This is a genomic window from Collimonas sp. NPDC087041 (genome assembly GCF_044745265.1).
Taxonomy (GTDB): Bacteria; Pseudomonadota; Gammaproteobacteria; order Burkholderiales; family Burkholderiaceae_D; genus Collimonas.
On record NZ_JBIUZX010000006.1, the window covers coordinates 114,905 to 230,247 of the forward strand.

General features: G+C 57.4%; 97 protein-coding genes and 5 tRNA genes (2 of these 102 running past the window's edge). 38 read left to right on the forward strand and 64 right to left on the reverse strand.

The window, feature by feature from the left end; all coding sequences use genetic code 11:
* Window positions 1–834 carry the 3' portion of an NAD(P)H-hydrate dehydratase gene (locus tag ACIPF8_RS12915; RefSeq protein WP_400421502.1) on the forward strand. It extends 675 nt beyond the left edge of the window, so 834 of the gene's 1,509 nt are visible here — the last part of the coding sequence; the start codon falls outside the window, past its left edge; it ends in the stop codon at window positions 832–834.
* Window positions 835–858: 24 nt separating this feature from the next.
* On the opposite strand, the gene ACIPF8_RS12920 is transcribed toward ACIPF8_RS12915, so the two are convergent.
* The 4 genes from ACIPF8_RS12920 to ACIPF8_RS12935 all read right to left on the reverse strand — a co-directional run bounded on the left by ACIPF8_RS12920 (window position 859) and on the right by ACIPF8_RS12935 (window position 12,296).
* Window positions 859–1,425 (reverse strand): NnrU family protein, encoded by a 567-nt coding sequence (locus ACIPF8_RS12920; RefSeq protein WP_400421503.1) that lies wholly within the window; start codon window positions 1,423–1,425, stop codon window positions 859–861.
* Window positions 1,426–1,611: 186 nt separating this feature from the next.
* Window positions 1,612–3,669, reverse strand: coding sequence for a S46 family peptidase (locus ACIPF8_RS12925; protein WP_400421504.1), 2,058 nt, complete (start codon window positions 3,667–3,669; stop codon window positions 1,612–1,614).
* A 136-nt stretch (window positions 3,670–3,805) separates the two neighbouring features.
* Entirely contained in the window at window positions 3,806–6,148 is a 2,343-nt protein-coding gene (gene pbpC, locus ACIPF8_RS12930) for a penicillin-binding protein 1C (protein WP_400421506.1), read from the reverse strand.
* A gap of 58 nt (window positions 6,149–6,206) precedes the next feature.
* Entirely contained in the window at window positions 6,207–12,296 is a 6,090-nt protein-coding gene (locus ACIPF8_RS12935) for an alpha-2-macroglobulin (RefSeq protein WP_400421508.1), read from the reverse strand.
* Between the two features lie 420 nt (window positions 12,297–12,716).
* On the opposite strand from ACIPF8_RS12935, the gene ACIPF8_RS12940 reads away from it, so the two are divergent.
* The 4 genes from ACIPF8_RS12940 to ACIPF8_RS12955 all read left to right on the forward strand — a co-directional run bounded on the left by ACIPF8_RS12940 (window position 12,717) and on the right by ACIPF8_RS12955 (window position 16,754).
* Window positions 12,717–13,238, forward strand: coding sequence for a spore coat protein U domain-containing protein (locus tag ACIPF8_RS12940; protein ID WP_400421510.1), 522 nt, complete (start codon window positions 12,717–12,719; stop codon window positions 13,236–13,238).
* Window positions 13,239–13,250: 12 nt separating this feature from the next.
* The gene (locus ACIPF8_RS12945; protein WP_400421511.1) at window positions 13,251–13,985 is read left to right on the forward strand and encodes a molecular chaperone; all 735 of its coding nucleotides are present in this window, start codon (window positions 13,251–13,253) and stop codon (window positions 13,983–13,985) included.
* 67 nt (window positions 13,986–14,052) lie between these two features.
* Window positions 14,053–16,287: a fimbria/pilus outer membrane usher protein gene (locus ACIPF8_RS12950; RefSeq protein WP_400421513.1), complete on the forward strand. Its 2,235-nt coding sequence runs from the start codon at window positions 14,053–14,055 to the stop codon at window positions 16,285–16,287.
* Entirely contained in the window at window positions 16,284–16,754 is a 471-nt protein-coding gene (locus tag ACIPF8_RS12955; protein WP_400421515.1) for a spore coat U domain-containing protein, read from the forward strand. The genes ACIPF8_RS12950 and ACIPF8_RS12955 overlap by 4 nt, the downstream gene beginning before the upstream one ends.
* A gap of 101 nt (window positions 16,755–16,855) precedes the next feature.
* Here the strand turns inward: ACIPF8_RS12955 and aceB are convergent, their stop codons facing one another.
* Window positions 16,856–18,442: a malate synthase A gene (gene aceB / locus ACIPF8_RS12960; RefSeq protein WP_400421517.1), complete on the reverse strand. Its 1,587-nt coding sequence runs from the start codon at window positions 18,440–18,442 to the stop codon at window positions 16,856–16,858.
* 262 nt (window positions 18,443–18,704) lie between these two features.
* On the opposite strand from aceB, the gene ACIPF8_RS12965 reads away from it, so the two are divergent.
* Entirely contained in the window at window positions 18,705–19,610 is a 906-nt protein-coding gene (locus tag ACIPF8_RS12965; protein WP_400421519.1) for a LysR family transcriptional regulator, read from the forward strand.
* A gap of 316 nt (window positions 19,611–19,926) precedes the next feature.
* Window positions 19,927–20,649, forward strand: coding sequence for a TerC family protein (locus tag ACIPF8_RS12970; protein WP_400421521.1), 723 nt, complete (start codon window positions 19,927–19,929; stop codon window positions 20,647–20,649).
* 149 nt (window positions 20,650–20,798) lie between these two features.
* Here ACIPF8_RS12970 and fghA read toward each other — a convergent pair whose 3' ends face one another.
* The 4 genes from fghA to alr all read right to left on the reverse strand — a co-directional run bounded on the left by fghA (window position 20,799) and on the right by alr (window position 25,461).
* On the reverse strand, window positions 20,799–21,644 hold the full coding sequence (gene fghA, locus ACIPF8_RS12975) for an S-formylglutathione hydrolase (protein ID WP_400421883.1): 846 nt from the start codon (window positions 21,642–21,644) through the stop codon (window positions 20,799–20,801).
* Window positions 21,641–22,747 (reverse strand): S-(hydroxymethyl)glutathione dehydrogenase/class III alcohol dehydrogenase, encoded by a 1,107-nt coding sequence (locus ACIPF8_RS12980; protein ID WP_400421523.1) that lies wholly within the window; start codon window positions 22,745–22,747, stop codon window positions 21,641–21,643. Before ACIPF8_RS12980 ends, fghA begins: the two co-directional genes overlap by 4 nt.
* A gap of 58 nt (window positions 22,748–22,805) precedes the next feature.
* A complete protein-coding gene (gene radA, locus ACIPF8_RS12985; RefSeq protein WP_400421524.1) occupies window positions 22,806–24,176 on the reverse strand; it encodes a DNA repair protein RadA in 1,371 nt (456 codons plus the stop codon).
* A gap of 208 nt (window positions 24,177–24,384) precedes the next feature.
* Entirely contained in the window at window positions 24,385–25,461 is a 1,077-nt protein-coding gene (gene alr / locus ACIPF8_RS12990; RefSeq protein ID WP_400421526.1) for an alanine racemase, read from the reverse strand.
* A gap of 205 nt (window positions 25,462–25,666) precedes the next feature.
* Between alr and lplT the strand changes: the two genes are divergently transcribed.
* On the forward strand, window positions 25,667–26,929 hold the full coding sequence (gene lplT, locus ACIPF8_RS12995) for a lysophospholipid transporter LplT (protein WP_400421528.1): 1,263 nt from the start codon (window positions 25,667–25,669) through the stop codon (window positions 26,927–26,929).
* Between the two features lie 60 nt (window positions 26,930–26,989).
* Here lplT and ACIPF8_RS13000 read toward each other — a convergent pair whose 3' ends face one another.
* Genes ACIPF8_RS13000 through tsaB form a run of 4 tightly spaced genes read right to left on the reverse strand, consistent with a single transcriptional unit; the run spans window position 26,990 to window position 30,012 of the window.
* The gene (locus ACIPF8_RS13000) at window positions 26,990–27,976 is read right to left on the reverse strand and encodes a DUF1853 family protein (protein WP_400421530.1); all 987 of its coding nucleotides are present in this window, start codon (window positions 27,974–27,976) and stop codon (window positions 26,990–26,992) included.
* Complete coding sequence (locus ACIPF8_RS13005; protein WP_400421531.1) at window positions 27,957–28,829, reverse strand: uracil-DNA glycosylase family protein; 873 nt, start codon at window positions 28,827–28,829, stop codon at window positions 27,957–27,959. Before ACIPF8_RS13005 ends, ACIPF8_RS13000 begins: the two co-directional genes overlap by 20 nt.
* Window positions 28,826–29,311, reverse strand: a complete 486-nt coding sequence (gene rimI / locus ACIPF8_RS13010; RefSeq protein ID WP_400421533.1) for a ribosomal protein S18-alanine N-acetyltransferase — start codon at window positions 29,309–29,311, stop codon at window positions 28,826–28,828. The genes ACIPF8_RS13005 and rimI overlap by 4 nt, the downstream gene beginning before the upstream one ends.
* Entirely contained in the window at window positions 29,308–30,012 is a 705-nt protein-coding gene (gene tsaB, locus ACIPF8_RS13015; protein ID WP_400421535.1) for a tRNA (adenosine(37)-N6)-threonylcarbamoyltransferase complex dimerization subunit type 1 TsaB, read from the reverse strand. The genes rimI and tsaB overlap by 4 nt, the downstream gene beginning before the upstream one ends.
* Before the next feature lie 142 nt (window positions 30,013–30,154).
* Between tsaB and ACIPF8_RS13020 the strand changes: the two genes are divergently transcribed.
* Window positions 30,155–30,583 (forward strand): thioredoxin family protein, encoded by a 429-nt coding sequence (locus ACIPF8_RS13020; protein ID WP_400421536.1) that lies wholly within the window; start codon window positions 30,155–30,157, stop codon window positions 30,581–30,583.
* Window positions 30,584–30,633: 50 nt separating this feature from the next.
* Here ACIPF8_RS13020 and ACIPF8_RS13025 read toward each other — a convergent pair whose 3' ends face one another.
* The 3 genes from ACIPF8_RS13025 to ACIPF8_RS13035 form a co-directional block, all read right to left on the reverse strand.
* On the reverse strand, window positions 30,634–31,548 hold the full coding sequence (locus tag ACIPF8_RS13025) for a LysR family transcriptional regulator (RefSeq protein ID WP_400421538.1): 915 nt from the start codon (window positions 31,546–31,548) through the stop codon (window positions 30,634–30,636).
* 86 nt (window positions 31,549–31,634) lie between these two features.
* Complete coding sequence (locus ACIPF8_RS13030) at window positions 31,635–31,973, reverse strand: hypothetical protein (protein ID WP_400421540.1); 339 nt, start codon at window positions 31,971–31,973, stop codon at window positions 31,635–31,637.
* Between the two features lie 72 nt (window positions 31,974–32,045).
* Window positions 32,046–32,804 (reverse strand): ABC transporter ATP-binding protein, encoded by a 759-nt coding sequence (locus ACIPF8_RS13035; protein WP_400421542.1) that lies wholly within the window; start codon window positions 32,802–32,804, stop codon window positions 32,046–32,048.
* Between ACIPF8_RS13035 and ACIPF8_RS13040 the strand changes: the two genes are divergently transcribed.
* Window positions 32,803–33,495, forward strand: a complete 693-nt coding sequence (locus ACIPF8_RS13040; RefSeq protein WP_400421544.1) for an arylesterase — start codon at window positions 32,803–32,805, stop codon at window positions 33,493–33,495. The genes ACIPF8_RS13035 and ACIPF8_RS13040 overlap by 2 nt on opposite strands.
* Before the next feature lie 80 nt (window positions 33,496–33,575).
* Here the strand turns inward: ACIPF8_RS13040 and ACIPF8_RS13045 are convergent, their stop codons facing one another.
* The 12 genes from ACIPF8_RS13045 to ACIPF8_RS13100 form a co-directional block, all read right to left on the reverse strand.
* Window positions 33,576–35,504 (reverse strand): SurA N-terminal domain-containing protein, encoded by a 1,929-nt coding sequence (locus ACIPF8_RS13045; protein ID WP_400421546.1) that lies wholly within the window; start codon window positions 35,502–35,504, stop codon window positions 33,576–33,578.
* Between the two features lie 99 nt (window positions 35,505–35,603).
* Window positions 35,604–35,680, reverse strand: a tRNA-Asp gene (locus ACIPF8_RS13050).
* A gap of 52 nt (window positions 35,681–35,732) precedes the next feature.
* Window positions 35,733–35,808, reverse strand: a tRNA-Val gene (locus ACIPF8_RS13055).
* A gap of 103 nt (window positions 35,809–35,911) precedes the next feature.
* A complete protein-coding gene (locus ACIPF8_RS13060; protein ID WP_014006418.1) occupies window positions 35,912–36,184 on the reverse strand; it encodes an HU family DNA-binding protein in 273 nt (90 codons plus the stop codon).
* A gap of 283 nt (window positions 36,185–36,467) precedes the next feature.
* Window positions 36,468–38,879, reverse strand: coding sequence for an endopeptidase La (gene lon / locus ACIPF8_RS13065; protein ID WP_400421548.1), 2,412 nt, complete (start codon window positions 38,877–38,879; stop codon window positions 36,468–36,470).
* A 342-nt stretch (window positions 38,880–39,221) separates the two neighbouring features.
* Window positions 39,222–40,490 (reverse strand): ATP-dependent Clp protease ATP-binding subunit ClpX, encoded by a 1,269-nt coding sequence (gene clpX, locus ACIPF8_RS13070; protein ID WP_061533173.1) that lies wholly within the window; start codon window positions 40,488–40,490, stop codon window positions 39,222–39,224.
* Window positions 40,491–40,718: 228 nt separating this feature from the next.
* Window positions 40,719–41,345 carry an ATP-dependent Clp endopeptidase proteolytic subunit ClpP gene (gene clpP / locus ACIPF8_RS13075; RefSeq protein ID WP_400421550.1) on the reverse strand — a complete coding sequence of 209 codons (627 nt, stop codon included), beginning with the start codon at window positions 41,343–41,345 and terminating at the stop codon, window positions 40,719–40,721.
* Window positions 41,346–41,425: 80 nt separating this feature from the next.
* Window positions 41,426–42,778 carry a trigger factor gene (gene tig / locus ACIPF8_RS13080; RefSeq protein ID WP_400421552.1) on the reverse strand — a complete coding sequence of 451 codons (1,353 nt, stop codon included), beginning with the start codon at window positions 42,776–42,778 and terminating at the stop codon, window positions 41,426–41,428.
* Between the two features lie 207 nt (window positions 42,779–42,985).
* Window positions 42,986–43,477: a CreA family protein gene (locus ACIPF8_RS13085; protein WP_400421554.1), complete on the reverse strand. Its 492-nt coding sequence runs from the start codon at window positions 43,475–43,477 to the stop codon at window positions 42,986–42,988.
* Window positions 43,478–43,642: 165 nt separating this feature from the next.
* Window positions 43,643–43,729 (reverse strand) — tRNA-Leu (locus tag ACIPF8_RS13090).
* A gap of 143 nt (window positions 43,730–43,872) precedes the next feature.
* The gene (locus ACIPF8_RS13095) at window positions 43,873–46,968 is read right to left on the reverse strand and encodes an efflux RND transporter permease subunit (protein ID WP_400421556.1); all 3,096 of its coding nucleotides are present in this window, start codon (window positions 46,966–46,968) and stop codon (window positions 43,873–43,875) included.
* Window positions 46,965–48,098 carry an efflux RND transporter periplasmic adaptor subunit gene (locus tag ACIPF8_RS13100; RefSeq protein ID WP_400421558.1) on the reverse strand — a complete coding sequence of 378 codons (1,134 nt, stop codon included), beginning with the start codon at window positions 48,096–48,098 and terminating at the stop codon, window positions 46,965–46,967. The genes ACIPF8_RS13095 and ACIPF8_RS13100 overlap by 4 nt, the downstream gene beginning before the upstream one ends.
* Window positions 48,099–48,452: 354 nt before the next feature.
* On the opposite strand from ACIPF8_RS13100, the gene hpnC reads away from it, so the two are divergent.
* The 4 genes from hpnC (at window position 48,453) to ACIPF8_RS13120 (ending at window position 52,925) form a co-directional block, all read left to right on the forward strand.
* The gene (gene hpnC / locus ACIPF8_RS13105; protein WP_400421560.1) at window positions 48,453–49,265 is read left to right on the forward strand and encodes a squalene synthase HpnC; all 813 of its coding nucleotides are present in this window, start codon (window positions 48,453–48,455) and stop codon (window positions 49,263–49,265) included.
* Window positions 49,266–49,459: 194 nt separating this feature from the next.
* Window positions 49,460–50,293, forward strand: coding sequence for a presqualene diphosphate synthase HpnD (gene hpnD, locus ACIPF8_RS13110; RefSeq protein WP_400421562.1), 834 nt, complete (start codon window positions 49,460–49,462; stop codon window positions 50,291–50,293).
* 33 nt (window positions 50,294–50,326) lie between these two features.
* A complete protein-coding gene (hpnE, locus tag ACIPF8_RS13115) occupies window positions 50,327–51,679 on the forward strand; it encodes a hydroxysqualene dehydroxylase HpnE (protein ID WP_400421564.1) in 1,353 nt (450 codons plus the stop codon).
* 109 nt (window positions 51,680–51,788) lie between these two features.
* Complete coding sequence (locus tag ACIPF8_RS13120; RefSeq protein WP_400421566.1) at window positions 51,789–52,925, forward strand: L-lactate dehydrogenase; 1,137 nt, start codon at window positions 51,789–51,791, stop codon at window positions 52,923–52,925.
* A 2-nt stretch (window positions 52,926–52,927) separates the two neighbouring features.
* Here ACIPF8_RS13120 and ACIPF8_RS13125 read toward each other — a convergent pair whose 3' ends face one another.
* The 5 genes from ACIPF8_RS13125 to ACIPF8_RS13145 form a co-directional block, all read right to left on the reverse strand.
* Entirely contained in the window at window positions 52,928–53,611 is a 684-nt protein-coding gene (locus ACIPF8_RS13125; RefSeq protein ID WP_400421568.1) for an ankyrin repeat domain-containing protein, read from the reverse strand.
* Entirely contained in the window at window positions 53,604–54,398 is a 795-nt protein-coding gene (locus ACIPF8_RS13130; RefSeq protein ID WP_061533165.1) for a TatD family hydrolase, read from the reverse strand. The genes ACIPF8_RS13125 and ACIPF8_RS13130 overlap by 8 nt, the downstream gene beginning before the upstream one ends.
* Before the next feature lie 127 nt (window positions 54,399–54,525).
* Complete coding sequence (gene rph / locus ACIPF8_RS13135) at window positions 54,526–55,260, reverse strand: ribonuclease PH (RefSeq protein WP_061537137.1); 735 nt, start codon at window positions 55,258–55,260, stop codon at window positions 54,526–54,528.
* 147 nt (window positions 55,261–55,407) lie between these two features.
* On the reverse strand, window positions 55,408–56,322 hold the full coding sequence (locus ACIPF8_RS13140) for a PP2C family protein-serine/threonine phosphatase (RefSeq protein ID WP_400421570.1): 915 nt from the start codon (window positions 56,320–56,322) through the stop codon (window positions 55,408–55,410).
* Window positions 56,323–56,408: 86 nt separating this feature from the next.
* Complete coding sequence (locus tag ACIPF8_RS13145; RefSeq protein ID WP_400421572.1) at window positions 56,409–57,425, reverse strand: serine/threonine protein kinase; 1,017 nt, start codon at window positions 57,423–57,425, stop codon at window positions 56,409–56,411.
* A 94-nt stretch (window positions 57,426–57,519) separates the two neighbouring features.
* Between ACIPF8_RS13145 and ACIPF8_RS13150 the strand changes: the two genes are divergently transcribed.
* Window positions 57,520–58,428, forward strand: a complete 909-nt coding sequence (locus tag ACIPF8_RS13150; protein WP_400421573.1) for a YicC/YloC family endoribonuclease — start codon at window positions 57,520–57,522, stop codon at window positions 58,426–58,428.
* An 85-nt stretch (window positions 58,429–58,513) separates the two neighbouring features.
* On the opposite strand, the gene ACIPF8_RS13155 is transcribed toward ACIPF8_RS13150, so the two are convergent.
* The 3 genes from ACIPF8_RS13155 to ACIPF8_RS13165 form a co-directional block, all read right to left on the reverse strand.
* Entirely contained in the window at window positions 58,514–58,903 is a 390-nt protein-coding gene (locus tag ACIPF8_RS13155) for a lysozyme inhibitor LprI family protein (protein WP_400421575.1), read from the reverse strand.
* A 97-nt stretch (window positions 58,904–59,000) separates the two neighbouring features.
* Window positions 59,001–60,311 carry a homoserine dehydrogenase gene (locus ACIPF8_RS13160; RefSeq protein ID WP_061533162.1) on the reverse strand — a complete coding sequence of 437 codons (1,311 nt, stop codon included), beginning with the start codon at window positions 60,309–60,311 and terminating at the stop codon, window positions 59,001–59,003.
* A gap of 50 nt (window positions 60,312–60,361) precedes the next feature.
* A complete protein-coding gene (locus tag ACIPF8_RS13165; RefSeq protein ID WP_400421577.1) occupies window positions 60,362–61,591 on the reverse strand; it encodes a pyridoxal phosphate-dependent aminotransferase in 1,230 nt (409 codons plus the stop codon).
* Window positions 61,592–62,034: 443 nt separating this feature from the next.
* Between ACIPF8_RS13165 and ACIPF8_RS13170 the strand changes: the two genes are divergently transcribed.
* The 11 genes from ACIPF8_RS13170 (at window position 62,035) to ACIPF8_RS13220 (ending at window position 73,354) form a co-directional block, all read left to right on the forward strand.
* Window positions 62,035–62,433 carry an Mth938-like domain-containing protein gene (locus ACIPF8_RS13170; RefSeq protein WP_400421579.1) on the forward strand — a complete coding sequence of 133 codons (399 nt, stop codon included), beginning with the start codon at window positions 62,035–62,037 and terminating at the stop codon, window positions 62,431–62,433.
* Window positions 62,426–64,210, forward strand: coding sequence for a glycosyltransferase family 39 protein (locus tag ACIPF8_RS13175; RefSeq protein WP_400421581.1), 1,785 nt, complete (start codon window positions 62,426–62,428; stop codon window positions 64,208–64,210). The genes ACIPF8_RS13170 and ACIPF8_RS13175 overlap by 8 nt, the downstream gene beginning before the upstream one ends.
* 44 nt (window positions 64,211–64,254) lie before the next feature.
* Window positions 64,255–64,626 carry an EamA family transporter gene (locus tag ACIPF8_RS13180; RefSeq protein WP_400421583.1) on the forward strand — a complete coding sequence of 124 codons (372 nt, stop codon included), beginning with the start codon at window positions 64,255–64,257 and terminating at the stop codon, window positions 64,624–64,626.
* 59 nt (window positions 64,627–64,685) lie between these two features.
* Window positions 64,686–65,822 carry a DegT/DnrJ/EryC1/StrS family aminotransferase gene (locus ACIPF8_RS13185; RefSeq protein ID WP_400421584.1) on the forward strand — a complete coding sequence of 379 codons (1,137 nt, stop codon included), beginning with the start codon at window positions 64,686–64,688 and terminating at the stop codon, window positions 65,820–65,822.
* A 16-nt stretch (window positions 65,823–65,838) separates the two neighbouring features.
* A complete protein-coding gene (locus ACIPF8_RS13190) occupies window positions 65,839–66,795 on the forward strand; it encodes a glycosyltransferase (RefSeq protein WP_400421586.1) in 957 nt (318 codons plus the stop codon).
* The gene (locus tag ACIPF8_RS13195; protein WP_400421587.1) at window positions 66,792–67,700 is read left to right on the forward strand and encodes a formyltransferase; all 909 of its coding nucleotides are present in this window, start codon (window positions 66,792–66,794) and stop codon (window positions 67,698–67,700) included. The genes ACIPF8_RS13190 and ACIPF8_RS13195 overlap by 4 nt, the downstream gene beginning before the upstream one ends.
* Window positions 67,701–67,815: 115 nt before the next feature.
* Window positions 67,816–68,871 (forward strand): bifunctional UDP-4-keto-pentose/UDP-xylose synthase, encoded by a 1,056-nt coding sequence (locus ACIPF8_RS13200; protein WP_211441600.1) that lies wholly within the window; start codon window positions 67,816–67,818, stop codon window positions 68,869–68,871.
* A 116-nt stretch (window positions 68,872–68,987) separates the two neighbouring features.
* Window positions 68,988–69,941: a polysaccharide deacetylase family protein gene (locus ACIPF8_RS13205; protein ID WP_400421589.1), complete on the forward strand. Its 954-nt coding sequence runs from the start codon at window positions 68,988–68,990 to the stop codon at window positions 69,939–69,941.
* A gap of 206 nt (window positions 69,942–70,147) precedes the next feature.
* Window positions 70,148–70,591: a peroxiredoxin gene (locus ACIPF8_RS13210; RefSeq protein ID WP_400421885.1), complete on the forward strand. Its 444-nt coding sequence runs from the start codon at window positions 70,148–70,150 to the stop codon at window positions 70,589–70,591.
* 219 nt (window positions 70,592–70,810) lie between these two features.
* Window positions 70,811–72,490, forward strand: coding sequence for a PhoH family protein (locus tag ACIPF8_RS13215; protein ID WP_400421591.1), 1,680 nt, complete (start codon window positions 70,811–70,813; stop codon window positions 72,488–72,490).
* A 129-nt stretch (window positions 72,491–72,619) separates the two neighbouring features.
* Window positions 72,620–73,354, forward strand: coding sequence for a metallophosphoesterase family protein (locus tag ACIPF8_RS13220; RefSeq protein ID WP_400421593.1), 735 nt, complete (start codon window positions 72,620–72,622; stop codon window positions 73,352–73,354).
* Window positions 73,355–73,456: 102 nt separating this feature from the next.
* Here the strand turns inward: ACIPF8_RS13220 and ACIPF8_RS13225 are convergent, their stop codons facing one another.
* The 3 genes from ACIPF8_RS13225 to ACIPF8_RS13235 form a co-directional block, all read right to left on the reverse strand.
* Complete coding sequence (locus ACIPF8_RS13225; protein WP_400421595.1) at window positions 73,457–74,311, reverse strand: ABC transporter permease; 855 nt, start codon at window positions 74,309–74,311, stop codon at window positions 73,457–73,459.
* 84 nt (window positions 74,312–74,395) lie between these two features.
* Window positions 74,396–75,229, reverse strand: a complete 834-nt coding sequence (locus tag ACIPF8_RS13230; RefSeq protein ID WP_400421597.1) for an ABC transporter ATP-binding protein — start codon at window positions 75,227–75,229, stop codon at window positions 74,396–74,398.
* 161 nt (window positions 75,230–75,390) lie between these two features.
* Complete coding sequence (locus ACIPF8_RS13235) at window positions 75,391–76,407, reverse strand: ABC transporter substrate-binding protein (RefSeq protein WP_400421598.1); 1,017 nt, start codon at window positions 76,405–76,407, stop codon at window positions 75,391–75,393.
* 162 nt (window positions 76,408–76,569) lie between these two features.
* On the opposite strand from ACIPF8_RS13235, the gene ACIPF8_RS13240 reads away from it, so the two are divergent.
* The 6 genes from ACIPF8_RS13240 to ACIPF8_RS13265 all read left to right on the forward strand — a co-directional run bounded on the left by ACIPF8_RS13240 (window position 76,570) and on the right by ACIPF8_RS13265 (window position 83,781).
* Window positions 76,570–77,244, forward strand: a complete 675-nt coding sequence (locus ACIPF8_RS13240) for a response regulator (RefSeq protein WP_400421600.1) — start codon at window positions 76,570–76,572, stop codon at window positions 77,242–77,244.
* On the forward strand, window positions 77,241–78,644 hold the full coding sequence (locus ACIPF8_RS13245) for a sensor histidine kinase (RefSeq protein WP_400421602.1): 1,404 nt from the start codon (window positions 77,241–77,243) through the stop codon (window positions 78,642–78,644). Before ACIPF8_RS13240 ends, ACIPF8_RS13245 begins: the two co-directional genes overlap by 4 nt.
* Before the next feature lie 89 nt (window positions 78,645–78,733).
* Window positions 78,734–79,207 (forward strand): MarR family winged helix-turn-helix transcriptional regulator, encoded by a 474-nt coding sequence (locus tag ACIPF8_RS13250; RefSeq protein ID WP_400421604.1) that lies wholly within the window; start codon window positions 78,734–78,736, stop codon window positions 79,205–79,207.
* Window positions 79,208–79,320: 113 nt separating this feature from the next.
* Entirely contained in the window at window positions 79,321–80,838 is a 1,518-nt protein-coding gene (locus tag ACIPF8_RS13255) for an efflux transporter outer membrane subunit (protein ID WP_400421606.1), read from the forward strand.
* 39 nt (window positions 80,839–80,877) lie between these two features.
* The gene (locus ACIPF8_RS13260; protein ID WP_400421607.1) at window positions 80,878–82,131 is read left to right on the forward strand and encodes an HlyD family efflux transporter periplasmic adaptor subunit; all 1,254 of its coding nucleotides are present in this window, start codon (window positions 80,878–80,880) and stop codon (window positions 82,129–82,131) included.
* A 72-nt stretch (window positions 82,132–82,203) separates the two neighbouring features.
* Complete coding sequence (locus ACIPF8_RS13265; RefSeq protein WP_400421609.1) at window positions 82,204–83,781, forward strand: DHA2 family efflux MFS transporter permease subunit; 1,578 nt, start codon at window positions 82,204–82,206, stop codon at window positions 83,779–83,781.
* A gap of 116 nt (window positions 83,782–83,897) precedes the next feature.
* Here the strand turns inward: ACIPF8_RS13265 and ACIPF8_RS13270 are convergent, their stop codons facing one another.
* The 8 genes from ACIPF8_RS13270 to rpsF form a co-directional block, all read right to left on the reverse strand.
* A complete protein-coding gene (locus ACIPF8_RS13270) occupies window positions 83,898–86,588 on the reverse strand; it encodes an autotransporter domain-containing protein (protein WP_400421611.1) in 2,691 nt (896 codons plus the stop codon).
* A 218-nt stretch (window positions 86,589–86,806) separates the two neighbouring features.
* Window positions 86,807–87,817: an inorganic phosphate transporter gene (locus ACIPF8_RS13275; RefSeq protein WP_061533144.1), complete on the reverse strand. Its 1,011-nt coding sequence runs from the start codon at window positions 87,815–87,817 to the stop codon at window positions 86,807–86,809.
* Window positions 87,818–87,975: 158 nt separating this feature from the next.
* Window positions 87,976–88,602 carry a DUF47 domain-containing protein gene (locus ACIPF8_RS13280; protein WP_014006461.1) on the reverse strand — a complete coding sequence of 209 codons (627 nt, stop codon included), beginning with the start codon at window positions 88,600–88,602 and terminating at the stop codon, window positions 87,976–87,978.
* A 160-nt stretch (window positions 88,603–88,762) separates the two neighbouring features.
* Window positions 88,763–90,163, reverse strand: a complete 1,401-nt coding sequence (locus ACIPF8_RS13285) for a replicative DNA helicase (protein WP_400421613.1) — start codon at window positions 90,161–90,163, stop codon at window positions 88,763–88,765.
* Window positions 90,164–90,271: 108 nt separating this feature from the next.
* Entirely contained in the window at window positions 90,272–90,724 is a 453-nt protein-coding gene (gene rplI / locus ACIPF8_RS13290) for a 50S ribosomal protein L9 (RefSeq protein ID WP_400421615.1), read from the reverse strand.
* Window positions 90,725–90,750: 26 nt separating this feature from the next.
* Window positions 90,751–91,035 carry a 30S ribosomal protein S18 gene (gene rpsR / locus ACIPF8_RS13295; RefSeq protein WP_014006464.1) on the reverse strand — a complete coding sequence of 95 codons (285 nt, stop codon included), beginning with the start codon at window positions 91,033–91,035 and terminating at the stop codon, window positions 90,751–90,753.
* Between the two features lie 23 nt (window positions 91,036–91,058).
* A complete protein-coding gene (gene priB / locus ACIPF8_RS13300; RefSeq protein WP_400421617.1) occupies window positions 91,059–91,403 on the reverse strand; it encodes a primosomal replication protein N in 345 nt (114 codons plus the stop codon).
* Between the two features lie 54 nt (window positions 91,404–91,457).
* Window positions 91,458–91,826 (reverse strand): 30S ribosomal protein S6, encoded by a 369-nt coding sequence (rpsF, locus tag ACIPF8_RS13305; RefSeq protein ID WP_038488331.1) that lies wholly within the window; start codon window positions 91,824–91,826, stop codon window positions 91,458–91,460.
* Window positions 91,827–92,161: 335 nt separating this feature from the next.
* Here rpsF and lexA point away from each other — a divergent pair, with 335 nt between their 5' ends.
* Window positions 92,162–92,821: a transcriptional repressor LexA gene (gene lexA / locus ACIPF8_RS13310; RefSeq protein ID WP_400421620.1), complete on the forward strand. Its 660-nt coding sequence runs from the start codon at window positions 92,162–92,164 to the stop codon at window positions 92,819–92,821.
* A gap of 132 nt (window positions 92,822–92,953) precedes the next feature.
* On the opposite strand, the gene ACIPF8_RS13315 is transcribed toward lexA, so the two are convergent.
* The gene (locus ACIPF8_RS13315) at window positions 92,954–93,730 is read right to left on the reverse strand and encodes an RNA methyltransferase (protein WP_400421622.1); all 777 of its coding nucleotides are present in this window, start codon (window positions 93,728–93,730) and stop codon (window positions 92,954–92,956) included.
* 172 nt (window positions 93,731–93,902) lie between these two features.
* Here ACIPF8_RS13315 and ACIPF8_RS13320 point away from each other — a divergent pair, with 172 nt between their 5' ends.
* From ACIPF8_RS13320 to ACIPF8_RS13330, 3 genes are all read left to right on the forward strand, one after another.
* The gene (locus tag ACIPF8_RS13320; protein ID WP_400421624.1) at window positions 93,903–94,706 is read left to right on the forward strand and encodes an inositol monophosphatase family protein; all 804 of its coding nucleotides are present in this window, start codon (window positions 93,903–93,905) and stop codon (window positions 94,704–94,706) included.
* Between the two features lie 197 nt (window positions 94,707–94,903).
* On the forward strand, window positions 94,904–95,371 hold the full coding sequence (locus ACIPF8_RS13325; protein ID WP_400421626.1) for a VOC family protein: 468 nt from the start codon (window positions 94,904–94,906) through the stop codon (window positions 95,369–95,371).
* 303 nt (window positions 95,372–95,674) lie between these two features.
* On the forward strand, window positions 95,675–97,027 hold the full coding sequence (locus ACIPF8_RS13330) for a DEAD/DEAH box helicase (protein ID WP_400421628.1): 1,353 nt from the start codon (window positions 95,675–95,677) through the stop codon (window positions 97,025–97,027).
* Between the two features lie 240 nt (window positions 97,028–97,267).
* Here the strand turns inward: ACIPF8_RS13330 and ACIPF8_RS13335 are convergent, their stop codons facing one another.
* From ACIPF8_RS13335 to ACIPF8_RS13375, 9 genes are all read right to left on the reverse strand, one after another.
* Window positions 97,268–97,732 carry a hypothetical protein gene (locus ACIPF8_RS13335; RefSeq protein WP_400421629.1) on the reverse strand — a complete coding sequence of 155 codons (465 nt, stop codon included), beginning with the start codon at window positions 97,730–97,732 and terminating at the stop codon, window positions 97,268–97,270.
* A 471-nt stretch (window positions 97,733–98,203) separates the two neighbouring features.
* Window positions 98,204–98,280, reverse strand: a tRNA-Arg gene (locus ACIPF8_RS13340).
* A gap of 196 nt (window positions 98,281–98,476) precedes the next feature.
* A tRNA-Pro gene (locus ACIPF8_RS13345) sits at window positions 98,477–98,553 on the reverse strand.
* Window positions 98,554–98,810: 257 nt separating this feature from the next.
* Window positions 98,811–100,121, reverse strand: coding sequence for a phosphate regulon sensor histidine kinase PhoR (gene phoR, locus ACIPF8_RS13350; RefSeq protein ID WP_400421631.1), 1,311 nt, complete (start codon window positions 100,119–100,121; stop codon window positions 98,811–98,813).
* On the reverse strand, window positions 100,118–100,813 hold the full coding sequence (locus tag ACIPF8_RS13355; protein WP_400421633.1) for a winged helix-turn-helix domain-containing protein: 696 nt from the start codon (window positions 100,811–100,813) through the stop codon (window positions 100,118–100,120). The genes phoR (ACIPF8_RS13350) and ACIPF8_RS13355 overlap by 4 nt, the downstream gene beginning before the upstream one ends.
* A gap of 149 nt (window positions 100,814–100,962) precedes the next feature.
* Complete coding sequence (glmM, locus tag ACIPF8_RS13360) at window positions 100,963–102,300, reverse strand: phosphoglucosamine mutase (RefSeq protein ID WP_400421635.1); 1,338 nt, start codon at window positions 102,298–102,300, stop codon at window positions 100,963–100,965.
* A 90-nt stretch (window positions 102,301–102,390) separates the two neighbouring features.
* Complete coding sequence (gene folP / locus ACIPF8_RS13365; protein WP_400421637.1) at window positions 102,391–103,230, reverse strand: dihydropteroate synthase; 840 nt, start codon at window positions 103,228–103,230, stop codon at window positions 102,391–102,393.
* A 131-nt stretch (window positions 103,231–103,361) separates the two neighbouring features.
* Entirely contained in the window at window positions 103,362–105,248 is a 1,887-nt protein-coding gene (ftsH, locus tag ACIPF8_RS13370; protein ID WP_400421639.1) for an ATP-dependent zinc metalloprotease FtsH, read from the reverse strand.
* 135 nt (window positions 105,249–105,383) lie between these two features.
* Window positions 105,384–106,028, reverse strand: coding sequence for an RlmE family RNA methyltransferase (locus ACIPF8_RS13375; RefSeq protein ID WP_400421641.1), 645 nt, complete (start codon window positions 106,026–106,028; stop codon window positions 105,384–105,386).
* A 31-nt stretch (window positions 106,029–106,059) separates the two neighbouring features.
* On the opposite strand from ACIPF8_RS13375, the gene ACIPF8_RS13380 reads away from it, so the two are divergent.
* Window positions 106,060–106,530 carry a YhbY family RNA-binding protein gene (locus ACIPF8_RS13380; RefSeq protein WP_400421642.1) on the forward strand — a complete coding sequence of 157 codons (471 nt, stop codon included), beginning with the start codon at window positions 106,060–106,062 and terminating at the stop codon, window positions 106,528–106,530.
* A gap of 97 nt (window positions 106,531–106,627) precedes the next feature.
* Here ACIPF8_RS13380 and ACIPF8_RS13385 read toward each other — a convergent pair whose 3' ends face one another.
* From ACIPF8_RS13385 to ACIPF8_RS13405, 5 genes are all read right to left on the reverse strand, one after another.
* Window positions 106,628–107,089: a DUF4149 domain-containing protein gene (locus tag ACIPF8_RS13385; protein WP_400421644.1), complete on the reverse strand. Its 462-nt coding sequence runs from the start codon at window positions 107,087–107,089 to the stop codon at window positions 106,628–106,630.
* A gap of 65 nt (window positions 107,090–107,154) precedes the next feature.
* Window positions 107,155–107,631 (reverse strand): transcription elongation factor GreA, encoded by a 477-nt coding sequence (gene greA, locus ACIPF8_RS13390; RefSeq protein WP_061533129.1) that lies wholly within the window; start codon window positions 107,629–107,631, stop codon window positions 107,155–107,157.
* 198 nt (window positions 107,632–107,829) lie between these two features.
* Window positions 107,830–111,051: a carbamoyl-phosphate synthase large subunit gene (gene carB, locus ACIPF8_RS13395; protein WP_400421646.1), complete on the reverse strand. Its 3,222-nt coding sequence runs from the start codon at window positions 111,049–111,051 to the stop codon at window positions 107,830–107,832.
* Complete coding sequence (gene carA / locus ACIPF8_RS13400; RefSeq protein ID WP_400421648.1) at window positions 111,044–112,222, reverse strand: glutamine-hydrolyzing carbamoyl-phosphate synthase small subunit; 1,179 nt, start codon at window positions 112,220–112,222, stop codon at window positions 111,044–111,046. The genes carB and carA overlap by 8 nt, the downstream gene beginning before the upstream one ends.
* A gap of 469 nt (window positions 112,223–112,691) precedes the next feature.
* Entirely contained in the window at window positions 112,692–113,099 is a 408-nt protein-coding gene (locus ACIPF8_RS13405; RefSeq protein ID WP_400421649.1) for a heme-binding protein, read from the reverse strand.
* 259 nt (window positions 113,100–113,358) lie between these two features.
* Here ACIPF8_RS13405 and ACIPF8_RS13410 point away from each other — a divergent pair, with 259 nt between their 5' ends.
* Window positions 113,359–113,925 (forward strand): C40 family peptidase, encoded by a 567-nt coding sequence (locus ACIPF8_RS13410; RefSeq protein ID WP_400421651.1) that lies wholly within the window; start codon window positions 113,359–113,361, stop codon window positions 113,923–113,925.
* A 137-nt stretch (window positions 113,926–114,062) separates the two neighbouring features.
* Here ACIPF8_RS13410 and ACIPF8_RS13415 read toward each other — a convergent pair whose 3' ends face one another.
* The gene (locus ACIPF8_RS13415; protein ID WP_400421653.1) at window positions 114,063–114,995 is read right to left on the reverse strand and encodes a patatin-like phospholipase family protein; all 933 of its coding nucleotides are present in this window, start codon (window positions 114,993–114,995) and stop codon (window positions 114,063–114,065) included.
* A 166-nt stretch (window positions 114,996–115,161) separates the two neighbouring features.
* On the reverse strand, window positions 115,162–115,343 hold the end of the coding sequence (phoR, locus tag ACIPF8_RS13420) for a phosphate regulon sensor histidine kinase PhoR (RefSeq protein ID WP_400421655.1). Its footprint extends 1,123 nt past the window's final position; 182 of the gene's 1,305 nt are visible here — the last part of the coding sequence; its start codon lies beyond the right edge, outside the window — the gene reads right to left on this strand; it ends in the stop codon at window positions 115,162–115,164.

The following is a 115,343-nucleotide window of genomic DNA, read 5'->3' on the forward strand; positions in this document are numbered from 1 at the left end:
TGGCTGAACCAGCCTGCGTTGTTTGCCGAACGCCTGCAGCCGCGCCGACGCAACACCCACAAAGGCAGCTTCGGCGATGTTGCGGTGATTGGCGGCGCCGCCGGCATGGGCGGTGCGCCGATCCTGGCGGCGCGAGCCGCTGCCAAATGCGGCGCTGGCCGTGTGTTCGTCGGCTACGCCGCAAATCCTCCGGCCTATGACAGTGCACAACCTGAACTGATGTGCCGGCATGCGGACGACCTCGACTTTTCGACCGCGACACTGGTCGTCGGCACCGGCCTCGGTATGTCCGATGCCGCGTTGGCGCTTCTGGTACGGGCGCTGGAAGCGCCGAGCTGGTTGGTGCTGGATGCCGACGCCCTCAACCTGTTGTCGAAGCAACCGTTGCTGCAACAGCAGGTTGCACAACGCCAGCACGCCGTACTGATGACCCCGCATCCGCTGGAAGCAGCGCGCCTGCTTGGCGTCAGCACCTCTGAAATCCAGGCTGACCGCAGTAGCGCAGCACGCAAACTGGCCAGTCGCTTCAACGCCGTAGTGGTGCTGAAAGGCGCCGGCAGCATCATCGCCCGCGCCGACGGCGAAGCGGTGGTCAATCCTACCGGCAACCCGGCACTAGCTACCGCCGGCAGCGGCGATGTCTTGTCCGGCATCTGCGGCGCATTGCTGGCGCAAGGATGGCCGCATTGGGAAGCCGCACTGGCGGCAGTATGGCTACACGGCCGTGCTGCAGATCAACTGGTGGAACAAGGAATCGGGCCAATCGGCATGATAGCCAGCGAACTGATTCCGGAAGTGCGCTTGCTGCTGAACCAGCTGATACAGGACAACTGATCTCTGACTGGCGACAAGCACGACCTACATTCCCCAACTTACCACCTGCACGCCCATCAATTGCCGATGGAAGGTCATCACCAGCAGCGCCAACAACACGCCCGAGACGATCGCGATCAGGTCTTGCTTGAAACTCGGCGTGAATGATTTGCTGCTGTTTCTCAGCACCGCAGAAATCAAGTCCAACACGGCAAACGCCAGGAATGCGCCAAACAGCAAGGTCGCCTTGCAGTGGCCGTTGGCCAGCAGGTGCACCAGCGCCCAGATGCCCAGCCCGAGCAGCATCGGATGGCGCAACCAGGTGCGGATGTGGGTCTTCATGTTGGCGGCGGCAAACAACACAAAACTGACTGCCATGGCGAACGGCGCCACCATGATGGCAAGCGGAAAGGAATCGAATACCCGGCCGCCGCCGGGCGCCCTGCCATAGCCGACGATGATGAGCAACAGCCCCAGCACCGCGACGATCGAGAACAGCGCCTTGTAGCGATTTTCACCCCAATTGCCGACCAGTCTGGCTTTCAGACTGGGTACGGTAGGCAGCAGGTGGATACCGAGAAACAAAACCAATCCCAAGACCAGCATCGCCATGATCGATCTCCTTTTGTACGCCACCTGCCTGTCGGCGGCTGACCAGAACTCATTTCATGCCTGTCCGCGCAAACCGATACGGACAGGCATGAAATGAGCTCCATGCACGGCATGCGCCGTGTCACGAAGCCATTGCACGCGATCCCCTTCATGCGGTGATGAAGGGGACCATCTACAGCACCCGGCTTAGTGCGCCAGGATTTCCTGCTTCAGCGCACTACCGCCATACACCTTGTCCAGCGTTTCCAGGATCGCTCCGCTGTGCACCGCAATCGAACGATTGAAGCGCGGATCGTACCAGAACGCACCGCCCAGCGAATGGATGTTGCCGTCGAAAATCAGGCCGACGATTTCACCGTTGCGATTGATCATCGGGCTGCCGGAGTTGCCGCCAATGATGTCATTGGTGGTGACCAGATCGTAGCGCTGCGCCAAATTCAGTTTCCCCTTGGCCGCATGCCAGGAAGCCGGCAATGCAAACGGATCGGCGCCGGTGTCGCGTTCGAAAGCGCCACCGATGGTGGTGAATGGAGCGATCTGCTTATCCCCATCTTTCCAGCCCTTGACTTCACCGTACGACAAGCGCAACGTAAAGGTGGCATCCGGATAGGTGCTGGTGCCTTGCTGTGCAAACCGCGCCTGCGCAATCAGCTCGGAATTTTTCTGCTGCACCGATTCCACTTCCTTTTCGTAGCGGGTACGAATCGCCCGTGCCGCCGGGTCCAGCGCCAGTTCCATCTTGATGAACGGGTCATCTGATTTCAGGATGGCTTCCTGGCCGCCCTGCCACAAGGCCTTGCGCACTGCTGGATCACCCAGCTTGGTGTGATCGATGAGCGCGGCGCTGAGTTGATCCGGCGATTGCTTGCCGAGCACCTGCTTGACGAAGGCATCGTCGGCGCCGAGCATTTCACGCATCTTGGTGAACGAGAGTCCCAACATCACTTTCTCGAACTCTGGGTAGACCGGCGCTGTAGAGAACAATTCCTGCTCGACTTCCGGCAGTTTGGCGTCGGCATACTCAGGCAGGCGCTCACCGTTTGGCTTGGCGCGCTCCACCGCACCGCGCACCAGCGCGCGGGCGTAGCTGAAGTATTTACTGTTGAAGCCGCGACCACCTTCAATGATGCCGTACGGCGCTTCGATCTGCCGGTACACCTGCTGCGCGGCAGCGATCTCATCCCAGGCGCCGCCGATCTTGGCTTGCAGCGCCGGTTGTTGCGCGACGTATTTGCGCAAGGCGGTTTCCTCATCCTGCTTTTGCTTCATCAGCGCCGGGTCCTGCAAAGTCGTCAAACGTCCGCGCAGCGCCTTGTAGCCGTTTTCCACGCCGAACAGCATGTGCTCTGCATTACGCGCCGCTTCCGGGCTGGTCTTGCTGTACTGTTCCAGTACGCCGCGCATCTCGGCCAGACGCAGCAAGGTGTTGACCAGGGTGACATCGCGCAAGGTATCCAGTTGCGATACGGTCAGCTGGCGCTGGGTCGAACCTGGCTGGCCGGTGACGAATACCAATTCGCCCTCTTCCGCGCCATTTTTACTGAACGGGAAGTAATTCTCGATCTTGGCCGGCTTGCCGCCTTCATACGCACGCAACATGGTGATGTCGAGGTCGTAGCGCGGGAAGTTGAAATTGTCCGGATCGCCACCGAAGAAAGCGGCAGCCTTTTCCGGCGCCCAGACCAGGCGGGTATCCTGGAACCGGTGGTACTTATACACTTGGTACTGGCCGCCGTGATACAGGTCAACCACATCGCAACGTACGGTTTCCTTGTCATTGCCGACGCATGCCGAAGTCAGCTTGGCCTTGATCGCATTCTGCGCACTCTTGAACGCCGCGCCATCAAGGCCAGCGGTTGCACTCTTGACCTGATCGGTAACATCGGTGATCTGTTCCAGCCGGTTCAGCTCGATCTCGGGACAGCTCAGTTCCTCTTCGCGGCGCTTGGCCAGGAAACCATCCTGGATCAGATTCTTGGTTGCCGTCGAGCGTTGGTCGAGGCATTCGGAGGCGCAATGGTGATTGGTCATCACCAGGCCATCCTTCGATACAAAAGACGCCGAGCAACCGCCGGCGATACGCGCCGAACCAAGCATGGTGCGCTTGATCCAGGCATCTGTCGGGGTGAAGCCGTATTCGGCCTGCATCTTCGCTTTCGGCAAATTGTCCAGAGTCCACATCCCCTCCGCCGCCATGCCCATGCCTGGCACTAGCAGTGCCGCTAAAAGCCAATGAAATCGCATCGTACATTCCTAACATTAATAATTTTTAGGAGTGAAACATTACCACATTGAAATAGAAATCGTTATCACGATTGCGCGTAACTTGAGCGCTACGATGGCGCTACGATAGCGATCCGACAATGCTAAGCACGATGCATCAGGGAACGAACTCGATCTCAACCTCGCGGCCGTCGGCGCGTCCCTCCTGATCGATGGCGCGCAACTGGTAACGCCCCGGCGCACCGGGTAGCCAGCCCAGGCTGTCGGCGGCGCGCGCCTTGCCGATCAAGCCGCCGTTGGCGAACCAGAACAGCATGTCCTGCGCCGAGGTGGCGTTGGCGCGTAACGCGATCGGCGTCATTTTCGACAGCTGCATGGTATAGGTCGCGCCGCTATTGGGTGAAATGATCGATGGGCCATCATCCGTCGACTGCTGCTTGATCTGTTGCATGGCCTGCCCGCCGCAATCCGGCTGAACCGGCGGTTGGCGGCGCGGCATGCCGGCTTCGCGGAACAGCCGTTGCATGTCGGTCGGCCAGAATTCGAACACCTCGGTGCGGGTGAACGGTCCGTCTTCGCAAGTCGCCAGGCCGGTACGGCTGTCGATCTTGACAGCGCGATGCAAATTGCTGATGCGGATCGGCGATTTGCCCGGAATGAACCAGGTCTGCACCCGATCCGTGCACAAGTCGTTCGGTAAATCGCCGCTGGCGCGGCAAACCTCAACCCGCTTCACATTGGCAGGCACCGGCTGCGCCACGGCGCCGGAATCGAGACGCTGCGCGCGCATGCTGTCGACAATCTTGAAAAACAGCGGCGCCGCAGTCTGCACACCGACAAAAGCCGGATTGCCGCTGCCGTCGAAATTCCCAACCCAGACCAGCAGCACGTAGTTGCCGAACACTCCGGCGGTCCAGGCATCGCGGAAACCCCAGGAAGTACCGGTCTTCCAGGCGATGGCTGGGGCGCCCGGTTCGCCGGTATCCGGGCGCGGATTGGTCTGTAGCATTTGCAGCGTGATGAAGGCAGCTTCTTCCGATAGCAAGCGCTTGTGTTCCTCATGCCCTTGCGGCACGTCCGGCGCCTGCCGGTCGTAATGCAGCGGTCGCAGCACGCCGCCGCTGCCGAGCATCAGATACAGGCGCGCCAACTCTTCCATGGTCAGCTCACCACCGCCCAGCGCCAGCGCCAGCCCGTAATGTTTTTCCGACGCCAGCCTGCTGACTTCAGCCTGCTGCAGGAATTCGTACAAGCTGGGTTGCGTCAGTTTCGAGGCCAACGCCACCGCAGGAATATTACGGCTGCGCACCAGCGCATCCTGGGCGGCAATCGGCCCGACGAAGCGGCCGTCGAAATTCTCGGGACTGAACGGACCGAAGGTGGTTGGCGCATCTTTCAGGATCGTCATCGGATGCAGCAAACCCTGGTCCAGCCCCAGGCCGTAGATGAACGGCTTCAGGGTCGAGCCGGGCGAACGTTTGGCTTGCGTGCCGTTGACTTGGCCATCGATCGCTGGATCGAAATAGTTGGCGGAACCGACCACCGAGCGCACCTCGCCACTGCGCCGATCAATCAGCATCGCCGCCGCGTTATTCACGCCGACGCCGCGATGATTGGCGACGAACTGGCCGAGGATGCGCTCCAGCGTGCCCTGCAGTGGCAAATCGATACTGGACCAGATCTCGCCGGCAGGCTTGGTGCGCAACAGATAGTCGCTAACATGCGGCGCCAGGAATGGCACGCTACCGGTGGAATACAACGGCACCCGGGCTTCGAGGTCGGCCTTGTAACGCCGCGCTTCGGGATGCTTGTCGAGCCAGATTTCCGCCAACCGCTTGCGCGCCTGGTCGCGAGTTTTCTCCTGTTGCAAGCCGCCGCCCAGGCGTGACATGCCGCCGCGCTTGGAGGGATTTTGCGGGATCACTGCCAAGGTCAGGATTTCCGGCAAAGTCAGGTGTTCGGCGCGCTTGTGGAAATAGATCAGGCTGGCGGCGGCCACGCCTTCGATGTTGCCGCCGTAGGGCGCGAGGTTCAGATAGGCTTCCAGTATCTCGCGTTTGCTGTAGCGCGCCTCCAGCCAAAACGCCGCTCCCAGCTGCTGCAGCTTGCCGCCGACATTCTGACTCTGGATGCCGTACAGCCGACGCGCCAACTGCATGGTGATGGTTGACGCGCCCAATCGTGTGCCGCCACCATAAGTGGATGAAACCGCCCGGCCCAACGCCACGGGGTTGACGCCGGGATGCCAGTAAAACCAGCGATCCTCGTACAACTGCACCGCTTGCGCCAGGCGCGGATCGATATCGCTGAGTGGCAGCCACAGCCGATATTGCTCATCCGGCGCCAGCGCCAGGCGCAACAACTCGCCATCCTTGGCGTAGACCGCAGTGGACGTACTGACCGCGACCCGTAGCGGCGCATGTGGCCACAGACGCAAGCCGATCAGTAGCAGTGCAGCCAAGGCGACGCCGAGCAATATCCGTCGATGACGGCGCGCCATACCTGCCACTGATTTCCCGTTCAACATCCTAAGCCACGCTCCAACTGCGGTTACTGCGTTATTTCTTGCCCGGCGCATCCACCGTCAGGCTCTGGCCGGCAGCGGAGCGCGCCTGCACGTTGCGTTCGTACATCGATTCGGCATACGCCGGCGGCACCGTGAAACGACCGCTGTTGGTGGCCTTGATGCGATAAGTGATCTCGCTGAAATCCTTGCTCACCGTGCCATAGAACACCACCCGGTCTTCACGTACATCGGCGTAGGTGATATTCCAGTTCGACTTGGCGCCGGCCAAACCGGCCAGCGCCGCGTTCTGCGTGGCCTGGGCAGTGCTGCCCTCGGCGGTGCCGGTGCTTGGTTCGGATGGCGTATCGAGTACCGGCTCGAAGCCGCCCGGCGTCAAGTCCACCAGCGCCACGTTCGGCACATAATCACGTCCGACCGCACGGAACTTCAGGCGCACCGTCAGCTCGTCGCCGACGCTGACCGATGTCACCGGTTTGCCATCTTTGCCGACAAATTCGCGCAGCACTTCCATGCCGGAGCGCAGCTCCTCTTTCGGCGGCGCCTTGTCGAAACCGGTTTCGGTCACCGCGTAATAAGCCGGCAGGCTGCTGTCGCTACCGAAGCGCAATTTTGCGGTACCGGGTGTAAAGGCCACGCGCGGCACCAGGTTGTTCGGCAGCGTCAGTGGCCGTTGCTTGCCGCTGGCATCAATTTCAGTGATCGACAATTTGCCCAACGCATCCGGTCCCATCGCCGTAGCGTAGGCATCAAACGCCAGGATCAGGTAAGCGCTCGACAAGGTATTGAAGTTGCCGTCTGCTATCGGCTTCACCAGCGCCGTCATCACCGCCGGCGGCAAAGCCTTGACCCGCGCCGGGAAATGGCGCGACAGCAGGTACAGTACCTGCGCATCGCGAATCAACGGATCGTAGTAATAGTCGTAACCAAACGGCTGGCCCGGCTTGACCAGTTGCGCCACCTGCTTGTCGATCAGATTGCTGGCCAAGCGATCCTGTTTCAGCAACTGATAGGAGGCAGCCAGGTAAGCCGCTGCCAGGTCGTTCTGCCAGTCTTTCGGGTAGCGACGCTCCAACGTCTCGCGGATGCTGGTCAGGATCGGCGTGGTAATCACCGTCTGCCGCGTCAGCAGGTAAGCGGCATAGGCGCGCACGCGCAATTGCGGCAATCCGGTAGCCGGGCTGGCCGCCAGCTTCTGTGCGTAATCCAGGCCCTGCTGCAGCATGTCGGCCGGCACTACCTCGCCGCGTTCGCGCGCCTCCAACATCAGGTGCAGCGCATAGATCGAAGCAAACTCGTCAGCCTGCACCGATGCATCCCACAAACCGAATCCACCTTCGGCATTTTGCCGCGTGCGCAATACCTTCAACGCATCGTCAAAACTGCGCGCAGTCTGCAGCTTGAGATCGGATTTGCCGAACTCGGGTCGCTTGGACAACACCAGTGCCGGCACTGCCTGGCTGATCATTTGCTCGGTGCACAGATGGTCGAAGTTGGCCAGATAGCTCGACAAGCCGCCTGCCAGCACCAGCGGCAACGACGACACGCCGGCCTCCAGCTGGCGATATTGCGGATACAGCGAGCGCTTCAGCGCCACGTCCACCGAACCGTTGAAATTGCCCATCGTCAGTTGCGTGTAGCGCGCCACCGGCGGCCGCACCGAGACATCGGTCGCCAGCTTGCTGGTCTTGCTGGCGTTGCTGCCCAAGGTCGATGTGAAATTCAGCGTCGCCGAACCGAGCATCGCCTGCGCACCGTCGACCGCCTTGAGCCGATAGGTCGCTACGCCTTCGCGCATTTCGCCGATCTTCAAGGTCTGCGTATCGCTGCCGATCACTTGCAGGTGCGGCGATGTTTTCAAGGTCAGCGTCACCGGCGCATCCTTGCCGGAGCCGAGCACGTTGTTGGCGACACCGACGCTGACATCAAACTCGTCGCCCGGCGTCACTGCCAGCGGCACATTTGGCGAAATCACGAAATCGCCACGCACCAGCGTCTTGCCTTGCGCTGTGCCAACGGTATTGTCGTTGACCGCCACCGCCATCACCCGCATGCTGCCGTTGAAGGTATCCGGCACCTGGTAAGTGAATTCCTTGTCGCCATCAACATCGACAATCCCCGACCAATACACCGCAGGCTTGTCATGCTTGCGCTTGAACGGATTCAGATGCTTGCCCAACGCGCCTTCAGCGTCGCCGCCCGGCGCGCTGGCCGCCAGCAGTTTCTTGAACTCCGGCAGGATCAGGTCGAGAATTTGCGAGCTACGCACTTCCAGCATCTTTTTCTGGAAGAAGAAACCAAGCGGATCGGCCATCTGATAACGCGCCACCTGCAGGATGCCTTCATCCACCGCAAACACCACCACCCGCGTCGGTTGCGAAGACGACAGCTTGATCTTCAACGGCTGGCCCGGCTTGACCAATTCCGGCGTGTTCAAGGTCAGTTTGTTGGTGCGCGCCGCCAGGCTGGTGGCGAACGGCACCACGCCGTAGCTCAACGGGCTCATGAAAATCTCGTCTGACGACGGATCGCGGATGAACTGCACGCTGATGTACCCGTTGCCTTCGAAATCCTTCGGCAAATGGATCTTCTGCACGGACGCCAAGGTATCGGTCTTGAACCACTGGTGGGTGAACACCTTGTCGCGCTCGATCGTGATCAGGCCGGCGCCGACATACGGCGCGCGGATGCTGACTTCGATATCGTCGCCCGGCACGTAATCCTTCTTGTTCAAAGTCAGTTGCAGCTCGGCGTTGCGCTCCAGGCTGCGTGTGACGTTGCCCTGCCCGGCCACCGCATATTCGATGCGGTTGAATTCCAGGCCTTGGGCATCGCGGATCACATAGGCGAAATTACCCGGCGTGTCGCTGGCCAGCGACAGGTTAAAACCAGCGGCGGGAATCGTCAGCGGTGTCTCCTTCAACAGAATTTCCTTCTTGCGCGATTCGTATTTATAGCCGCCATCCTGCTGCTTGGTCAGCACAGACACGTACTTGCGTTCGATCTGCTGCAAGGTCAAACCCGACACCGCAGTCTTTTGCGCTTTCGGATCGAGCGCGATAATCGATGCGCTGCGATGGGCGCCGCGCGATACGAAATCGAGCGCACCGTCGGCCTTGAAACCGACCAGATAAGGCAGCTCGGACACCAGTGTTGACGTCTCCGCCGCGACACCGCGCCCGCCTTGTGGTTCGTAGGCGCGCGCCAGCACTTGCAGGCGGTAGGTGGCCTTGGCGTACTTCGACAGGCCGAGGTCGAACGATGCATCGCCCTTGTCGTCGGTAGTCTGGTCGCCCAGTTGGTCGCTATAGCCATCCTTGGCCCGTTGCGGATCGTAGAATTTGTAATCCGGGAACTGGCGGAACGCCGGGAATGCCGGGCTCAAGGTCAGCTCGGCGGTAACGCGGCGGTTTTCCGCTGCCGTACCGAACAGATTCTGTGCATTGACCAACAACTTCAGGTCTTTCGGATTGAGCCAGCCCTCGCTTGCCGCAACATTAAACTTGGCGCTCACCTTCATGCGGTCCGGCTGGAATTCCTGCACCTTGACGCTGGTGCTGCCGACCTGCGCGCCGGCTTTGCCGTCGCGTACCAGATACAGGTTGATGTTATAGCTGCCGGTCGGCGCACTTTCCTGCGTGGTGTAGGACAACTCGCTGAAACCGCCCGGCGGCAGCTTGATTTTCTCGCGCTTGACGGTCAACCCGCGCGCATCCAGCACTTCCGCCTCCAGCGGCAGGCCCGTGATGCTGCCGCCCCAATTGGCCGACTTGGCGATCATGCCGATGTGGAAAGTATCGCCCGGACGGTAGATGCCGCGATCGCTGAACAGATAGGCGGAGACCTGGTCCGCCACCGCAGCATTCTTGACGCCGCCGACATCGAAGCGCGACATGTCCAAAGCGCGGTCGGTTTTATTCAAAGGCATGAAACTCAGGTCGCCGGCTTTCCGCACCAGCACCATCAACGGCGCACGCTCGCGCGACAGGCCCTCGATCTTGGCGAAATGGGCGCGTCCGGTGGCATCGGTGGCTTGCGAAAACAAGGTGATGCCGTTCTTGCCGATGATATCGACCGTAGCGCCATCCACCGGCTTGCCGTTGAAGATCGACTGCACGAATACATCTTGCGAACCGTCCAGCGATTTCTTCACCAGGATGCCGAGATCGGTGACGATCACCAGGCGTTTGTCGACCTTGCTTTCGGGCGCGACATTGTCGCCATTTTGATCGCCGGCGTCGCCCTGGTCAGCGCAGTTGTCACCGCACTCGTCAGCATTGTCGTCAGCCGCCGGCTCGCCTGGCTGACGCTGATTTTTGGCCTCTTCTTTCTTGGCGCGTGCTTCCGCCGCCGGGTCATAGCCGGTAACGGTGAGCAAGAACACGCCACGACGGGCCCCGCCTTCGGCATCGCCTTTCAAATACTGGTTCATGTCGACCGCTTCATAATGCGCGCGACCACGTTCCAGATCAGGCAATGGAATCTTCGATTCGAAGCGCTCGGTCAGATTGTCCGGGCCGAAGCGGTCATAGAATTCCGGATTGGCGAAATTGCCGTCGGATTGCGACACCAAATGCTGCAACTGGGTCGTCAATACGCGTCCGATTTCAATCTTTACGCCTGGCAGGTCGCGCACCAGCACCGCCACCTTTTTCTCGCCACTCATGGTCAGTAATGCGCCCTGGCTGAGTATCTTCAACTCTGCCGGGAATGGCGGCACCTGCAGCACGCGACGGTCAGTCTTGCCCAGCACATAGCCGCCGAACGACTTGACGCCGGCTTCGACCTGCACGTACACCTGCGCACCGACATCGGCGTGATATTTGAAACTGTGGATATCGGTAAATTCGTGTTCCGCCGGAATCTGCTCCAGCGCCAGGCGAGTCGACTGTTTCAGGATCGCCGGCGTGATTTCTTCCACACTCCACTCGTCCGCCGTATCGTCGTCGCTGGCCGGTTTGAATACGCCATTTTTGTCCGGATGGGTTTTCGGCAGCACCCAGGCGCTGATCGCCTTTTTCATCTCGCGTTCATGCACGGTGGCGGTGGTATTCAGCAACAGCACCTGCTCCGGCTCGTTCTTGTCGTTGGTCACGACTTGCGGCGTCATGTCGGTAATCGCCAGGCTGTACAGCCCCGGCACTGCGATTTTTGCACCCAGCGGATTGTCGGATGGCGTACCGCCACGCGCTGCCGGCACGCCCTTGTCGAGCGCGAAACGCAGGCTGCTGCTGTCTTTCGGAATCGGCAGATTGGCCGAACGGACGTAGGCGTTCAGCTTGAGCTTGTCGTAGCCGACGGTGAATGGCGTGGTTTCCTTGCCGATGCCCAGCACGCCGGCAGATTGCTGTTCAAGCTGTAATTCGATGCGCTTTTCCAGTTCGGCAGAATTGACCGGATGGCTGAAATGCAGCTCGATCACGGCCTGCTTGACGGCCGGATTGATCGGATCCTGATAGAACTCGGAGCGGACGATATCGATCTTGAAAGACGGGCTGTTGAACTTGGTGTCGTACTGCGCCAGCCGCACTTCCGGGCTGAACAGCTTCTTGTCGAAGCTGACCTGGAATTCACTGCCGACCGGCCAATCTTCCGTTGGTGCAAAACTCAATGTCTTGTCGTCGTTCCAGTGCCACACCCCGGCAATCGCCGGACTGACCGTGATGCCGCCAGTCACATCCTTACCGACGCTGGCCAAGGTTGCGACCGAATGATCGAAACTGATCAGCAACGGCTTCGGCAAGCGATTGGCCGGATCTTCCTGTTCGATTTCGGTACGCCCCGGATTGCTCACCTTGAGCACGACCTCAACCGGCTTAGGCTGCGCTTGCCACCAGCGGTAACCGTACCAGCCGCCGCCTGCCAGCAGCAGCAAACACAGCAAAGCCGCCAGCGAACGGCGCGGCTGGCGGCATGCAGCTGCCGCACCGGCACGCACATTGCGCCCAGTCCAGCTGGCCCAGGCTGGAGCCTGCCAGGCAATATTGCCAAACACTTGCCGTAATACCCATTTGAATGGCGTCCAGATCAACAAAAGCACTGCGAGGACAGCCTTGAGCAAGGTAGAAAAAAGCCCCAATAATTTATTGGGGCTGCTGCTCTTCATGTCATCAGGTTGTGGCATGTGTTTCCTTAGTATCTGGGCGAGGTGACGTGAGTTTCAACAAATTTCCAGGCGCGCTCAGTCGTAACGAACGCAACAGCGATCGAGTCTACACTAGACCATGCCATCAGGAAATTATTGTCGATATGATATCCATAAGATTGTACCTCCCCCATAAAACAACATCAACAAATGTTGACAAACACTCTCTTCCCTTGAACTACCTAGCTAGACGTTCACCACTGTTGTCTTGATTTTGTTAAAAATTTAAATGTCCCTTGACGGCATTAATTCCTAGTAGCAATAATTAACAAAAATAAATATTTCATTAAAGATATATCCCAACCATATTCAACCGTCTGAAAGGTGCGCATCACTTAACAAATGTCCAGATAACAGCCTGGGTTTCCATTACAAAAAATGTCAATCGGGAGATTCGTCATGCAAAAATTTGTTCGGAACGTGATTCTAGTTATCGCAGCGGCAACCAGCTGCTCCAGTGCATTCGCGGGCACCGCAACCGCCATCATGACCAACACGGTCACCATTGCCAACAATTGCAGCATTTCCACACTTGGCTTCACGACAACCTACGATCCCGTTGTCGCCAACGCCACCGTCAACCAGGTCGCCACTGCCAGCGTCACCACTACGTGCACAGTAGGCGCCAGTCCAGTCATCACTCTGGGTCAAGGGGCAAATCCTGGGTCCGGCTCTACCAACGCGGCCCCGGTGCGCCGGCTTTCCAACGGCGCGACCACACCGGCATATCTCAACTACGGCCTGTTTTCGGATACCAATCACACAGTGACGTGGGGTAATACACCGGCGACGGCGCCTACAGCTGTCACTGCTACCGGCGTTGCCACGGCGATCACCGTGTACGCAAGCATCCCGTCCGGTCAGACGTCGCTGCCGGCCGCCACTTATACCGATACCGTAGTCGCCACTGTCACGTTCTAGAACGACACGGCCATGATGCAAATCCTTGGCAGATGGCAGGCTGCACTTGCCTTGCTCCTGTTCGTCGGCGTTGCGCAGGACATTCGCGCGGCATCGTTCAACGTCAACCCGATCGGTTTCGACCTGAGTGCCGAGCGCCCATCCGGCGTACTGCAGATCAGGAACACTGGCGATGCTCCGGTGCGGATACAGGTCAGTGCCGTCGACTGGAGTACCGACGGGCGCGAGGAAGTGCAAGCCGAGACCGATGCCCTGCTGCTAAACCCGCCGATCTTTGCGATACAGCCGGGGCAAATTCAATTCCTGCGCTTCGGAATGCGCAATCCGCTCACTCCGACAAGCGAAAAAAGTTATCGCCTGCTGATTGAGGAGGTGCCATCCGCCGGTCCCCAGACGTCCGGCCTGAGGACCTTGTTGAAGGTCAGTATTCCGGTGTTCATCGTCCCGCAACAAAAACGGGAAGACATCTCCTGGCAGTTGCAGAGACGCGCAGGCGGCCTGATGCTGACCGCTGCCAACAACGGCAATGTCCACAACAAAATAGTCAGCATCCAGTTAAGCAATCCTGATGGCAAGGGCGCGCTGCAGATCAGCACACCTGCCTACGTTTTACCGGGTCAGCACAAGGAGTGGCCATTGGCAAACGGAACAATCCGTTCCGGCCTGGTTCGACTGCACGTTCAGACAGACAAGGGCGAGATTGAACAACAACTCACGCTGGAGGCTGACCAGGTTTCTAGCCGCTAGCCTGATCGCATTTCAAACCCCAGGCCAGGCAGCGGTTGACACGTCAGCATCAGAACAGGAGATATTATTGGCCGTTGTCGTCAACGATAAGAAATTGACGGACGCGACGCTTATCTTGCGTACCGCAGCCAACGGCATCATTGTGCCGGCGCAGCTATTGAGCGATGCTCGCCTGCGCCTGCCGCAAAGCGCAGCCATCAACAGCCACCAAGACCATTATTACCCGCTCGACGCCCTGCCCGGCGTGCATGCGGAAATAGATGCCGGCACCCAGACCCTCAACATCCATGCGCCGCCGGGCGCCTTCACCGATTCGGCGTTCAATCTTGGAGACCATCGGCCGCTATTGGTGCAGGCCGCGGAAACCGGCGCCTTCCTGAACTACGACGTCAATTACGCAAAAGCGCAAAACCAGGCACAAGGTCAAAACCAGACCAACCTCTCCGGCCTGGTAGAGGTCGGAGTATTCAGCGGCGGCGGCACCTATACCAGCCGCTTTGTCGGTTCCGACCTGACTGGACAACGCACAGTATTCCGTCTCGACAGCCAGTACACGCGCGACTTTCCGGAACAACAGGCAACGCTGGTGGTGGGCGACAGCATCAGCGGCTCCAGCGCCTTGTCGCATCAGGTCTATTTTGGTGGACTCCAGTGGCACACAAAATTCTCGACCATTCCCGGCTTCCAACCGATTCCACTGCCGACATTCAGCGGAACGGCAGCGGCGCCTTCCGTGGTCGACATCTACGTCAACAACATCCTGCGGCTCAAGCAGCCGGTCGATACCGGCCCGTTCACGATCAACAACCTGCCGGTGTATGCCGGACAGGGTAATGTGCAGATGGTGGTGCACGATGTGCTGGGACGCCAGCAGGTCTACACGCAAAGCTACATCACCAGCGCCCAGCTGCTGCGCCAAGGCACCAAGGATGTCTCCTACGAAATCGGCGCATTGCGCAACAACTTCGGCACCAGTCAGAGCGACTACGGCAGAACCTTCAGTTCCGCCACGGTGCGCTATGGCGTCAGCGATGCCACCACCATTGAAAGCCATGGCGAGCTGATGCGCGGCCGCGAATCGGCCAGCTTCGGCGCCACCGTTGCTGTGCCGGATATCGGCCTGCTGAGCGGCGGCATCGCTGCCAGCAACTCCGAACGCGGCAACGCTACCCAGCAATATGTTCAGTTCGACCGCCAGGGTTCCCTGTACGCGCTGACCTTGCGCGGACAAACCGCCGGCGCGCGCTTCTGGCAGCTCGGCCTGGACGACGGCATACTGGCGCCGGCGCAGCAGATACAAGCGCAAGCCAATGTCTCGCTGAATGAACGGACCAACTTCGCGCTCGGCTACCTGAGCCAGGTCAACCGCGGCCAGGACAACGTGCGTGCCGTCAACGCCGGCATCAACTTCAACCTGCGCGAATACGGCAGCATCAGCGTCGGCCTGCTGAAATCGCTGACGCAAGATCGCTCACTGTCGGCGAATTTTGTCTGGGTCATTCCGCTCGGACACCAAAGTTTCCTGCAAGTGGTGGCCAACCGGCAGCAAGGTAGCAAATCATTCAGCACCGAATACCAGCAAACCGTTCCGCAGGAAGGTGGCTGGGGCTACCGCGCACGCAAAACCTTATTCGACAACGGCGGCGAAGATATCGGCGCCAACTACCTCGGCAGCACCGGCGAATACACCTTCGACGCCAATCGCATCAACGATCAAACCAATCTGCAACTCGAAGCGCGCGGCGGCATCGTGCTGCTTGGCGGCCATGTCCGCGCCGCGCGCTGGATGGATGAAAGTTTCGCGATGGTTGAGGTGCCGGTCAGCCAGCCGATCGATATCTATGCCAACAACATCAAGGTGGGCCATACCGACAAGGATGGCGTCGGCTTCATCCCACGCCTGGTTCCCTACGAATCGAACAACGTCTATCTGGATGACGCACATCTGCCACTGTCGATGACGCTGGACCTGTCGCAAAAATCCGTCACCCCCGGCTACAGGACCGGCAGCCTGCTGAAATTCAGCGCCCGTCAAAACCAGAGCGCCACGCTGACCCTGACTGACCGGCAAGGAAAGCCGCTCGCCACTGGCACCCTGGTCTATGTCAACGGCAGCAAGACGGCACAGGAAGTCGCCTTGCGCGGACAAGTGTTCATTCCCGAAATCGCCTACCCCGCAGCCATCGTCGTAGTCGACAACGACAGCGGCGAAACCAAATGCAGTTTCGACATTGCAGCGCTTGCCAAGATGGAAGCTTTCCCGCAACTGGGCCCTTATTCCTGCGGCAGGGAGAACAAATGAAATTCGGCTTGAAATGGCTGGCAGCGGGCGCAATGCTCGCGCTGCCGCTGAGCGCGCAGGCGTTGCTGGCCGACTGCACCGTTGCCGGCAGCGGCGTCGCCTTTGGCAGCTACGCCTCGCCCGGCAGCACCAGTTCCACCGGCACCGGGACCGTTACCGTCACTTGCACCGGCCTCGGACTCCTGGTGAGCTATACCATTCAACTGAACGCCGGCAACGGTACCTTTGCCACGCGCCTGCTGAAATCGGGCGTCACCAATTCGCTCAACTACAATATGTACACAGACACCGCGCGCACCATCGTGTGGGGCGACGGCAGCGCCAGCACCAGCACCGTATCCGACAGCTATCTGCTCAGCATCGGCAGTAATGCACGCAGCTACACCGCCTACGGCCTCATTCCTGCCAGCCAGAACAAACCGGCTGGAACCTATACCGATACGCTGACCATCACGATCACTTACTGAGGTAATCCGCGACAGGTTCAGTATCCGACAGACATAAAAAAAGCCGATCGCGAGATCGGCTTCTTGCTATGCAGGCAGCTTAAGCAGCCGCCGACAGCTCTTTAGATTTCTTCGTACAGCGGCAAGGTCAGGAATTCGGCAAAAGCAGCCGAAGTCGACATTTCCTCAAATATCTTGGCAGCGCGATCGTAAGTAGCGCCATCGCCGACCAGCGCCTTGACCTTGGCCAGTTCTTGCGGAATCATCGCGACCACCATCTCTGCGGTGACTTTCTTGCCATCTTCCAGCACGCCCTTGGTCGAGCGGATCCATTGCCAAACTTGGGCACGGCTGATTTCCGCAGTTGCCGCATCTTCCATCAGGTTATGGATAGGCACGCAACCGTTGCCAGCCAACCAGGCGCCCAGGTAGTGGATGCCGACGTTGATGTTGTAGCGCAAACCGGCTTCGGTGATCGGTGCTTCCGGCTTGAAGTCGAGCAGCTCGGCGGCGCTGACATTGACGTCGTCGCGCTGCTTGCTGATCTGGTTCGGCTTGTCGCCCAATACCTTCTTGAATTCGGTCATGGCCAGTTCAACCAGGCCCGGATGAGCCACCCAGCCGCCGTCGTAGCCGTCGGTGGCATCGCGCGCCTTGTCGGTGCGTACACCGCCCATGGCGATTTCATTCTTTTCCGGATCGTTCTTGATCGGGATCAGTGCTGCCATACCGCCGATTGCCGGCGCATTGCGCTTGTGGCAGGTCTTCAGCAGCAGCAACGCATAGGAACGCATGAACGGTGCAGTCATCGTCACCTTGGCGCGGTCGGCCAGGCAGAAATCCTTGTCCAGCTTGAATTTCTTGATGCAGGAGAAGATGTAATCCCAACGGCCGGCATTCAGGCCAGAGCTGTGTTCACGCAGTTCGTACAGGATTTCATCCATTTCGAAAGCGGCAAGGATGGTTTCGATCAGCACGGTCGCCTTGATCGTGCCTTGCGGCAGGCCGAGTTCGTTTTGCGTCATCACGAAGATGTCGTTCCACAGGCGTGCTTCCAGATGCGATTCCATCTTCGGCAGGTAGAAGTACGGGCCGGCGCCGCGCGCCAGTTGCTCCTTGGCGTTGTGGAACATGAACAACGCGAAGTCAAAAATGCCGCCGGAGACGCGCTTGCCGTCGACCAGCACATGTTTTTCATCGAGGTGCCAACCGCGCGGGCGCACCACCAGCGTGGCGACCTTGTCGTTCAGCTTGTACGACTTGCCGTTCTGTTCCAGCGAAATGGTTTTACGGATCGCGTCGCGCAGGTTGATCTGACCAGTGATCTGGTTATCCCATACTGGCGAGTTCGAATCCTCGAAGTCGGTCATGTAGCTGTCAGCGCCGGAATTGAAGGCATTGATCACCATCTTGCGCTCGACCGGGCCGGTGATTTCCACGCGGCGGCATTCCAGTGCCTGAGGAATCGGTGCAATCTTCCAGTCGCCGTTGCGGATATGGGCGGTTTCAGGCAGGAAGTCAGGGCGCTCGCCAGCATCCAGACGCTTGGCGCGCTCGACACGTACTGCCAGCAATTCCTGGCGACGCGCTTCGAAAGCGCGGCTGAGCTTGGCGACCAGCGCCAGCGCGTCCGGGGTCAGAATCTCGGCGTATCCGGCTTCAATCGCGCCGTTGATTTCCATGCCGGCTGGCAGTGTCAGTTGAGTCATGCGTTGCTCCTGTTTATTCTGTCAAATAATCAATGTCGTCTACAACGATGGCACAGCGCATTCGCATTGTGCACCGCTACATTCCGGTTTTTACCATGCTGGATATGCAGAATCCTGAATGGCATTATCTAATTTTTACGCTATATAGTATATTTAAACCAAATCATCATAGGTAAAACGATTTATCATTTGATCTATGCGTTTTAGTCACAAATGAGCTTAGCACAAGCTTGCATCCCTCAAACTTACTTCACGGTCGACAGTGGATCAATTCAAGCAAATTTCTACTTTTGTCGAGGTAGCTGCGAAGGGCAGCCTGTCGGCCGCGGCACGCGCCGAAGGGATTGCGCCGGCCATGATCGGACGACGCCTGGACGCATTAGAGGAACGCCTCGGTGTGAAGCTTTTGCAACGCACCACCCGCAAAATCGCCCTCACCAATGAGGGTGAAGCCTTCCTCGAAGATTGCCAGCGCATCCTGTCCGACCTGGAAAATGCCGAATCGGCGGTTTCCGAGCGCAGCGCCCATGCCAGCGGCCACCTGCTGATTTCCGCGCCGGCCGGCTTCGGCCGCCAGCATGTGGCGCCACTGATGCCCTCCTTCCTGACCGAACATCGCGACGTCACCCTCACCCTTAACCTGAACGACCGCGTGGTCGACCTGATCGGCGAAGGCATCGACGTCGCCATCCGCATCGCCTCGCTGTCCGATTCGTCGCTGGTCGGCGCCAAGCTGGCCGACAACAAGCGCATCGTGGTGGCCTCGCCGGCCTACATCAAACGCCACGGCAAGCCGGAAACCGTAGACGACCTGCAAAAGCACAATTGCCTGGCGATGAGCAGCGAAGGCAGCCAGCGCGGCTGGAGCTTCCGCCAGAACGGCAAGGTGGTCACGGTCAAGGTGGACGGCAATATGGTCTGCAACGACGGCCAGGTGCTGCACGACTGGGCGTTGGCCGGCAAGGGACTGGCCTGGCGCTCGATGTGGGAAGTCGGCAGCGAGATTGAATCCGGCAAACTGGTCACGGTATTGGATGAATTTGCCGCACCGGGCAATGATATTTACGCAGTATTTGCGCAACGGCGCCACCTGCCGCTGCGGATCCGCGTCTTCGTCGATTTCCTGCGGCGCGCCTATGCCCAGCCGGATTATTGGCGCCACGGTTGAGCTCGCCTTTTCATTTTCGGCATGACTGATGTATAATAATGCCCAGTTGCACGGCATTCTGCGTGCAACACCCTCTCAAAGGGGAGTAGCTCCTAAGCATTGACATGGCGTATCGCTGACTGTCGATGCTTTGCAAGGTAGTCGTCATCACGGAACAGGCACAACGCCTGCGCCCGGTTACCTTGGCAGCAATGCTGTTGAGCAAGACCTTTGTCGGCATGGTATCCATGCAGGCAAGGTGTCGCGCTTACTCTCCGCCACTTCCTGTAGTTGTCCATGCCTGTGAGGTTATTTACTAACCCTTGTTGGAGACTGTATGGATTTTTCTGGTTTTTTCTCAATGCTGGGCATGGCTGACTGGAACGCTGGCGCCTTCTTTGCCGCACTGTTGGCGATTATTGTCATCGACCTGGTGCTGGCCGGCGATAACGCCATCGTGATCGCGATGGCGGCACGCAACCTGCCCGACCACCTGCGCCGCAAAGCCATCCTCTGGGGCACCGCGGGTGCGGTGATCATGCGCGTGCTGATGACCATCGGCGTAGTCTGGCTGCTCAAGATACCTGGCCTGCTGCTGGTCGGCGGCGTCGCCCTGCTGTGGATCGCCTACCGGCTGCTGACTCAGTCCGATGACGGTGAAGCACACGGCGTCAAAGCCACCACCATGGCCGCTGCGTTGAAGACCATCATCATCGCCGATACCGTCATGGGTATCGACAACGTACTGGGCGTGGCCGGCGCCGCCAAAGGCAGCATGGCGCTGGTAATCATCGGCTTGCTGATTTCGGTGCCGATCATGGTCTGGGGCTCGACCCTGGCGCTGAAACTGATCGAACGCTTCCCGGTCACGATCTTCATCGGTGCAGCGATCCTGGTGTACACCGCGATGCACATGATCGTCACAGAACCGGTCCTGAAACCATTCTGGGATAGCTTGCCGGGGCTGAACTATGCGGCTTATGTGCTGGGCTTTGTGGTGGTGCTGGGCGGCGGCTGGCTGGTATCGAAGCGACGCGCTGATGTCAAGGTCGCCGAGTAAGCTTGATATATTGACACACCAAGCTGCAAGAGTTGAAAGCCCCGCCTGATAATCAGGCGGGGCTTTTTTTCATCGTGCCACGTGCGAATTTCACGACAACCGCGTGGGCAGAAAGACCTGCCCACCCTACCGGCGATTCAATCTGCGTGCTACGCCGCCAGTATCCGCTGGTGAAAAGCCAGATGATCCTCGATCAAGGTCGAGATGAAATAATAACCGTGGTCGTAAGCCGCATGCCGACGCAGTTTCAAACGCTGCCCCGCCTGCGCACAGGCTGCCTCAAACCGTTCAGGCAACAACTGTTCGGCAAGGAATTTGTCGCCCAAACCCTGATCGATCAATATCTCTTGCGGAAACGGCCGCTTCGCATCCAGCACCAGTTGCGTCGCGTCATAGTCGCGCCAGCTGGCCTGGTCTGCACCCAGATAATGAGTGAACGCCTTTTGACCCCACGGACACTGGCTGGGCGCTGCAATCGGCGCAAACGCCGACACCGAACGGAACACATCCGGATTGCGCAAGGCCAGCACCAGCGCGCCATGGCCGCCCATCGAATGGCCAAAGATGCCAAGATTGTCGGCCTGCGCCGGAAATTCCTGGATCACTGTCTGCCTTAGCTCGTGCAAAATATAAGAATACATTTTGAAGTGCTGCGCCCACGGCGCTTGCGTCGCATCCAGATAGAAGCCGGCGCCGTTGCCGAAATCCCAGCTGGCGTCCACGCCATCAATGCCGGTATCACGCGGGCTGGTATCCGGCGTCACCAGCATGATGCCGTGCTGCGCGGCATAGCGTTGCGCACCGGCCTTGATCATGAAAGTCTCTTCAGTGCAGGTCAGCCCCGCCAGAAAAAACAGCACCGGCACCGGACCAGCCTTCGCCTGCGGCGGCTGGAACACGGAAAAGCGCATCGGCAATCCGATCTCGGCCGACGCATGCCGGTAAAACCCCTGCGTACCGCCGAAGCAGGCATGTTCGCTGATGATTTCCATCAGTAGATCACCACCGAGCGAATCGACTCACCGCTCTTCATCAGATCGAAGCCTTCATTGATGCGATCCAGCGGCAAGCTGTGCGTGATCAGATCGTCGATGTTCAATTTACCCTCCATGTACCAATCGACGATCTTCGGCACATCGGTGCGGCCACGAGCGCCGCCGAAAGCCGAGCCTTTCCAGACCCGGCCAGTCACCAGCTGGAATGGCCGCGTGCTGATTTCCTGACCGGCGGCAGCAACGCCGATCACGATCGACTGGCCCCAGCCCTTGTGACAGCACTCCAGCGCCTGGCGCATGGTAGTGGTGTTGCCAATGCATTCAAAGCTGTAGTCGGCACCGCCATCGGTCAGTCCAACGATGGCGTCGACCACGTTTTCCACTTCCTTGGCATTGACGAAATGTGTCATGCCGAACTTGCGCGCCATTGCTTCACGCGCCGGATTGATATCGACGCCAATGATCTTGTCGGCGCCAACCATGCGCGCCGCCTGGATTACATTGAGGCCAATGCCGCCCAGCCCGAACACCACCACATTGGCGCCCGCTTCCACCTTGGCGGTGAACAGCACGGCGCCGACGCCAGTGGTGACGCCGCAGCCGATGTAGCAGACCTTGTCGAACGGCGCATCGCTGCGAATCTTGGCCAAGGCGATTTCCGGCACCACGATGTAATTGGAAAAGGTCGATGTCCCCATGTAGTGGAAGATCGGCTTGCCGTCGATCGAAAAACGGCTGGTGGCATCCGGCATCAGGCCGCGGCCCTGGGTCGAACGGATCGACTGGCACAGGTTGGTCTTTTGCGACAGGCAGAATTTGCACTCGCGGCATTCCGGCGTGTACAACGGGATCACGTGATCGTCCTTCTTCAGGCTCTTCACGCCCGGACCGACATCGACCACCACACCGGCGCCTTCATGGCCCAGGATCGATGGGAAAATCCCCTCCGGATCGGCGCCGGACAAGGTGTAGTAATCGGTATGGCAAATCCCGGTGGCCTTGATCTCCACCAGCACTTCACCGGCGCGCGGACCGCTCAGCTCGACTTCTTCGATCGTCAGTGGCTGACCGGCTTTCCATGCGATAGCTGCCTTGGTTTTCATGTTGATGCTCCTTGATCGGGATAATTTTGGAAATAATAAATGAATGAATTAGAATGAATTATTCGGCGTCGCGAATCTTGGTCAGCGCATCGTCGATGCGCTCCACCGCGATGATCTTCAAGCCTTCGATGTCTTGCTTCGGTGCGTTCGATTTCGGGATCATCGCAATCGAGAATCCCAGCTTGGCCGCTTCACGCAAACGTTCCTGGCCGCGCGGAGCGGGACGGATTTCGCCCGCCAGGCCAACCTCGCCGAACACCACCAGCCCGCGCGGTAGCGGCCGGTTGCGCATCGATGAATTGATCGCCAGCAGCACTGCCAGGTCGGCAGCCGGTTCGGTGATCTTGACGCCGCCGACCGCGTTGATGAACACGTCCTGGTCGAACGCAGCAATCCCGGCATGCCGGTGCAACACCGCCAGCAGCATCGCCAGCCGATTCTGCTCCAACCCAACCGACAGCCGGCGCGCATTCGGCACATGCGATGCATCGACCAACGCCTGGATCTCCACCAGCAACGGCCGCGTGCCTTCCTGCGTCACCATTACGCAGGAACCCGGCACCTGGTTATCGTGCTGCGACAGGAATAGCGCCGACGGATTCGACACGCCCTTCAAACCTTTTTCGGTCATCGCGAACACGCCCAGCTCATTGACTGCGCCGAAACGATTCTTGAACGCCCGCACCAGGCGGAAACTGGAATGGGTATCGCCCTCGAAATACAGTACCGTGTCGACAATGTGCTCCAACACGCGCGGCCCGGCCAACGCGCCTTCCTTGGTCACGTGGCCGACCATGATGATGGTGATGCCGGATTGCTTGGCGACGCGTGTCAGCTGCGCCGCACATTCGCGCACCTGCGCAACAGAACCCGGCGCCGAGCTGAGCGCATCCGAATACACGGTCTGAATCGAATCGATGACGGCGACTTCCGGCTTGTGCTCGACCAGCGTGTTGAGAATTTTCTCCAACTGTATTTCCGCCTGCAGCTTGAGATCCTGTGCGTCGACCGCCAACCGCTTGGCGCGCAACGCTATCTGCGCGCCGGATTCTTCGCCACTGACATACAGCACTTTTTTTATTTTTGACAGATTTGCCAATGCCTGCAGCAGCAATGTCGATTTACCGATCCCCGGATCGCCACCAATCAGCACCACGCCACCGGCCACCAGGCCACCACCTAGCACGCGGTCAAATTCTTCGATACCGGTACCGAAGCGCGGTACGTCAATCGCCTCGATATCGGCCAACGTCATCACCGGCGCCGTCTGCGCCAGGCCCTGGTGCTGGTTCGAGAAACGGTTACCGACCGCTTCAACAATGGTTTCCACCAGCGTGTTCCATTGTCCGCACGACGGGCATTGGCCGGTCCATTTATTGGCGACGCCGCCGCATTCGGTACAGGTGTAATTGGTTTTAGCTTTGGCCATTTTTTTGATTTACGGGACGGAGTTTGCCAGCCACCGAAGCGCGGCACATGACTCTGTTCCCAACTAATGAGAATAAGGCGGTTAAATTACAAAAACAGAAGATATTGCGCAGAGGCTGTCGAATGCACAATACAGCGTCACAGTTCCACTACTTAAATTACAAAAACAGAAGATATTGCGCAGAGGCTGTCGAATGCACAATACAGCGTCACAGTTCCACTACTTTAACCCGCGCCGCCAGCGCGCACATCAATTCATAACCGATCGTGCCAGCCGCGTGCGCCACTTCGTCGATTGGCAAGCCGTCGCCCCATAAAGTCACGGTGCTGCCGATGCCGGCGCCGGGCACATTGGTCAGGTCGACCGAGAACATGTCCATCGATACCCGTCCGACCGTGCCGGTGCGCACGCCGTCAACCAGCACCGGCGTATCGTTCGGCGCATGACGCGGATAGCCGTCGGCATAACCGCAAGCTACCACGCCAATCAGCATCGGCCCGGCGGCCACAAAACGGCTACCGTAACCGATTGCCTCGCCAGCCTCGATGCGTTGGATGCCAATGATCTTGCTGCGCAGCGTCATGGCCGGCCGCAAGCCGAACTGTTCAGCGCTGGTGGCGCCTGGGCTGGCGCCATACAACATGATGCCAGGCCGCACCCAATCGGATTTCAATTCGGGATGCATCAGGTCGGCAGCTGAATTGGCAATGCTGCGCTCATCGGGTAAGCCCACAACGCCTTGCTCAAACTGCTGCACCTGTTGTTGCAACGGTAAGCCCGGATTGAGCGGATCGTCGGCATTCGCGAAATGGGTCATCAGCGTGATCTTGCGCACCGCCGGAATCGACCGCAGGCGCTGGTAGGCGGCCCGATAGGCATCCGGCTTGAAACCGAGCCGGTTCATGCCGCTGTTCATCTTCAGATGGACATCCAACGGCCCTTCCAGGGCGGCGCGTTCGAGCAATGCGATCTGCTCCGTGCAATGCACGGCAAAATCGAGCCGCGCTTGCACCACGGTCTCAAGGTCAGCCGCATCGAATATCCCCTCCAGCAGCAGGATCGGCTTTTGCCAGCCGAGATCGCGCAACCGCAGCGCATTCTCCGGCTCGATCAATGCCAGGCCATCAGCCTCGGCAAAGCCGCGCATGCCGCGCTCCAATCCATGACCATATGCGTTCGCTTTGACTACCGCCCAGATTTTCGCATCAGGAGCATGCGATTTGGCAATATGCAAATTATGCTGCAAAGCGGAAATATCGATCGTGGCAACGAGGGGTCTGGGCATGGCGATAAAAAATGTATGACGATTCGTGGAAGCCTGCTATTTTACCGGATGCATCGCTGATGATGCTTTGGCAATCCGGCATACAAATGAATTCTGGATAATTGCCTTGAACGTTTTCGCTTTTGACACTCTCATAATCACGGACCGGTCATATTTTCATGGTATAAAGCATGCCGGGGACACATTGTTACATTCTGGGATGCGGATGAATCGCGGTTTTTACACCATCATGGCAGCGCAGTTTTTTTCTTCGCTAGCCGATAATGCCCTGCTTATAGCGGCAATAGCCTTACTGGCCGAAATGTCCTCGCCGGACTGGATGACGCCGCTGTTGAAATTGTTTTTTGTCTTGTCTTACGTGCTGTTGGCAGCTTTTGTCGGCGCTTTCGCCGATTCACTGCCAAAAGGCAAGGTGATGTTCATCACCAACATGATCAAGATATTTGGCTGCTTGATGATGTTCGTCGATGTCCATCCGCTGATCGCCTACGCGATTGTCGGCTTCGGCGCCGCAGCGTACTCACCTGCCAAATACGGCATCCTGACCGAACTGTTGCCACCGGAAAAACTGGTAGCGGCCAATGGCTGGATCGAAGGCCTGACGGTTTCCTCCATCATCCTCGGCACGGTCTTGGGCGGCGCACTGGTCAATCCACAAGTCGTATCCGTCCTGATGGAACTGCACATCCCGGTCCTGAACTGGAACCTCAACACGCCGACCCATGCCGCACTGACAGTGATTGCCATGCTGTACATCGTGGCCACCGTTTTCAACCTCAAGATTCCCGATACCGGCGCCCGCTACGCCAATCAGCAGCACCGCCCTAGCAAACTGATCGTCGACTTTGCCAATTGCTGTTCTATCCTCTGGAAAGACAAGCTGGGCCAGATCTCTCTGGCGGTCACCACCTTGTTCTGGGGCGCCGGCGCTACGCTGCAATTCATCGTATTGAAATGGGCCGAGAAATCGCTCGGTATGCCGCTCGACAAGGCGGCCATCCTGCAAGGCGTGGTGGCCTTCGGCGTCGCCATCGGGGCAATTGCCGCAGCCCGCATGGTTCCCTTGAAGAAATCGCTGACAGTCATGCCGATGGGCATCGTGATGGGCCTGGTAGTCATGGGAATGACCGTGGTGCACTCGGTGTGGGTCGCCTATCCGCTGCTGATCATCATTGGCGCCCTGTCTGGCTACTTCGTAGTGCCGATGAACGCGCTGCTGCAACACCGAGGCCACGTGCTGATGAGCGCCGGCCACTCTATCGCCGTGCAGAACTTCAATGAAAACCTGTCGGTGTTGACCATGCTGGTGCTATACGCATTCATGATCAAGATCGATCTTGACGTCAACATCGTGATTTTCATGTTCGGCTTCTTCGTCGCCGGCGTCATGTTCTTCATCATGCGCAAACACGCGGCCAACCAGCGTGAGCACGATTCGTTGGCATTGATTGGCGAAGTCAAACACTGATCTCGTGCGAAAAAGCTGCTGAAACGCCGCTCCCAGCTGCGGCTGGGACGCACCATCAAATTATCTTGGCTGTGCGGCCGCGGCGTTCAAATGCCGCTGCCGCGAGGCACGTGCTGCCCAGTCATCCGGCACCACGAATCCGCGACGAGTTTCCAGCGCATATTCACCATCCGAGCGGAGAGTCGCCAGCAACAGCGGCGATCCATCGATGGCGAAATGCTGCGATAACGCCAGCCGTGCTGCGGCCGGACTGAGCGCTTGTTCAACGGTCATTTTTGCCGGCGCCAGCCAACGCAGACGCGGCAACAATTGATACAGCGCATTTTCATCCAGTTGCAGGTCCGACAAACTGCTCCAATAACCACGGCAGGCGTACGCGGACACTCCTGGCACCGCGGACTGTTGCGACTCATTTCCCGGATAAAACAACCAGCCTTTTACCAGCGCTTGTGCTGCTGTGACTGGCTCGGTCAAGTGCACCTGAGAGGCTGGATGCAGTGACAGCGCCAACTGTTGCTGCAGGATCTTTTGCATTTTTGCGCCCAGCGAATCGGCCAGGTTGGGCCCAAGGAAATCGTCGGCTTGTAAAGTGCCGCCGCTGCTCTCCAGCAGATAAAACTTGGTGGCAAATTCCCAATGCGCTACACCGCCATCAAGCCGCAACAGGAAGTCGAATTCACCTACCGTATCGTTCTTGCTGGCCCTGACTTGCACGCTGTGTGCGACCAGAAGCTGCCGCTGCTCAAAGTAAAACGCCAGCAGTTTTTCGGCGTACAAGCCAAGCCGGGTCGATGGCAAGCGACCGATGTAGGTATGTAGCGCCTGCAATTTCTGCGGAGTTTGGTCGTATTCAGCCAGCCATGCAGCCAAATCGGGATCAACATACGTGGCAATTTTCCCCTGCCACTGCGGCGCGGCTGCATCAAGCAGGTCAGGCGCATCCAGTAACCAGGCCAGCGCTCGCACATGCGGGTCCGTCAGATGGTTCCAGCGCCGGTGGAAAACTTCCTGGCAGCCGCCGGTTAGCTCACTCGCCGACTTGTGCATAGGTACTCATGGCCAGGCACAGGTCGGCCCAGACCTTGCCCTTGTCACCCAGTTGCCGCAACAGATAAGCCGGGTGATAAGTGACGATCAGCGGACGATCGGCGTAGCGATGCACGCTACCGCGCAGTTTGGACACAGGTGTCGCCGGGTCCAGCCCGAGCAGCGACAAGGCCGCCGTCTTGCCGAGCGCAACCAGGACGGTCGGCTGAATCAGTTCTATCTGGCGCTGCAGGTACGGCATGCAAGCCGCCACTTCTTCCGGCGATGGCGGCCGGTCGCGGCCGGTGCCGTCGGTTGGCCGGCATTTGACGATATTCGCGATATAGGCGTTCTCGCCACGCTTGAGGCCCATCGCCAGCAGGATGTTATCGAGCAATTTGCCGGCAGGGCCAACAAACGGTTCGCCCTGCATATCCTCGTTGCGCCCCGGGCCTTCGCCGATGAACAACCATTTGGCCTTGTTGTCGCCAACCCCGAATACTGTATTTTTACGTCCATGACATAAACCGCAAGCAGTGCAGCTGGCGACCGCCTGCTGCAATTGCGGCCAGTCCATGGCCAATGGCGAAACCATCTCAGGAACCGCGATGTGCGGCACAGGCACTGACGCCGGCGCACTGTCATCAGACCATGCTGAAGACTCGTTCACAGGCTCGCCAACAATTGTGGATTCGACGATGGCCGACATCGCTTCGGCCTGCAATCCTGCCGCAACGTCTGTAACCTGTTGCGGCATGGTCTCGATTGCCTCTGGCGCGGCGTCCAGTAATTCAATGCCACCTTCACGCCTGACCCAGATTGGGCCCAGGCCAATTTCGTCGAGGAAAGCACTGCGCCGGTTCATGTCGCTCATAACGGCAACCTCATCACAATCGCTTCTTCGCGCTGGTCGCCGGCCGCCGGATAGTAATCGCGGCGACGGCCGATCTCGGTAAAACCGTAGCGCTGGTAAATGGCAATCGCGCGCGTGTTCGACGGCCGCACCTCAAGCAATATCGATTGCATGTGCCGCTGCCGCGCCACTTCGCACACCTGGTCCAACAGCATCTTTCCGATGCCGCGCCGGTGCATGTCGCCATGGACGCTGATGTTCAGCAAATGCGCCTCGTCCACAACCGCCATCATGAAAAAATAACCCAGCAAAATTCCGGACGCATCACGCAACACCCAGCACTGGTAGCCGCTCTGGATCGAGTCGACGAAATTGCCATGGGTCCAAGGGTGCGAATACACGCTCTTTTCAATCGCCACCACTTCATCCAGGTCTTCGACCCGCATGACGGCAAAGGAAAATGGCCGCTGCAAGGTTGCCGGCGTTTGGAAATTTGCACTCATGCACTCACCTTGGCCGCCCTCTCGGCGGTGGTCAACGCCACTTTATTTCGCAGATATAACGGTTGCGCCTCAACAGCGCTCAAGCCGCGGCCGTGGGCCAGCGCCACACCGCCCAACAGCGCGATCTGGCGCGCATGTGGCATGATGGCCGGTAAGCCAGCTGCAGCGTAGGAGGCCGCGGCAAATGCCGACGCATAAGCCGACAATCCATTGCCGCAGGCTTGCAGCGGAGACGAAGCACCCGCCAGCGGCAATGCCTGCTCGGGCGCTGACAATGTGGGCGCAACGATTTCCTTCCAGGCTGCGCCATCGAAGCGATATTGCGCCCAGTAGACCTCGCCCATGCGCGCATCCAGGATCGCCAGTACTTCGCCCGTGCCATTCAAATCGCGGCAGGCTTGTGCCATGGCCTCCAGCGTCACCACCGGCAGCACCGGCAGGTCAGCGCCGAAAGCCAATCCCTGCACGATACCGCAGGCGGTACGTACCCCGGTAAACGAGCCGGGGCCGACCCCAAAGGCCAAGCCATCGCACTGCGCCAGGCCGATTCCAGCCTCGGCCAGCAGGCTTTGCACCATCGGCAGTATGGATTGGGAATGCGTCTGCACCCCCGTCGTTTCACGGATAATCATTTGGCCGTCACGCAGGATCGCGGCGGAGGCCAGTTCGGTAGATGTTTCAATGGCAAGAATGGTCTGCATGGGCCGTATTTTACCGCGCCGGAGGGTGCTTCGGCTGCCCGCAACCTGAATCCCCGGCCGGATTCCGTGGAAATTGGCGGGAAACGTGGCGAAGCATCCGTATCCGAGCAGAATCCAGCGCACTCACTGTAAAATACTGTGCATGCTGATCCTTACTCTCGACAACGACAATCGCCACGAACTGACCGATATCCTGACCGCCGACGGCTGGGTTGTGGCTTGCCTGTGTGCCGCCTGGTGCGGCAGTTGTCGCGAATATTTCACGAACTTCACGGCGCTGGCGCAACGCCATCCGCAACTGCAGTTTGCCTGGATCGACATCGAAGACCAGGCCGACCTGATCGGCGATCTGGACGTCGACAACTTCCCGACCCTTTTGATCCAGCGTGGCGACGTGGTGGCTTTCCTGGCCCCGGTTGAAATGGATTTGCGCCTGGCGGAGAGAGTCCTGCTGGCGCAGATGGCAAAGAGCCCGGAGGAGCTGCTGGCCGAAGCGCAAGGCAGCGTCGAACGGCGTCATTGGCAGCAGGATGGGAATTTATTGCGGCGCTTGAAAGATGTTCAGGCTTGAACCGTAATTCGCCACGCTGCGGTGGCTCTTAAACTCTGTCCCGCAAAGCGTCAAGATGCCAGCCAAGGGTCGCAATCCGGATGCGGAAATTGCACCATCATGAAATCGACAAAACTGCGTACCTTGGCCGATAACAGACGTCGGCTCGGGTACACCAGGCTGACCGCGACCTTGTTGATCTGGTAGTCCGGCAACACACGTACCAGACGCCCGGCCACCACGTCATCGCCGAGCGTATACGAACTGCGCATCGCGATCCCCATGCCGGCCAACAGGCAATGACGCAACAGATCGGTATTGTTCGACATCACCTTGCTGGTAATCGGCACGATCGAGGTGCCTTCAGCCGACTGGAAAGTCCAGTGATGACGCAAATGTTCCAGTGAAAAATTCAGGCAGGAATGCTGCGCCAGATCTTCCGGCACCTTTGGCACGCCATGCTCTGCGATGTAGGCCGGCGAAGCGCACAGCAGCACCTCTGCAATGCCCAGCTGGCGCGCAACCATGCCGGCATCAAACTTCTGGTTGACTGAAAAAACGCCGACATCAAAACCTTCTTCGATCAGATCGACCGTACGATCCGACAATGTCACATCGAGCTGGACATCCGGATACTGCTTCGAATACAAGGGCAGCAAACGCGCCAACTGCGTTTGGCCAAAGCCAATTTGCGAATAGATATGCAAGGTGCCGGCTGGATTGCTGGACATCACCGAAGCGGCGGCTTCAGCCTCATCGATTTCATCGAGTATCTGGCGCACCCGCTCCAGATAAGCCTGGCCCGGCTCGGTCAAGGCCATGCGGCGGGTGGAACGGTGCAACAGACGAATGCCGAGATGATTCTCCAGATCGGCCACCAGCCTGGTAACCACTGCGTTGGACATGTCCAATGCGGTGGCGGCTGCAACGAAGCTACCCTGCTCGACCACCTTGGCAAAAACCCGCATGGATTGCAAACGATCCATATCTTTTTATTTCCCTTATCTTGTCAAAAATGCCGATGAAGCAAGGTCTCCGCTACACGACCAGACCCAACGGCCAGCAATGCATTTCACTTGCTCAGCAAGGCGATCAGAGCCACCACCAAGGCCAGCACCGCAACGCCAGTGGCTATCCCGCACAGTATGCCGGCGCGCCGCAATTTTGCATCGACCAGTTGCACCTCTTGCTCGAGCAACGGCAACGCGGTTTTCAATTGCTCTGCAAGTACCTTGATCTCGCCCAGGTTCTGCAGCGATGCACCCTGCAGCTCCGTGACCTGCTGCTGCAGTATCTGGATCTGGCTCTCTTCCGTATTGCCTTTGCGGCGGGTAAACACCGGCACCGCAACGGAAATAATATCGCTCACATAAGGGAGCACCGCCTTTGTTACTGAAAGCCATGCCGACATGCTGATTCTCCCATTTCTACTTTCTCTTCACCCTGCCCGGATTGAAGAAAACTGTTTCTCGACAACGTCATCTCAACCGGCTTGTTGAAATATCTGCTGGTCCGCCACGCCGGTATCGCCCGGTCGCAGCAAGCGCCCTGCAGCAATCGTGATCGTCTGCCGGCACTGCATGGCGATCGACGTATCGTGGGTCACCAGGATCAGGGTCGAGCCGCGCTCCTGGTTCAAATCGAACATCAACTGGATGACCGCATCGCCGGTGGCGGCATCCAGGCTGCCGGTTGGCTCGTCGGCAAACAATAATGGTGGCTCTGTCACGAAGGCACGCGCCAACGCCACCCGCTGCTGTTCACCGCCCGACAGGTATTTCGGATAATGGCGTAAGCGCGTCGCCAGTCCGACCCGCTCCAGCTTGGCCTCGGCCTTTTCACGAGCATCCTTGTCGCCACGCAATTCAAGCGGCAGCATGACGTTTTCCAGCGCGCTCAAATGCCCTAGCAATTGAAACGACTGGAATACAAAGCCAAGTTTCTCCTTGCGCAATCCCGCCCGGCCATCTTCATCCAGCGCGAAAATATCAGTGCCGTCGATACGCACCGTTCCTGCGGACGGCGTATCCAGCCCGGCCAGCAACCCCAGCAGGGTCGACTTGCCCGAGCCCGAGGCGCCGACGATTGCCAGTGTCGCACCGCCCTGGACGTTAAAATTGATATCATCGAGAATCACCAGCTCGCCGCTGGCGTCGGCCACGCGCTTGCTGAGACGCTGGACGTCAATGGCGGGCGCCTTGGCATTCGCCGTTACAGGAACAATAGAAGAGGATTGATGCATGCAGATTATCGACTCCGGGTTGGAAAATGGTTTTCAGGGATTGAGCGCAGGCGCGGGTAGCAAGATCATCCGCAGCATACGACTGGCCGCGTTATTGCTTGGACTGTTCGGCCTAGTATGGACGAACAATGCTTATTCTGCATCAAAATCGATTCTGGTGTTAGGCGACAGCCTTTCCGCGGAATATGGCCTGGCGCGCGGCAGCGGCTGGGTGGCCTTGCTGCAGCAGCGCCTGAAGCAGGAAAAACTCGACGCCAGCACTACCAATGCCAGCATCAGCGGCGAGACCACCAGCGGCGGCAAGACGCGGCTGCCGGCATTGCTGCAGCAACACCCGGATATCGTCATCATCGAACTGGGCGCCAACGATGCATTGCGCGGCCTGCAACTGAAAGCCACCGAAGACAACCTGCGCGGCATGATCGATGCCGCCCAAAAGGCAAAAGCAAAAGTGCTGCTGGTTGGCATGCGGATTCCCCCAAACTACGGACGCGATTACACCGAAAAATTCTTTGCGCTATACGGTACGCTGGCAAAGCAAACCAAAGTTTCGCTGGTGCCCTTCCTGCTGGCTGGAGTTCCGGATAAACCGGAAATGTTCCAGGCCGATCGAATCCACCCGGTTGCCCAGGCCCATCCAATCATATTGGACAATGTCTGGTCAGGTTTAAAACCGCTGCTCACCAAATAACGCCGTCGCATAAAAAAAGCCACTTGAATGAAGTGGCTTTTTTATTTCAGGCAGCAGCGCTGCCTTGGCTATTATCTATCTTACGGAGCGTCGGTGCTGACCGGCGCCGATGCTGCGGACTTCAGTATCTTGACCTTGGCTTTCTCTTTCAAGACATCTACATATGCCAGCATTTCCTGTTGCGCCAATACGCTGGTGATCTGCTGTTGCTCTGCAGTGCGGCGTGCCTGGTCGATTGTAGCCGGTTGCGCAACCTTGCCGATCCGATACAGCGCGTAACCCTGCTGCGGCAACTCGACACCAACAAATGCCGGCAGCTTGTTGACGTCAGCCTTCATCACTGCCTCGAACTCCAGCGGATTGATACCCTCGCTCTTGGCACGGGATATGGTCTGGACTGCGCCGAAGCCAGCGCTGCTGTCCGCCGCTTTCAAGGCGGCCAGCTTTTCTTCGCCGGCTTTCTTGGCCAACGCCACCTCTTCAGTGCGCGTTACCTTGTCGCGAATAATTGCCTGGACTTCTTCAAACGAACGCTTCGTCACGGGCTTGAATTCGACCACATGGCCGGCAATGAAAGTATTCGGAGCAATTTCAACGGCTTCGGTGTTGTGCTTGTTCTTCAGCGCTTCATCCGAATACAGGGCAGTCAGGAATTTCTGGTTGTTGAACGGAGCCGTAGGGGCCACAGCAGGATTCACTTTGCGACCAAGATTCTCGGCAGTCTGAATCTGCAGGTGCAGCTTATCGGCCACCGGCTTCAGGCTGTCTGCCTGTTCGTAGACCGTATTGCTGAACGTTTCAGCCAACTCGGCAAATTTCTTGGCTGCCAGTTGTTTCTTGATTTCAGCGCTGATATCGGCCTTGACGTCTTCCAGCGGCTTCACTTGAGCCGGCTTGATGCCGGTCAGCTCAATGATGTGATAGCCGAAGTTGGATTGCACCAGATCGCTGATCTCGCCCTGCTTCAGTTTGACAGCAACATCGGCGTACTGCTTCAACATGCCATCTCTGGTCGAATAACCCATATCACCGCCAAGCTCAGCAGAAGCGGCATCTTGTGAATTGGCTTTAGCCAATTTCGCAAAATCGGACGGATTCTTGCGTACTTCGGCCAACAAACTCTCCGCCTTGGTCTTTGCCGCAGCCTGCTCGGCTGCCGGCGCATCTTTCTTGACCGAAATCAGGATATGGCTGGTACGACGTTCTTCCGGTGTCGTGTAATGGGCCAGGTTATTGTCGTAATAAGATTTGACGTCGGCATCGCTGACCGTTACCTGCGCGGCAGCTGCAGCGCTGTCCAGTACAACGTATTCGGCCTTGACCTGCTCAGGGATTTCAAATTCCTTGGCATTCTTGGTGTAGTAATCCTGCAGCATGGCGTCGGTCACCTTGACCTGCGCGGCGTAGTCTTGTGCCTTGAACTGCAACTCCTGCACTTCACGCTCCTGATCACCAATATCGGACAGGCGTGTCGCTACTGTTTTCGGTGTAAAGGCGGTGGATTGCACGGCGCCGTTCAATTGCTGCATCGCCAGTTCCTGGCGCAGGCGGGCGGCGTAGGAGACTTGCGTCATGCCCTGGGCTGCCAATAATTGATTGAACAAGTTGCTGTCGAACTTGCCATCGGCGCCGACCAGATTCGGGAACATGCCCAGAATAGTCTGCTGCAATACTGGATCCGACACGGTCAGGAGTTCGCGGCTAGCTGTCGCCGCCAGGACGCGTTGCGTGATCAGGTTATCCAGTACGCCCTGTTTGGCTTCCGGCGTCTCCAGCATCTTCGGATCGAAGCGCTCGCCAAATGCCTGCTGCATGCGGCTCATCTGGTCGCGCAGGGCTGCATCCCAATCCTGCTGCGTGATCGGCTGACCGGCGACCTTGGCCACCGTATTGGCGCTATCGCCAAAGCTGCTATAGCTTTGCAGCCCGACAAGAGCAAAGGAAGGAATGATCAGCAACAGCAACAGAAACTGCATCAAGCGCTGATGGTTACGTACGAATTCAAACATGGTCGGCCAATCGAGAACGCGCTGCCAGCAAACAAGGCAGCAATACAAATCGGGGTTGCATATGAAAAAAGGCGAACTCTCGTTCGCCTTTTTGTATTTTGGCGGAGTGGACGGGACTCGAACCCGCGACCCCCGGCGTGACAGGCCGGTATTCTAACCAGCTGAACTACCACTCCTAAAACTGCTATTGCACATCATCGCTGATCCGCATTTCTTACCTGACTGCGTTGGTGGGTGCTGAGAGGCTCGAACTCCCGACCTACGCCTTGTAAGGGCGCCGCTCTACCAACTGAGCTAAGCACCCTTGCGCTACCTTCATCCATCGCTTTAATTCAAACAAGCGCTGAACTGAAACACGACAATTTAGCCAGTCAAGCTTTTGGCGTTTGTCACCACGCCAAAAGACGCTAGTTTACAGCATCTTTCAACGCTTTGCCAGGCTTAAATTTAGGAACTTTCGCTGCCTTGATCTTAATCGCTTCGCCGGTACGCGGATTACGGCCAGTACGCGCCGCGCGTTTGCCAACCGAGAACGTGCCGAAGCCGACCAGGGTGACCGAGCCATTTTTCTTCAGGGTGGTTTTTACAGCGGCGATCACTGCGTCCAGCGCGCGCGTCGACGCGGCTTTGGAAATATCGGCCGACTTCGCAATGTGATCGATTAATTCGGTTTTATTCACTTAGGTCCCCTCGTATGAATGGAAATTCGAGATGATGTTTGTGCCCGCCTTTTTTGCGGCGGCCATCGCTGATGGGCGCAGAAAAAAATCTGCTGTCCGTATTAAACAAGCCGCAAAGCCTTGTGTCAAGCGGATTACAGGCGAGTTTGGCAGGGTTTAACCTGATTTCACAAACTTGGCAGATTCAACATTCAAATCTTCTGAAGATATAAAAAAAGCGCTCTTGCGAGCGCTTTTTTGAGAACGGCGAAGCTGCGATTAACAGCCGCCTTCTTTCTTCCGACTAATGTTTGACCACGGTAGGATCCGACTTCTCACTGCCCTTTGCGACCGCTGCATCGAGCACTGCCTCCTCTTCCGTCAACGGTACAGGCTGCCGCTCCAGCGCAATTTCCAGGACCTTGTCGATCCAACGCACCGGCACGATTTCCAGCTTGTTCTTGACGTTGTCCGGAATCTCGGCCAAGTCCTTCACATTCTGCTCTGGAATCAAGACCGTCTTGATGCCGCCACGATGCGCCGCCAACAGCTTTTCTTTCAAGCCGCCGATTGGCAAGACCTCGCCGCGCAAGGTGATTTCACCCGTCATTGCGACATCCGCACGCACTGGAATTCCGGTAAAGATCGAGACCAAAGCGGTTGTCATCCCAACACCGGCCGACGGTCCGTCTTTCGGTGTCGCGCCTTCCGGTACGTGGATGTGGATATCGCTCTTCTCGAACGCTTCCCCCTTGATGCCCAGTTTCGCGGCGCGGCTGCGCATCACGGTACGCGCAGCCTCGATCGATTCCTTCATCACGTCGCCCAAGGTACCGGTACGAATGATCGCGCCCTTGCCCGGCATCTTGACGGCTTCGATGGTCAGCAATTCGCCGCCCACTTCAGTCCATGCAAGGCCGACCACCTGGCCGATCTGATTCTCTTTCTCGGCAACGCCGTAGTCGAAGCGCCGCACACCGAGGAATTTATCGATGTTCTTCGACGTGACGGCAACCTTTTTCTCCTGCTTCTTCAACAGCAGCAGCTTGACCACCTTGCGGCAGATCTTGGAGATTTCGCGTTCCAGCGAACGTACCCCGGCTTCACGCGTGTAATAACGAATGATGTCGCGGATCGCGCCTTCGGCAACGGTGATTTCCTCAGCCTTCAAACCATTGTTCTTGATTTGCTTAGGCAGCAGGTAGCGTTGCGCGATGTTGGTCTTTTCATCTTCGGTGTAGCCCGACAAACGAATCACTTCCATCCGGTCCAGCAATGCCGGCGGAATATTGAAGGAGTTCGAAGTCGCCACGAACATCACATCCGACAAGTCGAAATCGACTTCGATGTAATGGTCCGAGAACGTATGGTTCTGTTCCGGATCCAGCACTTCCAGCAGAGCCGAAGAAGGATCGCCGCGGAAATCCATGCCGAGCTTGTCGATCTCGTCCAGCAGGAACAGCGGATTGCGCACGCCGACCTTGGCCAGGCTTTGCAAGATCTTGCCTGGCATCGAGCCGATGTAGGTGCGACGATGGCCACGAATCTCGGCCTCATCACGCACGCCACCCAAAGCCATCCGCACGAACTTGCGGTTGGTGGCGCGGGCGATCGATTGTCCCAGCGAGGTTTTACCCACGCCTGGAGGACCGACGAAGCACAGGATCGGCGCTTTCAGCTTGTCGACGCGCTGTTGCACGGCAAGATATTCCAGGATGCGTTCTTTGACCTTATCCAGGCCATAGTGATCGCCTTCCAGGACTTTCTCGGCATTGCCCAGTTCGTTATTGACCTTGGATTTTTTCTTCCATGGCAAACCGACCAGGGTATCGATGTAGTTGCGCACCACGGTCGCTTCGGCTGACATCGGCGACATCAGTTTCAGCTTCTTCAGTTCGCTCTGGGCTTTTTCCAGGGCTTCCTTAGGCATCTTGGCGGCCAGGATCTTCTTTTCCAGCTCTTCCAGATCGGCGCCTTCTTCGCCTTCGCCCAACTCCTTCTGGATCGCCTTGACCTGCTCGTTCAGATAGTATTCGCGCTGCGATTTTTCCATCTGCCGTTTGACGCGGCCACGGATGCGCTTTTCAACCTGCAGGATGTCCAGCTCACCTTCGAGCTGACCCAGTAAGTGCTCATAGCGCTTGGCGATGTTGAAGATTTCCAGGATCACCTGTTTTTGCTCAAGTTTAAGCGGCAGGTGCGCGGCGATCGTGTCAGCCAGGCGGCCGGCATCGTCGATGCCCGACAGCGAAGTCAGGATCTCAGGCGGGATCTTCTTGTTCAGTTTGACGTATTGGTCGAACTGCTGGACGATGGCGCGACGCATCGCTTCCACCTCAGCCTCATCGCCCAATTCGGATTCGACCGGCGTCAGGTCGGCGATGAAATGCGTGTCGAGTTCGCTGATGTGATGGATACGGGCGCGCTGCGCACCTTCCACCAGCACCTTGACGGTGCCATCAGGCAATTTCAACATTTGCAAAATGTTGGCGACGCAGCCGATCTCATAGATATCGTCCGGCGACGGTTCATCCTTGGCGGCAGCCTTCTGGGCGGCAAGCATGATGCTCTTGCCCTGCTCCATGGCAGCTTCCAGGGCCTTGATGGACTTCGGGCGGCCGACGAACAAAGGGATCACCATATGCGGGAATACCACCACATCCCGTAAAGGCAAGAGAGGCAACTGAGTTTGTTCAGTAAATGTAGAAGTCGTCATGGCGAGCCTTATCAAAAAAACTTATTAATGATGTTGGCACGAGTGGCCGAAACTCAAGCCCCAGTTTCAACAATAAATCACCACTTCTATTTGCGATGCGCTTGTGATGCAGTTTGTGATGCATGTGCGGTGGCAAATAAAAAAGCCACACGCGAAGGTAACTTCGGGTGGCTTTTCGATTGAAGCCAATTGAATTATGTTTTGGCAAATTGTACTACTTTTGCGTAAAAAGCCTGCTTAAACCCTTACTTTTTACATGCCTTTACATGTTTTCGGCTTTTGTCACACCTGCGCAACCGGTCGCAACAATGCAGCAGTTGGCAGGACATGACTTGAGGGAAATTATTTCGCCCCGGATACTTTAGGCTGCTCATGGTAAATCAGCAATGGCTTAGCGCCACTGGTGACGGTGTTCTCATCCACGACAACTTTGGCAACATTTTGCTGGCTTGGCAAATCGTACATCACGTCCAGCAATACGTGCTCCAGGATCGAACGCAAGCCGCGTGCGCCGGTCTTGCGCGCCAATGCCTTGCGGGCGATCGCCTGCAGCGCTGCAGGGCGAATTTCCAGCTCGGCGCCTTCCATCTGCAGCAGCTTCGAGTATTGCTTGACCAGCGCGTTCTTCGGCGCAATCAGGATCTCGATCAGCGCTTCTTCATTCAACTCCGCCAACGTCGCGATCACCGGCAAACGGCCGACCAGTTCGGGAATCAGGCCGAAACGCGTCAAATCTTCCGGCTCGGCATCCAGCAATACTTCGCTGGAAGTGCGTTGGCTTTGGCTCTTCACATTTGCCGAAAAGCCAATACCGCTCTTTTCCGAACGCTCGGAAATGATCTTTGCCAGGCCATCAAACGCACCGCCGCAAATGAACAGGATATTGGTGGTATCGATCTGCACGAAATCCTGGTTCGGATGCTTGCGGCCACCTTGCGGCGGCACTGAAGCCATGGTGCCTTCAACCAGTTTCAGCAACGCCTGCTGTACGCCCTCGCCCGATACGTCGCGGGTGATGGATGGATTGTCCGATTTACGGGAAATCTTATCGATTTCATCGATATAAACGATGCCGCGCTGTGCTTTTTCGACTTCGTAGTTGCAGTTCTGCAGCAATTTCTGAATGATGTTTTCGACATCCTCACCCACATAACCGGCTTCGGTCAGGGTTGTAGCGTCGGCAATCACGAAAGGAACGTTCAGCATGCGTGCCAGCGTCTGCGCCAGCAGCGTCTTGCCGGAACCGGTTGGCCCGACCAGCAGAATATTGCTCTTTGCCAGCTCGACATCATCCTTCTTGCCGAGATGCTTGAGACGTTTGTAGTGGTTATAGACCGCTACCGACAAAATCCGCTTGGCCGGCTCTTGCCCAATCACGTACTGATCGAGCAGATCGCAAATTTCTTGCGGAATCGGCAACTCCGACTTTTGACCATCCAGCGTTTCAACGTTCGAGGCTTCATCGGTAATGATGTCATTGCACAGATCGATACATTCATCACAGATGAATACCGATGGCCCGGCGATCAGTTTTTTCACCTCATGCTGGCTCTTGCCGCAGAAGGAGCAGTAAAGCAGTTTTTCGCCGCTGGAAGATTTTTTATCAGACATAAAGGCAGAGTTTAAGTAAAGCTATATGGGGGGCATTGATTTTATATTACCCGCGAAACAGGAATTCGTCACGACAGGCACATGCAAAACACACTGTCCATGACTATACGACATCTGCAGGAAATAAGAGCGCAATCAGCATCGGCGCCGCCGCTCATCGATCGACATGCTGCCGGAAAAGCAAAACGCCCGTACCTGTGGGCCGGGCGTTTAGTCAGTACGCTGTCATCAAGCGCGTGTCGCCAGGACTTTATCAATCAGGCCGTATTCCACGGCTGCATCGGCAGACATGAAATTATCCCGATCGGTGTCCTTGCTGATCTGGTCAATGGTCCGCCCGGTCTTGTCGGCCAGGATAGCATTCAGACGCTCTCGCAGATACAGGATCTCGCGTGCCTGGATTTCGATATCCGATGCCTGACCTTGCGCGCCGCCCAAAGGCTGGTGAATCATGATGCGCGAGTTCGGCAACGAGAAACGCTTGCCCTTGGCGCCAGCGGCCAACAGGAAAGCACCCATCGAAGCAGCCATGCCGGTACACAAGGTGGAAACTTCCGGTTTGATGAACTGCATGGTATCGAAAATCGCCATGCCAGCTGACACCGAACCGCCAGGGGAATTGATATACAGGGAAATATCCTTGTCAGGATTTTCGCTTTCCAGGAACAGCAATTGCGCCACAACCAGGTTGGCGGTCTGGTCGTTGACCGGACCCACCAGGAAAATGATGCGCTCACGCAGCAAACGCGAGTAAATGTCGTAGGAACGTTCACCGCGACCGCTTTGCTCAATCACGATAGGCACCATGCCGAGCATGTCAGTATCCAGTGCCGAATTACGATTAAAGCCTGTCATATCTTTCCTTATGAAGAGCCCTCAAACTAGATCGGCCTGCCGGTCGCGCCTGACACTGCCAGACGCGACACCGAGACTAATTAAGCCTGTTGCCCGTTGTTGCTCATCAATTCATCGAATGCGACCGACTTTTCAGTCACTTTCGATTTGCCCAACACGTAGTTAACGACGTTTTCTTCCAAAACAAGAGCTTCGACCTCTGCCAGGCGGCGGCGATCGCTGAAATAGTATTTCAGGACTTGTTGTGGGTCTTCGTAGCTTTGGGCGAAGTCTTCAACTTGTGCCTTGACTTGTTCCGGCGTGGCTTGCAGCTTGTTTTCCTTGACCACTTCAGCCAGGATCAGGCCGAGGCGAACGCGACGCTCTGCCTGGGCTGTGAACAGCTCAGGTGGGAATGGCATGTCGTTGACCTTCATGCCGCGTTGCGCCATGTCTTGACGGGTCATTTCAACCAGACGCTCAACGTCTTGCTCGACCAATGCTTTCGGCACTTCCAGCTCGCTGACCTTGATCAGCGCATCCATCACGCTATCCTTGTTCTTGGCCTTGACGCGGGAACCGACTTCACGCTCCAGGTTGAGCTTGATGTCAGCGCGCATTTTGGTCAGGTCGCCATCTTCGATACCCAGCGACTTTGCAAATTCAGCGTCGACTTCCGGCAGATGCGCCCATTCCAGCTTCTTCAGCGTGATGGTGAACTCTGCAGTCTTGCCGGCCACGTCCTTGCCATGGTAATCAGCAGGGAAAGCCAGTTCGAATGTCTTCGATTCGCCGACCTTCAGGCCGATTGTGGCGTTTTCAAACTCAGGCAACATGCGGCCTTCGCCCAGCACGTACGCGTAGTCGTCAGCCTTGCCGCCCTGGAATTCAACGCCGTCGATCTTGCCGACGAAATCGACAGTCACGCGGTCGCCGTTCTTGGCAGTCAGATCGCTGCCGCCGTCGCCGTGCTCGCCTTGCTCGCCCTTGACGTGGTAGTGCACGCGTTGCTTGCGCAGGATGTCGATGGTCTTGTCGATTTCAGCGTCGCTGACTTCAGCTTTGGTCTTTTCGACTTCAACGCTGGTCAGATCGCCGATCTTGACTTCAGGGTAGATTTCGAAAGTCGCGTCGAACGCCAGGGTGCCTTCAGGCACGCCTTCGCTGTTCTTTGGCTCGATCTTCGGGTAACCGGCTACGCGCAGGTTGTTTTCGTTGGCAGCGCTGTTGAATGCATTGCCGACCTTGTCGTTCAGCACTTCGGTTTCGACCTGATAACCGTACTGTGCAGCGACCATCTTCATCGGCACTTTGCCTGGGCGGAAGCCAGGCGCTTTCGCTGTGCGAGCGCGAACCTTCAGGCGCTTCTCGACTTCGGTTTGCACTTCGCTGATAGCGATAGTGAGGGTAAGGCGGCGTTCAAGTTTATCCAGAGTTTCGACTGCAGTTGCCATGTGGATCGTCCAAAAATTAAAAATTCCGTGGTGCGACCAGGGTGAGCCGAGCCATTCAATCACCCCGGAGAACCGGGATTACTGGTGGTCGGAGCGGTGAAATGTTGTTATTTTCACCCTAACCCCGTCGCGCTAAAGTCCGATATTCTATACGTAAAAGAGCCCGTTGCGCCAAAACACGACGCTCACGCCCTATATTAAGCCACCTTATTTCAGCGGAATCGGGTTGCTGGCCGACACCGGCACGGCGGTAACGCTGTTTTGCGGGCTGCCATCGACCAATTTATCCGAATACGTCAGGTAAACCAGTGTATTACGCTTTGGGTCGACTAACCGCACAATGTGCAGGCGCTTGAACAGCACCGACATCCGTTCGGTGAAGACATCTTCCTGCAGCGGCAGCTTGCCGACGAACTGCAGGTTGGCGGCGACCTGGCGGCAGGCAATGGACGCTTCCGCACGGTCTTCGGCCAAGCCTACGGTGCCCTTGACGCCACCGGTGCGCGCCCGCGATACGTAACAGGTGACGCCCTGCACCTTGGGATCGTCATAAGCTTCGACCACCACCCGGTCGTTACGCCCGACCCAGCGAAATGCCGTGCTCACCTCGCCGACCTGCTCCGATGCCGCTTGCGCCGCATCTGTGGCAATTGCGGCAAAACCAAATAAGGCAGCCAACGCCAAGGACCTTGTACGCATGTTTATTCCGAGAAAGAAAAAGTTGCTTGATTGTATGCCGAAGAATCCCTTCGACATCTACGATTTCATCGCCTTGAAAAACTGCAGGCGTAAAAAAACCCTCAATACACAGCGTACGTGAGGGTTCTTTAATATTTCAGCAAGGCGGTAATCGTACCGACAGGCTGGTGCGACCGAGAGGACTCGAACCTCCACAAGATTGCTCTCGACAGGACCTAAACCTGTTGCGTCTACCAATTTCGCCACGGTCGCATTTGAAGCATCGACTGTCCAATCCAGCCAGGCAAGATTGAACAGCCCGCTATTCTACTGCAAGCTGTCAGATATGGCGAGAGGCCGCAGCGCTTTCATGCCATATTTTCACGCCAAATTTCTGACGAGAGGCCCGGCGCCCGTCATTGCGGCTTCTTGACGCGGAACCAGGCCGCATACAGCGCCGGCAGGAACAGCAAAGTCAGGCCGGTGGCAACGATCAGGCCGCCCATGATCGCCACCGCCATCGGCCCCCAGAACACTGAGCGCGACAACGGAATCATCGCCAGCACCGCCGCCGCTGCGGTCAGCATGATCGGCCGGCAGCGCCGCACCGCCGATTCGACGATTGCATTCCACGGCTCCGCACCGGCGGCAATATCGTGCTCGATCTGGTCGATCAAGATCACCGAGTTGCGGATGATCATGCCGAACAGCGCAATCACTCCGAGCTGAGCCACGAAGCCGAACGGCCGATGCAGGATCAACAGCGCCGCCGCCGCGCCGGCAATTCCCAACGGTCCGGTCAGGAAAACCAGCAGCGAACGTGAAAAGCTGTGCAATTGCAGCATCAATAAAGTGAAGATGATGAAAATCACCAGCGGCACATTGGCGGCGATCGAATCCTGCGCCTTGCCGGCATCGTGGGCCGCGCCGGCAATATCGATCACATAGCCCGGCGGCAGTTGCGCGCGGATCTTGTCGAGCTGCGGATTGATCTGGTCGGTCACGGTCGGCCCTTGCACGCCGTCGATCACATCCGCCTGCACCGTGATCGCCCAGTTGCGCCACTCGCGCCACACAACGCCCGGCTCCCACACCAGCTTGACGCTGGCGATTTGCGACAATGGCACCGATTTGCCGCTGGCGGTCGGCACGTTGGCCTGGTTCAGCGCATCGATGGTGACCCGCTCGTCAAGTGGCTGACGCACCAGGATATCGATCAGGCGATCATGTTCGCGGTACTGGCCGATGGTGGTGCCGGTCAACAAGGTATTGACGGTTTGCATCACGGTTTGCGAACCGATCCCGAGCGCCCGCAATTTATCCTGATCAGGATCGATCCGCAGCACCTTGACCGATTCGTTCCAGTTGTCGTTGAGCCCGGTGATGTTCGGATTGGCGTTCATCACCGCCTTGACCTGGTCGGCAATCCCTCGCACTTTGGCGGCATCGGTGCCGCTGACGCGGAATTGCACCGCATATGGCACCGGCGGCCCGCTTGGCAGCAACTTGACACGGCCACGCACCTCGGGGAAACCATGTTTGAAAGCATCCGTGATCTTCAAGCGCAGCGCATCGCGATCGGCCAGGCTCTTGGTCAACAGCACCACCTGCGCGACATTGGTCTGCGGCATGATCTGATCCAGCGGCAAGTAGAAACGCGGACTGCCGGTGCCGACATAAGTAGTCATGCTCTCGACTCCCGGCTCGCCATGTATATACGCTTCGAATTTCTTGGCCTGGGCTTCGGTGGCGACAAATGAAGAACCTTCCGGCAGCCACAACTCGATCATCAATTCCGGCCGGCTGGAATCGGGGAAGAACTGCTCTTCGATAAACTTGAAACCGAATACGCCCAACGCAAACACCAGCAGGGTCACGCCGATGGTGGTCTTGCGCCACTCGACGCACCAGTTGACCGCGCGCCGCACCCTTGTATAGAACGGTGTATCGAACAGCTCATGATGTCCGTCAGCGCCAGCGGCCGGCTTGACTTTCAATAACAGGAAACCGATATACGGCGTGAACACCACCGCCACCAGCCAGGAAATCAGCAGCGCCAGCGCATTCACCGAAAACATCGAAAAGGTGTACTCGCCGGCAGCCGACTTGGCCAGGCCGATCGGCAGGAAGCCGGCGGCGGTGATCAACGTACCGGTCAGCATCGGCATCGCCGTTGAGGTGTAGGCGAAGGTCGCCGCTTCCAGCCGCGACAAGCCCTCTTCCATCTTGCGCACCATCATTTCAACCGCGATGATGGCGTCATCGACCAGCAGGCCCAGCGCAATGATCAACGCACCGAGCGAAATCTTGTGCAGGTCGATGCTGAAGATATACATGAACAGAAAGGTGATCGCCAGCACCAGCGGAATCGTCAGCGCCACCACCAGCCCGGGCCGCACGTCAATGCGGAACGGCTTGGTATGGAAGCCGAGTGACAGGAAACTCACCGCCAGCACGATCAGCACCGCTTCCATCAATGTCTTGAGGAATTCGTCGACCGATTCGGCGACAATCTTCGGCTGGTTGGAAACGCGCTCCAGGTTGATCCCGACCGGCAGCTTGGCCTTGATCTCGGCAGTCATCTTCTCCATATTGCGTCCAAGCGCAATGATATCGCCGCCCTTTTCCATGGAGACGCCAAGGCCAATCACTTCCTTGCCGTTGAAGCGCATTTTGCTTTGCGGCGGATCCTGATATTCGCGCTTGATGACGGCAAAGTCACCCAATCGGAACGTGGTGTTATTGGCTCGCAATTGCAGGTTTTCCAGATCCTTCGGCGAACCCAGCGCGCCGCTCACGCGAATTTGCAGGTTGTCGGTCGGGGTAACCAGCACACCGGTCGATTGCAGCGCATTTTGCGCCGTCAACTGGTTGACGATGTCCTGCACCGTGATGCCAAGCTGCGAAAATTTCTTTTGCGAAAACTCGATGAAAATCTTTTCATCTTGCACGCCGAACAGGTCCACCTTGGCCACCGAAGGCAAGGTTAGCAGTTGCTGGCGCACGAAATCGGCATAATCCTTGACGTCGGCATAATTGAAGCCGTCGCCGGACACGGCAAAGATCGAGCCGTAGGTTTCGCCGAATTCGTCGTTGAAGAACGGTCCCAATACACCTTGCGGCAAGGTCAGTTTGATATCGTTGATTTTTTTACGAACCTGGTACCAGGCCTCAGCGGTTTCCTTTGGCGGCGCAGATTCCTGCAATGTCAGGATAATCAGGGTTTCGCCCGGCTTGGAATAACTGCGAATGGTATCGATATGCGGTGTTTCCTGGAGCTTCTTTTCCAGCTTGTCAGTGACCTGATCGGCCATCTGCAACGCGGTGGCGCCCGGCCATTGCGCCGTCACCACCATCGCACGAAACGTAAACGGTGGATCCTCGTCCTGGCCGAGGCGACCGTAGCTCATGATGCCACCGATGACCAGCACCACCATCAGATAACGCGTCAGGGGGATGTGTTCCAGCGCCCAGCGCGACAGATTGAATCCTCTCTTCTTGCCGTCGCTCATTGGGCTGCTCCGCTCGCTGCGGAGGAAGCCGGCGCGGCGCTTGATGCTACCGGAGACGGGGCTGGTGTACTGCCGGCCGGCGCAGCGCTTTCGGGCGCATTGAGAATACTGACCTTCTGGCCTTGCTTGAGCTGATTGACGCCGGCGGTAACGACCTGCTGGCCACCGCTCAAGGCGCCCTGGATCAACACATCATTGCCCTGCTGCCCGACCACCCGCACCGGCACCTGGCGCACCGCGCCGTGCTCGACCACCCAGACCGCGCTGTGATCCTGCACCCGCAACAACGCCGTCAGCGGCACCTTGATCGCGTCGTCGCTGGTCTTGCTGGCGAAGGCAGCGTAGGCTGTCATGCCCAATTTGACGTTTGGCGTGTCATCCGGAATCGCAATCTTGAATGCATAGGTACGCGTTGCAGGATCGGCGATCGGCGACACTTCGCGCACGGTGCCGTGGATGACCTGCTTCGGATCGGCCCACAAGCGGACCAGCACATCGCCGCTACGCCGCAACTTGTCGACTTGGTTCTCGGGCACGCCGACCACGATTTCCTTGGCGCCCTGGCGCGCGACATTGACTACCGGCGTACCGGCCGCCACCACTTGCCCGGCCTCGGCACTGATGGCGGTAACAACGCCGTCAACATCGGACTCCAGGGTGGCATAGGCAGTCTGGTTCAACTGTCCCTTTAACGCAGCCTGGGCCTGGTCATAGGTCGCCTGCGCCGCCTTGAACGCCGTGTCCTTTGAATCCAGCACCGCCTGGCTGACGAAATTCTTGTCGCGTAATTCCTGATAACGCTTCAAATCGGCCTTGGCCATGTCGCGGCTGCTGGTCGCCGAACTCAACGCCGCCACCGCCTGCGCCTGCGCCAGTTGCAGATCCTTCGGATCGAGGCGCATCAAGACCTGGCCGCGCTTGACGACCGTGCCCACATCCACCTGGCGGGCGATGATCTTGCCGCCCACCCGGAAGCCGAGCTGCGACTCATAGCGCGCCTGGACCGCACCGGGAAATTCGGAGATCACGTCGGCATTGGCCGGGCTCAGCACCATAATCCTGACGGGGCGAATATCCTCAGCCTTTTCCACCTTTTTGGAACAAGCCGCCAGCAACAATAAAGAACACATCAACAATATGCGCGGGAGGAGTTGAATGCGCGGCTGGATGCGCGCAGCCCCTCGGGAAGATGCAACCTGACGCTGATTTATCTGGGTCAACACGGTTTTTCCTTTACTATTCGGAGCTGTCGTTCGTTTGCGAATTGTCATGGGCCGCTGCGGCTTTTTGTTATCGAGGCAGCAAGGCCGAGCCTGGTGGAGCGTTTACTTATCTTATTGCGCCAAAAATTAATAACTCTTAAGTCAGTAATTATAATTGCGCGAGATCAAGTTTGACCAAGGCTTTTTTTACATGGGCAAAACTGACACAAAACAATGCCATATACACAACCATCCGCACCCTGCGCCTGACCAGATGCCCTAATGTCCAACAACCATTACGAAAACTTCCCAGTCGCGTCGATCCTACTCCCGGCCCGCCTGCGCCCCGCAGTGCAAGCGATTTATGCCTTCGCCCGTACCGCCGACGACATTGCCGACGAAGGCGATGCCAGCACTGAACAGCGCTTGCGGGCGCTAAACGGCTTCGAAACCGCGCTGGACCGGATCGAACAAAAGCTGCCGGCAGAAGATCCCTTGTTCCAGGCACTACAACAAACCATCGTCGCATACGATTTGCCGCTGACGCCGTTTCGCGACCTACTGTCCGCCTTCAAGCAAGATGTCGTGACAACCCGCTACGGTCAGTTCACCGAACTGCTGGATTATTGCCGGCGCTCGGCCAATCCGGTGGGATTCCTGATGTTGCATCTATATGGCGAGGCGACTGAACAGAACCTGCGGGATTCGGACGCCATCTGCTCGGCATTACAGCTGATTAATTTTTGGCAAGACGTCGCCATCGACTGGCAAAAAGCCAGGATCTACCTGCCGCTGGAAGACCTGCAACGCTTCGGCGTATCGCAAGCGCAGATCGCCAACGGCACCATAGACCATGCCTGGCGCCAGCTGATGCAGTTCGAACTGCAGCGCGCGCGCAGCATGATGACCGGCGCCGCGCCGCTGGCCCTGCGCTTGCCGGGGCGGATCGGCTGGGAATTGCGGCTGGTAGTGCTGGGCGGCTTGCGCATCCTGGAAAAACTCGAAGCGGTCGACTACGACATGTTCCGTCATCGGCCCAAGCTCGGGAAAATGGATTGGTTGCTGTTGGGCTGGCGCGCGCTGCGCATGAAATGAGCGGTCCGGCAAATCTGCAATTCCCGATGCATCACCAAATACAGTATAAAAACGCGAATAAATCCGGATACTTCGACGAGCAGGCGGCATTTCTTACGTATACTTCGGGCAAGTTGTTTTTTCAGGCATCCTGACCGCTCACGCCGCATGATTGCCGCGTAGTGTTATCGCGTACTGTTACCATTTTCATATCCATGTCTCCAGACGACTACTGCCAACAAAAAGCCGCCCAGAGCGGTTCCAGTTTTTACTACAGCTTCCTGTTCCTGCCGGTCGAGCGCCGGCGCGCCATCACTGCGCTGTATGCGTTCTGCCGCGAAGTCGACGATACCGTCGACGATTGCACCGATGAAAGCGTGGCGCGCACCAAGCTGATGTGGTGGCGCAAGGAAATCGCCGCGATGCTGGCCGGTAACCCGACTCACCCGGTAACCCAGGCGCTGCAACCGCACCTGCTGACCTACGGGCTGGACGGCAAGCATCTGCAAGCCATCATCGACGGCATGGAAATGGACCTGAACCAGACCCGTTACCTCGACTATCCAGGCCTGAAACAATATTGCTGGCATGTCGCCGGCGTGGTCGGCATCCTGTCGGCCAGCATCTTCGGCGTGACGCAGCCGCAGACCTTGCAGTTCGCAGAAAAGCTCGGCCTCGCGTTCCAGCTGACCAACATCATCCGCGATGTCGGCGAGGATGGCCGCAAGGGCCGCATCTACCTGCCGGTCAACGAACTGCAGCAATTCGGCGTCACCGCAGCCGACATCCTGAATGCGCGCTACAGCGAGAATTTCGTCAACCTGATGCGCTTCCAGGTGGCGCGCGCGCAACAAGCCTACGACGAAGCCTTTGCCTTGCTGCCGAAACAGGATCGCCGCGCGCAGCGCCCGGGCCTGATGATGGCGGCAATCTATCGCGCCCTGCTGAGCGAGATCGAACGCGATGGCTTCCATGTGCTGAACCAGCGCATCTCGCTGACGCCTATCCGCAAATTGTGGTTGGCGTGGAAGACTTATGTGCGCGGCTGATCGTCTTTTGCTGACCTCGGGCGCAGCGCTGTAATGGCTAGCAACGCGAAACAAGTCGCCGTGATCGGCGCCGGCTGGGCCGGCTGCACCGCCGCGGTCGAACTGACTGCGGCCGGCCACCAGGTGACCTTGTTCGAAGCCAGCCGCCAGCTTGGCGGACGGGCGCGCCGGGTCGACATCAATGAACTTTCCCTGGACAACGGCCAGCACATCCTGCTCGGCGCCTACAAAAACAGCCTGAGCATGATGCGCAAGGTCGGCATCGATCCGGCCACAGCGATGCTGCGCCTGCCTTTGCAGATGTGCTACCCGCCCGAGAGCGGCGGCATGACCTTTGTCGCGCCGCGCCTGCCGGCGCCCTTGCACCTGCTGCTGGCGCTGTGGCGCGCGCATGGATTGGATCGCGAAGCCAAACTGGCGCTGGCGCGTTTTTCATCGGCGGCGCGTTGGATGGGCTGGCAGTTGCACGACGACTGCAGCGTCAGCACGCTGCTGGAACGCTTCGACCAGACCGACCGCTTGATCCAGCTGATGTGGCGCCCCCTGTGCATCGCTGCGCTCAATACCCGCCCCGAACAGGCTTCGGCACAAGTCTTCCTGGCGGTGCTGCGCGACAGCCTCGGCGCCAAACGCAGCGCATCGGACATGTTGCTGCCGCGGGTCGACTTGAGCAGCCTATATCCGCAACAGGCCGCGGCATTCATTGAAGAGCGCGGCGGCAATCTGGAATCCGGCTGCAACATCCGGCAATTGCGACGCCATGGCGCGCAATGGCAACTCGACAGCAACGACGCCAGCCTCGACTTCGACGCTGTTGTGATCGCCACACCGCCCGAGACCGCCGCTGGCCTGCTGGACGGCATCGCCGATGCGACACTGATCGCGCAGCTGCGCAATTTTGAATACGAACCGATTACCACCTGCTACCTGCAATATCCGGCCGACATGCGATTACCGCGCCCGTTCTTCGCACTGATCGATACGCCATCGACGGCGGAGTCGAGCAGCGTGCCGGCCTGGGGTCAGTTCGTATTCGATCGCGGCCAGCTCGACCCGGCCCAGGCCGGCTTGCTGGCGGTCGTGATCAGCGCGTCGTCGGATGCCATCCAGGCCGGCCACGAAGCGCTGGCGCAAGCTGTCGCCGCGCAACTTGCCACTGCCTTCAAGCAGCCCGAATTGGCATCGCCAAACTGGACTCGCGTGATTTCGGAAAAGCGCGCCACCTTCGCCTGCACCCCTGCTCTTGCACGTCCAGCCAACGACAGCGGCCTGGAAAGATTGCTGCTGGCCGGCGACTACACCGCGAGCGATTATCCGGCAACGCTGGAATCGGCCGTGCGCAGCGGCAAGCTGGCGGCGCAGGAACTGATCAAGCAATTACGCTAATTGCTTGAAAATGCTTCATGCCAGACATCAATTGATTTCCACTGCGCCTGCTTTCTTTTCATCTAATATAGCGGCTTGATGTATCTGACAAAAACTAGCGGAGAGCCCTATGTCTGTAATTACCTGCGTGGAAGACCTGCGCGTACTGGCCAAGAAACGCGTGCCAAAAGCCTTCTACGACTACGCCGACAGCGGCTCCTACACAGAATCCACCTACCGCGCCAATAGCGACGACCTGGCCGCGCTGAAATTGCGGCAACGGGTCGCCATCAATGTCGACCAGCGCTCAACCCGCAGTACCATGATCGGCCAGGATGTGGCGATGCCCGTGGCGATTGCGCCAACCGGGCTGACCGGCATGCAATGGGCCAACGGCGAAATGCTGGGCGCCATCGCCGCCGAGAAATTCGGGATTCCATTTACCTTGTCGACCATGAGCATCTGTTCGATTGAAGACGTCGCCAGCGTCACCACCAAGCCATTCTGGTTTCAGCTGTACGTGATGCGCGACCGCGGCTTCATCAAATCGCTGATTGAACGCGCCAAGGCTGCCAAGTGCTCGGCGCTGGTGTTGACGCTGGATCTGCAAATCCTCGGGCAACGCCACAAGGACCTGAAGAACGGCATGTCGGTGCCGCCGAAGATGACGCTGGCCAACCTGATCGACCTCGCCTCCAAACCCGGTTGGGCCTTGCGGGCGTTAGGCGGCCGCAAATCGTTCGGCAATTTGGCGGGCCACGTCAAGGGCGCCGACGGCATCATGACCTTGAGCAAATGGACTGCCAGCCAGTTTGACCCGACCTTGTGCTGGGACGATATCGCCTGGATCAAGGAACAATGGGGTGGCAAGCTGATCCTGAAAGGCATCCTGGATGTCGAAGACGCCAAGATCGCTGCTACCACCGGTGCCGACGCCATCGTCGTCAGCAACCACGGTGGCCGTCAGCTGGATGGTGCGGTGTCGTCGATCTCGGCGCTGCCGGCGATTGTCGATGCGGTCGGCGACCAGATCGAAGTCTGGTTCGATGGCGGTATCCGCAGCGGCCAGGATGTATTGAAGGCGGTCGCACTGGGCGCCAAAGGCACCATGATCGGCCGCGCCTTCCTGTACAGCCTGGGGGCGATGGGTGAAGCCGGTGTCACCAGGATGCTGCAGATACTGCAGCAGGAACTGGATGTCAGCATGGCGCTAACTGGCAACAAGGATATCAAGGATGTCGGACCGCACATCCTCACCAAACTCTAACGTTACAGCTTGCCGGCCTGCTTGAGGCGGCTGGTCAAGCCGTCGGCGATGTCGTTGTGATCGAACTTCCGCGCCAGGTCAATGGCGCTCATGCCGACATCGTTCTTCAAGGTCACATCGGCGCCGCTGTCGAGCAGCAGCTTGACAGTCATGATCTTGCCGGCGCGCGCCGCCATCATGATCGGCGTGGTGTTGTTGGGCGAACCGGCATCGATGTAGGCCGAAGCGTCCAGCAGCATCTGCACGATTTCATCGTTGCCGATCGCGGCCGCATAATGCAGTGCAGTCCAGCCGGTAGTGTTCGGCTCGGCTTCCTTGTCCAGCAAAGCCTTGACCGCCGCGACCTTGCCCTTGTACGAAGCAATCATCAAGGCCGTGTCGCCATTGCGCGCGCGCAGATTGAGATCGATGCCGCGCGCATTGATCAGCACGTCAAAAACCTTCATTGAATCTTCCTGCAACGCCACCATCAACCCGGTTTCACCGCGCTGCTTGTCGACCAGGTTGGGATTGACGCCCTTGGCCAGCAAACTCTTCATGCCGCGCTCATCATCCAGCTTGATTGCTTTGAAAAAGGCATCGGAGCCATTGTCTGCGTGCCCCAGGGATGGCAGGCACGCCAGCGCCAACAGCAACATCAGTGAAAATAACGCCGCGGAGCGCGAACGACTTTGCAGGTTAAGCATGCGTCTGATCCTTTGCCAGTTTGAACAAGTTGAAAAAATTATCGGTGGTCTGTTGCGCCACTTCTGAGGCTGGTACGCCCTTCAAATTCGCCAGAAATTCGCCGACATGCATAACCCAAGCCGGCTCGTTCATCTTGCCGCGATGCGGCACCGGCGCCAGATAAGGTGAATCGGTTTCGATCAGCGTGCTGCTGAGCGGCACCGCCAGCGCCACCGCCTGCAATTCCTTGGCGCTCTTGAACGTCACGATCCCGGAAAACGAAATATAAAAACCCATTGCGATGGCGGCTTCAGCCACTGCCAGCGATTCGGTGAAGCAATGCATCACGCCGCCGGCGCCGCCGGCATCGGTGCCAGCGCCCTCTTCCTGCATGATGCGAATGGTGTCTTCGGACGCCGCGCGGGTATGGATGATCAACGGCTTGCCGGTGGCGCGCGAGGCGCGGATGTGGCGGCGGAAGCGTTCACGCTGCCATTCCAGGTCGCCCTGCAGGCGATAGTAGTCAAGGCCGGTTTCGCCGATCGCAATGATTTTGGGATGATCGGACAGGCGAATCAGGTCGTCGACGCTGGGTTCGGGCGTGTCTTCATAATCGGGATGCACGCCGACCGACGCATAAATGTGCGGATAGGTCTCGGCCAGTTGCAGCACTTGCGGAAAATCGGGCAGATCGACCGATACGCACAGTGCATGCGTGACCTGGTTTTGCGCCATCTTGGCGAGAACTTCCGGCATCCTGGCGGACAGTTCCGGAAAATTGATATGGCAGTGGGAATCGATATACATAGACCGGATTATATCGCTTGCGGCCGCCATCGATACAGTACATAGGGTTGGCACGCTTTTGCGCCCACACGAACGCATTGTTCGGTTCGTTTAACGCGTGGGCAAAAAAACGTGCCCACCCTACTTCTTAGGCCGCCAGGCCCAATGCTTGTTTTTGCAACTGGATCAGGTCGCCGATACCACCTTGCGCCAGGTCGAGCAGGCTGTTCAGCGTCGGACGGTCGAAGGCCACGCCTTCTGCCGTACCCTGCACTTCAATGAAATGACCGGCATCGGTCATGACCACGTTCATGTCGGTATCGCAGCCTGAGTCTTCGACATAGTCCAGATCCAGCACCGGCGTTCCCTGATAGACGCCAACCGAAATTGCGGCCACGAAGTGCTTCAATGGAATCGCCGCAATCGCCTTGCTGTCCTGCAGTTTCACAAATGCATCGTAAGCGGCAACCATGGCGCCGGTGATCGATGCCGTGCGCGTGCCGCCGTCGGCCTGGATCACGTCGCAATCCAAGTGCAAGGTGCGTTCGCCGAATGCCTGCAGATCGAATGCCGCGCGCAGCGAGCGGCCGATCAGGCGCTGGATTTCCTGGGTGCGGCCGGATTGCTTGCCGCGCGCCGCTTCGCGATCCATGCGGGTATTGGTCGAGCGCGGCAGCATGCCGTACTCGGCAGTCAGCCAGCCCTGCCCTTTGCCCTTCAGGAAGCCCGGGACTTTTTCTTCCAGGCTGGCGGTACAGATCACCTTGGTATCGCCGAACTCGACCAGCACGGAGCCTTCAGCATGTTTGGTGTAGTTGCGGGTCAGACGCACTGTGCGCAATGCATCGGCGGCGCGGCCGCTAGGACGGGTAATCGGGAGCATGGTCAATTCATTCCTTAAAATTCAATCTGTTTCATGTCGGGTGAGCACGTCTCGCCCACGCATGACCTGTACGCAATTTGCTTTGATCGTCGCGGCAACGCGTGGGCAAAAAAACTTGCCCACGCTACCTGATGTGCGGCAAATACTTTAAATGTTTTTCTCGATGGCGCCACGGATTTCGGCAATGGCCTTTTCGATATCGGCATCGCTGAAGCCGTCGGGAGCATCTACGGCGCCCAGGCGCGGCGCCTGGATGGTGGTGGTGAGGCTGCCGATCGGCAAGGTATGGGTGACGATTGAACTGGACGAATCGTCCATGTTCGGGTCGCTGCCCCAGGCCATTGCCAAAGCAGTAATATTATCGCTGGTTTTGCCGGCAATCCCAAGTGCATTGTTGACCAGCTCCGGCACTGCCCGCACGATGGTGCTGGTTTGCAGGCGCTGCGCCAGCACATGGTCCGGCAACATCGACCACAGGCCATCGGAACACAACAGCATCACATCGCCGGCTTGCAGGCTGACGCGGCGCGACAGTTCAACGATCGGCATGTTGGTGGCGCCGAGGCAGTTGAACAGTTTGTTGCGGTCCGGATGCGTGGCGCGCTCGGAAGGATCGGCCTTGCCCTGGGCGATCAGGCTCTCGATACGCGAATGATCGCGGGTGCGCGCCAGGATCTGGCCGTTGCGCATCCAGTACAGGCGCGAATCGCCGCAGTGCGCCCAGAATGCGCTGTTATGCTGGATCAGGCACGCCACGACCGTGGTGCGAGGCGTTTCCGACAACTTGTGGACATCCCGGTAACGATGGATTTCCATGTGGGCGGCGTAGAACGCGTCCTCCAGGAAGCGCTCCGGTTTCTTGATATAGGGCTGGGCGCTTTTCTGGAACAAGGAGCCTATGGTTTGCATCGCGATATTGGCCGCGATCTCACCGTGCAGGTGGCCGCCCATACCGTCAGTCAGCAACAGCAGCAAGGCATCGCGCGTGAAGCTGTAGCCCATCCGGTCCTGATTGACCTTGCGGCCGCCGATGTGGCTTTCTTGATAAACAGAAAATCGCATGAAAACTCTATTAGGGTGACGCTTATTAAAAAAGCAGCAAAAAATGCAGGGGGAATTAAACCACGCGGCGCATCGCGCCGAGCGGTTTAAACGGTATTTTCCTGAATCGTCGTATCCGGCCCGTCAGTCGCTTTTTTGCGGAATTGGATATGCGTGAAAAAGACGCTGCGGATCTTGCGCGTCACCATGTCGCGTACGCTGACTTCTTCTTCCTGCACCGGCTCCATCAAGGCGCGCTGCACCGCGAATACGCTTTGCGGCCGCTGCAACGGATCGATCATCAGGCACCAGCGAACCACCTGGATCAGCTCAGGGGAGTACAAGCCTTCCAGTTTGCGGAAGTGCCCTTCCATCTTGTCGTTGACCTTGCGCTGGTCGACCGGCTGCGGCGGTGCCCCAACCATGCAGGCGAAAATCGAGGCGCCGATACTATAGATGTCGGTCCACGGACCGAGATTGCCATTTCGCTCATACAATTCAGCCGGCGCAAAACCTGGCGTGTACATCGGATACAGCTTGGGCGAATCGGAGCGCAGGGTCTGCCGCGCTGCGCCGAAATCCAGCAGGATCGGCGTACCGTCGGCGCGCAGGTAAATATTGGCCGGTTTCAGGTCCAGATGCAGCAATTTATGCGTGTGCACTTCGCGCAAGCCGTTCATCACATGACGGAACATCTTGCGGATGAATTTCTCCGACACCAGCGGCTTCTCACCCTTGTCGCGGCGGCGCAGGATGTGTTCCTGCAACGAGCGGCCCGACTCGTAGGCCATCACCATGTACACCGTTTCGTTGGCGCGGAAGAAGTTGATCACGCTCACCACGTTCGGATGCGCGATGCGCGCCAAGGCGCGGCCTTCTTCGAAAAAGCACTTGAGACCGATACGGAAAGTCGGCAGGTTTTCCGGCGAAATTGCCGGCGCCAGCTCTCCCCATTGGCGTAATGCCAACGAGCTCGGCAGATATTCCTTGATGGCGACGGCGTTACCGTCCTCGTCGTATGCCAGATAGACAATACTGAACCCACCCGATGCAATCTTCTTTACAATGCGGTATCCAGCAATTTTCAGCCCGTCAGGCAATGGAGCATTGTTTTGTGCGGCCATGCGATCCTACCCTAGTCAATGGTGTAGCGATTGTCTTGATAAATCGCTGACTTGTAAAGAAAAACCCTTGCAACCCAGAAACAAAGGACGCATTTTGACTATATGTAGCATGACCGGCTATGCCGTCAACAATCGCGAAACTGCCGCGGGCACGATTACCATCGAAATCAAGAGCGTCAATTCGCGCTTTCTCGACCTGCAATTCCGCATCAACGACGACCTGCGTTCGCTGGAACCGGCGTTGCGGGAAGCGATCATTGGTCGCATTGCACGCGGCAAAGTTGAATGCCGCCTGAGCTTCGGGCGCAAAACCGCCTCCGGCGCATCGCAGGCGCTGAACACGACGCTGCTGGCTTCCCTCGCCGATTTGCAAAGCGCGGTGCGCCAGCAATTCATCGAAGCGGCGCCGCTGACCGTCAATGAATTGCTGCGCTGGCCAGGCGTCATCGAAGAAGCGGTCATCAGCCAGGACACGCTGCAGGCCGATATCCAGGCCACCATGAGCGCAACCCTGGAAGCCTTCGTCGAATCACGCGCACGCGAAGGTGCAGCCCTGCAAGCCGTGCTGATCGCCCGCATCGACGCCATGGAAGCCATCGTGCAACGGATTACGCCACTGGTGCCGCAGGTGGTTGCCCAGTTCCAGCAGAAAGCCATTGAGCGCATGCAGGAAGCGCTTGGATTGGCACAACAGGACAGCAGCAATTCCAGCCTGTCGCGCGAAGAAGCACTGGACCGGATTCGCCAGGAAGTCACGCTGTATGGTATCCGTATCGATATTGCCGAAGAGTTGTCAAGACTGGCGGCGCACCTGAGCGAAACCCGCCACATCCTGAAAAAAGGCGGTCAGGTCGGCAAGCGCCTGGATTTCATGATGCAGGAATTGAATCGTGAAGCCAATACCGTCGGCTCCAAGGCGGCGATCAAGGAATTGGCGGATGCGTCGATGGAATTGAAACTGCTGATCGATCAGATGCGCGAGCAAGTGCAAAACCTCGAATAACAATCCGGCCACAGCAAATAAAAAGCCGTTGCAGATGAAATATCTGCAACGGCTTTTTACTTGATACGGGGAATTCCCCTTCCGCTTATTTCTCGACGATGAAGCCGCTAAGCTCTTTGGTGCGTTGTACGGTGTGGGCACGCATGCATCCCAGGAATTCCAGCGTACGGATAGTCCCGCTTTCGTTGTAGGTATAAACGGCGTCGCAATCTTTCTTGCGGAAAGTCACCCAGGCGCGTTGCGCTTCGATCAGTTTCTTCTTGACCTCGCCGTAGCGCACGCCATCCTGATCAGGCTTGGTGATCTGCTTGAGCAATTGCTGGTAGGTGTCGTTCAAGGTCTTTTCATCCTTGTCGAACTCGGTCTTGGCGCAGGAATTCATGTCCGCAGTGGTGCTCTGCGACAGGCAAGGGTCTGCTTGGGCAAACGCCGCTGCGGGTAATACCAGGCAAACAGCCATCAACAACTTACGCATACACTCTCCTAAGAATACGCCCGACAACTGCAGCACGCCGGGCGCCGGCGAAACTGCAGATATCGAACGCGTTTTGGCGATAGCCACAAAATGGGGATTAGCCCAGCTCTTCCAGTCGAATCTTGGTTACCGTACCGACCACAGTCGCCAAAGCTTCGATCTTGGCGATCGCTGCCTCGACATTTTTTTCTTGGGTCTGGTGCGTCAGCATAATGATATCAGTACGGGTCTCACCTGCCGCAGGTTCTTTTTGCAGCATGGCATCAATCGAGATCGACGAGTCCGCCAAAATGCGCGTGACATCGGCCAGCACGCCGGGTTGATCGGCGACATGCATGCGCAAGTAGTAGCTGGTGGTGATCTCGGCCATCGGCAGGATCGGCGTATCGGCCATCGCATTCGGCTGGAACGCCAGGTGTGGCACGCGATGTTCCGGATCGGCGGTTGCCAGGCGTGTGATATCGACCAGATCGGCGATCACTGCCGAAGCGGTCGGCTCGGCGCCGGCGCCCTTGCCGTAATACAGCGTGTCGCCAACCGCGTCGCCGCGCACCAGCACCGCATTCATCGCACCTTCAACATTGGCGATCAGGCGCGCGCTCGGAATCAGCGTCGGATGCACGCGCAGCTCGATGCCGCCGGCGGTGCGTTTGGTAATACCGAGCAGCTTGATGCGATAGCCGAGCTGTTCGGCGTAACGGATGTCGGTAGCCTGCAGCTTGGTGATGCCCTCCACATGCGCCTTGCTGAACTGCACCGGGATACCGAATGCGATCGAGGCCATGATGGTCAGCTTGTGGGCCGCGTCGACACCCTCGATATCGAAGGTTGGATCGGCTTCGGCGTAGCCGAGGCGTTGCGCTTCCTTCAGCACGACGTCAAAGTCGAGACCTTTGTCGCGCATTTCGGACAGGATGAAATTGGTAGTGCCGTTGATGATGCCGGCGATCCACTGGATGCTGTTAGCGGTCAGGCCTTCACGCAGCGCCTTGATGATCGGGATGCCGCCGGCTACCGCTGCTTCAAACGCAACGATCACGCCCTTTTCCTGCGCGGCCTTGAAAATCTCGTTGCCATGGGTCGCGATCAAGGCCTTGTTGGCGGTCACCACGTGCTTGCCGTTGGCGATCGCCTTCAGCACCAGATCCTTGGCGATGCCGTAGCCGCCGATCAGTTCGATGACGATGTCGATATCGGGATTGTTGACGACCAGGTTAGCGTCGTTGACGACTGCCACTTCGCCATTGGTCAGCTTCTTGGCGCGCTCGGTATCGAGATCGGCCACCATCGTAATTTCAATAGCTCTCCCGGCGCGCGCTGCAATTTCTTGCTGATTGCGCTTCAATACGTTAAACGTGCCGGAACCGACCGTACCTATGCCAAGCAAACCTACCTTGATGGATTTCATGTTCTCTGCTGTCTGTGAAAAAATTGAATAAAAAAACTACCTTACAACCGTCAAACCGTTCCGTGACGCCGGCGATACCCTTCCAGGAAATTGGCAATGCGTCCCATTGAATCGGCCAAATCATCGGTGTTCGGCAGGAACACCACGCGGAAGTGATCCGGCGTCGGGCAATTGAACCCGGTGCCCTGCACGATCAAGACCCGCTGTTCGGCCAAGAGCTCGTAGGCGAAATCCTGGTCATCGCTGATCGGATACATCTTCGGATCGAGACGCGGAAACATGTACAGCGCCGCCTTCGGCTTGACGCAAGTCACGCCCGGGATATCGGTCAGCAATTTATAAGCCATGTCGCGCTGCCGCGTCAAACGGCCGTTTGGCCCGACCAGATCATTAATGCTTTGATAACCACCCAGCGCAGTCTGGATCGCATACTGACCCGGCGCATTGGCGCACAGGCGCATCGACGCCAGCATGTTCAAGCCTTCTATATAACCCTTGGCGTGTTTTTTCTCGCCCGAGACCACCATCCAGCCGGCGCGATAACCGCAGGACCGATAATTTTTCGACAGGCCGTTGAAGGTAATGAACAGCACATCGTCCGCCAATGACGCCAGCGACGTATGCACCTCGCCATCGTACAGCACCTTGTCGTAGATCTCATCGGCAAAAATGATCAGCTGATGCTGGCGCGCCAGTTCAACGATCTGCTGCAGCAACTCCACCGGATACAAGGCGCCGGTCGGGTTGTTCGGGTTGATGACGACGATTGCGCGCGTGTTCGAATTGATTTTCTTTTTGATATCTTCGATATCCGGGAACCAGCCTGCCTGCTCGTCGCAGATGTAGTGCCGCGGCGTACCGCCGGACAGGCTGACGGCAGCGGTCCAGAGCGGATAGTCGGGTGATGGCACCAGCACTTCATCACCGGTGTTGAGCAAGGCGTTCATGCTCATCACGATCAGTTCCGAGGCGCCATTGCCCAGGTAAATGTCGTCGATCGTGACGCCCTGAATGCGCTTCTGCTGACAATAATGCATCACCGACTTGCGCGGCGCGAACATGCCTTTGGAATCGGTATACCCGGAAGCATTGCCCATGTTGCGGATCATGTCCTGGACAATTTCATCCGGCGGCTCAAAACCGAACACCGCCAGGTTGCCGATGTTCAGCTTGATGATCTTGTGGCCTTCTTCTTCCATTTGCCGCGCTTTTTCCAGCACAGGGCCACGGATGTCGTAACAGACATCATCCAGTTTCTTCGATTTTTGAATCGGTCGCACAGTACAATCCTTGTATTTTACGCAACATTATCGAGCTTTAAAAAGCTGTCTGGAAAATGATTATCGTCACGCATTTAAACGTGTGCCGCAGCAAATGCAAGCAGCTACCCCTTGTAAGGACAGCCCCAGGACCACTCCAGGCTTATTTCACGACTTTCCGGACAGCTTTTCGGCGGTGCACAAATCACCGCCCGAACCACCCATTCTGCCGAAAGCGTGAGGTTTTATCAATCAATAACGCAAGCTCCCCAGCGGAAAACGCTACAATGCAGCACTTTATTTTCCACTTTATGGAAATTTGCAGGTCATCCTCGGTCTATCCTTGGTTTTTAGAGCTATCTTGATCTTTACTCTGAACATGACCAGACAACTATTTGCGTGACGAGGTCAGGCGCCGCTTTGATGCGGCAGCAGGCCTTGCCCAGCTAATTAAAGGTAATGCAATGAAGCTACATACCACTCCGACCCAGCAATACCAGACCGTCACGGCCTACGACGACCATGGCGTGGAAATCAATGCGACCCGCTACGAGCACAGCCTGCTGGTCTTGCCCGAATCGGCGCCAGTGGTCTGGCCGGTCAATGGATTCGACGCTCTCACGGCCGAACATTTCGCTCATATAGACAGCACCCGGCCCGATGTCGTCATTCTCGGCACCGGCCTGCGGCAGCGTTTTGTCCACCCGAAACTGACCACCGTGCTGACGGCGCGCCGCATCGGCGTCGAATGCATGGACAACCAGGCTGCTTGTCGCACTTACAACATTTTGATGGCCGAAGGACGCAAAGTCGTGCTGGCCCTGATTTTCAATACCAACAAGGAAACCGCCCAAGATGCGTGAACTGCACAAATCAAAAACTTTCGTCTGGCTACTTTTCCTGCTGTTCTGCATCATCTGGTTTTATATGCTCGGCGCGCGCACCCTGGTGCCTACCGACGAGGGCCGCTACGCCGAAATGGCGCGTGAAATGGTTGCCACCGGCGACTGGATCACGTTGCGATTGAACGGCCTCAAGTATTTTGAGAAGCCGCCGCTGCAAACCTGGATGAACGCCATCACGTTTGAACTGTTCGGCCTTGGCGAATGGCAGGCGCGTTTGTGGACCGGTTTGTGTGGCCTGCTCGGCGTAGTTTTGGTGGCATTCACCGGCACTCGCATATTCTCTGCACGCATCGGCTTCTACGCAGCGCTGGTGCTCGGCTCCAGCTTCCTGTGGGCCGGCCTGGGCCACATCAACACGCTCGACATGGGCTTGTCCGGCATGATGACGATCGCACTGTGCGCGCTGTTGCTGGCGCAACGCAGCGACATCAGTCACAGCGAACAACGCAACTGGATGCTGCTGTGCTGGGCTGGCATGGCGCTATCGGTCTTGTCGAAAGGCTTGATCGGTTTACTGATCCCGGGCGCGGTATTGGTGCTGTATACGCTGTTTTCACGCGATTGGTCGATCTGGAAACGACTGCACCTGGTGCTGGGCCTGATCCTGTTCTTTATTATCGTAACCCCGTGGTTTGTATTGATTTCGATGAAGAATCCGGAATTTTTGCAATTCTTCTTCATCCACGAACAATTCCAGCGCTTCACCAGCAAGATCCATAACCGCTATGGCCCACCGTATTACTTCGTACCGATTCTGATCCTGGGCATCGTGCCGTGGCTTGGCGTATTGTTCCAAAGTTTGTGGAACGGCGCCCACGAGCGCAGTGCAGCGTCCGGCTTCCAGCCGAAGAAAATGCTGCTGATCTGGAGCGTCTTCATTTTCGTGTTCTTCAGCATTTCCGACTCCAAGCTGCCGTCGTACATCCTGCCGATCTTCCCGGCGCTGGCGCTGCTGATTGCTTGTCACCTGGATAACGCCAGCAACAAGTCGGTGCAAGCGTCGGCCTTGCTGCTTCTGCTGCCGGCCGTCATCGGCCTGGCATTGTCATCGAAGATTCCAACGTTGGCCAAAGACGCCTACTCGCTGCCTTTGCTGCAAGCGCATGTGCCATGGGTGTTCGGCGCCTCCGTGGTTGCCTTCATCGGCGCCATCGCGGCATTGCTGCTGGTGCGCAGGCAACGGGAATGGGCGATTGTCGCCCTCGCCGCCAGCGGTTTCATCGGCGGCCAATTGCTGATGTACGGTCACGATCCACAAGGACGTTATTCGGCCGGTATTGACATGGTGCCCGCCATCAACGCCGAAATAACGCCGCAAACCACGCTGTATGTGGTTGGCAAATACGAGCAGGCTTTGCCGTTCTATCTGCGCCGTACCATGACCATGGTGCAGCACAAGGATGAACTGGAATTCGGCATTGGCCAGGAACCGCAGCTGTGGATTCCAACCATCGATGCGTTTGTCGTCAAGTGGACTGCCGACCAGGCCGCCGGCAAGAAGGACATCGCCATCATCCGTCCGGAAAACTACCGCGACCTGGCGCAACGCGGCGTACCGATGCGGGTTATCGCCGAAGATCCGCGCCGTGTGGTCGTGACTAACCTGGGTGTTCCTGCTGCTGCGTCGGTCGCTCCGGCGGCGCCAGCGACTCCAGCAACTCAAGCAACTGACGCAGCCCCAGCTGAATCCCCGGCAGCACCCGCCGCCTCCGCGGCGGCGCCATCTGCCCCATAATCAGCCAATAAATAGCCAATACGCAGCCAATAACAACCATATACATGAACATCACAACCTTTGCCTTCATCCTTGCCGGCGTCTGCCTGAATGCCGTGGCCCAGTTGTTGCTGAAGGCCGGCACCAACGCGGTTGGCGCGATCCACCTGACGTCGCAAAACTGGTTTGCCACCGGCCTCAAGTTGGCGACACAGCTACCGATCCTGGGCGGCCTGACCTGCTACGTGATTTCGGTGGGGGTCTGGATCATCGGCTTGTCGCGAGTCGACGTCACAATCGCCTATCCGATGCTATCGATGGGCTATATCATCAGCGCCGTCGGCGCCTGGTACTTCCTGGGTGAAGCGATTTCGGCACAGCGCTTGCTTGCCATCGGCATCATCATCGTCGGCGTAGTATTGCTGACCCGCAGCTAAGTCCATCAAGAGAAGCTGTAGATCGCTCCACCAAATTCACATTGGAATCCACAAACAACATGAGCCAACAACCATTCCTGCCGTTTGCCAAACCCACCATCGATGAAGCCACCATCGCCGCCGTCGGCGATGTCTTGCGCTCCGGCTGGATTACCAGCGGCCCCAAGGTGCAGGCATTCGAAGCGCAGTTATCGGAGTACTTCGGCGGCCGCCTGGTGCGCACTTTCAATTCCGGCACCTGCACCATGGAAATCGCGCTGCGCATCGCCGGCATCGGCGCCGGTGATGAAGTCATCACGACGCCGATTTCCTGGGTTGCCACCGCCAACGTGATTATCGAAACCGGCGCCACGCCGGTGTTCGCCGATATCGACCCAATCACCCGCAACATCGACCTGGCCCAGGTTGAAGCCGCGATTACGCCGCGCACCAAGGCCATCATCCCGGTCTACCTGTCGGGCCTGCCGGTCGACATGGACCGCCTGTATGCGCTGGCGAAGAAACATAATCTGCGCGTAGTCGAAGATGCCGCACAAGCGCTGGGATCGACATGGAACGGCCAGCGCATCGGCTCCTTCGGCGACTTTGCCTCATTCAGCTTCCAGGCCAACAAGAACATCACTTCTTCCGAAGGCGGCTGCCTGGTGTTGAACAATGCCGAGGAAGCGCGCCTGGCGGAAAAATACCGCTTGCAAGGCGTCACCCGCAGCGGCTTCGATGGCCTCGATGTCGATGTGCTGGGCGGGAAATTCAACATGACCGACGTTGCCGCAGCCATCGGCCTCGGCCAGTTTGCCCATATTGAAGCCATCACCGCGCATCGGCGCGAGCTGGCGCAGCATTATTTCAGCTGCTTCGGCAGCGACTTTGAAGCCAAATACGGCGCTCAGTTGCCGGTTCCGGATTTCGAAAACAGTAACTGGCACATGTTCCAGCTGGTGCTGCCGGAGCGCAAAGACGGCAAACCGGCGCGCGCCACGTTCATGGAGCAGATGCAGGAACGCGGTATCGGCATCGGCTACCACTACCCGGCGATCCATTTGCTCAGCATGTATCGGGCGCGCGGCTTCAAGGAAGGCATGTTCCCGGTGGCAGAAAGAGTCGGCCGGCTGATCGTCTCGCTGCCACTGTTCAACGTGATGACGAAGAACGATGTCGAACGTGCCGTCTCCGCGGTAAAATCCGTTCTTCAATAAAATTGACAATCGCTTGATGAAACCAGAACTTTCCGTCGTCATCCCGGTATACAACGAGGAATCGGGCCTCGCTAAACTGTTCGAGCGCCTCTACCCGGCGCTTGATGCACTTGGCATCAGCTATGAAATTCTGTACATCAACGACGGCAGCCGCGACAAATCGGCCGCAATCCTGGCAGAACAGTTCAGGTTGCGACCCGATGTCACCCGCGTCGTCCTGTTCAACGGCAATTTCGGCCAGCACATGGCGATCCTGGCCGGCTTTGAAGCCAGCCGCGGCGAGATCACCGTCACGCTCGACGCTGACCTGCAGAATCCGCCGGAAGAAATCGGCAACCTGGTGGCCAAGATGCGCGAAGGCTACGACTACGTCGGATCGATCCGCCGCAAGCGCCAGGATTCGGCCTGGCGCACCATCGCCTCCAAGGCCATGAACCTGCTGCGCGAAAAAATCACCGGCATCAAGATGACCGACCAGGGCAACATGCTGCGCGCCTATGGCCGCAACGTGGTGGACCTGATCAACCAGTGCAAGGAAGTCAACACTTTCGTGCCGGCGCTGGCTTATACCTTTGCCCGCAAAGAAACTGAAATCGTGGTCGAACACGAAGAGCGCGCGGCCGGCGAATCGAAGTATTCCTTGTACAGCCTGATCCGCCTGAATTTCGACCTGGTCACCGGCTTTTCGATCGTGCCGCTGCAGTTGTTTTCGCTAATCGGGATTGTGCTGTCCTTCGCTTCCGCTGCGCTGTTCGTATTGCTGTTGGTACGCCGCTTCGTGCTTGGCGCCGAAGTCCAAGGTGTGTTCACCCTGTTCGCCTTTGCCTTCTTCCTGATGGGTATTATCCTGTTCGGCATCGGCCTGGTCGGCGAATATGTTGGCCGCATTTACCAGCAAGTGCGCGCGCGCCCACGCTATGTCGTGCAAGCGATGCTGGAACAATCGTCATCTGAGGACAAGCAAGCATCATGAAAGCAGTCGTTTTCGCCTATCACAACGTCGGCGTACGCTGCCTGAAAGTCCTGCTGGCGCGCGGCGTCGACATCGCGCTGGTGGTGACCCACGAAGACAATCCGCAAGAAACCATCTGGTTCGAGTCGGTATCGGCGTTGTGCCGCCAGCGCGGCATCCCATTCATCGCTCCAGCCGATCCCGCCACGCCTGAACTGCTGGCCCAGGTCGCCGCAGCGCAGCCGGACTTCATTTTCAGTTTCTATTACCGTCACATGCTGCCGGTCGCTTTGCTGGCACTGGCCAAGCACGGCGCCTTCAATATGCATGGCTCGCTGCTGCCCAAGTACCGCGGCCGGGTGCCGATCAACTGGGCGGTATTGCACGGCGAAACGGAAACCGGCGCCACCCTGCATGAAATGGCAGCCAAGCCTGACGCCGGCGCCATTGTCGCGCAGACTGCAGTGCCCATCCTGCCTGACGACACTGCTTATGAAGTATTCGGCAAGGTCGTGGTTGCTGCTGAACAAACCTTGTGGAACGTGCTGCCGGAGATGCTGGCAGGACAAACGCCAAAACTGCCGAACGATCTGTCGCAAGGCAGCTATTTCGGCGGCCGCAAGCCGGCGGATGGTGAAATCGACTGGAACCAGCCGGCGCAGCAGGTGTATAACCTGTTCCGTGCGGTCGCGCCGCCCTACCCTGGCGCCTGGACCGTGATCAAGGATCGCACTCTGATTATCGGAAAAGCATACCTATCGGACAACTTTATCGAAAATCTTCCCGCAAATTTGCCTCGGGGCTTGGCGGTAGTGGATAATCGCATTGTTGGCGTATGTGGCGATGGCCGCGCGCTGTTGATTAACGAATTGCTGGCCGACGGTAAAACCGTGACGCCAGAGGCATTACAAAACATCCTTTTATAAAACCGGTTGTGTCATCCTGCGAACAGCGCGGAGCCCTTTACCACGATGCCACCCAGGCATTGCAGTGTTTGAGCCTCCGTTCCGTCGAATGGCAACCTAACAACAAGATATCAACATGAAAAAAGTCCTCATCCTCGGCGTCAATGGTTTCATCGGCCACCACCTGTCCAAGCGCATCCTGGAAACCACCGATTGGCACGTCTACGGCATGGACATGATGACGGACCGCATCCGCGACCTGCTCGACAATGAAGAATACAAATCGCGCATGCACTTCTTCGAAGGCGACATCACGATCAACAAGGAATGGGTCGAATACCACGTCAAGAAATGCGACGTGATCCTGCCGCTGGTCGCCATCGCCACACCGTCGACCTACGTCAAGCAACCGCTGCGCGTATTCGAACTGGACTTCGAAGCCAACCTGCCGATCGTGCGTTCCGCTGCCAAGTATGGCAAGCACCTGGTGTTTCCATCGACTTCGGAAGTCTATGGCATGTGCCACGATGAAGAATTCGATCCGGAACAATCCGAACTGATCTGCGGCCCGATCAACAAGCCGCGCTGGATCTATTCCTGCGCCAAGCAATTGATGGACCGCGTGATCTGGGGCTACGGCATGGAAGAAGGCTTGAACTTCACGCTGTTCCGTCCATTCAACTGGATCGGCGCCGGCCTGGATTCGATCCACACGCCGAAGGAAGGCAGCTCGCGCGTGGTCACGCAATTCTTTGGCCATATCGTCCGCGGCGAGAACATCTCGCTGGTCGACGGCGGCCAGCAAAAACGTGCGTTCACCTACATCGACGACGGCATCGACGCACTGATCAAGATCATCGCCAACAAGGACGGCGTCGCCAGCGGCAAGATCTACAACATCGGCAACCCGGTCAACAACTATTCGATTCGCGACCTGGCCGACATGATGCTGAAACTGGCTGCCGAATATCCTGAATACGCCGACTCGGCGAAGAAGGTCAAGCTGGTCGAGACCACCTCCGCTGCGTACTACGGCAAGGGTTATCAGGACGTGCAGAACCGCGTACCGAAGATCACCAACACCTGCGACGAACTGAACTGGCAGCCGACCACCACCATGGCCGACACCCTGCGCAATATTTTCGACGCGTATCGCGGCCAGGTCGCCGAAGCACGCGCTTTGATGGATTAAATTTTTCTCCAGCTTTTCGCTAGCACCACTGTCATTCCCGCCAACGCGGGAATGACAGGCACGGAAATGAATCACTCAGCGCTCTTGTTCGAACACTCACTGCCAGCCCACACAACTTGCCCCTTCTTACTTTAAAAATCGACGCCGACACCTATCGCGGCACCCGCGAAGGGGTACCTAACCTGGTACGCCTGTTGACCAAGTATCAGGCGCGCGCCACCTTCCTATTCTCGCTCGGCCACGACCATACCGGCTGGGCGCTCAAGCAGGTATTTCGTCCGGGCTTCTTCCAGAAAGTGTCACGCACCTCGGTGGTCGAGCACTATGGCTTGAAGACCCTGATGTATGGCGTGCTGTTGCCGGCCCCGGATATCGGCAAGACTTGTGCAAAATACATGCAAGCAGTGCGCGATGCCGGCTTCGAATGCGGCATCCATACCTGGGACCATCGCGTCTGGCAGGATCACGTGCGGCAGCGCGGCGCGGACTGGACCCAGCAGCAGATGCAACGCGCGTACGACCGCTTCGTCCAGGTTTTCGGCACAACACCGAAAACCCACGGCGCCGCCGGCTGGCAAATGAACCCTTACGCGTTCGAGCAGCTGGAAAAATTCGGCATCGCCTATTCGTCAGATGGACGCGCCATGCTGACCGACAATGGCGCACTCGCAGATAACGCCGCTGGCCCGCATCGGCTGCAAGTGAACGGCAAGACGCTGCCGTGCATCCAATTGCCGACTACACTGCCGACACTCGACGAATTGTTGGGACGCAGTTTCGACGGCGTCGAACTGACACCGTCGAATATCGCGGCCCATATCCTGGCATTGACGGCAACTCCACGCGATCATGTATTTACTCTGCACGCAGAGCTTGAAGGCCAAAAACTCGCCCCCATATTCGAACAATTGCTGCAGGGCTGGCAAGCGCAAGGCTACGATCTGGTCGCGATGGAAGATTATTACCAGCAGGTGAAAGACCAGCCGCTGCCGAGTGTGCCGCTCAACTGGGCGGAATTGCCGGGACGTTCGGGCGAAATGATCATGCAGGCGCAGATGGCGGTTAGCTGAGCGTCAATTGGAAATTGCTGCCGGCGGATAAGGCCACGCTCGTCTACCCTGTTTTGCAAAAGCACTGCTTGCTTGAATATTCTTGCTCAGTCAGTTGGGAACGGGCTGATACGCCGCTTACTGCGACGGCCCCCGAACCCTGTGCCGCAATTATCATTTTTAATGAACAGGACAATACCGTGGCTGACACTCCTTCCATCATCAATATGACAGTGCCCGATTTCACTGCCGCCATGACTGGCGAACAGACGTTCAAGTTATCGAACTATCAGGGCCAGAAAATCGTGCTGTACTTTTATCCGAAAGACAACACGCCAGGCTGCACCACCGAAGCCATCCAGTTTCGCGACCTGTATCCAGAATTCCAGCGGCACAACACCTTGATCTTCGGCATCAGCCGCGACAGCATCCGCTCCCACGAGGGCTTCAAGGCCAAACTGGGCTTGCCGTTCGACCTGATTTCAGATCCTGACGAAACGCTGTGCGCGATGTTCAATGTCATGAAAATGAAAAATATGTACGGCAAAAAAGTACGCGGCATCGAACGTAGTACGTTTGTGATTGACGGCGCCGGCACATTGGTGAAAGAATGGCGTGGAGTGAAGGTGCCAGCGCATGTTGAAGAAGTATTGGAGTTTTTAAGTCATTGAATTCACAAAAAAATAATTTTGGAAGCCGTTTGTGGCAAGGCCTGAAGGCCTTCCCAAACGGCTTTTTTACTTTTTAATTTGTAGATTGCTATCGCTTCCTCCTCGTGATTAATGTTTTTTAACTATTTTTCTGTTGTTCTAGGCGTTGCTTCACCCGTTTGGTCCAGTTCGTGTTATCACCAAAGCGAACATTTATTTCATCTTTAGAGCGAGGTTCTGATGCCCCTACCAAAATTACCGACCAAACCCGCTGCTTTATTGTCTGTGCAGGAGTATCCAAAAGCGGAAGCCGGCAAAGCCGTCAAACCACGTATCGCAGTTGTCGAACCGATTACCCGTATCAAAGAAGTAGCACCGCAGGCCCGCAATAAAGCGGTAGAGGCGCGCAAGACCGACAAGGCCCCGGCTGAGAACTCACGCGCCGCCGAAAAACCGGCCAAGAGCGCCGACAGCCGTCCGAAATCGAACACCAGCCGCGCCGCCGACAAATCCGGTGTCACCAAGCTGTTCGTGCTGGACACCAACGTGCTGATGCATGATCCAACATCGCTGTTCCGTTTCGAGGAACATGACATCTATCTGCCGATGGTGACGCTGGAAGAGCTCGACAACCACAAGAAAGGCATGTCCGAAGTAGCGCGTAATGCGCGCCAGGTTTCACGCTCGCTGGATGCACTGGTTGGCGATGTGGTCGATGACGAAATCGACCATGGCATTCCATTGTCGAAACTCGGCAACAAGGATGCCAAGGGCCACCTGTTCTTCCAGACCAAACTGCAGAATGTCGACCTGCCTGAAGGTCTGCCGGTAGGCAAAGCCGACAACCAGATTCTCGGCGTGGTGCGCGCACTGGAAGCAGAAACCCCGGGCCGTCCGGTGGTGCTGGTGTCGAAAGACATCAACATGCGCATCAAGGCCCGTGCAATGGGCTTGCCGGCGGAAGACTATTTCAATGACCATGTGCTGGAAGATACCGATCTGCTGTACTCGGGCATCCAGCAATTGCCGGACGATTTCTGGATCAAGCACGGCAAGGGCATCGAATCCTGGCAGGAAAACAAGCATGGCACCGGCTATACCTTCTACCGCCTGAGCGGCCCGCTGGTGCCGTCGTTGCTGGTCAACCAGTTCGTGTTCATTGAACCGAAAAACGGTGAACCGGCGTTCTACGGACAAGTCACGCAGATCAACGGCAAGACAGCAGTGCTGCAAACCTTGCGCGACTACGGACACGCCAAGAACAGCGTGTGGGGCATTACCGCCCGCAACCGCGAGCAGAACTTTGCATTGAACCTGCTGATGAATCCCGACTGCGACTTCGTCACCTTGCTGGGCCAGGCCGGTACCGGCAAGACCTTGCTGGCGCTGGCGGCAGGCCTGGCGCAGGTACTGGAAACCAAGACCTACAACGAAATCATCGTGACCCGCGTCACGGTGCCGGTCGGTGAGGATATCGGTTTCCTGCCGGGTACCGAGGAAGAGAAGATGGGGCCGTGGATGGGTGCCTTCGACGACAATCTGGAAGTGCTCAACAAATCCGATTCGGATGCCGGCGAATGGGGTCGCGCCGCCACCCAGGATCTGATTCGTTCACGCATCAAGATCAAGTCGCTCAACTTCATGCGCGGCCGCACTTTCGTCAACAAGTTCCTGATCATCGACGAAGCGCAAAACTTGACGCCGAAGCAAATGAAGACGCTGGTCACGCGTGCCGGTCCGGGCACCAAGATCATCTGCCTGGGCAACATTGCGCAGATCGATACGCCGTACCTGACCGAAGGCTCCAGCGGCCTGACCTATGTGGTCGACCGCTTCAAGGGCTGGTCGCATAGCGGCCACGTGACGCTGGCGCGCGGCGAACGCTCGCGCCTGGCTGATCATGCCAGCGACGTACTGTAACAACGACTGACCGCGGCGCCCAACCAGGCGCTGCAGAGGTCCAGCGGGTGCAATTCGATCTTGATTGAATTGCACCCGTTTTTATTTGGTGGTGCAATATTCGTATTACCCGCCATGAAAGAAACCGCCATGAAACTTGCCATTCTCTCCGACATCCATGGAAACATCCTGGCCCTGGAAGCCGTGCTGGCGGATATCAAGCGCCGTGGTGCCGACCTGATCGTCAATGCCGGCGACATCCTTTCCGGCCCGCTGGAACCATCGGCAACCGCCGATCTGTTGATGCCGCTGCAACTACCTACGATCCGTGGCAACCACGAGCGGCACCTGCTCGACTGCGCAGAGCGGCCGGGCCAACCGAGCGACCAGTTCGCCTATGACAACACGACGGCAACTCAGCGCGACTGGATTCGCTCCCTGCCCGCCACGTTGGAGATCAGCAAAGACGTTTTCATGTGCCATGGCACACCTAACAATGACCTGGTGTATTTTTTGGAACAGGTTGACCAGCATGGCTGTCGCATGGCCGCAGGTAGCGATATCGAAGCCCGTGCAGCGGGCATCGCACACAGCCTGATCATTTGCGGCCACACGCACAAGCCGCGCAGCTGCGCCATTTCGGGCGGACGCCTGGTTGTCAATCCGGGCAGCGTCGGTTTGCAGGCTTATGACGACGACCAGCCCTGCTTCCATACGATTGAGAATGGCAGTCCGCATGCCCGCTACGCCATATGCGAGCAAACCAGCGACGGCTGGAGCGTGGCACACCTGTGCGTCGCCTACGATCATCAGCAGGCAGCACGGACAGCATTGCGAAATGGCCGGCCGGACTGGGCGCAATGGCTGGCCAGCGGAAGAGTTTGAATTTCTCTTTTGACAAATAAAAAAGTCAAAAAAAACGGCGCATCGTTAAATGCGCCGCAACCTTAAGACTGAAATACAAATGTGAAATACGTCAGATGGAAACTAGAATGCCACAGGACGCCATTTCAGCAAACGTTTTTCTAAGGTTGTCAGTAAATAGTCTGCAGCCAGCGCCACCACTGCCAGCACAATCATCGCTGCAAACACGCCGCTGGCGTTGAATGCGCCTTGCGCGGTCGAGATCAACAAGCCGATACCTTGCTTGGAGCCGAGGAATTCCCCCACAACTGCACCGACCAGTGCAAAGCCGAAACTGACATGCAAGCTCGCCAGAATCCAGCTCAGCGCCGATGGAATCACTACCGACATGGTGACCTGGCGCGGCGAGGCGCCGAGGATCTGCGCATTGGCAATCATGTAACGGTCTGCTTCGCGCACGCCCTGGAATGCATTGCCGAACACCACGAAGAACACCATCACCACCGCCAACGCCACTTTGGAAGCCATACCCAGGCCCAGTGCGATGACGAAAATCGATCCCAGCACAACCCGTGGAATCGAGTTGGCAATCTGAATATAAATACTGAAGACATCCGACAGCAGCTTGTTACGGCCCAATAAAATGCCGCAAATGACGCCGGCCACCGAACCGATCAGAAAGCCCAAGACAGTTTCTTCCAGCGTCACCAGCACTTGCGTCCACAGCGGCCCTTGCGAGGTTCCCTCGACGATCCAGTCGTAGATCTGGATTACGATCAATGTTGGCTGCGAAAAGAAAAATGGATCGATCCAGTTCAGCCGCGCCGCCAGTTCCCATCCGCCTAGCGTAATCACCAGGATCGCCAGTCGCAATGAAATCACCAGCCAGTGGCGTTGTTTGATTTTCCGTTGTGCTTCTTGTTCGACAGTCGCCAGGCTGGCCGCGCTGAGTTTGTCGATTGCATGTGCTTGATTCATTGAGTTGCCTTTTTCCTCTCGCCTATTTGAAATCCATATCGAAACAGGCGACGGTATGTAAATGGAATAAATGCCGATGGCTAGTTAGCTGATATGTACTTCTTCACGCAGATCGGCCCAGATCTTGCGCGAGATATCGATGAAGCGCTGCTCGTAGCGCACTTCCGACATGACGCGCGGACGCGGCAGATCGATCTCGTACACGCTCTTCAAGGTGGCAGGACGCGCAGTCAGCACGTAGACCTTGTCGGCCAGCGCAATCGCTTCTTCCAGATCGTGGGTGACGAACACCACCGAACCGGCTTGCGACGACCACAGCTGCAACAGTTCATCCTGCATCAGGGTGCGGGTCTGCATGTCGAGCGCACTGAACGGTTCATCCATCAACAGGATTTCAGGACTGTTGATGAAGGTCTGCGCCAGGGCCACGCGTTTGCGCATGCCGCCGGACAGCTGATGCGGATAGTGGTTGCTGAATTTATCGAGGCCGACGCGGCGTATCCACTCTTCTGCCAGGGCATAGGCGGCGTCTTTCGGCTTGCCGCGGAACAGCGGTCCCGCCGCGACATTGTGCAGCACGCTGCGCCATGGGAACACCGCATCGTTCTGGAACACGAAGCCGATGCGCGGATCGATGCCGTTGACCGGCTCACCCATGATGCGCACCTCGCCGACAGTCGGCTTGAGCAGGCCGGTGATCATGCTGAGGGTGGTCGACTTGCCGCAACCAGTCGGACCGACAATCGCGACGAATTCGCCACGCGCCACGCTCATCGTGAAATCGCGCAGAGCCACGGTAGCCTTGCCGTCCGGCGAAATGAAACGGCAAGAGACGTTACGCAACTCAATGGCCGGCGTGTCGCGCGAAATTTGCTGGCCGGCCGTCGATGGAGCCGCAGCGGATATTGTTTGATTCATTCGATATTTCCTTTGTGAGAACCAGCTTGCACCAGGCGCCCGATTTGCGGCGTGCACGTCCCCCGCGGTAGGCGTGGCGCCTGCCGTTGTGGAACACCTGATACAGACTTAACTAAGCTCTATAACCAAGCTCTATAACTAAGCACCATCACCAAGCATCCTTACTTTGTCGCGCTGACAAATTCGTTGGTGTAGGTTTTGGAGAGGTCGATGTGCTTGCCCTTGACGTTCGGATTAAATCCGGACAACACCTGCAGCACGGTTTCCGGGCCGCCGGCCGGCATTCTTCCATCCGGCGAGAACATCGGCAGGGAGTTTTGCAAGGCCTGCACATACATCGGCTTGTTATTGCCGTAGTAATCCTTCGGCATCTTGTCGGCGATTTCAGCAGCACTATGGGTATTGATGAACTTCAGTGTCTTGACGAAGGCGCGCGCCAACTTGGCGGCTTCTGCCTTGTGCGTATTGAGCCACGGACGCTGGACGTACAGGCTGGAGGCCGGATACAAACCGCCCAGCGCCTTGACGGTGCCCTCCACCGTACGCATGTCGACCAGCACCGACGCATCGCCAGTCTTCAACAACTGCGATACGGTCGGCTCAGTCGTCATGCCGGCATCGATGCGACCTTGCTTGATGGCGACGATGAAAGTATTGTCGGCGCCAACCGGCAGCACCGAGAACTGGTTGGAGGTGATGCCTTGCTTCGCAGCGAGGTATTGCGTCAGGAAATTGGTCGATGAGCCGAGGCCGGTCACACCCAATGTCTTGCCTTTGACGTCGGCCATGCTCTTGATGGTTGCAGCGGCTTTGCTCGACACCATTTCGACTTCGCCCGGCACCTGGCCGAAAATCGTGATTGCAGTGATTTCCTTGCCCTTGCTCTGCAAATCGATCGAGTGATCGTAGAAGCCGACAACGGCTTGCACCGCGCCTGCCAACAGTTCATTTTCAGCATCGACGCCAGCCGGTTGCGACTGCAGTTCGACATCCAGGCCCTCTTCCTTGAAGTAGCCGAGCTGCTCGGTCAGTTTGGCCGGCAGGTAGATCATCTTGGTGATGCCGCCAACCATGATCGTGATCTTGCCCGAATCGGCGGCGACGGCCTGGCCGGCGCACAGCACGCCGGCAGCGGCCAGCAAGGCGGAAATCAGGGAACCTCGGACGAGAGTCTGCATTGTGTTGTCTCCATTTGTTTTTTTGGGATAATGACCGGATCCGCAGGATGCAAGCCGTTGCTCCAGTCTTGGGCGTATTCTAGGCTGCGATAACTTTCATCCAGCTTTCCAAATTCCTGTTATTTTGCATGCAGCGCAACATAACCAAACCATGCCACTTCAATGAAACTACTCCTGATCGAAGACAATCCGCCGCTGGCGCTGTGGCTCAGCAAGATCCTGAAGGAAGAAAAATTCACGCTGGATCTCGCCACCGATGGAGAAGCCGCCGACCGTCTGCTGCAAAGCGAAAGCTACGACGTCGTGCTGCTCGACCTGCAACTGCCGAAGATGAACGGCAAGAGCGTATTGCGGCGGCTGCGCGAGCGCCACAACAACGTGCCGGTGATGATTCTCACCGCCAGCGGTTCGATCGATGAAAAAGTGGATTGTCTCGGCGCCGGCGCCGACGACTATCTGGTCAAGCCATTCGAAGTGCGTGAGCTGGTGGCTCGCATCAAGGCGCTGATCCGCCGCCAGACTCCCGGCAAGGCCGCCGAAATGCATTGCGCCGACCTGCGCTACGACAGCAATACGCGGCAATTCTCGATCGCCGGCCAGTTGCTGGCGCTACCGGGGCGCGAGCACGACGTGCTCGAGATATTGATGCTCAAGCAGGGCAAGACCGTATCGAAGGCAGCGCTGATGAGCAGCGTCTTCGGCCTCGACGACGAGCCCAGCGCAGACGCGATTGAAATCTACATCCATCGTCTGCGCAAGAAACTGGAACACTGCCAGGCTGCGATCATGACACTGCGCGGGCTCGGCTATCTGCTCAAACAGAAAGATCTCAAGTGATCATCAGCCTGCGCCTGCGCTTGCTGCTGTGGCTGCTGATTCCACTGACGCTGTTCGTCGCCATCAGCGCATCGCTGTCGTATCGCAGTGCGCGGCAAACGGCCGATCTAATCCAGGATCATGCACTGCTGGCGTCGGCCCAGGTGATCGCCGGCGCCATTCTCTGGCAGGACGGCGTACCGCATGTCAGCGTGCCGCCGGCGGCGCTGGAGCTGCTGGTTTCGCCCGAACAGGACCAGGTGTATTACCAGGTCATCACCGACCACGAAAAGCTGCTGGCTGGACGTCCCGATTTTCCGGAAATCCTGCGCTTCCCGGTTAGCGCGCCAGCGTTTCGTAGCATCGAATACCATGGCGAGGCCTTGCGCGTCGTCAGCGCCGTACGCACGCTGTACGACAGCGGACAACTGCGTAAGGTAGCGATTCTGGTGGGGCAGACCACCCGCTCCCACGACCAGATGCTGGCCGGGTTATGGCGCCCTGCCCTGCATCGGCAAATCGCCATGTTGCTGCTGGCGATCGCGCTGGTAGTGATCGGCCTGACCATCGAGTTGCGGCCGCTGATGAATTTGAAAGACCAGTTGGCATTGCGCGACGCCACCTCACTGTCACCGATCAAGCCGGGTCAGCTGCAACTGGAACTGCGCCCTATCGTCGAAGCATTGAATCAAACCATCCAGCGCCTCAATGCCCAGGTGGCGGCGCAGAAGCGCTTTATCACCGATGCCGCACACCAGCTGCGCACACCGCTGACGCTGATCGATTCGCAAATCCAGTTTGCGCGCCGCCTCGATGACGAAACCCGGCGCGGCGAAGTGCTGCAAGCGCTGCAGGAAAGCAGCCGCAACATGACCGACCTGACCAACAAGCTCTTGTTGCTGTCACAGGCGGAAGCCGCCAACACCACGGCATTCCTCAGGCATCCGGTGGACCTGATCGCGCTGGCGGCAACCGTGCTGGAAGAGATCGTCGACCTGGCGCAACGCAAGAACATCGACCTCGGCTTCGACACCGATATTGAGCAGGCGTGGGCGATGGGCAACGAAGCCCTGTTCAGCGCCATGCTGATGAACCTGGTCGACAACGCCATCCGCTATACCCCGGCGAACGGCAAAGTGACCGTAACGCTCGCGCTCAACGACGGCTGGATCGATCTCAGCGTCAGTGACGACGGCCCCGGCATTCCGGCCGAAGTCCGCGATCGCGTGTTCGAACGCTTCTTCCGCAACGCTGCTCCGGGGCAAGAAGGCACCGGCCTCGGGCTCGCTATCGTCAAGGAAATCGTCCTCGCTGCGCAAGGCACAGTGACGCTGGGCAGTGGCGAACGACAACGCGGCCTCACCGTGACGGTACGCCTGCCGGCCTGCACGCCAGCGAAGACCGATATTGAAATTCACTGAAGCTTGAACAACACTTCTAGCTTGTGCTCAGCAAAGAATTTTAATTTGCAGTATATTCTTGCCTAGGCAACGATTATTGAAGCAAGAAAATGAGCAATTCGTCCCCATTATTTGATCTCGACACCTATCAGATAGAAGAAAGCATAGGTTATTTGCTGGCCCGTTCGCGTGCCATGCTGGTCAAGAGTTCAGACGAATCGCTGGCCAAATTCGGAATAACCCATGCGCAAGGCGCTATTATCCTGATGTTGTCTACAGGAAAATATTCTACTGCTGCAGACCTGGCGCGCGAGACCTATACCGACGCCGCCTCGACCAAGCGCATGATAGACCGTCTGGCGGCACGTAATCTGATACAGCGCGAACCATGTGCGCATGACCGGCGTTTAATGAAACTGAAGCTGACCGCCGATGGAATTGCCCTATCGACGCAGATACCGAAGGTATTTTGCGGCGTATTGAATAAACATTTTTACGACTTCAGCGCGGAAGAGATTGGCTTCTTGAAATCGATGTTGCGGCGCTTGCTTGCGAGCAATTCGACTGAAGAGAAAACCCATTGACTATGCAATATTAATTTGCCTAACTTTGCCATCCAGCAGTAATCGAAACGTCGTTGCTTCAACAATAAACATAGTCGTCAAATCAAACAAAACCTCGTCAAATCAACACCGACATGAACTCTCATCCATCCACATCCCAGCGCACTTTGCCAAAACTCAGTGCTCAGCGGCTTGCCATCGGCGCCGCTATATTACTGTTGTCGGCTTGCGCCAACTTCAGCGGCATACACAGCACAGCACGTTCCAACAATCCGGACGACTACGCCACGGCAACCTCGCTGCCGGGACAAAGCGGCGCCTGGCCGAATGCGTCATGGGTAAGTGGCATTGGCGGCAGCCAGTTGCAACAACTGGTCGACGAAGCCTTGGCCGGCAATCCTAACCTGCAAGCTGCGGCGGCACGCATCTCGGCGGCACGCGCAATGATCGAAGCCGCCGGCGCGACCGGCAAGCCGCAAGTCGGCGCCAGCCTGTCGGCCACGCGTGAACGCTTTTCCGAGAACAGCATCTACCCGCCTCCGTTCGGCGGCATGTACGTGACCGATTATGAAACCGCACTGAATTTCTCCTACGACCTGGATTTCTGGGGCAAGCACAGCGAGCAGCTACGCTCGGCCATCTCGCAGAGCAAGGCTGCCGAAGCCGAGCACTATGCAGCACGGCTGGCGCTGACTGCGGGTATTGCCAAAGCCTGGCTGCAGTTGGGCCGTCAATATGCCCAGCTGGACCTGACCAACCAGCAACTGGTATTGCGCGACAAGCTGGATAAGCTGACGCAGCAACGCTTCGCCGCCGGCCTGGACACCCAAAGCGACAACCAGCAGAGCCGGCAACAAGTAGCAGGCTTGCGGGCCGAACAAGCGCAATGGCAGGAAGCTATCGCGCTGACCCGCAACCAGCTCGCCGCATTGATGGGCCAAGGCCCGGACCGCGGTTTGAAAATCCCGGTGCCAACCTTGCCGCCAGAAAGCGCCATTGCACTGCCTGACCAACTGCCGCTGGGCTTGCTGGGGCGCCGTCCGGATATAGTCGCTGCACGCTGGCAGGTGGAAGCCGCGCAAAGCGACATCAAGGTTGCCAAGACCGAGTTTTATCCTGATATCAACCTGAGCGGGATGGCCGGTTTTTCCAGCTTGAGCTTTTCTGATTTCCTGAACCACACCAGCAAGGTGGTCGGCATCGGCCCGGCGATCCACTTGCCGATCTTTGAGGGCGGAGCATTGCGCGCCCAACTCAAAGGCCGGGTCGCTGCCTACGATGGCGCCGTCGCAACTTACAACCAGGCGCTGAACGACGCATTCCATGACGTGGCGGATAGCGTGCAATCGCTGCAATCGGCCACAATCCAGGACAAGAACCAGCAGACTGCAGTTGACGCGGCAGAACACGGCATGAAGCTGGCAGAACAAAGGCAACAGGTCGGCACCGCCAACATGCTGCAGGTGGTGAGCACCCAGATTTCCTGGCTGGCGCAGCGCAAGCTCGAGCTGGATGCGCGTGCACGCCGTGCCGATCTGCGGGTCAACCTGATCAAATCCCTGGGCGGCGGCTTTGATGCGTCGGCCGAGGGCATCAGCCCGGCCGAACCGACCCCAGCCAATGGCAGTCCGCAAGTCAGCAGCGCCAATTAATTCACCAATAAACCGTTCACTTATTGCGAAACCCGCATCATGACAACACCAAATCAAACTCCACAAGACTCTTCGGCCGGCGGCGTCGCCGCTGCCGCACCTGCCGCACCTGCCGCACCTGCTGCACCTGCTCCGGCGGCAACCAATGGCAACGGCAAACGCCGCGGCCTGCTGATCGGCGTCACTATCGTTCTGATCATCCTGCTGATCGCTTATGGCATCTGGTGGTTCATCTACGCCCGTCACTACGAAAACACCGACGATGCATACGTCGGCGGCAACGTGGTGCAAGTCACGCCGCAAGTCGGCGGCACGGTATTGGCAATCAACACCGACGATACCGAACTGGTGCAGATCGGCAAACCGCTGGTTGAACTGGACAAGGCCGATGCCAAGGTAGCGCTCGATCAAGCCGAAGCACAACTGGCGCAAACCGTACGCCAGGTGCGCACGCTGTTCGTCAACAACAACACCTACGCATCCAACGTCACCGCACGCAGTGCCGAACTGGACCGCGCCCGCTCCGACCTGGCGCGCCGTCAGCAACTGATCAGCACCGGCGCGGTATCCAAGGAAGAATTGGATCACGCCAAAGTAGCGGTTCAAGGCGCGGAGGCAGCATTGCAAGCCGCACGCGAACAACTGTCATCCAACAAGGTGTTGACCGACCACACATCGGTGGAACAGCACCCGAACGTGCTCAACGCCGCTGCACAAGTACGTAACGCTTACATCAACCTGGCCCGCACCACATTGCTGGCGCCAACCACCGGCTACGTTGCCAAACGCTCGGTGCAGGTCGGCCAGCGCGTTGCCGCAGGCACTCCGCTGCTGTCGATCGTGCCGCTGAATGCCTTGTGGGTTGATGCCAACTTCAAGGAAGTCCAGATCAACAACATGCGCATCGGCCAGCCGGTGACCTTGAAATCGGACTTGTACGGCTCGAAGTTTGAATACCACGGAACAGTGGTTGGCCTGGCCGCTGGTACCGGCTCGGCGTTCGCGCTGCTGCCGGCGCAAAATGCCAGCGGCAACTGGATCAAGATCGTGCAACGGGTTCCGGTGCGGATTTCGCTTGATCCTAAAGACCTGGAAAGCCATCCGCTGCGCATAGGCGTGTCGATGGATGCGACGGTCGACGTGGCCAAAACCGAAGGCACTTCGCTGACTGCAGGCACGGCGCGCACCGCTCCGGCCTACACCACCGACGTCTTCGACAAGAGCGGCCACGAAGCCGACGAGCGCATCGCCAGTATCATCGCCGCCAATAACAATGCAGCTGCGGCACACTAAGCTTGTGTCGACTGCCCTGCCGGATGCCGTCATGACGGCATCCGCCATGCGAACCCTTACCGGAATGCCTTCATGAGTTCCCCAAAACCGGCAGCGCCAGCACGGCCGCCATCGCAACCACTGCCGCCGCTCACCGGCGGCAATCTCGTCATGGGCACGGTAGCTTTATCGCTGGCCGTGTTCATGAACGTGCTCGATTCGTCGATTGCCAACGTTTCCATTCCCGCCATTTCCGGCGACCTTGGCGTATCGCCGCAACAAGGTACCTGGGTCATCACTTCGTTTGCGGTCGCCAATGCGATCTCGGTGCCGCTGACCGGCTGGCTGACCCAGCGCTTCGGCCAGGTTCGCCTGTTTGTCACATCGATCATCCTGTTCGTACTGTCATCCATCCTGTGCGGCCTGGCCCCCAGCATGGAAGTGCTGATTGCAGCGCGGGTGCTGCAGGGTGCAGTTGCCGGGCCGATGATTCCGTTGTCGCAGTCACTGCTGCTATCCAGCTACACGCCCTCAAAGAGCGGCATGGCCCTGGCCTTCTGGGGCATGACCACCCTGGTGGCGCCGGTGATGGGGCCGCTGCTGGGAGGATGGATTTCAGACAATTACACCTGGCCCTGGATTTTCTACATCAACATTCCAGTCGGCATATTTGCCGCCTGGGCCACCTGGTCGATCTACCACAAGCGCGAATCGGTCACCTACAAGCTGCCGATCGATAAGGTCGGGCTAGCGCTGCTGGTGATCTGGGTCGGCTCGTTACAGATCATGCTGGACAAGGGCAAGGAACTCGACTGGTTCAATTCCTCGACCATCGTGATACTGGGCGCAGTTGCACTGGTTGCCTTCATCTATTTCGTGATCTGGGAACTGGGTGATGATCATCCGGTGGTTGATCTGCGGCTGTTCAAGAGCCGCAACTTCAGCGGCGGCGTGATTGCCATTTCAGTCGGTTACGGCCTGATGTTCGGCGGCCTGGTGATCCTGCCGTTGTGGCTGCAAACCACGCTTGGCTATACGGCCACGCTGGCTGGCGAAGTGATGGCGCCGGTGGGGATCTTTGCGATCATCCTGTCGCCCTTCATCGGCAAGCTGCTGCCCAAGATCGATGCGCGCTGGGTGGCTAGCACGGCCTTTTTCATCTTTGCGGTGGTGTTCTACCTGCGTTCGCAATTTACCGAGAACGTCGACACCTTCACGCTGATGATTCCGACCATCATCCAGGGCGCGGCGATGGCCATGTTTTTCATTCCATTGACGTCGATCATCCTGTCCGGCCAACCGCCAGACAAGATTCCATCGGCGGCGGGCTTGTCAAACTTCGTGCGGATCATGTTCGGCGGCATGGGCACCTCGATCACCAGTACCTTGTGGGATCGCCGCACATCGCTGCATCATTCGCAATTGACTGAGTTCACCGGTCCGCACAATCCGGCATTTACCGAAGCGGTGCATAACCTGACCGCGCAAGGCATGCCGGAGCCGGCTGCCTGGGCCACTGTCGACCGACTGATTTCAGTGAAAGCCGCGACCCAGGGCGCCACTGATATTTTCTGGATCTCGGCGGTATTGTTCGTGATGCTGATCGCGCTGGTATGGCTGACCAAACCACAGCGTTCCAGCGTACCGGTCGACGCCGGCGGCGCGCACTGACGGACGCCAACCGGCGTCAGTTGCCAGCCTAAAGAAAACGAGATCGATGCCGCTGCAAAGCCGCATCGATCTCGTCATTTATGGCGTCAGGATTGCATTACCTGCGCACTATTTGCTCACCAGAGGTAACGCAGGCCGGCAGTAATCCGATTGACCTGGTTGTGTGACTCCGTCTGGAAGTCGTAATCGGCAAACAGGTTCAGGCGCGCCGTCGCTGCGTAAGAAAGATTGACGCCAACCAGCGCGGCATCACGCCCAAAATCCACGCCTTTTACGGTGAACGGGCTACCAGGCGCACCGATCAAGGTGGCCTGATACTGCGCCTGCGCATCCATGAATTCATGCATCCAGCGCAATTGCGCGCCAAAGGTAAGAACGCCGCTGGAGAGCGCCAGATCCCTGCTCAGCCTGACGCCAATACTGCTGCGCAGGCTGTTGAGGGTATTGGCCTGGCCTGAAATGCCAAGATTGTCGGCATCGGTTTCGGTAAATCCGTCCTGGCGCAAACGCGTGTAATGCAAGGCGCCAAAAGGCTGCAGCACGGTTTGTTGATCCAGCTTGATGCGATAACCCGACTCGCCGTACAAGCTGGCCTGGCGGCCGTCATAAGAGCCCTGCGCGCGCAGGCTGCCGGTTCCGGTCAGCACATCGCGCTGGATCTGGGTATTCTGGAGGGCATAACTGGCGATGGTGTCGACATAAAAAGGCCCGGGGCTATAACTGGCATACGCGCCGATCTTATAGCTGTCGAGTTTGCCATTGCCGTTGTAGTCGTCGAAATCTGCCTGCATGTGCGCATAATCGAGACCACCGCCGACGATCCAATCGCTGCCCACGGCACGATCGGCACCGGTACTGATGCCACCGATCGTGTAGCGCGCACCGGCGGTATCGCCAGTCGCGCTCAATTTCCCGAAAGATCCATACGGCCGAACCCACACGCCGTTATCGCTATCCTTGCGCTCGCCTTGACGCTGGGTATCCAGGCGCATCGACAAGGCCCGGCCAAACAGATCGTTTTCGCGCAAGGCAAGTTGCGAGAAAGTCGCGTGAATACCGCCGGTCAGGCTGCCGACTGTGGCCTTCAGATCATCTTTATCCATCAGATTAAGTGAGTCCACTGTGGCCGCCAATGCGCCGCTGGCGACCGGCACGCCGGCAGGCGTAACAGGAGCGGGCGTCGGATCTGCCGGGGTGACTTGCGGACGGCTGCTGTCGATGGCTTGGCCAATGGCTGAGTCATTCCCGCTAGGCACCACCGTAGTGATCGGAGCACGCGTAATGACGAGGTAGGCATGGCCGTTGTCGTACTCCAGGGTCGGCGTCAGCAAAGCCGTGGCATTCGCCTGCAACTGGCTGAAATTGCCGGTCACGCCGCCGGCGCCGGTGACTATCGGCAGCTTTACCTGATCCGCATAAGCTCCCGGCAACATGGTGGCGTTGACGGTGCCGCCCAGCAGGCTGGCGCTGCCGCCCACGGTCAGCAAGCCGGCGGAAACCGGGGACGCCTCGGTCTGAAATATCGCATTGGCTGCATGCGTGTAGTTGCCGGTCACCGTTAACCCGCCGGTGCCATCGCCGACGCCGGGATGCAAGGTTCCCTGATTGAGCAGGTTGCCAGCCACAGTGCCGCCGCTGCCGGCCAGCGTAGCGCCCGCCGAAATCGTGGTTGCTCCGCCGACGGTGCCGGTCAGGTTGAACATGCCGCTCTGGATTTGCGCCGTTGTGAAGGTGCCGTTGCCGCTCCAGTTCCAGCTGTCGCCCTGCGCCAGCAGGGTTGCAAAATTCGTGAACGCATTCGACGCCGTGCCGGATCCCTGCAGCACCAGGCTGGTGCCAGCATTGCCGCCGCCATCGGCAGCGCCGTTGATTACCGAACCGGTTTGCAATATCAGCGTATTGCTGCCATGTCCCATCGAGATCGCTGTACCGACTCCGCTCTGCACAAGGCCCGCATTGATGACTGTGGTGGCGCCATTCAAGGTTCGAATGCCGATGCCTTGCTGGCTGATGATCTGGCCGCCAGCCTGATTCTCAATACTGGCATTGAAGCCGGAGCTCACCGTATTCGAGAACACCGCTTCGGAACCGTTGCCGGTTGCATTGATGCTGCCGCTGTTAACCAATTTGTCGTTGTTGCCCTGCATGTACACCGTGGTGCTGCTGGCGCCGCTGGTCGATAAACTGCCGCTATTGGTGACTGTGCCGCTGCCACCGAGAATCGAGATGGCGCGCGCGTTGCTGCCCGATGTCGTGACCGTGCCCGAATTATTGACGTTGTTGTTCGACTGGCCGACATTAGTCTGCCCCCATGCCGCCGATATGCCATAGGCGTTCGGGCCCGATGTCGAAATGGAGCCTTGATTGATTAGCATATTGCCGCTGCCGTTGGCAGCCATGCCATCGTTAAAGGCACCGGTTGTCGTGATGCTGCCTTGGGCCGCGTTGGTCAGCTGGTTGTTGTTATTGACGCCCAGCAGCGCCGCGCCACGATTGCCGCCGGTGCCACCGCCGCCTGTTAACGTGACACTGCCATTATTGACAATCGTGCTAGAGGTATCAACGCTAAAAGCAATGGGGCTGGTGCCGCGCGCAATGTTGGCGACGACGGTCGAATCCAGCGTGACGGCGACGCTGCTGCTACTGGCTTGGGCAAGCACCGGTGCCGTAAAGTTACCAGAGCAACTTACCGTGGCGCCGCTGGCGGGAGCACTATTGGAGCATGCCGCATAGGATGGCGCCGCCACCGCCCCTCCGGTAAATGCGATGATGACACTGGCAATTTCTCTCTTACGTAGCAATAACATGGCTAAGTCCTCAATCAATGCACAAAAATTTGCGCCTAAGTTGTGAAATCAATGCTAGTTACTACTAAACAACAATAGCTGTATTGAAATACTCTCACGTTTTGCCTATAGCGGCGAGAAAAATGGCAAAACTGATATCTAAGCTTTCTCGAAAAAAAAACAAAAAAAAACGGCACATCATTCACGATGCGCCGTTTTTATGTTCCTGCAGACCAATTTTACAGAATATGCTTACCGATCCACCAGGCAATTGCCGCCATGAAGGCCGATGCCGGAATTGTCAGCACCCAGGCCCAAACGATATTCCCGGCAACGCCCCAGCGCACTGCCGAGACGCGTTTCGCCGCGCCGACGCCGACGATAGCGCCGGTGATGGTGTGGGTAGTCGATACCGGCACGCCTAACATAGTGGCCAGGAACAACGTGATCGCACCGCCGGTTTCAGCACAGAAGCCACCTACCGGTTTCAGCTTGGTGATTTTTTGACCCATGGTCTTGACGATACGCCAGCCGCCGAACAAGGTCCCCAGGCTGATCGCGCTATAGCAGGAAATGATCACCCACCATGGCGGCAGACTATCGGTCGCCTGCGAAAACCCGGTCGCAATCAACAGCATCCAGATGATGCCGATGGTTTTTTGCGCATCGTTGCCGCCGTGTCCCAAGCTATACATGGAAGCCGATACCAGTTGCAGGCGACGGAACCATTTGTCGACCTTGCGCGGCGTCGAGCGTACGAAGATCCACGAGACCAGCACCATCATGATGGAGCCGAACACAAAGCCCAGCAGCGGCGACAAGACGATGAAAGCAATGGTCTTGATCAGCCCGGCCGAGATCAGCGAACCGGTGCCGGCCTTGGCCACTGCGGCGCCAACCAGGCCGCCGATCAATGCATGCGACGACGACGATGGAATGCCGTAATACCAGGTCAGGATGTTCCAGCAGATGGCGCCAACCAGTGCGCCGAACACCACGTAATGATCGACCACATTGGGATCAATCGTCCCCTTGCCGACCGTGGCCGCAACGTGCAGCTGGAACACCGCAATCGCGATAAAGTTGAACAACGCAGCCATGGCAACCGCTTGTTGCGGCTTCAGGACGCCGGTGGAAACCACCGTGGCGATGGCGTTGGCGGCATCATGAAAACCGTTCATGAAGTCGAACACCAGCGCCAGTGCAATGAGAAAGACGAGAACGTAAATACTGATTTGAAGGGTGTGCATGAATAGGTTGTGTCGTCGTTTTTTGAGATTACGTCAATCCGGCAAGTGCTTGTGACTCCAGCCGGGGTGGGCAACGCGATTGGCGCCCGGTAATCGTTTAAGTCGAATTGGAAGAACAATGCGGCAACGGCACCAGGCCGCCACCGCCCTACTCTGCATCAGGCGTTTTCTACGATGATGCCTTCAATGATATTGGCGACATCTTCGCAACGATCGGTAACCGTTTCCAGCAGTTCATAGATCGCCTTGAGCTTGATCAAGGTGCGGACATCAGGCTCATCGCGGAACAGTTTCGACATGGCGGCGCGCATCACATGATCGGCGTCCGATTCCAGACGGTCGATCTCGACGCAGATTGCCAGGATTTCACGCGAATTGTCCATGTTGTGCAGCAAGCCGACTGCCGCCTTGACCTTCTCCGCGCAACCCAGGCACAGTTCAGCCAGACGCTTGGCTTCCGGCGTGATGGCCTTGATGTCGTACAGGGAGATGGTCTGCGCCGCATCTTCCAGCAGATCCAGGATGTCATCCATGCGCGTAATCAACTGATGGATGTCGTCACGATCGATCGGCGTGATGAACGTCTTGTGCAGCATGTCGATGGCATGATGCGTGACCTGGTCAGCCTGCTTTTCGATACCTTCAATTGCATGCACGCGAATTTCCAGATCGTCGAAATTCGTCATTAACGCCACCATTTCCTTGGCTCCCTTGACGCATAACTCCGCATGCTGATTAAAGAGCTCAAAGAATTTGCCCTCGGTGGGCATCAATCGTCCAAACATGTTTATTCTCTCTTCTGAGGTTAAGCTGAATCTATTACTAAATATATTGATTTAAAGCAAACAAATGTCACGAAACTGAAATATATCAGGCTCGCCCACTTATTGCTAAACAGGATTTGTGGATTTCTTCGCCGCCGGTGTTGACTAAAAACAACGGAAATCAATCTCCGCCGTATGGCGCATCCAAATTACCAACGTAATTATCGAATTTTGTATATTGACCGAGGAAACTCAGTCGCACGCTGCCAATCGGCCCGTTACGCTGCTTGCCGATGATGATTTCGGCAGTGCCTTTTTCCTGTGAATCGGGGTTGTAGACTTCGTCGCGGTAGATGAACAGGATAACGTCGGCATCCTGCTCGATAGCGCCAGACTCACGCAAGTCGGACATGACCGGGCGTTTGTTGGGACGCTGCTCCAATGAGCGGTTAAGCTGCGACAAGGCAATCACCGGACATTGCAATTCTTTCGCCAGCCCCTTCAGGTTTCGCGAAATTTCCGAAATTTCGGTCGCGCGGTTTTCACCGGCGCTATTCGCCGACATCAGCTGCAAGTAATCGATGATGATCAAACCCAGCGTGCCGCATTGGCGCGACAACCGACGCGCCCGCGCCCGCAATTCGATCGAGCTCAGCGCCGGCGTTTCATCGATGAACAACTGCGCATCGTTCATCTTCTGGATTGCATGCGTCAGGCGCGGCCAGTCTTCGTCGTTCAGGCGGCCGGTACGCAAGCGATGCTGGTCAAGCTTGCCGACCGAACCGAGCATACGCATGGCGAGCTGGGCGCCGCCCATTTCCATCGAAAAAATCGCCACCGGCAAACCGCTGTCGAGCGCAACGTTTTCACCGATATTCACCGAGAACGCGGTCTTACCCATCGATGGCCGTCCGGCCACAATCACCAGGTCGCCCTTTTGCAGGCCCGAGGTCATCTTGTCGAGATCAATGAAACCGGTCGAGACGCCGGTGATATCGCTCTGGTTGTCGCGGTTGTAGAGTTCGTCGATACGCTCCACCACCTGCGTCAGCAAGGGCTGGATTTCCTGGAAGCCCTGCGCGCCGCGCGCGCCTTCTTCGGCAATCGCAAAAATCTTGGACTCGGCCTCGTCCAGCATCTGCTTGACTTCCTTGCCCTGCGGGCTGAATGCCTGCCCCGAGATTTCATCGGCTACGGTGATCAGCTTGCGCAACACGCCGCGGTCGCGCACGATTTCAGCGTAACGGCGGATGTTGGCTGCGGACGGGGTATTTTGCGCGAGTGCGTTGAGATAGGACAGGCCGCCAACTTCCTCTGCCTTGCCGGTCCCGCTCAGCGATTCAAAGACCGTGATGACGTCGGCCGGCTTGGTGCTGTTGATCAGCTTGACCATGTGCTGGAAAATAATCCGATGGTCGTAACGATAGAAATCGTCGGCGCTCACGAAGTCGGCGATCTTGTCCCAGGCCGCATTATCCAGCAGCAATCCTCCTAAAACGGACTGCTCGGCTTCGATTGAATGGGGTGGTACGCGGAGGGAGTCAAGCTGTGGATCTGATGGTGCTTTAGAAGGTGCTTTCATGGCGCGAATTATACCTGTTTCACCCACCGCACCCAAAACAATGGACATAAAAAAAGCCGGGAAAACCCGGCTTTTTTATTACTGCAATATCTTTTTATTAACAGCGTATTAAACGTGCTCGCCGATAACTGCGATAGTGATGTCGATCACGACATCAGTATGCAATGCGACTGCAACAGCGTGTTCGCCGGTAGTCTTCAGCGGGCCGTTCGGCAGGCGAACTTGTGCTTTTTCAACAGCAAAACCTTGCTTGGTCAACGCTTCAGCGATATCGAAGTTGGTGACGGAACCAAACAAACGGCCGTCCACACCCGATTTTTGCGAAATCTGCACGGTCAGACCGTTCAGCTTCTCGCCTTGAGCCTGGGAAGCGGCCAGCTTTTCAGCTGCAGCTTTTTCCAGATCAGCGCGCTTCGCTTCGAATTCAGCGACAGCAGTTGTTGTAGCACGACGTGCCATACGTTGTGGAATCAGGAAGTTACGTGCGTAACCGTCCTTGACGCGAACAACTTCACCCAGATTGCCGAGATTAACGACTTTTTCCAACAGAATGACTTGCATGTTTTTCTCCTATTTCAAGTCGTCAATTAAGCGTTGTGCAGATCGGTGTATGGCAGCAGCGCCAGGAAACGCGCGCGCTTGATCGCGGTGTCCACTTGACGTTGATAGATTGCCTTGGTGCCGGTCAGACGTGCTGGCATGATCTTGCCGTTTTCCTGAACAAAATCCTTGAGCGTGTCGATATCTTTGTAATCAACGCTAGCAACGTGTGCAGCGGTGAAACGGCAGAATTTCTTGCGCTTGAACAGCGGGTTTTGTTGTTGACGCTTGTTTTTCAGTTTGCTTTTATCGAACTTTTTACCGAATGCCATTTTTGGCTCCTGTATCTAAATAATTAATCTGCAATTGCAGCTGTGCTTCCTGAGGAATCATCGGCTTCGACTGCAGCGAAATCAGTGATGTGAAATACCAGGCTTCTACCGTTGCGGCTCTTGCGTGCCATGAATCCAGTGAACCAGAATGTGCCTCCCAATGCCGCCGCGCTGAATCTTCCCGAAATCTCGCCGACGGCTAGCGCGGCAAGTTCAAATTCGATCAGACGCTTGATGCCTGCTTCAATCGGTTCCGAGCGGTGCTGCAAAGTCGCAGATACGATCGGGATGCCTGCCGGTGTGTAGCGTATGACTTCACGCTCGGCGATTTCGGCTACCAGTTGAAACACGTTATTGGGTTGACTCACTCCTGATGGACTCGATGGATAGGCAATGAATGCGGGTAGGCGGCCAGGTAAATATTAGGCTGCCGGCGCTTCAGTGCGATGGCTCTTGGCTGCATCTTCCTTCTGCACGGCCTTCATCATTGGCGAAGGACCAGTTTCGGCCTTCTTCAACTTGACGGTCAGATGACGCAATACTGCATCATTGAACTTGAAGCCGGTTTCGATTTCAGCCAGAGTTTCGCTGTCGCACTCGATGTTCAGGCAGACGTAATGTGCTTTTGCCAGTTTCTGGATCAGGTATGCCAGTTGGCGGCGGCCCCAGTCTTCCACGCGATGCACGGTACCGCCACGGGTTGTGACGATGCCTTTGTAGCGCTCGATCATTGCAGGCACTTGCTCGCTTTGATCTGGATGGACGATAAATACGATTTCATAATGACGCATGTAAGCTCCTTTTGGACGGATTGAAAAATCGCCCACCTCGGCGTCAAGACGAGTGTGGGAAGAGGAAAACCAGCAATAATACTAGCATTTGCAACAAAACTCAACGCTTTCAAGCCCTTACGCAAAATTCCTGTTCTACGTTATGGCTTATATGCATCAAATTGTCTTGCATTCGCACAAATACTGTACAAAAATACAGACTGTTGTTATGCACAGCATTGAACGAGTCAGGTTTTGCGCCTTTTCTGGGCTCTCAGCACAGAGAATACGCAAAGCAATTCGCCACGCTGCAATGGGCGCCTGCGTTGCGCCCCTACATTTCGTACCGCAAATATATGATCAAATTGACCGCACGCCAGCAACAAATCCTTGACCTGATCAAGAGCGCCATCGAAAACACCGGCTTCCCGCCGACGCGTGCCGAAATCGCCAACGAACTGGGTTTTCGCTCAGCCAATGCGGCGGAAGAGCATCTGCAAGCCTTGGCGCGCAAAGGCGCCATCGAAATATCACCCGGCACCTCACGCGGCATCCGCCTGACGGAAACGCACCAGTCCGGCGGCCGCAACCATGCCACGCAGCTGGCGCTGCCACATCCAGCCTTGATGCAGCTGAGCCTGCCGCTGGTCGGCCGGGTCGCCGCCGGGTCGCCGATACTGGCACAGGAGCATATCCAGGCCAGCTACAACGTCGACCCAGCCCTGTTCAGCGCCAAGCCCGACTATCTGTTGAAAGTGCGCGGCATGTCGATGCGTGATGCCGGCATACTGGACGGCGATCTGCTGGCAGTGAAAAAAACCGACAGCGCCCGCAACGGCCAGATCGTGGTTGCCCGCCTGGGCGACGACGTTACCGTCAAGCGCTATCAAAAGAACGGCTCGGTGATTCAACTATTGCCGGAAAATCCCGACTTCGAGCCGATCATCGTCACGTCAAAGCAAGAGGATTTTGCGCTGGAAGGCTTGGCGGTTGGTTTACTGCGCAGCTGGGCCTGACAACACGACCAAAACGCGACTAAATATGATGCGCGCCGATAGCAGTCGGCGCGCAACCCGCAGCATCCGCGGCCATCCGAAACGCCGGCAGCATCAGATATTAAGCCGCCACGCGACTACCCGGCACGTCGGTCAGGATCTATCCAGACGTCGCCGCTTGGTTAAAATCTGGCTGGCAATGCCGCGCAGAATATTGACTTCTTCCGTTTCCAGCTGCGCACGTGAGAACAGGCGCTTGAGACGCGGCATGAGTTTCTTCGGACTAGCTGGGTCAAGGAATTCGATTTCGATGAGCGCCTTTTCGAGATGCGCAAACATGCCGTCAATCTCGACCAAGCTGGCAGAGTTGCCCTGAAAGCCAATCTCATTACTCAATGGCAACGGCGCATCTTCCATGGCCGCAACCCGGCACTCATAGGCCAGCACCTGTACCGCCTGGGCCAGATTCAATGACGAATAATCGGGATTTGCCGGGATATTCAGCAGCACATTGCATTTTTCGACAACTTCGTTCGACAAGCCGTAGCGCTCGCTGCCGAACAGCACCGCCGCGTTCAAGCTGACATCCGCTGCCAACTGCGCCGCCAAAGCGCGCGGCGCAGCAAGGGGCGGCGAAAATTCACGCAGGCGGGCACTAAGCGCCGCCGCAAAGTTGCAGCCTTCCAACGCTTGTTCGACACTCTCGACGATACGGGCCGAAGCCAGGATGTCTTGTGCGCCGCTGGCGAAGGCAATTGCTTCCTCACGCTGCAACACATCAGGAAAACGCGGATTCACCAGGATCAACTCGGAAAAACCCATGGTTTTGATAGCGCGCGCAGCGGCGCCTACATTGCCCGGACTGCTGGTTTCGACCAGCACGAAGCGCAGCCGTTTGAAAAGAGACGTATTGGTTTTTGCCAGGTTCATTTAAAATAGCGCCATTACGCGGATTTCAGCGACTAAAAGCTGCCTAACTGGCAGCCCAGTTACTGAGATGTCCATCAAGGACGTCCGCATCGTTCATTATTATTTATCATATAGGTGGTTCTGTTCCCGGTAGGCTACAGTGCCGCCATTTTAACGGAACCAAACCCCGATCATGCATCCTATGCTCAATACGGCTATCAAAGCCGCCCGCCGTGGTGCCGCAGTTATTTCGCGCGCCTCTTTCGATCTCGACTTGCTGAAAGTAACAAAAAAACAGCATAACGACTTTGTCACCGAAGTCGACCAAGCTGCCGAAGCGGCAATCATCGACGTATTGAAGAATGCCTACCCGGATCACGCCATCCTGGCCGAGGAATCGGGCGCTTCCGCCAACCTGCACGATGACAACGAAAACGTCTGGATCATCGATCCACTCGACGGCACCACCAATTTCATCCACGGCTTCCCACAATACTGCGTATCCATCGCCCTGCAACAACGCGGCCATATCACCCAAGCCGTGGTCTACGACCCGACTCGCAACGATCTGTTCACGGCCACCAAGGGTTCCGGCGCCTACCTGAACGACAAACGAATTCGCGTCGGCAAGCGCGACAAGATCGCAGATGCATTGATCGGCACCGGCTTCCCATTCCGCGAAACTGAAGGCCCGGCGATGGACGAGTACATGAAAATGTTCCGCATCATGACACAAAGCTGTGCCGGCCTGCGTCGCCCCGGCGCAGCAGCACTGGATTTGGCCTATGTGGCAGCCGGCCGCCTGGACGGTTTCTTTGAAAAAGGCCTGAAGCCTTGGGATATCGCTGCAGGCGCATTGCTGATTGCAGAATCCGGCGGGATCATCGGCGACTTCTCCGGCGAATCGGATTACCTGTACAAGGGCGATGTCCTGGCAGGCAGCCCGAAGGTATTCGCGCAAATGGTCGGCCTGCTGTCGCCATTCGCTAAAAAATAAAACATTTGCTTCACCAGGACAAGGAGCGAAACGGCCTCCTTGTCCTGGCGCGATCCTGGCACTATCCTGGCAAACAAAACACTGCTTTTGTCATTTCAACTGCGCGGTCGGACGACTACAATGCATGCCATGCGCAACAGCGCAATCGGACAGATTGAACGACTATTCCCCTACTCCCCTACTCGCAGGAGAACAATATGGCAGTCAAACCAATTCCCGACGGCTACTCTTCCGTCACTCCCTACCTCGCCGTCGATGATGCCGCCAAGGCCATCACTTTCTATCAAAAAGCGTTCAATGCCGTGGAACTGTTCCGCATGGAAGGCCCGGATCACCGGATTGGCCACGCAGAAATCAAAATCGGCAACTCGCATGTCATGTTGGCCGATGAATGTCCTGGCATGGAAATCCGCAGCCCCAAAACACTGGGCGGAGCCGGCATCAGCATCATGATCTATGTCGACAATGTCGATGTCATCTACCCGCAGGCAATTGCTGCCGGCGGCGTAGAACTGCGGCCGCTGCGCGACCAGTTCTACGGCGACCGCTCCGGCACCCTGAAAGATCCTTTCGGCCATGTCTGGACCGTCAGCACACACATAGCGGATTACTCGCCCGAAGAACTGAGCGAACGCGCTGCCGCGGCCATGAAAAGCACGCCCTGAGCGAGACGTTGCCAAAGCGCATGCCGCCGTGATCCGCTGGCAGTTGGCGGGGCGCGGCAGCCTTTTCAAGGCGCCCGCCTCCCAATGCATCGGAATTACTTGCCTGTAGAGCGTCGTTGTTATACTCTGCGGCGACACAGCACATTCTCCAGTCAAATACTGCTGTCAAGGAAGTTGCCGGGCTTAGAGCATTAAGCCCCGACAGTCTCCTGGGAGCCAAAATGCTCCATCTCCTCTAATCCGTTTGCCTGCGACTGGCGCCTTATAAAAGGCGACAGGCCGATATTATTCTATTGAGTTGTCATGTCTTTTTCTGAACTCGGCTTGTCCGAAGCCATCGTTCGTGCCGTAACCGAACACGGCTATACCACCCCTACCCCAATCCAGACCCAGGCTATTCCAGCCGTGCTGGCAGGCGGCGATTTGCTTGCGGGCGCACAAACCGGCACCGGTAAAACTGCCGGCTTCACCTTGCCGGTATTGCATCGCCTGTCAACTTCTGCGACCAATCCGGTTGGCAGCCAGCGCCCGATCCGCGCACTGGTATTGACGCCAACGCGCGAGCTGGCAGCCCAGGTAGAAGAAAGTGTTCGCCTGTACGGCAAGTACCTGAAGCTGACCTCCGCCGTGATTTTCGGCGGCGTTGGCATCAACCCGCAAATCAAGTTGCTCAAGCACGGCGTCGATATCCTGGTGTGTACGCCAGGCCGCCTGCTGGATCACATGCAGCAAGGCACCGTCAACCTGAATCACGTTGAGATTCTGATCCTCGACGAAGCCGACCGCATGCTCGACATGGGCTTCATCCGCGACATCAAGAAAATCCTTGCAGTGCTGCCGAAGAAACGCCAGAACCTGTTGTTCTCGGCAACCTTCTCGGACGAGATCAAGCTGCTTGCCGACAATCTGTTGAACTCGCCAGCCATGATCGAAGTGGCGCGTCGCAACTCGACCGTGGAAGTGATCCAGCAAAAGATCCATCCGGTTGATCGCGACCGCAAGCATCCGCTGCTGGCACACCTGATCAAGACGCACCAATGGTCGCAAGTGCTGGTATTTACCCGCACCAAGCATGGCGCCAACAAGCTGGTCGAACAGCTGGAAAAAGACGGCATCAGCGGCATGGCGATCCACGGCAACAAGAGCCAGTCGGCGCGTACCCGTGCGCTGTCTGAATTCAAGGACGGTAGCCTGCAAGTCCTGGTGGCGACTGACATTGCGGCCCGCGGCATCGATATCGACCAATTGCCGCACGTGGTCAACTACGACCTGCCGAATGTACCGGAAGACTACGTTCACCGCATTGGCCGCACCGGCCGTGCCGGCGCTACCGGCGAAGCAGTTTCCCTGGTTTGCGTCGATGAACATCAGATGTTGAAAGACATCGAGAAGCTGATCAAACGTGAATTGCCGAAGGAAGTCATCGCCGGCTTTGAACCCGACCCTAACGCGCGCGCCCAACCTATCCAGTTGCGAAGCGGTGGTGGCGGAAATCGCGGCGGTGGCGGTGGTGGACGCGGCCGCCCACAAGGTGGTGGCGCATCGGCTCCTGGCGGCGCCAAACCGAATCAAGGCCCATCACGTGGCCATGGCGGTGGCAACGGTTCACAAGCACGTCCTGCGGCGCCACGGCGCTCGGGCGGCCGCGGTCGCTAGGAAGTAAAGGAGCGAGTTAGCTAACGCGGCTAAACGCTTCCTGACGCAGCAAGAAGAATCGATGGCGCTCGCACTGCGGGCGTCATCGCAAACATTCAACAAGGCGCGTCGAATGCAAAGGGCCAAGGCCCTAGTCCAATTGGAGCCCGCTTACAAAGGGACGCTCAATGTCGAAACACCAATCCCTCATTACCCCCGCACCGTCAGTATTTATTGCCTCTTCACGCATATGTCGAAGAATCAATTCAGACAATCTGTCAAACCTTCATAGACCGTTGTCGACGTTCCCGGCAATCTTGCATGGATCGGATCGTTCCCGGACAGTGCGCTATAGAAGGACGCCAGCGGCGTATTCGGCGCCAGTGGAGTACGGCACGCCCAAGTACGGGCATCGACCATGACCTTGCCGGTAGTTTCGTTGACCTCGGCATTTCCTCCTGCAAATATCCAGACACACTGCCCCATCACGCTGTCAGCCTTACGCACCGAACAGCGGTAGCGCAACGCCTGCAGATTGCTGAACTCGCCTTCACAGAAGGTATCACCGCAGACGTCATCGAAATCGCGCACCAGGCGCTGCTCCAGGTCATGGAAGACGTCCCAGCCTTGCTCATTGGATGGGTAGTGCAAGGCATCAACATACTCATCCGCAGCCGCCGGCAGTGCCGCCGCCGCTAGCGCCAGCATCAAGGCAAAACCAAGCATCGCTCTTATGCGACGAACACTCCTGTTAAGCAAGCAACTGGCAGGAATGAGCGATGCAGAAAGTTCTGTTCTGCGATTAAAAATACGCATGCAATTCTCCTCTGATTCAAGTGGACAAGAGTGCACCGCGGCGAGCATATGCCGCCGGATGCAAGGCACGAAAATGCCTGTTCGCATCTTGCAATTGAATAAGGATGCGGATCAATCAGCCGCTCCTTAACTCGCCTTGAGGTTTATCGCGATAATGTTTTGTGACGGGATTAGTCGCATGCAGAGCACATGCTGCGCCGTTCTGAGCACGCAATACGGCAAGCGCTTGTTGCTGACTCAGAAACTGCGCCTGGGATCGTGATCGGCACGAGCAAATACGTGCCGCGATGCAAAGGGGAATTGCAAATTAGAAATTGGATTGTGGGGTATTAGGGCGAGAATAAAGGCAGGTAGCACAGGTAGCAACTGCAGGCAGAAAACTGGTCCGGCCGGAGGGAATCGAACCCCCAACATTTCGGGTAGAAGCCGAATGCTCTATCCAGTTGAGCTACGGCCGGATTGATCCGCCATTTGCTACGCTGTTTCCGATCATGAGATATCTTGAAAAAATATCCTTTTAGATCTCTTTGTGCTTGATGTTGCTTGCTACTGATTGATGCCGATTGATGCCGATTGATGCTGATTTTTTGTCAGCTACTTTTGTCAGCTACAAATGAAAAACGGGCTGTCCGAAGACAGCCCGTTTTTTTAATGTGGTCGGAGTACAAGGATTCGAACCTTGGACCCCCTGGTCCCAAACCAGGTGCGCTACCGGGCTGCGCTACACTCCGAGAAGCAAGATAATAAACAGTATTTCGTTTTTTGTCAAATTTTTATACAGGAAAATTTTCTAAATTTTGCTGCTAAAACCGACCCAATAACGGTACTGCCAAACACTTATCTGCTGAAAAACTTGAGAGACGGATTAGACCAGAATTTAGAAAAATATGCGAGAGAAAATCACGTTTTTTTATAAAAATTTGAATCTTTTTTTCTTTCTGCCTAAAACATCAGCAAATCATCAATCCAAAATTATTTATAGGCTGAATTAATTTTGCCGCAACGCCAATTGCGCGCGCTGGAAAATCATTTTAAAACAACTGCCCTTCGCATACTCCGAGGTAATTTGAAGACGGCCGCGATGGCGTAATAGCACATGCTTCACAATCGCCAAACCGAGTCCGGTTCCTTGCGTTGAACGCGAACGCGTTTTATCGACGCGATAAAAACGTTCGGTCAAACGATCGATATGTTCTGCTGCGATGCCGATGCCGTCATCGATCACACTCAATGTCGCGCAGTCGTTTTCCATTGTCCAGCTAACCGCGATACGGCCGCCGTCAGGCGTATAGCGCACGGCGTTCGATAACAGGTTTGCGAATGCGCTTTCGATCTCGTCGTGGTTGCCCTTGAGATCGATTTCCTCGGCCTGCAAGCTGATGCTGTGCTTGCCCGCAGATAAAGCCCGGGCTTCTTCAACCAATCGATTCAGCAGCGGCTTGATGCGCACTGCATCATTGGATGGAGGCTGCACCAGCGACTCCAGCCTGGTCAAGGTCAGCATGTCGGCCACCAGGCGCTGCATGCGCTGCCCTTGCTCGGCCATCAGCTTGAGCTGGCGCTGCCGGGTTTCCTCACCCATCTCGCTACTCAGCGCATGTTCAAGAAAACCGTTGATGACAGTCAGCGGCGTGCGTAACTCGTGCGAAGCATTGGCGATAAAGTCGCGTCGCATGGTGTCCGTTTTTTCGCTTTGCGTGACATCGTGGGTGACCAGTATTTGCCGGCGACTTTCAAACGAAATCAGTTGCACCAGGATTTTGCGGTCGTGATGCATGAACGGCAAAGGCTGGTCGAAACGACCGGACAGCATGTAGTCGACGAAATCCGGGGAGCGAATCAAATTGGTCAGCAGACGTCCTTCATCACGCGCCAGATCGAGACCGAGATGCTTCTGCGCGGCGGGATTGCACCACTCCAGATGCATGACTCCATCGACGATCACAACGCCATCCGGCAGCACGCTCATGGTTTGCCGAAAGCGCGCCAGCCACTCGGCCATTTCGGCGCGCGAGCGTTCATCCTCCAAGCGGACATCCTCCAGCCGATCGAACGCATGCCGCCACAAGCCCCAGGTACGCGGACGCGGACCGCCGACCGGACGATCCATCCATTGCTCGATCTGGTACAACGACCACATCTGCAAAAACAAGAGAGTACTCAATGAGATGCTAAAGAAAACCAGGCCGACCCTGGCGCCGTAAATGGCGCCGAGTGCGACGGCGACCAGCAACAGCAGACCGAACCACAGCAGCACCGGCACCCAGAATTTACGTGCCGTGCGGGAGCTTGCGATCACGCCGCAGGTTCGGCGTTGAGCTTGTAGCCCACGCCTCGAACGGTTTTTACATAGTCTGCGGCAAGCCCGAGCGACTTGCGCAAGCGCATGATGTGAACATCCACGGTACGCTCTTCGATGAACGTGTGATCACCCCAGACTTTGTCGAGCAACTGCGCGCGCGAAAAGATGCGATCAGGATGCGCGATCAGGAAACGCAGCAATTTGAATTCTGCCTGATCCAACTCTATTTCCCGGTTGTCGACGGTGACCTGATAACGATCGGTATCGATTCGGATCAGACCGAGGCTCAACATGCTTTGTCCGAGTTCAGGCACTTTGCGTCGCAATAACGCCTGGATCCGGGCAATCAGTTCCTTTGGTGAAAACGGCTTGGTGACATAGTCGTCGGCGCCCGCATTGAGCCCCCTGACCTTGTCCTCATCCATGCCCTTGGCAGTCAGCATGATGACCGGCAAAGTGGCGCTACGAGGCTGTCCACGCCATTCCTGCAGCAGCGCCAGGCCGGAGGTATCCGGCAGCATCCAGTCCAGCAGCACAGCTTGCGGCAACACACCGACGATAGCCTGGCGCGCCTCGCTTGCGCTATAGGCGATCTCGCAGGAAAAACCGGCGTCGTCCAACGTAAACCGCAACAGCTCGGCGATGCCCGGCTCGTCTTCGACAATCAGAATGTGAGTTTGATATTTCATTAATTTTACTGAGGAGCCAGCCCCCCGCAGCCCTTATGCCGCGGCGACTTTCCCTGCTTTCAACTGATTAAGCAAAAAATTCAGGACAGCGTAATAGCAGCACGGTAAAGGCGCAAGCGTCTTCCCCGTGGCAGTATTCAACTGAGCAATCAAAGCTTCACCTTATCGGCAATCCGGCGCGCCATCGCTTGCGCCTGATCGGCATCCTTGGCCTCGACCATCACCCGGATCAGGGGTTCGGTCCCGGAAGCGCGAATCAGCACGCGCCCGTTGTCGCCAAGCTCCTGCTCAACCGCTTTCATCTCCGCCACCATCGCCGGATTTTTCTTCCAGTCGAAACCGGCGCTGACCTTCACGTTAATCAAGGTTTGCGGATACAGCGTGATATCGGCGGTCAGCTCCGCCAGCGTTTCGCCGTGGCGCTTCAAGGCGGACAGCACCTGCAGCGCAGAGACGATGCCGTCGCCGGTCGTGTGCTTGTCGAGGCAAAGCAGATGGCCCGACCCTTCGCCGCCCAGGTTCCAGCCGCGCTCTTTCATCATTTCCAGCACATAGCGGTCGCCGACATTGGCGCGTGCAAACTCGACGCCCATATTACGGAATGCCACTTCCAGCGCCATATTGGTCATCAAGGTGCCAACCGCACCCTTGACCGGCCCGGTCTTCATGCGATCCTTGACCATCACATACAACAGCTCATCACCGTTATAAATGCGGCCGCTGGCGTCCACCATCAGCAGGCGATCAGCATCGCCGTCCAGCGCGATCCCGATATCCGCGCGATTGGAACGCACCGCCAACGCCAAGGCATCCGGTGCAGTAGCGCCAAAACCGGCATTGATGTTGAAGCCGTTCGGCTGATTGCCGATGGAAATGACCTCGGCGCCCAACTCATGGAAGACGAATGGCGCAATGTGATATGCGGCGCCATGTGCGCTATCGACCACAATCGTCAGGCCACGCAAATCGAGCTCATTTGGGAACGTGCTCTTGCAGAACTCGATATAGCGCCCTGCCGCGTCATCCAGGCGTTTTGCCTTGCCCAATTTATCAGACGTTACACAATCCATCGGCAAATCCAGGGCCGCTTCAATCGCCGTTTCAACCGCATCCGGCAATTTGTTGCCCTGAGCCGAAAAGAACTTGATGCCGTTGTCTTCATACGGATTGTGCGAAGCGGAAATCACGACCCCGGCCGACAGGCGCAAGGCGCGCGTCAAATAGGCAATCGCCGGTGTCGGCATCGGTCCCGCCAGCATCACGTCGACTCCGGCAGCGGCAAAGCCGGCCTCCAATGCAGCCTCCAGCATGTAGCCGGAAACCCGCGTGTCCTTGCCGATCAACACGGTCGGTTTGGCCGCTGCTGACTCCGCTTGCGCCAACACCTTGCCGGCAGCGTAGCCCAGTCTCATCACAAAATCAGGCGTGATCGGCGCAATGCCGACACGACCGCGCACACCGTCCGTACCAAAATATTTTCTTGTCATCTCAATTTTCACTCAATGATTCTTTTTCTACAGCTTGCGCCTGCATCGCGCTGACAGTAATCCCGCCAGACTATGCAAAGCATACATTTATCAGTGCGCCGCCTGCCACACCTTGAGCGCATCAACCGTCTCGGCGACATCATGCACGCGGACGATCTTAGCACCCTGGGCAACTGCGGCCAAAGCGGCCGCCAGGCTGCCTGCCAGCCGCCTCTCGACTGGTTTGCCGGTCAATTCACCCAGCATGCTCTTGCGCGACATGCCGGCCAGCAAAGGCAAATCCAGCGTCTCCTGAATTGCACCAATGCTTTGCAACAATGCAACATTATGCGCTAATGTCTTACCAAAGCCAAAGCCCGGATCGATGCTGATGCGATTTCGTGCAACACCAGCCTGTTCCAACACGTTGACACGCTCCTTCAGGAAGCCGATCACCTGTGCCACCACGTCCTGATACTCCGGATTGAGCTGCATGGTTTGCGGGTCCGCCTGCATGTGCATGACGCACAAGCCGCAATCGCTATCTGCAACGGCTTCCAACGCACCTGGCGCACGAAATCCGTTGATATCGTTGATCAGATCGGCGCCGGCAGCAATTGCTTCGCGCATCACGACCGGTTTGTAAGTATCGATCGACAGCGGTTTGCCGCAGTCACGCAAGGCGTAGATCGCCGGCATGACCCGATCCAGCTCTTCTTCCAGCGACAGCGCAGGGCTGCCGGGACGGCTCGACTCGCCGCCGATATCGATGATATCGACGCCATCCGCAATCATCTGCTCCGCATGCGATAGCGCGAACTCCAGCGAATGAAACCTGCCGCCATCGGAAAAGGAATCGGGAGTGATATTGAGGATGCCCATGACCAAGGGCCTCGCTTCTGGCGTATTGAGCGGCAGGCGATAGCGGCCGCATTGCAGATATTGTTGCATTTTAAAAAATGAAAATCTCGGGGACACCGTAGTTACACAAATAAAAAGGGTGAGGATCGCTCCTCACCCTTTTTCATTAGAATCGATTGCATTTATCGCAACATGCGCTAATCATGCGCATCCGGCGGATATCAGGCAGGCGCCGTAGCGTTCGGCGAAACGCCACCGGACGAATTGTCGCTAGGCGTTTTGCGAACCGAGCTGCCAGCCTTCGGCAGGCGCGGCTCCAGGCCTTCCATGATGTCGTTGATCTGATCGGCATCGATGGTTTCCCAGTCCAGCAGTGCTTTCGTCATTGCTTCGACCTTGTCCCGGTTTTCTTCCAGCAGACGACGTGACAGCGCATATTGCTGATCAAGGATACTGCGGATCTCCGCATCCACCTTTTGCTGGGTCGCTTCGGAAACCGTCTTCGCCGACATGCGGCCGAAATACGCATCTTGCTCGGTATCTTCGTACACCATCGTGCCCAGGGTTTCAGACATGCCGTAACGGGTCACCATGGCGCGTGCCAGCTTGGTCGCGCGTTCGAAGTCATTCGATGCACCGGTCGACATCTGGTGCATGAAAATCTCTTCTGCGATGCGGCCGCCGAACAGGATGGCGATTTCTTCCAGCATCTTGTCCTTGTACATGTTGACACGGTCATGCTCAGGCAACTGCCAGGTCAGGCCGAGCGCAAAGCCGCGCGGCATGATGGTGACCTTGTGCACCGGATCGGCTTTCGGCAGCAGTTTGGCAACCACTGCGTGGCCAGATTCGTGGTACGCCGTGTTGCGGCGCTCTTCTTCGCGCATGACAGCCGACTTGCGCTCAGGACCCATGACGATCTTGTCCTTGGCATCTTCGAAATCCTGCATTTCAACCAGGCGCTTGGCGCGACGCGCCGCAAACAATGCAGCCTCGTTAACCAGGTTGGCCAGATCGGCGCCAGAGAAGCCAGGCGTACCGCGCGCCAGGATGTCGGCCTTGACGTCGGTCGAAATCGGCACCTTGCGCATGTGTACGTTCAGGATCTGCTCACGGCCACGAATGTCCGGCAAGCCAACCACCACCTGGCGGTCGAAACGGCCCGGACGCAGCAGAGCCTTGTCCAGCACGTCGGAACGGTTGGTCGCAGCAATCACGATGACGCCGGAATTGGCTTCGAAGCCATCCATCTCGACCAGCATCTGGTTCAATGTCTGTTCGCGCTCATCATTACCGCCGCCCATGCCGGCGCCACGGTGACGACCGACCGCATCGATTTCATCGATGAAAATGATGCAGGGAGCGTGCTTCTTGGCATTTTCGAACATGTCGCGCACACGGGAAGCGCCGACACCGACGAACATTTCAACGAAGTCCGAACCGGAAATGGTGAAGAACGGCACCTTGGCTTCACCGGCAATCGCACGGGCCAGCAAGGTTTTACCGGTACCTGGAGGACCAACCATCAGCACGCCGTGCGGAATGCGGCCGCCCAGTTTCTGGAACTTGGTCGGATCACGCAGGAAATCCACCAGTTCGGAAACTTCTTCCTTGGCTTCATCGCAACCGGCGACATCGGCAAAGGTTACCGAATTGCTGTTTTCATCCAGCATGCGCGCTTTCGACTTGCCGAACGAGAAAGCACCGCCCTTGCCGCCGCCTTGCATCTGGCGCATGAAGAAAATCCAGACGCCCAGCAACAGGATCATCGGGAACCAGGAGATGAATATCTGCTGCAGGAACGATGGTTCTTCCGGCTGCTTGACGTCGAACTTGACGTTGTTGTTGATCAGATCGCCAATCAGGCCACGATCCAGCGTCGTGGTGGCGGTCTTGACTTTCTTGCCGTCTGAAGTGGTAGCGACAATGCTGCGGTCTTCAATGACCGCCTCGGTGATGTGCCCGGACCGTACTTCACTGATGAAGTCGGAATAGGCCATCGGCGCGGCGCCGCTAGCTAGTCCCCGTCCATCAAACTGCTTGAATACGGTAAAAAGCACCAGGGCGATAACCACCCAGATGGCGGCTTTGGAAAACATATTGTTCACTAGAACTCCTTGGACGCGCTGCGCGCCTGACATAGGTACAGCTTCGAGGTATTCTTCGATTTTACTCGGAATAGGCACAGCTTACTAGGCAGGATATGCGGCTGCACCAATGAAAAATCAAGGAAAACTTGATAACTATCGCGGATTTTTCAATATCTTTCCAAGTAAGAAGATTTCCGACGACTTATCGCGGCTGGCTTTCGGCTTCCTGGAGGCCACCGTTTTGAATTCTTGACGGAATTTCATCAACACTTCATTGTAGCCGGTCCCATTGAAACATTTTGCCAACAGCGCGCCGCTAGGCTTCATATGTTGCTGCGCGAACTCAATTGCCAAATCGATAATTTCCTCGACCCGCGCTGCATCAGATATGGCAATTCCGGATAAGTTCGGCGCCATGTCGGACAACACCAGATCGACCTTGCGCCCCTCCAGCAGACGCTCCAGGCGTTGCAAGCTCTCCGCTTCGCGGAAATCGCCCTGGATGAAATGGACATCGGCAATCGGCTCCATCGGCAGGATATCCAGGCCGATAATCATGCCGTGGATACCGCCGCCATCCTGCCCGGCCAGCTTGTTGCGGGCGTACTGCGACCAGCTGCCCGGCGTGGATCCAAGGTCGACGATGATCTGGCCAGGCTTGATCAGCTTGTCCAATTCGTCGATTTCTTTTAGCTTGTAAGCAGCCCGCGCACGGTAGCCTTCTTTTTGCGCCAGCTTCACGTAAGGGTCGTTAATGTGGTCGTGTAGCCAGTTTTTGTTTAATTTCTTCTTTGCCATTCGCGTAGAATACCGTTTTTAAGGAATTTTTATGTTGAAACTTACATCTGCCGAGCGCAGCGAGCTCCGTTCCCAAGCCCACGGACTCAATCCAGTGGTCCTGATCAGCGAAGATGGCCTGAAACCGTCCCTGATGAAGGAAATCGATCTCAATCTGAATGCGCATGGCCTGATTAAAGTACGTGTATTCGGTGATGATCGCGAAGCACGGATTGCTATCTACGAAACCATTTGCGAGAAACTCGGTGCTGCACCGATACAACACATCGGTAAATTGCTGGTCCTGTATCGCCCGCAAAAAGATGCTGTCAAAGAGCACAGCGAAACCCGTGGCAGAGGCATGCGCGAAGTCACCATCGTCAAGCCAAGCCCGAGCGGCACCAAGCGGCCATCGGTAACCAAGGTCATGGTAAAAGGCAATGAACGCGTGACGCAAGGCGGCAACATCAAACGCGCCAAGCCGCGCCAGAAGAGCAGCAAGAAATCGGCATTGGGCCGTTAATGGCCGGCCGCCTCGGCAGCCATCAAATAGCAATACCCAGGGAGCCGTATTCCGATACGGCGGCGCCGGCCATCCGCCAGCGCCCCTCCCCTTGCTTCTAACGCAAGCTGCGCAACCGCAAGATCAGCCCAACCCCTAGCAAGCCCTGGATCAGATAAATCCCGCTGGAAGCGCCATGCAGGATGCCGAACTGCGTCCTGGCGCTGTCGCTCATGACGCCGCCGGTCAAGGCCGCCGCTTCACGCAGGCTAGCCATGAACGGTTGCAGGCAGAAATAGCCGACCACGTTACAGACCAGCATCAGCAGAGTCAGGCGCAGCAAGGTTTTACGCAAGGGCGCGGAGTCGTCATGGGTGCGATAGCTGAACAACATGATCAGCAACAGGCCGCAAACTACCGCCAGCCACGCTTCAATCCGAAACAGGCTGCCGGCGATCGTGCCCGCCAGTGCGCGGTCCGACAACGTGGTGAACAAGACCGGCGCAACCAGTCCGCCTATCGTCCACAAACTACCAACCCACAAGGTAGCGATTAACAATCTGAATCGCACTACAAACATTGCCGCTCCCGGATTTTCTGATTGAATGCCGCGCTGGCGCCGCCGGGCGCCATCACGACCACGCTTTAGACGTAGCGGACTTCCAGGATTTCATATTCGCGAATGCCGGACGGTGCTTGCACGCCCACCACGTCGCCTGCCGTCTTGCCAATCAGCGCACGTGCAATCGGCGAAGTCACGGAAACCTTGGACAGCTTGATGTCGGCCTCGTCGGTACCGACGATTTGATAAGTGACTTTATCGCCCGATTCCAGGTCTTCCAGATCGACGGTCGAAGCAAACACCACGCGCCCATCCGCATCCAGGGTTGCCGGATCAATAATCTGCGCCGCGCCCAGCTTTCCTTCCAGGTCGGCGATCCGGCCTTCGACGAAACCTTGGCGCTCTTTCGCCGCATCGTAATCCGCGTTTTCCGAAAGATCGCCATGCGCGCGCGCTTCGGCGATGGCCTTGATGACAGCTTGACGCTCTTTCGTCTTCAAATGATGGAGTTCATCTTTCAACAACTGCGCGCCATGCTTGGTAAGAGGTACTGAGCTCATAGGAATGATATTCAACAAATATAGGTAGGTTTCACATACGCAATAAAAGGTCACGGAGGTCAAAAGCGTACCAAAAAAGGGTGCGCTTATGACCTCCGCAGGAACTTCTATCGCTAAATTGTACGTTTCGGCAGCTTTCAGGCGCCAATGCAGCCCGAAAGCGATTCAGGATGCGCCTAGGCGCATCCTGATCTGACCTTAGTGTAAGGTTTTATGCAGGCCTTGTAAATCATAGACATGCAACTCGTCCAGATGGCGCATGCCTTCGACCGCCGCTTCCGCACCAGCAATCGTGGTGTAGGTCGTGGCATGGGCTGCCAGGGCCGACGTCCGGATTGCGCGGGAATCGACGATGGCGCTGCGTTTTTCCTCGACCGTGTTGATCACCAATGAAATTTCATTGTTCTTGATCATGTCGACCACGTGCGGACGTCCCTCGACCACCTTGTTGACGGTTTCCACCGGCACGCCGGCAGCAGCGATCGCTGCCGCTGTACCCTTGGTCGCCACGACCGTGAAGCCGAGCGCCACCAGGTCCTTCGCAACCTGCACCGCGCGCGGCTTGTCGCTGCCCTTGACGCTCAGGAACACCTTGCCCGACTTCGGCAACTTGATGCCGGCGCCCAACTGCGACTTGACGAATGCTTCGCCGAAGGTCTTGCCGACACCCATCACTTCGCCGGTCGATTTCATTTCCGGGCCGAGAATCGTATCGACGCCGGGGAACTTGACGAACGGGAAAACCGCTTCCTTGACGCTGAAGTATTTCGGCACAACCTCACCCTTGATGCCTTGGCTGTCGAGCGACTGGCCGACCATGCAGCGCGCTGCAATCTTGGCCAGTTGCAAACCGGTTGCCTTGGATACGAACGGTACGGTACGCGAGGCGCGTGGATTGACTTCCAGCACGAACACGACATCCTGGCCATCGATCTGCTGAATCGCGAACTGCACGTTCATCAGGCCGACCACGTTCAAGCCCTTGGCCATCAGCGCGGTCTGGCGCTTGATCTCTTCGATGGTGGCTTGCGCCAGCGAATAAGGCGGCAGCGAACAAGCCGAGTCGCCGGAGTGCACGCCAGCCTGCTCAATATGTTCCATGACGCCGCCGATGAAGGTGCGCTCACCGTCAGACAGGCAGTCGACATCAACTTCGATAGCGTCGTTCAGGAAACGATCCAGCAATACTGGAGAATCGTGCGAGACCTTGACCGCTTCGCGCATATAGCGCTCCAGATCGCGTTGCTCGTGAACGATTTCCATCGCGCGGCCACCCAGCACGTACGACGGACGCACCACCAGCGGATAGCCGATTTCCTGCGCCAGGCGCAAGGCATCTTCTTCGGTACGCGCAGTACGGTTAGGCGGCTGGCGCAAGTTCAGGTCGTGCAGCAGCTTCTGGAAACGCTCGCGGTCTTCGGCGGCATCGATCATGTCCGGCGAAGTGCCGACGATAGGCACGCCGTTGGCTTCGAGATCCAGCGCCAGCTTCAAAGGCGTCTGGCCGCCGTACTGCACGATCACGCCGTATGGCTTTTCCTTGTCGACGATTTCCAGTACGTCTTCCAGTGTCACCGGCTCGAAATACAGGCGATCGGAAGTGTCGTAGTCGGTCGATACGGTTTCAGGGTTGCAGTTGACCATGATGGTCTCGTAGCCGTCTGCGCGCATCGCCAGCGCCGCGTGGACGCAGCAGTAATCGAATTCGATACCCTGGCCGATACGGTTAGGACCGCCGCCCAACACCATGATCTTCTTCTTGTTGGTCGGATTCGATTCGCACTCTTCCTCGTAGGTCGAGTACATGTAAGCCGTATTGGTCGAGAATTCGCCGGCGCAGGTATCAACGCGCTTGTAGACCGGACGGATATTCAAGGCCAGGCGCTTCTTGCGCACGTCGGTATCGGTAGTCTTCAGCAGCTTGGCCAGGCGACGGTCGCCAAAGCCCTTTTGCTTGAGGCGGAACAAGGTGTCACGATCCAGCGCTTCCAGCGTCTGGCTGTTTTCCAGCCACAGTTCGATATCGACGATTTCCTTGATCTGCGACAGGAACCATGGATCGATATGGGTCAGCTGATGCACTTCTTCCAAAGTGAAACCCTGGGCGAACGCATCGCCGACATACCAGATACGATCCGGGCCCGGCTCGCCGAGTTCTTCTTCGATGACTTCGCGGTCCTGGGTCTTTTCGTTCATGCCGTCGACGCCGACTTCAAGTCCGCGCAAGGCTTTCTGGAACGATTCCTGGAAGGTGCGGCCGATCGCCATCACCTCGCCCACCGATTTCATCTGAGTAGTCAGATGATTGTCGGCAGTAGGGAATTTTTCAAACGCAAAACGCGGAATCTTGGTGACCACGTAGTCGATCGAAGGCTCGAACGACGCCGGTGTAGCACCGCCGGTGATTTCGTTGCGCAACTCGTCCAGTGTGAAACCAACCGCCAGCTTGGCCGCGATCTTGGCGATCGGGAAACCGGTCGCCTTCGATGCCAGCGCGGAAGAACGCGATACGCGCGGATTCATTTCGATGACGATCATGCGGCCATCGGCCGGGTTGACCGAGAACTGCACGTTGGAACCGCCGGTGTCGACGCCGATCTCACGCAATACCGCCAGCGAGGCGTTACGCATGATCTGGTATTCCTTGTCGGTCAGCGTTTGCGCCGGTGCGACCGTGATCGAGTCACCGGTATGCACGCCCATTGGATCCAGGTTTTCGATCGAGCAGACGATGATGCAGTTGTCCGCCTTGTCGCGCACCACTTCCATCTCATACTCTTTCCAGCCGATCAGCGACTCTTCGATCAGCAGTTCCTTGGTCGGCGATGCCTCCAGGCCGCGCTTGCAAATGGTTTCAAATTCTTCCGCGTTGTAGGCGATACCGCCGCCGGTGCCGCCCATGGTGAACGACGGACGGATGATGACTGGGAAGCCGAGTTCCTTCTGCACGCCCCAGGACTCGTCCATGGTGTGGGCGACGCCGGAGCGGGCCGAACCGAGACCGATCTTGGTCATTGCGGCCTTGAACTTGGAGCGGTCTTCAGCCTTGTCGATGGCTTCCGGCGATGCGCCGATCAGCTCGACCTTGTATTTTTCCAGGATGCCGTGGCGATGCAGGTCCAGTGCGCAGTTCAGCGCAGTCTGGCCGCCCATGGTCGGCAGAATCGCGTCCGGCTTTTCCTTGGCGATGATGCGCTCAACCGCTTGCCAGGTGATCGGCTCGATGTACGTCACATCGGCCATCTCCGGGTCGGTCATGATGGTTGCAGGGTTGCTGTTGACCAGGATGACTTTATAGCCCTCTTCGCGCAGCGCCTTGCAGGCCTGTGCGCCGGAATAGTCGAACTCGCAAGCCTGGCCGATGATGATCGGGCCGGCGCCGATAATCAGAATACTTTTTAAATCACTACGCTTAGGCATTTTTATTTTTCTCCAACATCGTTTGATTCATCAATTGAATGAAACGATCGAACAAAGGGGCGATGTCATGCGGGCCAGGCGACGCTTCCGGGTGGCCCTGGAAGCAGAATGCCGGCTTGTCGGTGCGGGCAAAGCCTTGCAGCGAACCGTCGAACAACGATACGTGGGTCACGCGGCAATTCGCCGGCAAGGTCGCACCATCGACGGCGAAGCCGTGATTTTGCGAGGTGATCAGCACTTGCTTGCTATCCAGGTCTTGTACCGGATGATTGGCGCCGTGGTGGCCGAACTTCATCTTCAGCGTCTTGGCGCCGGAAGCCAACGCCATGATCTGGTGGCCGAGGCAGATGCCGAAGGTCGGCACGCCGCGCTCGATCAGCTCCTTGGCAGCGGCAATCGCGTAATCGCATGGCTCCGGATCGCCGGGACCGTTGGACAGGAAAATCCCGTCCGGATTCAGCGCCAGCGCATCGGCAGCCGAAGCCTGGGCCGGCAGCACAGTGATCTTGCAGCCGCGCTGCGCCAGCATGCGCAGGATGTTGAACTTGACGCCGTAGTCGAAAGCAACCACGTGGTACTTAGGAGTGATCTGCTGGTCGTAGCCACGGCCGAGACGCCATTCCGTCTCGCTCCAGCTATACGCCTTGGTAGTCGACACCACCTTAGCCAAGTCCATGCCGGCCAGGCCGGGGAAGCCGCGCGCCAGCTCCAGCGCTTTCGCGGTTGCGGCGGCAATGTCCGACTCCCCAGCGACGATCGCGCCGCCCTGTGCGCCTTTTTCGCGCAGGATGCGGGTCAGCTTGCGAGTATCAATACCGGCGATGGCGACGATATTCGATTCCTGCAGGTAGGCATCCAGTGTTTGGGTGGAACGGAAATTCGAAACCAGGCGCGGCAAATCGCGAATGATGAGACCGGCGGCGTGGATCTGGGAGGACTCGACATCCTCTTTATTGACGCCGGTATTGCCGATATGCGGATAAGTGAGGGTGACGATCTGGCGGCTGTAGCTTGGATCGGTGAGGATTTCCTGGTAGCCGGTCATGGCGGTGTTGAATACGACTTCACCTGTCGTATGACCAACGGCGCCAATGGAAATACCTTGGAAAATCGTCCCATCTGCTAGCGCGAGGATGGCCGGTACGGTGAGGCCAGAAAAAAATGGCTGCAAGGGGTAACTCCTGATGTTGTTACCGCCGCTGCGCTGCGCCAAGCGACCGCTATAAATCCCCAAACAAGCGCCCAAACAGCGTTGATTTGACGGTTTATCAGTCTTTTTGGGACGAAATGGAAGGTGGTATGCGCTACGGCGGAGTAAATTGGGCTAAACCCTGCAATTATAGCCGACAACACCCTTCCCGGCAATCCGAACGGATACCAACCTGCGGGATTTTTGTATAAATAATTAGGAAAAACAAAAGACGTGATTCAATTAACAACAATACTGACAAACTATGACTGTCGCCACGGTAACCACTGCCAATAATTGGCGACTTGCCAGTTCGACATTTCAACAAAGACAAGCCACGCTATTCACATCTGGGGAACAACCACGGACCGCCGCACCAAAACCTCGCAACGCTTGCACCACATTGCACCAGGCCCGACTATCGCAGCGGCTGCACCCAAATACAAAGATATTACGCGCTCAACGCGGCGATACCGGCCTTGGCAATTTGCACATCTTCAGCCGACTTCACGCCAGACACGCCAACCGCACCCAGGTATTGACCGTCGACCACGATAGGTACGCCACCCTCCAGCAAGCCTTCCAGGTTCGGCGCGGTGATGAACGAGAAGCGACCGTTATTGATCATGTCTTCGTAGATTTTCGATTCGCGTTGACCCAGAGCGGCAGTCTTGGCCTTGGCTGGCGCGATATGCGCCGAAATTGGCGCAGCGCCGTCCAGGCGTTGCAGCCACAGCAGATGACCGCCGTCATCGACGATCGAAATGGTCACAGCCCAACGGTTTGCCAGCGCCTCAGCTTCAGCGGCCGCTGCAATTTTCTTCACGTCGTCGAGTGTCAAAACATGTTTCGTTTTCAATTTTTGCTCCTTGTAAAAATAACTGTTGATTGTACTTTAGTGCTCGGCAATAGGCAGCAGCCGCTCCGCAAATCGGTTTATTTATTTCCGGCACGACACTTGCTTTAAAGCAGAATCGCAAAATTTTTCAGGAACTTTTAGCTTCGATTTGCCGTCTTGTCATGCCTCTGTATTTATATATGCGCCTATCAAATTTGACAGGCACCTCTTATTCACTTACATTCGTGCGATCGTAATGTTCCAGAGCCCATCCATAACGATGACGATTAAAGAAGCCTTCCCCTTATTCCAGACAGTTGCACTTGCGTGCGCTCTCATTGCCAGCCTGTGGCTGTGCTCGCCGGCTCACGCTTCCGATATCACCGATATCGATGTGCGTCCCCAACCGAGCAGCACCCGCAGCAAACTCCAGCAATTTACCGATCGGGCGTCGGAGCTGGCAGTCAGCGCAATGGGCATGATCGGCATTCACTATAAATACGGCGGCAACAATCCGGAAAACGGCCTCGATTGCAGCGGCCTGGTCCGCTACGTATTCAAGGACGCCTGGGGCGTCAATGTGCCACGCACTGCAGCCGAATTGAGCCGCAGCGGCCAAAAAGTCGACACCCAGGACCTGCAGCCCGGCGACCTGGTGTTCTACAACACGTTGCGCCGCAGCTTCTCGCACGTTGGCATCTACCTCGGCGACAACAAATTCATCCACGCCCCGCGAGCCGGTGCTACGGTTCGCATCGAAAGCATGGACCTGGCCTACTGGAAAGCCCGCTTCAACGGCGCGCGCCGCATCAGCGATCCTGAACAGGGCGACGATAATCACCAGTAACCCATCGGTAACAGCTGCACCGCCAGCTCACGAACAAACAAAAAGCCCCTGCAGATATCCGATCTGCAGGGGCTTTTTGCTTACTCATCAAACTGGAAAAGCCGCGCGCTGACGGCGCACGCCAGGCATACCGCACATTACTGTTCGCGCTTGTCCTGCAGCTTCTTTTTGATCACTGCCATCTGCGCCATCGCAGCCTGCTCGCCGGCCAGGATCGCCGTATTGCGTCCAGCGAAATCGTTACCCTTCATCGCACCCAGGTCCGGACGGATAACGATGTCGGCATCCTTCAATTCATAGTTGTTAACGCTTTGTCCCATGATGGCGAAAGTCTGCAGCAAGACATCAACTGAACTCGATGCCGCCTGCGCCTCCGGCGACGCCGAGATATTGACGGCGATGACGAAATCGGCGCCCATTTCCTTGGCAAACCGCACCGGCACCGGCGACACCAGGCCGCCGTCGACATATTGGCGGCCACCGATAGTGACTGGCTGGAACACACCTGGCACCGCCGACGATGCACGCACCGCCAGGCCGGTATTACCGCGCCGGAACAGGATCGGTGCGCCACTATGCAAGTCGGTAGCAACCGCACCGAATGGAATCTTCAACTGCTCAATCGGCACGTTGTGCACGGTCTTGTTGACGTAATTCTGGATCGCCTCGCCTTTCAGCACGCCGCTGACCTTAGCAAAGAATGGCACCGACCAGTCGGAAATCGCGCCCTCATCCATCTGCAGAGCGATCTTCTGCAACGCAAAGCCATTATTCCCTGCCGCGTACATGGCGCCGACCACACTGCCGGCGCTGGTGCCGACGACGATGTCAGGCACGATTCCCTGCGATTCCAGCGCCTTGATCACGCCGATATGCGCAAACCCGCGGGCAGCACCGCCGCCCAGCGCCAGCCCGATCTTGATCGGCTTGCTGGTCTTTGGCAGGCTGACGGGCGGTGTCGACGCCACTGGCACGGTCTTGTTCGGGGCCAGGATCGAACTGCCGGTGCAGGCAGTCAGCACGGTACAAAGAGCAAGAGCGAGGGACGGCAACAGGCGCGGAGAAGGCATGGGATTTGGCTAAAAAATGGGAAACGTAAATGCCGACTATATTTTCTCGTCGGCAATCACGACCGGCTAGGCCCGGTCGCCGCAGAATTGTAGCCGATGTTGAGCACTTCAGCCGTACCGCCCTCGCAGATCAAGGTGTCCCCACCATGACGCGCTTAAGCGGCTGTTAAGCAGTCTCGCTCGCCACCACCGAGGTCGCCGGCAGCCTGACGGTGAATACACTGCCCTCGCCCGGTCGCGACTCGACGCCAAGCGTACCGTTATGACGCAACAACACATGCTTGACGATCGCCAGGCCGAGGCCGGTGCCTTGGGTCTCGCGCGAGCGGCTCTTGTCGACGCGGTAGA

Coding starts and splice junctions, on each gene's coding strand:
- ACIPF8_RS13320 (WP_400421624.1), top strand. CDS start 93,903: ATGCATCCTATGCTCAATACGGCTATCAAAGCCGCCCGCCGTGGTGCC.
- ACIPF8_RS13180 (WP_400421583.1), top strand. CDS start 64,255: ATGAACATCACAACCTTTGCCTTCATCCTTGCCGGCGTCTGCCTGAAT.
- ACIPF8_RS13025 (WP_400421538.1), bottom strand. CDS start 31,548: ATGGATCGTTTGCAATCCATGCGGGTTTTTGCCAAGGTGGTCGAGCAG.
- ACIPF8_RS13030 (WP_400421540.1), bottom strand. CDS start 31,973: ATGTCGGCATGGCTTTCAGTAACAAAGGCGGTGCTCCCTTATGTGAGC.
- ACIPF8_RS13020 (WP_400421536.1), top strand. CDS start 30,155: ATGCTGATCCTTACTCTCGACAACGACAATCGCCACGAACTGACCGAT.
- radA (WP_400421524.1), bottom strand. CDS start 24,176: ATGGCCAAAGCTAAAACCAATTACACCTGTACCGAATGCGGCGGCGTC.
- ACIPF8_RS13175 (WP_400421581.1), top strand. CDS start 62,426: ATGCGTGAACTGCACAAATCAAAAACTTTCGTCTGGCTACTTTTCCTG.
- ACIPF8_RS12970 (WP_400421521.1), top strand. CDS start 19,927: ATGGATTTTTCTGGTTTTTTCTCAATGCTGGGCATGGCTGACTGGAAC.
- ACIPF8_RS13355 (WP_400421633.1), bottom strand. CDS start 100,813: ATGAAATATCAAACTCACATTCTGATTGTCGAAGACGAGCCGGGCATC.
- ACIPF8_RS13330 (WP_400421628.1), top strand. CDS start 95,675: ATGTCTTTTTCTGAACTCGGCTTGTCCGAAGCCATCGTTCGTGCCGTA.
- ACIPF8_RS13380 (WP_400421642.1), top strand. CDS start 106,060: ATGTTGAAACTTACATCTGCCGAGCGCAGCGAGCTCCGTTCCCAAGCC.
- ACIPF8_RS13270 (WP_400421611.1), bottom strand. CDS start 86,588: ATGTTATTGCTACGTAAGAGAGAAATTGCCAGTGTCATCATCGCATTT.
- ACIPF8_RS13040 (WP_400421544.1), top strand. CDS start 32,803: ATGCAGATTATCGACTCCGGGTTGGAAAATGGTTTTCAGGGATTGAGC.
- rimI (WP_400421533.1), bottom strand. CDS start 29,311: ATGAGTGCAAATTTCCAAACGCCGGCAACCTTGCAGCGGCCATTTTCC.
- ACIPF8_RS13225 (WP_400421595.1), bottom strand. CDS start 74,311: ATGAATCAAGCACATGCAATCGACAAACTCAGCGCGGCCAGCCTGGCG.
- tsaB (WP_400421535.1), bottom strand. CDS start 30,012: ATGCAGACCATTCTTGCCATTGAAACATCTACCGAACTGGCCTCCGCC.
- ACIPF8_RS13045 (WP_400421546.1), bottom strand. CDS start 35,504: ATGTTTGAATTCGTACGTAACCATCAGCGCTTGATGCAGTTTCTGTTG.
- ACIPF8_RS13085 (WP_400421554.1), bottom strand. CDS start 43,477: ATGCGTACAAGGTCCTTGGCGTTGGCTGCCTTATTTGGTTTTGCCGCA.
- ACIPF8_RS13385 (WP_400421644.1), bottom strand. CDS start 107,089: ATGTTTGTAGTGCGATTCAGATTGTTAATCGCTACCTTGTGGGTTGGT.
- ACIPF8_RS13160 (WP_061533162.1), bottom strand. CDS start 60,311: ATGAAATCCATCAAGGTAGGTTTGCTTGGCATAGGTACGGTCGGTTCC.
- ACIPF8_RS13265 (WP_400421609.1), top strand. CDS start 82,204: ATGAGTTCCCCAAAACCGGCAGCGCCAGCACGGCCGCCATCGCAACCA.
- ACIPF8_RS13185 (WP_400421584.1), top strand. CDS start 64,686: ATGAGCCAACAACCATTCCTGCCGTTTGCCAAACCCACCATCGATGAA.
- ACIPF8_RS13220 (WP_400421593.1), top strand. CDS start 72,620: ATGAAACTTGCCATTCTCTCCGACATCCATGGAAACATCCTGGCCCTG.
- ACIPF8_RS13375 (WP_400421641.1), bottom strand. CDS start 106,028: ATGGCAAAGAAGAAATTAAACAAAAACTGGCTACACGACCACATTAAC.
- ACIPF8_RS12920 (WP_400421503.1), bottom strand. CDS start 1,425: ATGGCGATGCTGGTCTTGGGATTGGTTTTGTTTCTCGGTATCCACCTG.
- ACIPF8_RS13170 (WP_400421579.1), top strand. CDS start 62,035: ATGAAGCTACATACCACTCCGACCCAGCAATACCAGACCGTCACGGCC.
- ACIPF8_RS13215 (WP_400421591.1), top strand. CDS start 70,811: ATGCCCCTACCAAAATTACCGACCAAACCCGCTGCTTTATTGTCTGTG.
- rpsR (WP_014006464.1), bottom strand. CDS start 91,035: ATGGCATTCGGTAAAAAGTTCGATAAAAGCAAACTGAAAAACAAGCGT.
- hpnE (WP_400421564.1), top strand. CDS start 50,327: ATGGCTAGCAACGCGAAACAAGTCGCCGTGATCGGCGCCGGCTGGGCC.
- tig (WP_400421552.1), bottom strand. CDS start 42,778: ATGGCAACTGCAGTCGAAACTCTGGATAAACTTGAACGCCGCCTTACC.
- ACIPF8_RS13145 (WP_400421572.1), bottom strand. CDS start 57,425: ATGGCCGCACAAAACAATGCTCCATTGCCTGACGGGCTGAAAATTGCT.
- ACIPF8_RS13095 (WP_400421556.1), bottom strand. CDS start 46,968: ATGAGCGACGGCAAGAAGAGAGGATTCAATCTGTCGCGCTGGGCGCTG.
- greA (WP_061533129.1), bottom strand. CDS start 107,631: ATGAGCTCAGTACCTCTTACCAAGCATGGCGCGCAGTTGTTGAAAGAT.
- pbpC (WP_400421506.1), bottom strand. CDS start 6,148: ATGGCGCGCCGTCATCGACGGATATTGCTCGGCGTCGCCTTGGCTGCA.
- ACIPF8_RS13315 (WP_400421622.1), bottom strand. CDS start 93,730: ATGAACCTGGCAAAAACCAATACGTCTCTTTTCAAACGGCTGCGCTTC.
- ACIPF8_RS13235 (WP_400421598.1), bottom strand. CDS start 76,407: ATGCAGACTCTCGTCCGAGGTTCCCTGATTTCCGCCTTGCTGGCCGCT.
- ACIPF8_RS13125 (WP_400421568.1), bottom strand. CDS start 53,611: ATGCTTAACCTGCAAAGTCGTTCGCGCTCCGCGGCGTTATTTTCACTG.
- ACIPF8_RS12945 (WP_400421511.1), top strand. CDS start 13,251: ATGATGCAAATCCTTGGCAGATGGCAGGCTGCACTTGCCTTGCTCCTG.
- clpP (WP_400421550.1), bottom strand. CDS start 41,345: ATGACAGGCTTTAATCGTAATTCGGCACTGGATACTGACATGCTCGGC.
- carB (WP_400421646.1), bottom strand. CDS start 111,051: ATGCCTAAGCGTAGTGATTTAAAAAGTATTCTGATTATCGGCGCCGGC.
- ACIPF8_RS12925 (WP_400421504.1), bottom strand. CDS start 3,669: ATGCGATTTCATTGGCTTTTAGCGGCACTGCTAGTGCCAGGCATGGGC.
- ACIPF8_RS13240 (WP_400421600.1), top strand. CDS start 76,570: ATGAAACTACTCCTGATCGAAGACAATCCGCCGCTGGCGCTGTGGCTC.
- ACIPF8_RS13410 (WP_400421651.1), top strand. CDS start 113,359: ATGACGATTAAAGAAGCCTTCCCCTTATTCCAGACAGTTGCACTTGCG.
- folP (WP_400421637.1), bottom strand. CDS start 103,230: ATGCAACAATATCTGCAATGCGGCCGCTATCGCCTGCCGCTCAATACG.
- rph (WP_061537137.1), bottom strand. CDS start 55,260: ATGCTCCCGATTACCCGTCCTAGCGGCCGCGCCGCCGATGCATTGCGC.
- hpnD (WP_400421562.1), top strand. CDS start 49,460: ATGTCTCCAGACGACTACTGCCAACAAAAAGCCGCCCAGAGCGGTTCC.
- rpsF (WP_038488331.1), bottom strand. CDS start 91,826: ATGCGTCATTATGAAATCGTATTTATCGTCCATCCAGATCAAAGCGAG.
- ACIPF8_RS13230 (WP_400421597.1), bottom strand. CDS start 75,229: ATGAATCAAACAATATCCGCTGCGGCTCCATCGACGGCCGGCCAGCAA.
- ACIPF8_RS13190 (WP_400421586.1), top strand. CDS start 65,839: ATGAAACCAGAACTTTCCGTCGTCATCCCGGTATACAACGAGGAATCG.
- ACIPF8_RS13325 (WP_400421626.1), top strand. CDS start 94,904: ATGGCAGTCAAACCAATTCCCGACGGCTACTCTTCCGTCACTCCCTAC.
- ACIPF8_RS12935 (WP_400421508.1), bottom strand. CDS start 12,296: ATGCCACAACCTGATGACATGAAGAGCAGCAGCCCCAATAAATTATTG.
- ACIPF8_RS13035 (WP_400421542.1), bottom strand. CDS start 32,804: ATGCATCAATCCTCTTCTATTGTTCCTGTAACGGCGAATGCCAAGGCG.
- ACIPF8_RS13255 (WP_400421606.1), top strand. CDS start 79,321: ATGAACTCTCATCCATCCACATCCCAGCGCACTTTGCCAAAACTCAGT.
- ACIPF8_RS13100 (WP_400421558.1), bottom strand. CDS start 48,098: ATGTGTTCTTTATTGTTGCTGGCGGCTTGTTCCAAAAAGGTGGAAAAG.
- ACIPF8_RS13250 (WP_400421604.1), top strand. CDS start 78,734: ATGAGCAATTCGTCCCCATTATTTGATCTCGACACCTATCAGATAGAA.
- ACIPF8_RS12980 (WP_400421523.1), bottom strand. CDS start 22,747: ATGAAAACCAAGGCAGCTATCGCATGGAAAGCCGGTCAGCCACTGACG.
- ACIPF8_RS12955 (WP_400421515.1), top strand. CDS start 16,284: ATGAAATTCGGCTTGAAATGGCTGGCAGCGGGCGCAATGCTCGCGCTG.
- lplT (WP_400421528.1), top strand. CDS start 25,667: ATGAATCGCGGTTTTTACACCATCATGGCAGCGCAGTTTTTTTCTTCG.
- rplI (WP_400421615.1), bottom strand. CDS start 90,724: ATGCAAGTCATTCTGTTGGAAAAAGTCGTTAATCTCGGCAATCTGGGT.
- ACIPF8_RS12940 (WP_400421510.1), top strand. CDS start 12,717: ATGCAAAAATTTGTTCGGAACGTGATTCTAGTTATCGCAGCGGCAACC.
- ACIPF8_RS13260 (WP_400421607.1), top strand. CDS start 80,878: ATGACAACACCAAATCAAACTCCACAAGACTCTTCGGCCGGCGGCGTC.
- ACIPF8_RS13155 (WP_400421575.1), bottom strand. CDS start 58,903: ATGCGTAAGTTGTTGATGGCTGTTTGCCTGGTATTACCCGCAGCGGCG.
- ACIPF8_RS13275 (WP_061533144.1), bottom strand. CDS start 87,817: ATGCACACCCTTCAAATCAGTATTTACGTTCTCGTCTTTCTCATTGCA.
- ACIPF8_RS13130 (WP_061533165.1), bottom strand. CDS start 54,398: ATGTATATCGATTCCCACTGCCATATCAATTTTCCGGAACTGTCCGCC.
- ACIPF8_RS13200 (WP_211441600.1), top strand. CDS start 67,816: ATGAAAAAAGTCCTCATCCTCGGCGTCAATGGTTTCATCGGCCACCAC.
- clpX (WP_061533173.1), bottom strand. CDS start 40,490: ATGTCTGATAAAAAATCTTCCAGCGGCGAAAAACTGCTTTACTGCTCC.
- ACIPF8_RS13195 (WP_400421587.1), top strand. CDS start 66,792: ATGAAAGCAGTCGTTTTCGCCTATCACAACGTCGGCGTACGCTGCCTG.
- ACIPF8_RS13140 (WP_400421570.1), bottom strand. CDS start 56,322: ATGCGATTTTCTGTTTATCAAGAAAGCCACATCGGCGGCCGCAAGGTC.
- ACIPF8_RS13120 (WP_400421566.1), top strand. CDS start 51,789: ATGTCTGTAATTACCTGCGTGGAAGACCTGCGCGTACTGGCCAAGAAA.
- glmM (WP_400421635.1), bottom strand. CDS start 102,300: ATGACAAGAAAATATTTTGGTACGGACGGTGTGCGCGGTCGTGTCGGC.
- lon (WP_400421548.1), bottom strand. CDS start 38,879: ATGACGACTTCTACATTTACTGAACAAACTCAGTTGCCTCTCTTGCCT.
- aceB (WP_400421517.1), bottom strand. CDS start 18,442: ATGACTCAACTGACACTGCCAGCCGGCATGGAAATCAACGGCGCGATT.
- ACIPF8_RS13005 (WP_400421531.1), bottom strand. CDS start 28,829: ATGAGCGACATGAACCGGCGCAGTGCTTTCCTCGACGAAATTGGCCTG.
- ACIPF8_RS13415 (WP_400421653.1), bottom strand. CDS start 114,995: ATGCCTTCTCCGCGCCTGTTGCCGTCCCTCGCTCTTGCTCTTTGTACC.
- ACIPF8_RS13285 (WP_400421613.1), bottom strand. CDS start 90,163: ATGAAAGCACCTTCTAAAGCACCATCAGATCCACAGCTTGACTCCCTC.
- ACIPF8_RS13000 (WP_400421530.1), bottom strand. CDS start 27,976: ATGCACAAGTCGGCGAGTGAGCTAACCGGCGGCTGCCAGGAAGTTTTC.
- ACIPF8_RS13210 (WP_400421885.1), top strand. CDS start 70,148: ATGACAGTGCCCGATTTCACTGCCGCCATGACTGGCGAACAGACGTTC.
- alr (WP_400421526.1), bottom strand. CDS start 25,461: ATGCCCAGACCCCTCGTTGCCACGATCGATATTTCCGCTTTGCAGCAT.
- lexA (WP_400421620.1), top strand. CDS start 92,162: ATGATCAAATTGACCGCACGCCAGCAACAAATCCTTGACCTGATCAAG.
- ACIPF8_RS13335 (WP_400421629.1), bottom strand. CDS start 97,732: ATGCTTGGTTTTGCCTTGATGCTGGCGCTAGCGGCGGCGGCACTGCCG.
- hpnC (WP_400421560.1), top strand. CDS start 48,453: ATGTCCAACAACCATTACGAAAACTTCCCAGTCGCGTCGATCCTACTC.
- ACIPF8_RS13280 (WP_014006461.1), bottom strand. CDS start 88,602: ATGTTTGGACGATTGATGCCCACCGAGGGCAAATTCTTTGAGCTCTTT.